Genomic DNA, 112,651 nt, shown 5'->3' with positions numbered 1-112,651 from the left:
TGGCGCTCTGCTCGCGTGGCGGGTCGCGCGCGACGAGCCCGGCACGTTTTCCATTTCGATGAACGACTACGGTTTCGAATTGCTGTGCGCGCAGGCGTTCGATTGGGACGCGCACTTGCGCAATGGCCTGCTTTCACCTGACGAACTCGATCACGACATTCTTGCAAGCCTCAATTCGTCCGAACTCTCTTTGCGACGTTTTCGTGAGATTGCGCGGGTGTCGGGCCTCGTGTTTCAGGCGCATCCTGGACAGCAGAAAAGCGCGCGGCAATTACAGGCCTCGAGCGGGCTTTTCTACGAGATCTTTCGTCAGCACGATCGCGGCAATCTGCTGCTGGGCCAGGCCGATACCGAAGTACTGCTACAGGAACTCGACGTGCGGCGAATTCGTATTGCGCTCGAACGAATGAACGCGAGCCGCGTCGTGCTCACGCGGCCCAGGAAGGCGACGCCGTTCGCGTTTCCGTTGATCGTCGGACGCCTGCGCGAAAAGGTCAGCACCGAGAAGCTCGCCGATCGCGTCGAGCGAATGCTGGCCGAACTCGAAAGGGCGGCGCAACGATGACGGCGACCTCGCTTGCGATCGACGTCGGCGGACGGCCTCTCGTGCTATCGAGTTTGCGCGCGTGTTTCGATCCGGTGCTGCGCGCGCTTTTTATCGCCGATGCGCATTTCGGCAAGGATGCGGTGTTTCGCGCGCGTGGCATTCCGGTGCCGACTGGTTCGACCGCGGAGAATCTGCTGCGAATCGATCGTCTGATCACCGAGTTCGAGCCGGCGACGCTGGTCTTTCTCGGCGATCTGCTGCATGCGCGCCAGTCGCTGTCGACACCCACACTCGATGCGTTGCATGTGTGGCGCGCGCGGTATGCGTCGATGCGCGTGGTGCTAGTCGAAGGCAATCATGATCGGCATGCCGGTGCGTTGCCGCCTTCGTTGGATGTCGAGTCTGTGCGCGAGCCGTGGCATTTCGGGGCGTGGGCGCTGTGTCATCACCCGCATGCGGTCGATCACGCGTATGTGCTCGCGGGGCATGTGCATCCGGTCTATCGAATCGCGACGCGGACCGATTCAGTGCGCGTGCCGTGCTTTCGCTTCGGGATCGATCGGGGGGTGCTGCCGGCGTTCGGGAGTTTTACTGGAGGGGCGCGTGAGACGGGGCGCGTTTTGGGGGAGAGGGTTTTTCTGGTCGTGCAGGAGAGGGTGATCGAGTTGAGGGGTTGAGCGGACGGCGGGGGCCGTCCACTTTGTTGCCTGATTGCGTTTTTGTTTGCGGGTTGGTTTGCTGATTCGCTAGCGTGGTTTTTTGCTGGCTTTTTCGCTGCAAATTCCCCGCGGTGCTCGAGCGCGGTTTCGGTTTGGAGGCCGGGCGGCGCCGGCCTCCCTTCCTGGAGGGAGCCCCGCAAGGTTCGCGGGACCCTTGCCACTGCTTAATGGTTGCTGCCGCCGTGGCCGCCACTGCCGGAGCCACCGCCGCCGTAGCCGCCATGGCCTCCGTGGCCACCGTTACCGAAGCCGCCGTTGCCGAAGCCGCCACCGTTGCCACCGTTGCCACCGTTGCCACCGTTGCCACCGTTGCCTTGGCCGCCGCCGTTGCCGCCGTTGCCGCCATGGCCACCGCGTCCTCCGTTGCCGGAACCACCGCTGCCGTGGCCACCACCGTTGCCGCCGTTTCCGCCCTGGCCGCCGCCTTCGCCGCCATGGCCCCCGTGTCCGGAGCCTCCGTTCCCCTGGCCGCCACCGCCTTCACCGCCATGGCCACCGTTGCCCGAGCCGCCGGTACCCTGGCCGCCGCCTTCACCACCATGGCCGCCGTGTCCAGAACCGCCGTTGCCCTGGCCACCGCCTTCACCGCCATGACCACCGTTGCCCGAGCCGCCGTTGCCTTGGCCGCCACTGCCTTCACCACCATGGCCACCGTGTCCGAAACCGCCGCCGCCCTGACTGCCGCCGCCTTCACCACCATGGCCACCGTGTCCAGAACCGCCGTTGCCCTGGCCGCCACTACCTTCACCGCCATGGCCACCGTGTCCGGAACCGCCGTTGCCTTGGCCGCCACCTTCACCGCCACGGCCACCGTCGGCAGAACCGCTCTTGCCTTCGCCACCGCTGCTACCGTGCCCGCTGTCACCATGACCGCTGCCGCCGTGGCCGCCGTCGCCGTGACCGCCGTCGCCATGGCCGCCGTCACCGTGGCCGCTTTCGCCGTGACCGCCATCGCCGTGACCGCCATCGCCGTGACCGCCCTCGCCATGGCCGCCGTCACCGTGACCCCCCTCGCCGTGACCGCCCTCGCCGTGACCGCCCTCGCCATGGCCGCCCTCGCCATGGCCGCCGTCACCGTGGCCGCTTTCGCCGTGACCGCCCTCGCCGTGGCCGCCGTCACCGTGACCGCTTTCGCCATGACCGCCATCGCCGTGGCCGCTGTCACCGTGACCATGACCGGCATCTCCATCACCACCGTGGCCGTGACCATGACCGCCATCGCCGTCACCATCGCCACCGTGACCATGTCCATGACCACCGTCGCCATCACCATCACCGCCATGGCCGTGGCCATGACCGCCATCGCCGTCACCATCGCCACCGTGGCCATGACCATGACCGCCATCGCCGTCACCATCGCCACCGTGGCCGTGGCCATGACCGCCATCGCCGTCACCATCGCCACCGTGACCATGACCGGCATCTCCATCACCACCGTGGCCGTGACCATGACCGCCATCGCCGTCACCATCGCCACCGTGGCCGTGGCCATGACCGCCATCGCCGTCACCATCGCCACCGTGACCATGACCGGCATCTCCATCACCACCGTGGCCGTGACCATGACCGCCATCGCCGTCACCATCGCCACCGTGACCATGTCCATGACCACCGTCGCCATCACCATCACCGCCATGGCCGTGGCCATGACCGCCATCGCCGTCACCATCGCCACCGTGGCCATGACCATGGCCGCCATCGCCGTCACCATCGCCACCGTGGCCATGACCATGGCCGCCATCGCCGTCACCCTCGCCACCGTGGCCGTGGCCATGGCCGCCATCGCCGTCACCATCGCCACCGTGGCCATGACCATGACCGCCATCGCCGTCACCCTCGCCACCGTGGCCGTGGCCATGACCGCCATCGCCGTCACCATCGCCGCCGTGGCCATGACCATGACCGCCATCGCCGTCACCATCGCCGCCGTGGCCATGACCGCCATCGCCGTCACCATCGCCGCCGTGGCCGCGGCCATGACCGCCATCGCCGTCACCATCGCCACCGTGACCATGTCCATGACCGCCATCACCGTCTCCGCCATGGCCATGACCGCCATCACCGTCACCCTCGCCACCGTGGCCATGACCATGACCGCCATCACCGTCACCATCGCCACCGTGGCCATCGCCGTCACCATCGCCGCCGTGGCCGTGGCCATGACCGCCATCGCCACCGTGGCCATGACCATGACCGCCATCGCCATCGCCATCGCCATCGCCATCACCATCACCATCACCATCACCACCATGGCCATGGCCATGGCCATGGCCATGGCCATGCCCCCCACCACCGTCCCCACCATCCCCGCCGTTATCACCGCCACCGTTGTTGCCGCCATCGCCGCCCGTGCCGCCATTCCCCGAGCCATCGCCACCGCTTCCAGCGCCGCCATTACCGTTGTCGCCGGAACCGCCATTACCATTGTTGCCGCCGGTATTTCCCGAGCCCACCCCGCCGGTGCCGGAATTAGCCGAACTATTTCCGCCACTGCTGCCCGCGCCCGTCGACGACGTCCCGCTGCCCGGCGACGAGCCGGTGGACGACGTCGGACCGAGCCCCGCCGCCGCGATGCCGAGGGCACCCGCCCCGAGTTGCCCGAATCCCTGCGAGGTGCAGCCCGGCCCGCCGCCCGACGGACATCCGCCGTAGACGCTCGCCTCGGCGAGCACCATCACTCCAGGATTGGTTGCTGGCGCGGCGGTGCTCCCCGAATTCGTCTGCGCACCCGCCATCGCCGCATAAAGACTGACCGCGACCGCCAAAGCCGCCCGCCGCGTGCCAAGTATCCACGCGTCCCCGTTTTGCTTTTTCATTTCATCCTCCTAATTATTTCCTCTGAGCGACCGGTCCAATTAACGAGTGAATCCCCGCTCGTCAAAAAAAATGAAAGTCAAAGCCTTTGCGCAGCTTCGCCTTATGCGAATTAAAATGCGCTCGCACTAAATACTTCTCTCACGGAAAATCCCCGGTCCGATTTGGCGTGCTTCGAGAGAATGGGCTGGCCGTGCGCGCACGTGATCGTGAGAGCCGCACAGCGAGGCTTGATGGACGTTGAAGTTATTCGCAGTGCAATCGCGCGACCGTGCGCTAGACCACGCAATGCGATATTGCCGATACGGCGTGCCAGGCAGGGGAAAACGACGATGCGTCAGCCAAATCCGCTAATCCATATTCTTCATACGGGAAGTTAAAACTATCACGCTCGAGGCAATTGGAGCGACATAAAGAAAATTAACATTTGGTTTTATAGGATGAATTCAGATCATTTACACATCATCCGTTTTATTCATGTGGCCATTCCCACATAAACATGAAAATTGGAAAAGCCGAATGAGAGAAATCCAATAGACAACACCATGAAAATCACCGAAATGCGCGCGCGAAACATTACGCGTCGTTGCATAACGCCTGTGCGTCGCAAGGAGCGATGTCGCGATGTGCGCTGCCGCGCACAGTCGCCGAACGTGCGGCTCAGCCGTACGCGATCGCGACCCACTCCATCTGCAAAGTGTCGTGGCACAACCACCAGCGCGTCAGATAACCAACACATCGGCACGCACGCTTTTTCCGGAGCATTCCCACCATCTTCCGCGCTACCGTCGCGTATCGTCGTTGCGCTGCCCGCAAACGCCCGTCCCCGCGAGCTACTGCGCGGGATCGCCCCCATACGCGGGTAAACCTTTGTTTGACTTCGTCGCGCCGCCCCGTTTACTGCACGCAGCCGAACCTCTCAATCCGCTTTCATTCACCGCCCGCATTTTGTTTGGTCTGCTGAGCAGTGTTCTGCGAGCGCCCTCCCCTCTCCGACGAGGTACAACATGGTTACTATCTCCAGCAGCGCCGTCGACGAATTCAAATCCACACTGCGCGGCCAGCTTCTGCTGCCCGACACGCCGGGCTTCGACACGGCGCGCAGCATCTGGAACGCGATGATCGACCGTACTCCCGCGATGATCCTGCGCTGCGCGGGTGTAGCCGACGTGCGCAGCGGCGTCGCCTTCGCGCGCGACAACGGCCTGCCGCTCGCCATTCGCGGCGGCGGCCATAATATCGGCGGCAGCGCTGTGTGCGACGATGGCCTCGTGCTCGATCTGTCCACGATGAAATCGGTGCGTATCGACCCGCAAGCGCGGCGCGCGTATGTTGAACCCGGCGCGACGCTGCATGATTTCGATCACGAAGCGCAGGCATTCGGACTCGCGACACCACTCGGCATCAACTCGACGACCGGCGTCGCAGGTCTGACGCTCGGCGGCGGCTTCGGCTGGCTGAGCCGCCGCTACGGCATGACGATCGACAACCTCGTCGCGGCCGACATCGTCACCGCCGACGGTGAGTACCGCCACGTGAGCGCCACTTCGCACGACGATCTGTTCTGGGCGATTCGCGGCGGCGGCGGCAATTTCGGCGTTGTTACGCTATTCGAGTTCGCGCTTCATGAGGTCGGCCCGCTCGTGTATGGCGGCCTCGTCGTGTTGCCGCTCGCCGACGCGAAGGAAGCACTGATCAAATACCGCGATGCCGCGCCGGCAATGCCCGACGATCTGGCCGTCTGGGCGGTCGCGCGGCTCGCGCCGCCGCTGCCGTTCCTGCCGCCCGACGTGCACGGCAAACCCGTGCTGGTGTTCGCGATGTGCTACAACGGCCCGGTCGACAAAGGCCCGGACGCGGTGGAAGCCGCGCGCGGCTTCGGCAAGCCGCTCGGCGAACATCTTGGTCCGATGCCCCTCGAAGTCTGGCAACAGGCCTTCGATCCGCTGCTCACACCGGGCGCGCGCAACTACTGGAAGTCGCACAACCTCGCCACCATCGACGATGGTCTGATCGACGCACTGATCCGCGCGATCGACACGCTGCCGTCCACGCAATGCGAAATTTTCTTCGGGCTGATCGGTGCGCAAACGCAGCGCGTGGCGGTCGACGCAACCGCTTACCCGGCTCGCGAGACGCTATACGCGATGAACGTGCACGGCCGCTGGGACGATGCGCGCGACGACGAGCGCTGCGTCGCATGGGCGCGCGACTTTTTCGACGCGGCGCGCCCGTTTGCGCTAGGCAGCGTGTACGTCAACTTCATGACCGAGGAAGAAGGCGGCCGTATCGCGGATGCCTATGGGCCCAACTATGAGCGGCTCGTCGCCGTGAAGAACCGCTACGATCCGCACAACCTGTTCCGCCATAACCAGAACATTCGCCCAACGCTGTAGCGGCGACGCGCAACGGCAAGCAGCGCAAAACCGCGAACTGCAAATCGCCGCGCCGCCCTCGCGCAAGGCGGCGCGGCCCTTGGGCACGCTCCCTGCTAATTTGTCGGCCGTGGATGCCCGCGATGCTTGCTTCGCGCGTCGCGGCACGCCCTCTCAACGCTCAACGACAATCATCGCGCGCACGGAACCTCTCGTGCGCAAATGAGAACAAAGCAAAGCAAGGCGGGCAATTCGCCGCACTCTTCCATAACGTACAACATGCGTGAGAAACGCAAAGGAAAACAGTCATGCGCAGACGACAATTCATCATGACCGGCAGCGCTGCATTGGCCGTCGCAGGCCTGAGCCTCACCGGTTGCACGACGACTTCGCCGTCCTCGAACGCATCGCCGTCGGCCAATGCCGGCAAGCGCGACACGATCAACGCCGGCGTCGACTCGACGCTCGCGCGTCTCTACGAAAACGCCGACGGTTCGCGCGAGCTCGTTGCGAAAGCGCGCGGCGTGCTGGTGTTTCCGTCGGTGATCTCGGCCGGCTTCTGGGTCGGCGCACAGTATGGTGAAGGGGCGATGCGCATCGGCGGCCGCACGGTCGGCTACTTCAGCACGGTCGCGGGCTCGTTCGGGTTGCAGATCGGCGCGCAGTCGAAGGCGCTCGTGTTTCTGTTCATGACGCAGGAAGCGCTCGACGAATTCATGCACAGCCAGGGCTGGGCGGTCGGCGCGAATGCGACCGTCGCCGTGCTGAAGGTCGGCGCGAACGGCGCGGTCGATTCCTCGACCGCAACGAGTCCGGTGCAAGCTTTCGTGTTGACTAACGGCGGTTTGATGGCCGGCGTGTCGCTCGAAGGCACGAAGGTGTCCCGGCTGATTATTTGAGTATCTGAGCGGAGCTTCCGCTCGGGCGGATCTGTGGCGCGCGCGCCGCGCGACTGCACGACAGGTCCGCGTCGACGACGCGCTTTCACGAGCTGTCCGATCCCGCGCGCGACCCGGCGAGCGTGACCGTCGACATGAGCACCGGCAACGCGGCCTGGCGGTTTAGCGCTGCTCCGGCAACTTGAACACCGAGATCGCCGCCGACAATTGCCCGGTCTGCGTCTTCAGCACATCGGCCGCCGCGCTCGCCTCCTCGACGAGCGCCGCATTCTGCTGCGTCGTCTGATCCATGCTCGCGACCGCGATGTTGACCTGCTCGATGCCCGAGGTCTGCTCGACCGACGCCGCGCTGATCTCGCCCATGATGTCGTTGACGCGACGTACCGCCTGCACGACTTCCTGCATCGTGTCGCCCGCGCGTCCGACGTGCTCCGAACCGCCCGCGATCTGCGCGGCCGATTCCTCGATCAGCGCCTTGATCTCCTTCGCGGCCGCCGCGCTGCGTTGCGCGAGCGTACGCACTTCGCCCGCGACCACCGCGAAACCGCGGCCCTCCTCGCCCGCGCGCGCCGCCTCGACGGCCGCGTTCAACGCGAGGATGTTGGTCTGAAACGCAATCCCTTCGATCACGCCGATGATGTCGCCGATCCGGTGCGACGACTGTGAAATCCCGCGCATCGTGTCGATCACCTGGCCGACCACCGCGCCGCCGCGCGCCGCGGTCTCCGAAGCGTTGTGCGCGAGCTGGCTCGCCTGCTTCGCGTTGTCGGCGTTCTGACGCACGGTCGCGGTGATCTGCTCCATGCTCGACGCGGTCTCGCCGAGCGCGGCCGCCTGCTGCTCGGTGCGGCGCGACAGATCCGAATTGCCCGCGGCAATCTCGTTCGATACTGACGAAATCAGCGTCGCGCCGCCGCGAATCTGCTCGATCGCCTGCGCGAGACGCTGCTGCATCCGTTTCATCGCGGCGAGCAGGCTGGTACTGTCGCCGGTCTTCGTATCGACGATCACGTCGAGGTCGCCGTCCGCGATTCGCGACGCGATCTGCACCGCGTACGCCGGTTCGCCGCCAAGCTGACGCAGAATGCTGCGCAGAATCACGCCGATCACCAGCGACACGAGCGCGCAAAGCACTAGCGCCGCAATCACGTATTGCACGAGGGTGCGGTAGAACATCGCGTCGATGTCGTCCGTGAACACGCCGGTGACTATGGTCCAGTCCCACGGCTTATAAAGCCGCATGTAGTTGCTCTTCGGCGCGAGCTGGTCGGTGCCGGGCTTCGGGAACATCAGATGGACGAACGCCTCGCCTTCGCGCTGGGTTTGCTCGGAACCCTCCTTGAACACATGACGGCCGTCCGGATCGCTGACGGTGGTCATGTCCTTGCCGACGAGGTCGGCGCGCGTGGCATGCATCAGCACGTGCGCGTGGCTGTCTTCGAGCACCAGATAGCCGCCGGCGCCGTCATAGCGCATCGCGCGCAGGTCGTCCATCGCGGCGCGCTGCGCGTCGGCGAGCGGCATCGTGCCGGCCGCGGCGAGCGCGTTGTAGCGATCGAGCACGCTGTACGCGATGCTGACGACGTTTTTCAGCTCGTCCTCGCGATCGGCGATCATCGTGTCGCGCGTTTTGTACGCTCCCCACAGGCCGATCGCCAGAATGCCCAGGCACATCATCGCGAGCGCGAGCCACAGCCGCACTTTCAGGCGAAACCGTTCCATCTTCCGTATCCCTTGTCGTGGCTTGCGGCTGTCCGCGCAAGCGGACGCCGCAAACGTTTCATGTCGTTGTCGGGATTAACGGCGCGACGGCGGAAAACTTCAGTGCTACTTCAAGGTCGGGGGTTCAGTCCGCCGGCAGCGTCAGCGCCGCCACTTCGCAGCGCGGCCATTGCCGCAGCACGTCGGGCGACATCAGCAGCTTCGCCGCGCGCACGCCGGCGCCCATCACGATCTGCGCACGGTCCATCACCGCGGCGTCGACCAGCACGCGCCAGTCGGCCGGCAGACCAAAGGCGGTGATGCCGCCGAATTCCATCTGGCTATGCTCGACCGCCGCCTCGCGCTTCGCGAATGACAGGCGCTGCGCGCCGAGCGCGGCCTTCACCGCGCCGTTGATGTCGAGCCGCCGGGAGCCCAGAGACACCAGCGCCGCATAGTGCTCGCCACCGTCTTTCTTGTAACGGATCACGATCGTGTTCGCGCAGTCTTCGAGGCCGAAGCCATAGCGCGCGCTGAATGCGGCGGTGTCGGAGGCGTCGTCGGTAACCGCGAACACCGTGATTCCGTGCGCCGGCAATTGTTCGATGACATGCGCGGGCAGATGCGCGCTCCACTGGTCGCGCTCGATGACGTCCAGTTGCCGTACGAGTTCGTGCGAATGCATGATGAGCGGAAAGGTGACATTAACCCGCTGCATTCTAGCGGCACGCGCGGGCGGCCGCTGAACGGGCCATGCAAGCAGGCCATGAAGCCCACCGCTTAACTTGTATAGTGATGGGCACGAGGTTTGCGGCGAAGCAAACACCGTGAAAGCGCCGTCACGATTCAGACACGATCATGGACATCGACACCCTTTCTCGCGAGAACCTCCAGCAGGCCGCGCGTCACCAGGCCAATTGGGCGATGGGCGCACTTCGGCAGTTCACGGAGAACCGCTGTCTGGAGATGGCGGCGAGCATCGCGTTCTATGCGGCGTTCTCGCTCGCGCCGACGCTCGTGATGGTGATCGCGGTGGCCGGCTGGTTCTTCGGACCGGCGGCCGCGCGCGGCGAGCTGTTTGGCCACATCAACGGCCTGATCGGCGACCAGGCCGCGGCCGGCGTGCAGACGATCGTCGAAAACGCGCACCACGCGGGCGCCAAAGGCGGCATCGCGACGATCATTTCCTTTTCACTGCTGGCGATCGGCGCGTCGGCGACGTTCTCCTCGCTGAACAGCGCACTCAATATAGTGTGGCCGTACAGCGGGCCGCGCACGGCCAGCTGGCTCGCGCTGGTGCGGGTGCGGCTGATTTCGTTCGGGCTCGTGCTCGGCGTCGCGTTCCTGCTGATCGTGTCGCTGGTGCTCGATACGGTCATCGCCTTTATCGGCGAATGGCTGTGGGGCGACTCGCCGTATGTCGTGATCGGCAATCTGCTACAGCTCGGCGTCGGTCTGCTCGTGTTGGTCTTCGCGTTCGCCGGACTGCTGAAGTTCCTGCCCGACGCCCGGGTGCTATGGCGCGATGCGCTGGTGGGCGGCATCGTCGCGGCCGTGTTGTTTACGGCCGGGAGAAAGCTGTTCGCGCTCTATCTCGCGCATGCGGGAATGGCCAGCGCGTTCGGCGCGGCCGGCTCGCTCGCGGTCCTGCTGATGTGGCTGTACTTCTCGGCGCTGGTGCTGCTGCTCGGCGCGGAGTTCTCGGCGGCGCGCGGCAGGCTGCACGATCCGCGCGGCGGCTGGGGCATGCAGGCAGAAGCGCCGCCGGGCAGCCGCGCGAAGCTCGCGTCCGTGCTCGCGGCCTCGACCGTCGCGGCAAATGCGGTTTCTTCGGCTCGCTCGGCTGTGCCCGTCGCCGGCCACACGACCGCGCCGCTGCCGCCGTCGGGGATCGACGCGGCGGTGCAAAAGCGCTCCGCGCATGAAACGGCGGTCGACGTGACGCGCAAGGTGCTCGACGTCGAAGCGCAAGCCACCCGTCTCGCGGCGTCGGCCATCGTCGAAGCGCGCCGCAAGGCGACGGCCGCCGACCGCTACGTTCGACGCAACCCTTGGACCTCGGTGCTGCTCGCGGCCGCCGCGGGGCTCACGGCCGCGGCCGTGGCGCGCCGTGGCGCCGATAGGCGCTGAAACGTGTTGCGCCGGAAACCGCTCGATCGCGCTTGGACACAACGCACCTTTTCTGTCCAGCATGTCTAGTCATTTTGCTGGCTGTTCCGTTTATGCTTTCGCTACAAAATCAGGCAGACGTGTAGACGACTAGATTACACTTTCCATGCAAATCGACGCCGAAAGTGCGTCAAATCACCCAGTCACTATCAACAAATCAACAATAATGCGCATCAGACCAATAAATATTGCGCAAATAGAAATAATCGTTGATGGCTTTAAATACAAGGGTTTGCATCGATTGTCAGTTTTTGGCGACACTCTTTTTTTTCCGTTTCTACCCGGCGGATGCGCTGAGCTATTCTGCTTTCCGCAACAACAAACAATCATCTGCGTGGAGAAATGGATGAAACGAATCGCACTGTCTACCCTCTCGCTGGCGCTCCTCGGCGTCGCCGGTGTCGCACACGCGCAAAGCAGCGTGACCCTGTACGGCGTGCTGGATGAGTCGATCCAGTACGTGAACAACGCTACGCCGCATGGCGGCAGCCTCGTTCAATTGTTTGGCGGCAACCTCCAAGGTAACCGTTTCGGCCTGAAGGGCACGGAAGACCTGGGCGGCGGCCTGAAGGCGATTTTCCAGTTGGAAAACGGTTTTGACATCAACACCGGCAAGCTGCAGCAAGGCGGCTCGATGTTCGGTCGTCAGGCTTACGTCGGTTTGACGGGCGACGCATGGGGCACGTTCACGGCCGGTCGTCAGTACGACCCGCTGGTCGACATGATCCAGCCGCTGACGGGCGACAACTACTTCGGTAGCACGTTCGCTACGCCGGGCGACGTCGACAACAACGACAACAGCTTCCGCGTCATCAACTCGCTGAAGTACGTGTCGCCGGTCTGGTCGGGCTTCCAGATCGAAGGTCTGTATGCTCTGGGCGGCGTCGCAGGCGCGACGGGTTCGGGCCAGACGTGGTCGGGCGCGGCAACGTATGCAACAGGTCCGTTCAGCGTCGCTGCAGGCTACCTGCACGCAAGCAATGCCAATTCGCCGGCTACGCGTGCGACTGCAGGCGGCTGGGCAGGTACGGCAGCGCCGGGCGCCACGTTTGACACCAACTTCCCGAACAACGCCGGCATCAACCAGGCATATGCGTTCTCGAAGTCGATCGGCATCGCTTCGGTAGCGGTTCAGTACGTGACGGGTCCGTGGACGGGCAACCTGTCGTACAGCAACGCACAGTACCGCCCGGACGCAAACTCGGGCTTCGCGACGACGCAGAAGTACAACGTCGGCCGCGCATACGTGGGCTACCAGCTCACGCCGGCAGCGCTGCTCGGTATCGGCTATGCGTACACGCACGGCTCGGGCGACGCAACCGCGACCTACAACCAGGTTTCGCTGGGTGGCGATTACAACCTCTCGAAGCGCACGGACTTCTACCTGGTCGGCGCATGGCAGCACGCAAGCGGCAACCAGCGCGTTCCGGCTACGGCTACTACGGGTGCCGGTACCCTCGTGCCGTCGACGGCTTCGATCGGTTCGTACGGCAACCAGTCGAGCACCAACAACCAGGTCATGGTCAGCCTGGGTATCCGCCACAAGTTCTGATCGAACTTCAAGTCGGACCTGCTACGCAGCTGACGAGCTGCGTAGCCAAAAAACCAGCCACAGGCGATGCCGATGGCTGGTTTTTTTTCGTCCCGAGGTTTTGGTGTGATTCGACGAGCGCGACACGCGCTGCGAATCCGACGCAGCTAGCGCCGCTGCGCCTTGCCCTTGTCGGCCTGCGCGAGAATTTGCGCGGGCGACACGTCCTGCTCATGCTCGACCCCGTCGGCGCCGACCGGCGCGCGATATAGCACCAGCGCCCGCTCCGGATGCGGCGACGGCGCATCCGGCGACTGCTGCCAGTCCGGATCGGGAATCTCGGCGAACACCTGGCGCAAACGCTCGCCCCACGTGCGGTGAATCATGTCGAAGTACGCGTTGTCGCGATCGATCGACACGAATCGCGTGACGCGCAGCGCATCCTTCTCGTACACCAGCAGATCGAGCGGCAAGCCCACCGACAGGTTCGAGCGCAGCGTCGAATCCATCGAGATCAGCGCGCACTTCGCGGCCTCGTCGAGCGGTGTGGACGGCGTCAGCACGCGGTCGATGATCGGCTTGCCATACTTCGCCTCGCCGATCTGAAAGTACGGATTCACCGCCGACGCCTCGATGAAATTGCCCGCCGCGTAGATCATGAAAAGCCGCATGCGGTTGCCCGCGATCTGGCCGCCGAGAATGAAGCTGCAATTGAAGTCGACGCCGAACTTCTGCAGCGCCGCGGCTTCGCGCTCGTGCACGCGGCGCACCGCGCTGCCGACCACGCGCGCGGCGTCGGCCATCGTCGGCACGCTCCACAGCGTCGGCTCGCTGGCATCGGCGGGCTCGGACAGCTCGTGCAGCACCGCCTGCGTGATCGACAGATTGCCGGCGCCGAGCAGCACCAGCACGCGTTCGCCGGGCTGCTCGAACACCGACATCTTGCGCGCGGTACTGATGTGATCCACGCCCGCATTGGTACGCGTATCGGACAGGAATACGAGGCCGTCGTTGACGGCCATCGCTACGCAGTAAGTCATAACGAATCCGCAGAACGCGAGGGAACCGGGCTATTGTAATGCGGCGCACTGGCGCCTTTTATCGGTGTTTACGGCCTTTTTTATGGCCTTTTTCGCAGCCTTTAGCGTTGCGACGCGGCTATTGCGACATCTGCGCGCTGACCGCCACCGCCACGTGAAGCTCCTCTTCGAGCCCGCCGATGCGTCGGCCGCGCACCGGTGCCGCCGCCTCATAGTCGCGCGCGACCGCGAGCCGGCAATAGATCTCGCTGGCAAACCCGGCATGCGTGACGTCGAGCGAAATCCAGCCCTTGCCTTCGAGCCAAACGTCGACCCATGCATGACTCGCGCCATGCGGCACGTCGCCGGGTTCGATATAGCCGCTGACGTAGCGCGCCGGCACGCCGCGCGCGCGGCAGCACGCGAGCATCAGATGCGCATGGTCCTGGCACACGCCGTTGCCGAGCGCGAGCGCCTCGGCGGCCGTGCTCGTGACCTCGGTCACGCCGGGCCGGTACTGCACGCGCTGCACGATCTGCTCGGCAAGCGTAATCAGGCTTGCCGGACTCGCCAGATTCGCCACCGATTCCGCCAGTTCGCGAATCGCGCCATCGGCTTCGGTCAGACGCGTCGCGCAGGTGAAATGCTCGAGCGGAATCGGACCGGGCGGATCGCGCAGCACGCCGTCGACGAGCGGCATCGTATCCACCTCGCCCGACACGCGCAGATGAATCTCATCGTGCGGCTTGTTGATGACGAGCGTATGCAGCACGTTGCCGTAGGCGTCGAGTGTGGCGTCGAGCTTGCCCGGCGCGTCGATGCTCCAGCGCCGCACGGTCTGCCCGGCGCCGCTCGAGGGCGTCAGGCGCAACTGCTGGATCGAATAATGAACCGTCGCTTCGTAGCGGTAAGAGGTGTCGTGGCGGATCGTCAGGTACATGAGAAAACTCCGTCAGGCCACTGGCAGCATCAGATAAGTACGCGCCACCAGATTGCCCAGCTCGAACACGCGAGCGAGGAACTGCGTCAGATAGCCATGCAAACCGCTTTCGAAAATCTGCCGGATGTCGGCATATAGCAGCTCGGCGCGCAGCTTGCCGGCGAAGCGCTCGCACTGGTTCGAGCCCGACGTGCGCAGCATCGCGAGATTGCTGCACACGCCGTCGAGCGAGGCGAGCAGCGAGCGCGGCATCTGCTGATTGAGGATCATCAGCTCGACGACGCGCGCGGGCGTCACGACGTCGCGATACACCTTCCGATAGATCTCGAGCGCCGACACCGAACTCAGGATCGAGGTCCAGTAATAGAAGTCCTCGAGCTGGCGCGCGGCGTCGCGCGAGTTCGGCTCGACGTTCGCGAAACGCACATCGAGAATCCGTGCGGTGTTGTCGGCGCGCTCCAGATACGTGCCGAGCTGCGTGAAAAAGAACGCGTCGTCCTGCAACGCAGTGCCGATCGTCACGCCGCGCGACAGATGCGAGCGGAACTTGACCCATTCGAACAACGAGCCGGGATTGCCCGCGGCCTGCCCGCTCGCGAGCCGCTCGTTGAATTCGAGCCACGTGTCGTTGATGGTTTCCCACCACTCGGTCGTCAGCGTGCCGCGTACCGCGCGGGCGTTTTCGCGCGCGGCTTGCAGGCACGAATGAATGCTCGACGGATTGCTCGCGTCGGCGACCATGAAGTCGAGCACGTGGTCGCGCGTCGGTTCGTCGTAACGCTGCGCGAACGCGCTTTCGAGCTCGGAGATGCGCAGCACCGAGCGCTGCGCGCGAGCCTCCTGTTCGGGCGTCTGTGGCAGCAGTTGCGCCTTCAGGTTGATGTCGAGCATGCGCGCGGTATTCTCCGCGCGCTCCATATAGCGGGCCATCCAGAAGAGGTGATCGGCGGTTCGGCTAAGCATGACGGCGTTCCATGTCTGTGATCTGAACGCGCGAGGCCTTCGTCAGCGACGAAAGTCCGCGCTGGTTATCCGTTGAGCGACGGCGGCGCATCGCGCATTGCGTGCCGCTTGCGGCGCATCAGTCGACCATCCAGGTATCCTTGGTCCCGCCTCCCTGCGATGAATTGACGACGAGCGAGCCCTGCTGCAGCGCCACCCGCGTGAGGCCGCCGGCCACCATCGTGGTGGTCTTGCCCGACAGCACGAACGGCCGCAGGTCGATATGGCGCGGCGCGATGCCTGCTTCGACGAAGGTCGGACACGCGGACAGCGCAAGAGTGGGCTGTGCGATATAGCCGGCCGGACGCGCGATCAGCCGCTCGCGGAAGGCCTCGACCTCGGCCTTCGTCGAGGCTGGGCCGACCAGCATCCCGTAGCCGCCCGCGCCGTGCACTTCCTTGACCACGAGCTCCGGCAGATGCGCGAGCGTATAGGCGAGGTCCTCGGGCTTGCGGCACTGATAGGTCGGCACGTTGTTCAGAATCGGCTTTTCGCCGAGATAGAACTGGATCATGTCGGGCACGTACGGATAGATCGATTTGTCGTCGGCGATGCCGGTGCCCATCGCATTCGCGAGCGCGACGCGGCCGGCACGATACGCGGTCAGCAGACCCGGCACGCCAAGCGCGGAGTCGGGGCGAAACGCGAGCGGATCGAGAAAGTCGTCGTCGACGCGCCGGTAGATCACATCGACGCGCTTCGGTCCCTGGGTGGTGCGCATGAACACGTAGTTGTCGTCGACGAACAGATCCTTGCCTTCGACCAGCTCGACGCCCATCTGCTGCGCGAGGAACGTATGCTCGAAGTACGCGGAGTTGTACATGCCCGGCGTCAGCACGACGACGACCGGATCGTCGACGCCTTCCGGCGCGACCGAGCGCAGCGTATCGAGCAGCAGATCGGGGTAATGCGCGACTGGGGCGATGCGGTTCTGCACGAACAGCTCGGGGAAGAGCCGCATCATCATCTTGCGGTTTTCGAGCATGTACGACACGCCCGACGGCACACGCAGATTGTCTTCGAGCACGTAGAACTCGCCTTCGTCGCCGGCGCGCACCACGTCGACGCCCGCGATATGCGCGTAAACACCGAGCGGCACGTCGACGCCCTGCATCTCCGGACGATACTGCGCGTTGGTATAGACCTGCTCGGCCGGCACGATGCCCGCGCGCACGATGTTGCGATCGTGATAGACGTCGTGGATAAACAGATTGAGAGCCTGCACGCGCTGTCGCAAACCCGCTTCGAGCGTCTGCCATTCGCCGCGCGGGATGATGCGCGGAATCAGATCGAAGGGGATCAGCCGCTCGGTGCCGGACAGGTCGCCGTTCACCGCGAACGTGATGCCGACGCGCCTGAACAGCAGGTCCGCTTCCGCGCGCTTGCGTGCGATCGCTTCGTTGCCCTGGCTGTCCAACCATCGCTCGAAGCGCGCGTAATGCGGCCGTACGCCATCGTCGTGATAGCGCATCTCGTCATAGCATCGCATGTCAGCCCCAGTCTTGTTGTCAAATAGAAGGCGAATGCGCTGCGCATTCGGTATTCGACCTTCGATCAAGCAAGCGTTATGCCATTGAATATGTCGTGACGATACGCGTTGACGTGCACGGTAGCGGCGCATCCGCAGGGCGTCGGATTGCCTTGATCGTACTGTCGTGGATCATGATGCGCCAGTCAGGTGCGCGCGCGCCATCAGGGAGCACACTATGAGAGTCGCGCCTGCCGTTTCGCCAATGGATGCGATGAGCGCTACGAAGCGAGCGCATAAAAAAAGTCCCCACGGATTCTCATCCACGGGGACTTCGATCACCTGCATGCAGGCGCTTTTTCACGCACTCAAACGTCAGGCATGATTAAACCCAACCGCGCCATGCCGACGCCCGAGCGTGAGAACAACGCGCTTAGGCAGCCGCTGCGTCCTTCAGCTTCTTCAGCGCGCGTGCCTTGATGCGCACGCTTGCCGGCTTGGCCGGGAACCAGCGCTCTTCACCCGTGAACGGGTCCTTGCCGAAGCGCTTCTTCTTCGCCGGCACAGCCTGCACGACGATCTTCAGCAGACCCGACAGCGTGAATTCGCCAGCGCCTTTCTTATGCACCGTGCCGAGGATCGTGTCTTCGAGCGCGGCCAGCACAGCCTTGGCGGTCTTGGGTTCCACTGCAGCACGCTCAGCGATGTGAGCTGCCAACGAGGCCTTCGTGAAGGTGTCCTTGATCGGCGTCGGTGCGCCAGACGCCTTCACGGCGACCTTCTTGGCTGCGACGGCTTTCTTCGCAGGGACTTTCTTTGCAGCAACCTTCTTGGTCGGTACCGGGGCAGCAGCCTTCTTGGCCACCTTTTTTGCGGAAGTCGGCATGTTTCTCCTACCTGTTGTGGTCAGTGAATTGCTCGAAGCGCACACCGTATGTGCACGCTTCAACGCCGGATTCTACAAGCGCTAAAGCGATTTGCGCGACTCTTTTATGTATTGCGATGAAGTTTTTTGCGTGGCGCCAACGGTCCAACACGTTTTAGTACCTGTTTTAGCGGCTAAAACGTGCGCGGCAAGGTCTTTAACAGGCAGGAGTAACGCTCGTTACAGTTCGTTTCGGCGGCGGTTTCGCGGTGGTCGCGGCGAGGCGAGCTGGTGTTTTCGCCCCTTGAATCAGGGGATTTTCTTCGTTTGACACGTCAAGCAACGCAACCCCGACGCTTCGACGATGCCTACGCCGCGCTTGCGCCGAGTTCCGGTTCAGCGAGCGATGCGCGGCAGGATGCCGGCGAGCTTCGTCAGCGCCGTGTCGATATGCTCGGCCGCGATGCTGCCATAGCCGAACATCAGCCCAGGCTGCGGTGTCACGCGATGGTGAAATGGCGCGAGTCCATAGAGGCCGATCGACGCTTCACGCGCGGCGGTGACGAGCGCCCCTTCGCCGAGCGACGCCAACGGCCCCTTCAGCCGCGCCGCCAGATGGATGCCGGCAGTCGGCACGATCGGTTCGAACCAGCGCGCGAGGTCGCCTTGCAGATGCTCGAGCAGCATCGCGCGGCGCGCCGCATAAGCCTTGTGCATGCGCCGCAGATGGCGCGCGAAGTCGCCATTGAGCATGAACGCCGCGAGCGCCGTTTGCGTCAGCGTGCAGCCGTGACAATCAGCGATCTGCCGCGCCTTCAGCAGCGGGCCGTGCAACGACGCCGGCGGCACCAGGTAGCCGATGCGCAGCTCGGGAAAGATCGTCTTCGAAAACGTGCCGACATAGGCGACGAGGCCGGCGCGATCGAGGCTCTTCAGCGGCTCCATCGGCCGGCCTTCGAAACGGTACTCGCAGTCGTAGTCGTCCTCGATGATGACCGCGCCGCGTTTTTGCGCCCATTCGAGCAGTTCGACGCGACGCTCAAGGCTCATTGGCATGCCGAGCGGAAACTGATGCGAAGGCGTCACGTAGACCAGCCGTGCCTTGTCCGGCAGCTTGCCGACGATCAGGCCTTCGCTATCGACCGGAACCGGCACCACGCGCGCGCCCGTCACCGTGAAGCAGGCATGCGCGGGTGGGTAGCCGGGGTCTTCGATGGCCGCGATTTCGCCGGGCCGCAGCGTGATGCGCGCGATCAGATCGAGCGCGTGCTGCGCGCCCTGCGTGACGATCACGTCGTCCCAGTTGCTCGACACCGCGCGGTTGAAGGCGAGGTAGCGCGAAATTGCGAGCCGCAGCTGCTGCTCACCGGCGGCCTCGCGATAGGTGCCGGGGCTGCGCGCCTGGCTGCGTAGCGCGTGATTCACGCAGCGGCGCCAGACGTCGAAGGGAAACAGCGTCTTGTCGGTCGCTCCGCCGATGAAGTCGAGCGGCGACGGCACCGACGGCCGCGGCAACGGCAGACTGTCGGGCAACTGCTGCCACAGCGGCTGCGCGCGTGCGGCGGCCTTCGCTTGCGCGGCGTCGCGCTCGCGCGAACGAGCCGCCGCGCGCGCCTGCGCGGAGCGCTCGGCGGGCAGCCGTTCGAGCCCGTCGGCGACGAAGGTGCCCGAACCGGCGCGGGCGCTCAGATAGCCTTCGGACAGCAGCCGCTCGAAAACATCGAGCGTAGTCTTGCGCGATACCCCGAGCTGCGTCGCGAGATCGCGCGTGGACGGTAGACGCGTGCCGCCGGCGAGACGCCCTTCGAGAATGCCCGCGCGCAACTGCCGATAAATCTGTCCGGACAGATCGTGATGACCTTCGACCGCGATATGAATGTCCATTCGGGTGGTTACCTCAAATAACGTCGAAATGGTTATTTCGAAAGACCAGTGGCGAACGTAAGCTTACCTCCACGGACGCCCATTTGGACGCCCCTCGCACGTTCACGAGGACGCTCTGATGCAATCACTTCTCGACTTTTACAAGGCCAGCCCGAGCGGCACGCGCGCGATGCTCGCGCTCGAGGAAACGATCGGCAAGAGCACGATCGACCAGACGCTCGCCGAACTTGTGCGGATTCGCGCGTCGCAGCTCAACGGCTGCGCGTTCTGCCTCGACATGCACGTGAGCGACGCGCGCAAGCACGGCGAAACCGAACGGCGTCTCGCGACGGTGGCCGCGTGGCGCGAAGCGCCGTTTTTCACCGCGCGCGAACGCGCGGCGCTCGAATGGACGGAGGCGGTGACGCTGGTCGCGCAAACGCGCGTACCGGATACGGTATGGGAAGCAGTGAAGCCGCATTTCAGCGAGCAGGAAATCAGCGACCTGACGCTGCTGATCGTTGCGATCAACGGCTGAAATCGGATTGCGGTGTCGTTCAGGAAGATGCCCGGGTAAGCGGCGCGCCTTCGCGGGGCCTCAGAAGATCACGGAAACCGCCACCGCGAGCCAGATCGCGGTCACGCCCGTGAGAAACAGATGCCGCGCGATGCGCACGCGCGAGTCGCTGTTCTCCGGCTCGACGGGACTCGTCGCCATCCAAGGCACGAGCCCGAGGCATGCGAAGCCGGCCAGCGCGAGCACGAAGACCACGATGTCGGCCTTATGCCAGGCGGTCGGCTCATACATGCCCCAGTAGCCGAGAAACACGATGCCGATCGAGAACACGGTCGCGGAAGCGGCGCTGAGCGCGGGCACCGAGCCAGTGGGAGTCGGCATGCTTGACCTCCGATCGTCAGGTTGCGGCGGCGCTCGCGCGCGGCGCCGTTCGCCCGATCCGCGTTCGCGCCGACCGCGGCGAGCCGTCAGGAAGTGCGGGTCTGGCGCGCTTCGTACGTCTTCAGATGACTATAGGCGATGCGCAGCAGCGACAGGCCGTGATCGCCCTTTTGCGCGTCGCCGCCGCGCGTGATCAGGTCGCCGAGAATATGATCCGCCTCGGTGTGCGAGCGGTTTTCGACGTCGCGCAGCATCGACGCGGTCAGCGGCGACGGCGCCAGCAGCACCTGGACGGCGCGCGCGTCGAAGTCCGCGTCCATCATGAAGCCGTTGTGTTCGGCTACCGCGCGGCATTCGCCGAGCAGCTTCTCGATCACGCGCTTGCCGTCGGGCGCAGCCAGAATATCGCCGACCGAGCCGCGCATCAAGCAGGTGCTTCCGGCCAAGGTGGCGAGGAACACCCATTTCTCCCACATGCGCAGCAGGATATTGTCGCTGACCGCGACCTCGAATTTGGCGCCCGACATCGCATCGGCGATTGCCTGGGTGCGCTCCGAGGTGCCGCCCACGAGTTCGCCGAACGTAATCGCCTGCATGTCGTTCAGATGCATGATGTGCTGCTCCGCATTGAGCGTCGCGGCGATCACGCACTGGCCGCCGAGCACGCGCTCCTTGCCGAAGCGCGCGCTCAGCACCTCGATATGGCGCATGCCGTTGAGCATCGGCAGGATCAGCGTTTCTTCGCCGACGAATGGCGTGAACGAATCGATTGCGTCATCGAGACTGTAGGCTTTGCAGCTCAGCAGCACGAGGTCGAACGGCTCGCTGGCGACACCGGCCAGGATCGTCTTCACGTCGCGCAACTGGAGATTGCCCCGTGGGCTGTTGATGACGAGGCCGTCGCGCCCCAGCTTTTCCGCGCGACCGGCGCGGACGAGGAAGGTCACGTCCTGCCCCGCTGCCGCCAGACGTCCGCCGAAATAACCGCCTACCGCGCCCGCCCCTACTACCAGAATTCGCATCGTGAGCCTCTTGAAAGATTTCGGTTTGCCGATCATGCGCGTCGCTGGTGGACGCATCCCGATAGTGCCGCGTGTGTGCTTCTTGTGCAGAATGTAGCAAAGATTGGGAATCGGTTCCGGGGAGCGTTGCCCGTGGGTCCACGGTGCCCGTTGCATGGCGTGCGCGCAGCAGCCCGAACAGACCGGCGCGCCGCGCGAATCCAACAAGTTTTACGACGGAACGGACGCTTTGCGATAACGCCGCCAAGCGATGACGCTGCCAATGGCGATGACGGTCGCAATGACCAGGGTTGATGCGAGGAACATGAGCAACGTACATGTGTCCTCGACGTCCAACGCGTCAGGGCTGTAATCGGGGTCCAGCCAGAGTAGCGCCTCTCGAATGGCGATTGACAGCCAGATCAGTATGTCGAAGACGAAATGCGCCAACACGAAGCGGGTCATATGCAATCCTCCCAAGCAGGACAACGCAAACCCGGCAATACACCAAGCAAAGATTGCAATCCGCTTCATCGGACTTCCACCCGCCCGTACGCTTTCATGTTGCTGCTTGGAATGGTCAAATCAGGTTTTCGTGAGCGGATGTAGCGCTGTAGCCGCTCGAAGTCATCGCCGCTGTCCGCGCACATAAATCAAATCACTACTGTCTGCGCCGCGATCGCACTTGAACCAAAGATGCAGGGCTATCTTCATGATTACGGATTCCTTATATCGTGAGTAGGACTACCCTTTTACCATCGCTTGCCGGCCGAATACATGACTTCGGCCGCTTGCTTCTCACATTTGACGATCCGTCACATTCAAGCGTCGCTCGAACGAGTACACGAATGCATGCACCATGCACCGCTCTAGTCACGTCAGAAGTCTTTCACGTGAATCCCCTACTTGACGCGCGGATGCCTCAGCGTCACACGCCCCGCTAACTTCACTGCGCCGCCACCGTTTCCCCCTGCTCCCACCCGCCCCCCAGCGACCGGTACAGCGCGATCGCCGAAAGCGCGTGCTCGCGCCGGGCCTGGTTCAGCGACTCGGAGTCGCGCAGATACGCTTGCTGCGCGTCGAGCACATCGAGGAAGCTCGACGCGCCGCCCTTGTACAACTCGGTCGACAGACGCAGCGCATGATTCGACGCATCGAGCGCACCGGCGAGGCGCTGCACCTGCGCCGCGCCGCTGACGAGATCGCTGCGATTGTCCTCGACCTCCTTCAGCGCCTGCAGCATCGTCTGTTGCAGGCCGAGCTGCGATTCGCGCATGCGGCTCTCGCTCGCGTCGATGTTCGCGGTGATCCGCCCGGCGTTGAAGATCGGGCTGGTTGCATTCAACGCGGCGCTGAACAGATTGTCGGTCAGCGTCGGCAAGCCGAGGTACGACGATGCGAGCAGCCCATTCGTCAGGTTGATCTTGAACTGCGGATAGCGCTGGGCTTTCGATACTCCCACTTCCGCCGCACGCTGTTCGACGAGCGCGTAAGCGGTGCGCACGTCGGGCCGATGCAGCAACGCGTCGGACGGCAATACCTGCGGCGCGCTTTGCGCAGGCACCGGAATCTCGCGCGCGCTGGAAAGCAGCAGCGTGTCGAGACTTTCCGGCGTACGCCCCGAATACACGGCGATCAGGCTCAGCTGATGCTGCACCGTCGATTGCATGCGCGGAATCTGTGCCTGCAAGTCCTGCAACTGATTCTGCGCGCGGGCGACGTCGAGCTGGGTCGACAGTCCGTAATGCAGACGCGCCTGCGTGAGCTTCAACGCGCGGCTGCGGATCTGCTCGTTGTCGTCGAGGATCTGCAATTGCGCCTGCGCCCAGCGCAGATCGATATATGCTGCCGCCGTGTTCGCCGCGAGCGCGAGCCGCACCTGGTTCAGCGCCGCAACGCTACCCGACACCTGCGCCTGCGACGCGAGCACCGCGAGCCGTTCACCGCCGAACACGTCAGGCGTCCAGCTCGCGGCGAGGCCGAAGCCCGCCTGGCGCACATAGCCGAGCGGCGGCGGCGTATTCTGCCGCTCGGTCGACGCGCCCGCGTTCGCATTCAGCTCCGGCAGCAGCGCCGCGCGGTTCTGCGTTACCAGGTCCTGCGACTGCTTCACGCGCTCGGCCGCGGCCTGCACGTCGAGGTTGCCGGTCAGCACCGATTCGATCAGCTGATGCATGACCGGGTCGCCGAATTGCGCCCACCAGGCATCGGTGTTCACGCTGTCTTGCGGCGCGTCGACGCTCCACGCGGCCGGCGCCAGCGTCTGCACCGCATGCGGCAAATCCGCGTGCGTGGCCGGTTGCACCGCGCAGGCCGCGAGCGTCAAAAATGCCGCGCCCGCCACTAACTTCATCACCATCCGTTTCATGTTGGACTCCTAGTGGGCATCGGGCGGGGGCGCGGTGTTGCCGAACGGGCGCGAGAACAGCACGCTCAGCAAGGCGACCACGAAGCACAGCGCAACCGCCAGAAAGGCATCGGAGAACGCGAGCACCAGCGCTTCGCGCATCAATGCCTCGTGCAATTCGGCCAGCCCCGCATTCGCGGCATTCAATACGTTGCCGCCGACTGCCGACAGATACTCGGCCTGCTTCTGCAAGATCGATTCGACGACCGGACGGCCCGCGTTCAGATGTTCGTCGAGCCGTTCGTAGTGAAGGTTCAGACGGTCGTTCAACATCGTGCTGCTGACTGCGATACCGATCGCGCCGCCGAGATTACGCATCAGATTGAACAGCCCGCTCGCGGAGCGCAGCCGCGACGGCGGCAGCGCGCCGAGCGCCATCGTCACGATCGGCGGAATACAGAACTGCTGGCCAATTCCGCGCAATGCTTGCGGGATCAGCAACTGCTGCCAGCCCCATTGGTTCGTCAACGGCACGTACAAATAGCAGCCGATGCCGAACAGCGCGAGGCCGAACACCATCAGCAAGCGCATATCGACGAAGCGCGCAAGCGTCGAGTACGCGCCAAGCGCGAGCAACTGAAAACAACCGACCGACAGCAACGCGAGACCGATCTGCAACGAGTCGAAGCCGCGCACGCGGGCAAGAAACACCGGCGTCAGAAACACGGTGCAGAAGATCCCGATCCCGGTGATGAACGACAGCAGACTGCCGATACCGAAGTTGCGCAGCGCAAGCGCGCGTAGATCGACGATCGGTTCCTTCGCGGTGAACGCATGCACGAGGAACAGAAACCCGCAGATCGCCGCGACCCACGCGCACAGCACGATCACGTCGTCGCCGAACCAGTTCTTGCGCGGCCCTTCTTCGAGCACGTATTCGAGGCAGCCGAGAAAACCCGACATCAGCAGGATGCCGATGTAGTCGCCCTTCTTCAGCAGCGACAGATCGACCCTGTCGATATGCACGTACTTCGGCACCAGCAGCGTGACGGCGACGCCCGGCACCAGGTTCAGATAGAACAGCCAGTGCCACGACCATTGCGACGTGATCCAGCCGCCGATCACCGGGCCGATCGTCGGTGCCAGCGACGCGAGCGCGCCGATCGTCGTCGAAGCGATCAGACGCTGCTTGCCGGGAAACAGCACGAACGCGGTCGTAAACACGGTCGGGATCATCGCCGCACCGGCCGCGCCTTGCAGCCCGCGAAACAGGATCATCGAGTTGATGTCCCATGCGAGCCCGCACAGCATGCTCGTCACCGTGAAGCCGAGCGCGGAGAACGTGAAGAGCCACCGCGTCGAGAACACGCGCGTGAGCCACCCCGACATCGGAATCACGATGATCTCCGCGATCAGATACGAGGTCTGCACCCACGACAGTTCGTCCTGACTCGCGGACAGCCCGCCACCGATATCACGCAGCGACGAGGCGACGATCTGGATATCGAGCGTCGCCATGAAAAAGCCCACGCACATCAGCGCGAATGCGAAGACCTTGGTGCGGGTCGGCTGGTCGGCGGGGTTGTCGAGAACGTCGGTCATGATCGGTTCATCCTTGCGCGGCCGGATGGCCCGCATCGACGTGCACTTTCACGGTCGCGGAGAGGCCGGGACGCAACACCCCTTGCATGTCCTTCGGCACGTCGAGGCGCACGCGCACCGGCACGCGTTGCACGATCTTCGTGAAGTTGCCGGTCGCGTTTTCCGCGGGCAATACGCTGAAAGTCGCGCCGGTCGCCGGCGCAAGACTTTCGACCACGCCGTGCAGCGCAGTATTCGACGCGTCGAGCTGGACCTCGACGCTGTCGCCCGCGCGCATCTTGCGCAGCTGGTCTTCCTTGAAGTTCGCGTCGATCCACAGGCCGCTCGCGGGCACGACGGTCAGCAGCGACACGCCGGTGTTCGCGAGCAGCCCGACGCGCGCGGTCCGATTGCCGACATAGCCGTCGATCGGACTGCGGATCGTGGTGTATTCCACGTTCAACGCGGCGACGCGCTGCGCGGCCTGCGCGGTCGCGATGCGCGCTTTCGCGTCGCCGATCTGCGCGTCGAGCACCGCGATCTGGCGTTGCGCCGCGAGCAGCGCCGCGCCGCTGCGATCTACCGCGGCGCGCGCTTTGGTCAGATCGGCATCGGCTTTCTCGACGACCTGGTTCGACACCGCGTCGTCCTTCACGAGCTCGCGGTAGCGTAGCTGGTCGGCCGCGCTGCGCGTCAGTTCGGCGCCCGACGCGCGGACCTCCGCGGCCTGCTCGTTGATCGCCGCGAGTTGCAGCGATTTCTTTGCTTCGAGCTCGGTGACGGCGGCCTGCGCGCTCTCCACTTCCGCGTTGGCCTGCGCGAGACGCGCGTCGTAATCGCGGGCGTCGAGACGCACCAGCACCTGGTTCGCATGCACGAACTCGTTGTCGCGCACCAGCACGTCGGTGACGAAGCCGTTGACCTTCGGCGCCATCACCGTGACGTCGCCGCCGACGTAGGCATCATCGGTCGTCTCGATGAAGCGGCCGACGAAGAACCAGTGCGACGTGGCCAGCGCCAGCACGACGAGAACGGACAGAATCGCGAGCAGCATCCACGGGATACGCCGCGCCGCTCGGGCGGGTTGTACCGCGCTCGGGGGCGCGACGGTCGAGGGAGTTGTGGACATGATGTCGATATGTGCGTATGCACTCGTCAGGTTGAAAAAAACGGCGCAGTGCGCCGGCCTGCTACCTTCAGCGTTTATGTCAAAGCGAATCTTTGGTGATGGCAAATAGCTCGCTGCGCAGCGCGGCCGCGCGCTTCACGCCGAAGCGGTGCTCGAACTCGGCCTGCGCGGCGTACCAGTACGCGCAGGCTGAGGCTAGCCGCTGTTCGCCCTCGGGTGTCAGCGAGATCAGCAGCGTGCGCGCATCCGCGCCCAGTGCCTCGCTCGACACGAGCCCGTCGCGGCGCAGCGGCTGGATCGTGCGGACCAGCGTAGTGCGCTGCATGCGCATGGCTTCGGCGATCTGCTTCATCGTCATCGGACCGGTGCGCTTCAGACGCCCCAGCAGCGAAAACTGCGTGATGGTCAGGCCGACATTCGACAGATGCCGATCATAGATCTGCGATACGTGACGCGCAGCCTGGCGGATCGCAAAGCAGTCGTCGTCGAGGAGCGCTTCCATTCGCTGCACTTCCCTTTGTTCGTTAGTGCATATGCACACAAAGCGGCGTTATCAAACCCGCCGAGGCGGGTTCCGGTGCCGATCTAGTCGGTGATGCTGAACAGCTCCGCGCGCAGCGTCTTCGCGCGGGCGCGACCGAACTTCTTTTCGAATTCGTCCTGCGCGGCGCGCCATGCGACCGAGGCCTGATCGAAGGTGGTTTCGCCCTTTTCCGTCAGGCTGAACAGCAGCGTGCGGTTGTCGTGGTCCGCCGCTTCGGCCAGCACGAGGCCGTCGCGCTGCAGCGGCTTCATTGCGCGGACCAGCGTGGTGCGCTCCATGACCATCGCGTCCGCGAGCTCCGCCATCGGCAGGTTCGGGGTGCGCGCGAGCTTTGCCAGGATCGTGAACTGCGCAGCCGTCAGCCCCACGCTGCCGAGATGGCGCTCGTAGATTTGCGTGACGTGCCGCGCCGCCTGGCGCAGCGCAAAGCAGTTGCATTCGTCGTAGGAGATAGGGCGGTTCATGCAAGCAAGTCTATGTGTGCATATGCACGGTGTCAAGTTTTTCTGTGAGCGGCTGGCAAATGCCTCGTCGGCAGCGCGACGGCGCGCGTTGAGTTTGCGACTTGCCAGCCTCAGTCGTTATGTTATAACATTTCCGGAGATCCGTGCTCCGGCGCTGTCGCTGTCTCAGAAGCGCCCGCCGCGACGTTCAACAAAATCCGTCCGACCTATGAGCCGACTGTCCATACTTAATAGCCGCTTATGACCAAGTTGCCTCCCGTTCCCATCGAAACGTCGTCCTGATTGATCGACGGGCTTGCCGTCGCCCGTCGTCCCTCCAGTTCGCCTGTCCTTCCCTTGCCAGCCAGGGGCGAGGTGGGTGAGCTATTGCCGAACACTTTCGATTCATCAATCGCATCGTCCATAGAGCGAGCAACAACAATGAAAAAACGCACAACGACCGCGCAGGCGGCGATCGTGTTCTGTGCCGTCGTCTCGCGCGCATGGGGCGCGCCGGGCAACGCCGTACTGATGGGCACTGTCTCCGATCCTCTGGGACATCCCGTCGCTCACGCGAAAGTCGAGATACAGGACGCGAGCGGCGCCTCCGTCAACATGTCCAGCTCGGACACGTCGGGCCATTTCTCGATCGACGGGGTGGCGCCCGGCACGTATGCGGTCGTCGTCACCGCTACCGGATTTGCGAGCGGCAGCAGCATCGCGACGACCCAGTCCGGCGCCCCCGCGAGCGTCAGCGTGCAACTGCAAAAGAGCGACACGCTCGACGTTCAGGTCAACGCACGACGTCTGAACGCGGCGCGCAACGGCCTGCTGCCCGAGACAGGCAGCAGCGTCTACCGCTTCACTCAGGCCGATATCGACACGATGCCGGCGGGCGCGAACACGCCGCTCAATCAGGTCTTGCTGCAAGCGCCCGGCGTCGCCAACGACTCGTTCGGCCAGTTGCACGTGCGCGGCGAGCACGCCAATCTGCAATACCGGATCAACGGCATCATCATTCCAGAGCCGATCAGCGGCTTCGGCCAGTCGCTCGACACGCGCATCATCGATCAGCTGAACCTGCTCACCGGCGCCCTGCCCGCGCAGTACGGCTACCGCACGGCCGGGATCGTCGACATTCGCACCAAATCGGGCGACACGGGCAGCGGCGGCTCGATCGACGTGTTCGGCGGCAGCCATCAGACCGTCAAAACGAGTGCCGATGTGTTCGGCAGCCAAGGACCGTTCAGCTACTACCTGAGCGGCTCGCTCGGCATGAACAACCTCGGCATCGAGAATCCGACCGCAAGCGCCAATGCGATTCACGATCACACGCGGCAGGGCAATGCGTTTGGCTATCTGTCGTATCTGATCAATCCGCTCACGCGCGTGAGCCTGTTGTTCGGCGCCACCAGCAACCAGTTCGAGATTCCGAACACGCCAGGGCTGACGCCGAACTTCGCGCTCGCCGGCCACAGCACCTTCGATTCGTCGCAACTGAACGAAACGCAATCGGAGCTGAACAATTTCGCGGCGCTCGCGCTTCAAGGCACCAACGGGGGCGCGCTCGATTACCAGGTCGCTTTTTTTACACGCTATACACGCACGAAGTTCAACCCCGATCCGATCGGCGACCTGATGTTCAATGGCGTGGCATCGGAGGACTTTCATAGCAACACGGCCAACGGCGTGCAGGTGGATACGACCTGGCGCGTCAACGACAGTCACACGGTTCGCGCGGGTGTCTTCTTCCAGCAGGAGCATGCGGTATTCGACAACAGCGTGACTGTCTTCCCCGCCGACGCGAACGGCAACCAGCTCTCCGACGTGCCCTTCAACATCCAGGACAGCAGCAGCAAGACCGGCTACCTGTACAGCCTGTACGCGCAGGACGAATGGAAGCTGACCGACCGGCTCACGCTGAACTATGGCTTGCGCTACGACCGCATGGACGAGTACACGAGCGCGAGCCAGTTGAGCCCGCGCGTGGGCCTCGTCTACACGCTCACACCGTCGACTACGCTGCACGCCGGCTACGCGCGCTACTTCACGCCACCGCCGTTCGAACTCGTGTCCGGCTCGACGATATCGAAGTTCGACGGTACGACCAATCAGAGTCCGACAACCCAGAACGATCCCGTACAGCCGGAACGCAGCCACTACTTCGATCTCGGCATCACGCAGAAGCTCGGCCCTGCCGTCACGCTAGGACTCGACGCGTACTACAAGAAATCGACCGACTTGCTCGACGAAGGACAGTTCGGCTCCGCGCTGATCTTCACGCCGTTCAACTATCAATACGGCAAAACGTATGGTGTGGAATTCACCGCCAACTACAAACAGGACAACCTCTCCGCGTATCTGAACCTCGCCTATAGCCGCGCGCAAGGTAAGAACATCAACTCCGCGCAGTTCAACTTCGACGCGGACGAGCTGGCATTCATCTCGAACCACTGGGTGTTTCTCGATCACGACCAGCGCGTGACGGCATCGTTCGGCGCGGCATACGACTTCCACCAAACCACCTTCACGTTCGACGGCATCGTCGGCTCCGGCCTGCGCAGCGGCTTTGCGAATACCGACCGCCTGCCCGTCTATGCGCAGTTCAACCTCGGCGCGATCCAGCACTTCAACGAGCCGATGATCGGCAAGTTCGACGCCCGTCTGGTGGTGATCAACGCATTCAACCGCGTGTACGAGTTGCGCGACGGCTCGGGCATCGGCGTCGGCGCGCCGCAGTATGGTCCGCATTTCGCGGTCTATGGAGGCGTAACCAAGTACTTCTGATCAACGGCAGGGAGAACCATCATGCAGGAATGGACAGGCTTTATCGCGGCGATGCGCACCGGAGGATGGATCATGTATCCGCTCAGCGTGCTCGGCGTGCTCGCGTTGACGATCATCATCGAGCGGGCCTATGTGTTTGCCCGCTTCGCAAGCGCACCGGCGCGTCTTTTGCAACCCGCGTCAGCCGATGACAACCGTCTCGACGGTCTCGCCCCGCATCACGCGTTCCGGCGCATGGCCGCGCCGTGGCTACCCGAATCGGACTCGCCGCTGTGGCTGCGCGAGGCGTCGGCACAATCGATCGCCTCGCAGATCGAGCGCGACATGGGGCGAGGTCTGTGGCTGCTCGAAACGATCGTCACGGCGGCGCCGCTGCTCGGCCTGCTCGGCACGATCGTCGGGATGATGAAATCGTTCCAGCTGTTCGGCGGCAATGGGCTCGTCGATCCGGGCGGTGTCACGGGCGGGGTCGCGCAGTCGCTGGTGGCAACCGCGATTGGATTGATCGTCGCGGTGTTCGCGCTGTTCGCGTTCAATTATTTTTCACGACGGCTCGAGCGTCTGATGGATGAGCTCGAACTGTTCGCCAACGCGCGACTCAGCGCACTGCGCCTGCAGCACGAGACGAGCGGAGAGCGAGGATGAAACTCAAACGCTCGCGCGCCTCGCGGCGCGGCCGCATCGAAATCATTCCGATGATCGACGTGATGTTCTTTCTGCTCGCGACATTCATGCTCGCCTCGCTGGCGATGCAGCGTCTCGATGCGGTGCGGATCAATCTCCCGTCGGGACGCGCGCAGCCGATCAGCGCGAGCGAGCCGCTGACGATCACGGTGAGCGGCAACGACGAGGTCTCGGTCAATCGCCATGTCGTTCGCGCGGATCAGATCGAGCCCGAAGTAAAGCGCCTGCTGCGCGCGGACGGTAACGTCGTGATCGCGGCCGACGATCACGCGGGTCACGGCGCGGTCGTGCAGGCGATGCTCGCGGCGCGACGCGCGGGCGCCGAACACTTTCTGATCGCCGTGCATCGTGATTGAAAGTCGCCGCGATTGGTTCGAGAGACGCGCTGCGAGGACGCTGCGTACTGCTATCGCGACTCTGATCGCGCTCGGTATCTGGCTGCTGGTGCTGGTCACGCTGTCTGCCGGATTGCTCAGACCGGCCCGGCCAGTCCCGTCGCCTGCTCCGCTGGATATGCGCGTCGTCGTGCTCGACGAACCCGCGGCGTCAGAATCCCGCACGCCGCAACCTGCTACCCCGGTTCCGGCGAAACAGGCACCAACGCATGTGCAGACGCAACCGCGCACCTCGATGCGTCGCGCGATGCCGCCTGCGCCAGGCGAGCCACGAACGCAGACGACGACCTCCGCCGCAACGCCGTCTGCACCGGTTGCAAGTCCAGCGCAACACCCGCCGCAAGATGAGCGGCCGGAACAAACGGCTGCCGCGGGATCTCGGCAATCATCCGCACAGCACGACGCCGCGCCGAGCGCCCCAGCAAGCTCCGACACTGCCGCCCGCTCCATTTCGCAACCATTGCCGTCCCTGCCCGACGATCTGCGCGAACAGGCCTATCAAACAACGGCGACAGCCCGCTTCACGATCCACGCCGATGGCTCGGTCGACGTCGAGCTCGTTCGGGCAACACCGAACCCACGTCTCAATCAGTTGCTGCTCGACGCGTTGCGGCGCTGGCGCTTTTTTCCCGCGCTGCGCGACGGCCGGCCTGTCGAAAGCACGCAGGACGTCCGCGTGCATTTCAACGTCAGCTGAGCCCTCACCGCAGATCCGCACGCAGCTCACGCACACCTTTGCCGAGTCGTTGGCGCAACAGCGTGCGTAACGTGGCACCGTCGACATAACCGACCTCGGTCGCGATCGCGTCGATGCCGAGGCCGCTGCCATGCAGCAGCGACTGCGCATGCTCGACGCGCAGATCCTGAAAGTACGCCAACGGCGATTTGCCGAGCACGTCCTGGCAACGACGCTGCAGCGTGCGCGCGCTCGTCGCCAGTGCGGCCGCCGCGTGCTGCAGCGAGAACCCTTCCTTCAGATGATCGCGCGCCCATCGCTCGAAGCGCTGAATCAGCGGATCGGCCTGCGCCAGGTGGTTGGGAATGATGTACGGTGCCTGCGATGAGCGCAGATCCGCGAGCAGATAGCGCGACACGAGCGCGGCCAGTTCGGGGCTCGCGCGCCGGATCAGCCACAGCGCGAGATCGAGATGGCCCATCGCCGCCCCCGCCGTCACCCCGACCTCCGTTGGCACCAGCATGCGCGACTCGTCGAGCAGCACCGCCGGATAGCGTTGCCGGAACAATGGACTCAGCCACCAGGTCGTGGTCGCTTCGCGATGATCGAGGAGTCCGGTTTCCGCGACGAGGAACGTGCCGATGCACGACGCGGCGAGCAACGTGCCCTGTGCATGCCACGCGAGCAATTGCTCCGTGGCGTCGCGCACGTCCGGCCGTTCGAGCGCCGGCACCAGTTGCTCCGGTGTGCCGGTGCCGAGCGCGGGAACGATCACCCAGTCCGGTCTCAGGTCGGCGGTGATCGCTTGCACGGGGATGGCGAACCCCTGCCCCGACTGGACCTTCCTGCGCACGCCGACGATCGACAGATCGAAGTGCGGCCGCCCGCCCATTTTCGCGGCCGCGAACCGGTTGGCGAGCGAGAACGCGTCGAGCATGACGGTGAGGCCGGTGTCGAACAGCCCCTGCAGGGCGAGGATCGCGATGCGCATGGCGTAAATGACGCTAAAGTTGTCATTTGCGACGATACAGCTTTTTCCGGCCGAGGGCTACAGTGAACTCCGTTGTACATCGCAACGAACGTCGACCAAGGAGGTCACTGATGAAAGTTTTCGCCATCGCATCCGCACAACCGACGCTCACCCCGGACAAGCTGCAGCAGCATTTGCCTCACGAGGTGCCGGCCACTCTGCAGTTCTATCTGGACGGCAAGATCGAGCAGTTCTGGTTCCGCGACAAGGCCGGGCCGATCTTCCTGATGAACGTCGCATCGGTCGACGAGGCCAGGTCGATACTCGACGCGTTGCCGCTCGTGGCCGACGGGCTGATGAAGTATGAGTATTTGCCGGTGGGACCGCTCGCGCCGCTCGGGCGGCTGATTCAGAAGGGTTGATGTTGCTGGCGGGATGAACGGTGCCGCCGGCCTGGCCGGTGGCACGCTTGCAGAAGCATCACTGCCCGACCTTCTCCGATTCAACCACGAGGTCCAGTACATAAGCCACCGAGGGCCCGTCGGCAGGCGGGTTCCTGATCGTAAAACGCTTGACGCGCACCACGTTACGGATGCCCGGCGTGTGCGTATAGCCTTCGATATTCTGATTGAACGGCTGCCACGGACCGGGCGTGCCGGTGGCCAGCCCCTGCTCGTCGAAGAAGCGTTCGCGCACGAGCAGACATTGCCCGTCCGGCATCGACGGATGGGTGCACGGCACCGACTGCGGCGCCACCTCCAGGAACGCAATTTGACCGGGGCCGCCGTAGCGCGTCTCGGCCGTCGGCACGCCGGTAAAGCTCAGCGTATCGCCGTTATCCGTGACGAGTTGCAGGCGCGGCCCGTTGTCGCGCGCGAGCAGGTTCACGTTGACGCTGCCGCGCACTCGCTGCGAGATCGCATCGTCGAGTGCGGCAAGCGCGGGATCGTTGCAGGCCATCATCGTGGTGACCATCGGGCCGATCTGCAGATACCCCTTCCTCACCGTGTAACCCGCTCCCATGTTGTTGCAGCTATTGACGACGGTGATCCGATACGGACTGAAGTCCAGTTGCACCGGTTTGTCCGGGCGGGCGAACAGCGCATCGATGCGGTTGCCGTGGCTGTCGATCGCGTTGCTCAGCTGCCAGTGGTAGCGGGTCAGCTGATCGGTGCCGGTCGGCGCCGCCGGGTTCGCCGCGGCCGTGGTCGCCGCGGGAGCCGGCGCTGTCACTTCGGGCGTCTGCGCGCAGGCGGCGAGAACGAGCGGCAGCAGGAGCATGCGGTATTTCACGTCGGCACCTCGGTGAGTTCAGTGGTTGTTCCGGGCGTTGGCCCGCGTCGCCTGGCGAAGGGACGCGAGCATCAGGTCGCATGCCCGAAAGCCGGAAAAGCCAGTGAAGGTCACCACCCGGCCACATTACGCCGGGTTTGCGCACCTGCGTCGCTCAGGCCGCGAGCAATCGACTCGACGACCGACAGCATAACGCAGGTAGATGGCGGAAATATGCTGTTCGATGTTTGCCTGGATTGTTGGTTAGGTTACCGAACTGCGGCGGGTGACGCGGGCTACGCCTTGGAGATGTCGCGACCCACGGCAGGCGCGGCGTGAAGTCTCCGGAGCCGGGGACGCAGCATCAGATAAAAGGCGGCAACGTGCGTGATCGCCAGCGTCGGTACATAGATGATCGGGATCGCGTACAGCGCGCCCAGTTCTCCTGAATGCGCGGGCAGATCGGCCGCTGTCGCGTGGTAGTAGTCGACAAGCAGATCGGCCATACCGACCAGATTGAAAGCAACCACGAACGACCAGAAAAGCGGCCGTATCCGCGCCGTCAGCAAGGCCAGCATCGCCAGCACGCCCGTGGCGAAATCCCCATAAGCGGCGAACGCGGCGAAGCTCGCGGACAGTTGCGGACTGACGACGCCAGGCAGCAGGAACGCGAGCCCGAAGAACCGGAAGCTGTGCAAGGTGGCGATCGCGCGTTGCGCGTCGAACGGCGCCATCGACCTGAGCTTCGGCCACACGTAGGTGCCGAAGCACAACAACCAGGCAACGTAGCCCAGAACGAGATGCATCTGAAAGAGAAGCCGCGCTGACATGGTGCCTCCTGTCGAATGTTGGATGCGCAGGTGATAGGTGTACCATCGTCTCGCGTGAGCGACTATTCCTCACAATGTTGACAGGCTATGAAGCAGAACTTCACAGTCAGGCAGGGTGCACTCGACGGCGTCGAAGTCTTCCTCAGCGTGGCCGAGCATCGCAGTTTTCGCGGGGCCGCCGCGGCGCTCGGCGTGACGCCGTCGGCGGTCAGTCAGGCGGTGCGTGTGCTCGAAGCGCGCATCGGCGCGACGCTTTTCATTCGCACGACGCGCAGCGTCGGCTTGACCGAAGCCGGCGAGCGCTTTCTGGCGCGCGCCAAACCCGCTTTCGAGGAACTCGTCGCCGCCAGCGAGGTCGCGCGCGGACTCGGCGAGCGGCCGTCCGGCCTGTTGCGTCTTTCGGTGCCGCGCGCGGTCGTGCCGATCCTGCTGGAGCCGCTGATCGCGTCGTTCTGCGAGGCCAATCCCGAGGTCGAAGTTGAGATTGCGGCCAGCAAGGAGCTGATCGATCTTGCGGCGGAAGGCTTCGACGCCGGCATCCGGCTAGGCCAGTTCGTTGCCGCCGACATGGTCGCGGTGCCGTTGACGGCGCCATTCCGCTTCGTCGTGGTGGGGAGTCCTGGCTATTTCGCGGCGCGCGGCCGCCCAGAACACATCGACGATCTGCGTACGCATGCCTGCATTCGGTGGCGGCGCTCCAGCGGCGCGCTCGCGTCGTGGTCGTTCAACGACAACGGCCAGCCGATCGAGCTCGCCGTTTCCGGTCCTTTCATCGCCAGCGATTTTCTGGGCATGCTGGGTGCGGCGAACGCAGGCATCGGCCTTGCCCAGCTACCCGAGCCGATGGCCGCCGAGGGGCTGCGAACCGGAAAGCTCGTACGCGTTCTCGATGCGTATGCGCCGATGATCCCTGGCGTGTTTCTCTACTATCCGAGCCGCCGGCAGATCATGCCGAAGCTGCGTGCGTTCATCGATCATGTGAAGCGCCGCACGGCAAGTACCCAGAATGGACACTGATTGCCTGATCTCACAGCACCTCGTCCAGGGACTGGCCTCGGAGCGGATTCCAACGCATTAGCCCTGCAATATCGACCGCCCCAGAACTATCAACTCGTTGAACTGCGTGACCAGTTCAAAACACAAAGCAAACGACAGCGTATAGGAGGGCCCGGGAAATCTGTGCATCCACCTCAGAATCGGCGCCGCAACAGGTGTTCTAACGGCGTCCCGAGTCATTATCCATGTGAATGGTCGCTCCGATCGCCGCACCTGCGATTATGTGGGTCGGATAGTGCCATCCGAGATAAATGCGGGGCAGACATATGAAGATCGTGGTGTATAAAAGCGCGAGCACACCGACGCCGCGCGACACCAGAAAGATCCCGGTTGCGACCGAAATCCACAGCATCGCGTGGTCACTCGGGAATGAACTCCAGGCTGGCAACACGGCCGCATCCAGACCACCCGAGGGAAAATACAGGTGTAGCTCAGGATTAAAAAGAGGCCGCGTACGGAATGGCAAATAATGGGAGATAAGTCTGAATATCGCGAGCGCAAGAAGGCCGCTCGCGATGGGGCCCTTCATGCAGTGAGCTAGTCCGCCGGTTCGTTGGCGTGCATCGAAGCTTGAAAACGACCGCCATCCTAGTGTCCGCAAAAACTTTCGAACAATCGGTGCGATAGCGAACGTTTGCGCTTAACGGAACCTGTCGCGCTGCAGCGATGCCTTGATTTCGGGTTTCAACCCGTGCTGAAAGCCTTCCTCGCCAAACACCACAAGCAACGACGTCAACCCTCGCGACCCGCCAGCCTGCTTCTCTTAAGCAATTCTTCAGCATGATTACATTACGATCGCGCCGAACCGGACAAGACGAATAACCGACGCGCATTCAAGGGATCTGTTGCCATGCAGTTGCTGTTGATGGGAAAGGATGAGTTGATCGCTGGGCCGGCCGTGGATACGTTGCGACGTGCGGGCCATATCGTCGAATGCATGAGTGTCGTTGGCGAGCCCATGAGTTGGCCGGACTGCAGCTTGTACGACCTCGTCATGCTCGACCCCGACCTGTCGGGAATCGACGTTATTGACGCGTTGAAGCGTTATCGAGAGTGCGGTGGCCATGCCTTCGTCATCATCGTGACGGCACAGAGGGAACTGGAAACTTGTATTGCCGCACTCGACGCAGGCGCGGACGATTACCTGGTCAAACCATTCGACGTCGATGAACTTGCGGCGCGCGTACGCGCGTTGACGCGTCGCAGAGTGGTACGGACGGTTCCCGTTCTGGCGTACGATGGCCTCATGCTGGATGCAGCCTCTCATCGAGTCACCCTGCATGGAGAGCCGCTCACGCTGGCGCCGCGCGGGTTCGCTCTGCTACAGGCGCTGATCGAAGACCCGGCGCGCGTTTTCACTCGCTCAGAACTTGAAGCGAGGATATGCGATCCACGCGAGGAAATCGCCAGCAATGCCATCGAAGTGCAGGTGTGTGGCTTGCGACGAAAAATCGGAGCAGGACGGATCGTGACGGTACGCGGCGCAGGCTATTGTCTGAGAACACCCGACTCGAAAGTCCGCTTCGCTGGCTAGCGGACGTTGCCGTTTCGAGCTCGGTTACCCACCTCGTTGCGAGAAACCATCGTGATCAACGATGCAGCGGCGATGCCGAAGACCGGCTGAAGGAACTGAACGCTCGCGGCAACCCGCGCTGGAACCATACGCAGCAGGTTGAGCCACATAAACAGGCCGGCAACAGTCACGATCACCGTCCCCGACATTCGCCTGAAAGTCGAGCGCGGCTATGATCTGGTCTATCGCGTCGGCAATCGCGATCATCCCAGGGTCTGCGCGCTGCGCGCCTGGTTAGCAGCCGAAGTACAGCGATTTGTGGCAGACACGAGATGAGTGCTGGCTTCGGCCAGGAGCGGCACCGTGGGCTATGGCGCTGATCCCGGTGCGTCGTCATCCAGAGTCGAGTTGAAGCGAGAGTTGGAGGCGGATATGGCAAGCGAGGACCGCAACGAAAAGGCGGAGCCAGCGATGGTGCCGCCAGTCGCAAACCCGGGGATCATACGGCCGCCTTTTGTATACCTGAGTGCAATCGTCAGCCTCTGGCTACCGGTCACCCTCGTGCCAGCGGAAGCGCTGATGTCGCTGGTTGTTATCCCGCGGGAAGAGCGCTATCTGGAACGCCGCTTTCCGTCGGAATACCTGGCCTACAAGGCGTCTGTGCGTCGCTGGCTGTGACCGCTCTCTGGAAAAGAGTTTCAGATTAGCGATAGTTCACGAAGTTGATAATATCGTTGAGGAACCACGGCAGTATCAGTTGCGTGTCGGAATAGCTGGTGCCGACGGTAAGTCGCGGTGGTCTCGCAGCGGCGTCGGGAGCGTGCAGTATGTAGGCGTTCGTATCATGCGCCGCCTGAGGATTCGCCGGCGGCGAGGTCGACGTACAGCCGGCAGCGAAAACGAGAAATGCTGCGAAGCAAAGAGACTTCATGAGCGGGCGAACTCCGGCGACGTTTTCTCCATTATGGCCGAACTCAGTCGAATACCCGCAACGAGCCGCGCCCGCTTCACAAAGCCAGCACCGTCACGCCCACTTCCATCCGATGCGCGCCGCCGCCGAGAATCGTCCCGCGCAGCAACGACACATCGCTGTAATCGCGCCCGATCGCGAGCGTCACATGATCGAGGTCGGCGAGCACGTCGTTGGTCGGATCGAGATCGATCCAGCCGCTGGCCGGACAATGCACCGACACCCACGCGTGCGAAGCATCCGCGCCAATCAGACGCGGATGGCCTGGCGGCGGATCGTTGCGCAGATAGCCGCTGACGTAGCGCGCGGGCAAACCGAGCGAGCGCAGGCAGCCGATCATCACCTGCGCGAAATCCTGGCACACGCCGCTCTTCAGTTCGAATGCGCGTTCGGCCGGCGTATCGAACAGCGTCGCCGACGGCTTGTACGCGAAGTCCTCGTGAATGCGATGCATCAGATCGATCGCACCGACAACGAGCGGCCGGCCGGGCGTGAAGCTCGGCAACGCATACGAGCGCAGCGACGGCCGCAGTGCGATATTCGGCGACGCGAAGCAATACTCCGCCTCTGGACGGAACGCGCCGCTCACGCGAAACCGTAGAGCCTCGGCCACCGTCTCCCAAGGCGGGGTGGCCTCGGCGTCGAGGTCGGTCCAGCGCGGCGTCAGCGCAACCGTGGTCTCGCTGACGAGTTGCAGACGCTCGTGCGGTGTATCGAGCGCGAAATACAGCACGTCGTTGCCCAACGCGTCGATGCGGCTATGCCGATACGACGGCTCCGGCTCGATCCGCTCGCTGCGCGAGATCACGCGCTGCCACGGACACGCGAGCGGCCGGATCGTCGCCAGATGCTGCGCGGTTTCGACATACGTCGAGTAATAGTACGTAGTGCGATGCAAAACCGACAGCACCGTCGACGCGTGCTTCATACCCACACCTGCGAGGCGACCGTGGTCGCGTGACTGAAATAGCGCGCGCTGATTTCATGCGCGGCCGCATTGGCGAAGCCGCCGATCTGATCGCACAGCGCAATCAGCTTGCCATACGAGCCGTGTTCGTCGACCTCGCACAGCGATCCGAGCGACGGCAGCATTTCGAGCGGCGGCAGCAACTCCGCGAACGGCCGATGCCGCACGCTGCCCGCCGCGACGGCGATCTCGCCGAGCTTGTTGCGCAGCCGCTCGTACACGCCATAAATGCCGCGCGGATTGTGCGGTTCGATCACGAGCAGATCGAGCAGCGCGGGCACTTCGAAACGCCCCGGGTACAGCGAGCGATACGTGAGCGTGCTGTCGAACATTTGCAGCAGCAGATCGAAGCCGGCCGGCGTCGCGAGCTGGCCGTTCGCGGCGACGCCGCGCATGAACGCGGCCATCGTCGCGACGCGTTCGATATGACGCCCGACGAACAGCAGCCGCCATGCTTCATCGCGCGTCATGCGGTCGCCCTGCGCGCCGCTGATCGCCGAAAGCTGCACCGACAGATGTTCGAGCGCGTTCGCGAGCGTCACGCGATCGTAGCGATCGAACGCACTGCCGCTGCTCGCGGCGCCCGCGCCGCCGTTGCCTGCGCCCACGGCAGGTAGCAACACCTGCAACGCATCCTGAAAGTCGTTGCGCGCCGCGAGGATCATGCGCCAATGATCGTTCGACAACCGCCCGCGCACCTCGCCGTTCGCGCGCGCCTGGCAGTTGAGGTTCTGGCTGATGCTGACACTGCCCGCGCTCTCGCCGAGATTCGCGACGAGCGCGCGCTCGAAGGTCTGCGGCGAGGCCGGCCCGTGCGGCGACGCCAGGTCGCCAGGCTGCACGAGGCCGCACCATGTCGCGAGTTCGACCAGCGTCGCGAACATCGCGTCGGCGTCGTTGCCTTCGAGCGAGCCGAGAATCAGCCGCAGCAACCGCACATTGTTTTCCGCGCGCTCGCCGTAGCGGCCCGCCCAGAACAGGTTCTCGGCGGCGCGGCTCGATACCGTGCGATGCTTGCGCGTGAGGTCGGCGGGCTGCATCGGCGAAGGCAGCAGCGTGAACGTAGAGCTTGGCTGGCTCGACAGCACCCAGGTATCGACGCTGCTGCCGCCATGCTGCATCGATACCGTGGTCTGACGCTCGGCGGCCATGCGGGTGAAGCCGCCCGGCATCACGTGCCAGCCGCCGTCGACGTCGGCGATCGCATAGACTCGCAGCACGGACGGTCGCCCGCCGATCGTGCCCTCCTCGTAGCGCGGCGTGCAGGAAAAGCGCTGCTCCTGCTGGATCGTGAACGCGTCGGGAAAAGCGTCGATGCGCTCGCGCCATGCCGCGAGCGGCTGTCGGCCCCGTTCGATGCCGGGCGGCGCATCGCGTCCCGCGAGCGGCCAGGTCGGCACGATCAACGCGTCGTCGAGATGCGCGAACGCATGCTCGCGCGCGGCCTGTTCGCCGCACCACCAGGTCGGCACGCCGGGCAGCAGCAGCTCTTCGCCGAGCAACGCTTCGGCGATACCGGGCATGAAACCGTGCAACGCCGGCGACTCGGCGAACCCCGAGCCCGGCACGTTCGACACGATCACGTTGCCCGCGCGCATCACCTGCAACAGCCCGGGCACACCGATCGTCGAATCGGCGCGCAGCTCGACCGGGTCGCAGAACGCGTCGTCGAGACGGCGCAGCACGACGTGCACGCGTTCGAGGCCTGCCAGAGTCTTCAGATAGAGCCGGTCGCCGCGCACGGTCAGATCCTTGCCTTCGACCAGCGTGACGCCGAGATAGCGTGCGAGAAACACATGCTCGAAATAGGTTTCGCTGTACGGCCCCGGCGTGAGCAGCGCGATATGCGGTGAAACGTCGGCACTTTCCTCGTCGCGCATCGTCGCTTGCGCGGCCTGCACGAGCGTCGCGATCAGTTGCGAATAGAGCGGCGCAAGCCGGCTCACGCGCAGCGAGCGGAACGGCTCGGCGAGCAGCGTCGACACGATCAGGCGGTTTTCGAGCGCGTAGCCGAGACCGGACGGCGCCTCGGTGCGATGCGCGATCACGCTCCACTCGCCGCCCGGCGTGCGCGCGAGATCGAGCGCGACGACCTGCAGATACTGGCCACCGGCCGGCGTGAAGCCCTTCACCGAACGCAGATAGCCGGGATGGCCGAACACCAGCGCGGGCGGCAGTTGCCCATGTTCGAGCAGCGTCCGCGGTCCGTAGATATCGGCGACGATCGCGTTGAGCAGACGCGCGCGCTGCGCGACGCCGCGCTCGAGCTGCGCCCACTCGGCCTCGCTGATCAGGAACGGCAGCAGATCGAGCGCCCAGGGCCGCGACTTGCCGTTGTCCGCGTAGACGTTGTAGCTGATGTCGTTATCGCGGATCTGCTGCGCGATCGACGCGTGATGATCCGCGAGCCGCGCCACCCCGTCCTCGTCGAGCAGCGCGAAGAACTGCCGCCACGGCTCGCGCAGCGCGCCCGACGCGTCGCGCAGCTCGTCCCAATGTCCGTCATGACCCGGCAGCAACCGCAATAGGGACGAAGCGTCCGCCGGCATCGCGGACGCTTCGAAGGGCAAGGTCGATTGAAAGGCCAAGGTCGTGTGGTGTCAGCGATGCGTGTTGTTCAACTGTGGCGCAGATCGAGCGTGAATGGAAACTCGAGGCTGCGTTGCGGTCGGCCCACGGCGAGCGGTCCCGGCGTATGACCAGACGCGAAGAAACGCGCGCGTCGCCGGCTTTCCGCCTCGTAGGCGTTGACCGGGAAGGTCTGATAGTTGCGCCCGCCCGGATGAGCGACATGATACTGGCATCCGCCGAGTGAGCGGCCGCTCCAGGTGTCGACGAGGTCGAACGTGAGCGGCGCGTGCACGCCGATCGTCGGATGCAGCGCCGACGATTGCGCCCAAGCGCGAAAACGCACGCCGGCCACGTACTCGCTGACGCGGCCGGTCGGTTGCAGCGGCACCGGCACGCCGTTGACGCTCAGCACATGACGATTGCCGTTCAAACCGAGCGCGCGCACCTCGAGCCGCTCGACCGACGAATCGACATAGCGCACCGTGCCGCCGGCGGAGCCCTCCTCGCCCATCACGTGCCACGGTTCGAGCGCGTTGCGGATCGTCAGGTCGATGCCGCCCAGCGTCATCTCGCCGACGAGCGGAAAGCGGAATTCGAAGTGCGGCGCGAACCACGCGCTATCTAAGGCGAAGCCCGCTTCGCCGAGGTCAGCGAGCACGTCGTCGAAATCCATCTTTACGAAGGTGCCGAGCAGGAAGCGGTCGTGCAGCTCGGTGCCCCAGCGCGTGAGCCGCCGCGTGTACGGCATGCGCCAGAATCGCGCGACGAGGGCGCGCAGCAGCAATTGCTGCACCAGACTCATGCGCGCGTGCGGCGGCATCTCGAAGCCGCGCAGCTCCAGCAGACCGACGCGGCCTGCGGGTCCGTCGGGCGAATACAGCTTGTCGATGCAGAACTCGGCGCGGTGCGTGTTGCCGGTCACGTCGATCAGGATGTTGCGCAGCGCGCGATCGATCATCCACGGCGGCAGGTTGCCGCTGTCGCGGCCGCCGAGCAGATCGACCTGCCGTTGCAACTCGGCGAACGCGATTTCGAGTTCGTAGACCTGGTCGTTGCGCGCTTCGTCGACGCGCGGTGCCTGGCTCGTCGGTCCGATGAACAGCCCCGAAAACAGATACGACAGCGACGGATGGTTGTGCCAGTACGCGATCAGGCTCGCGAGCAGGTCGGGCCGCCGCAGGAACGGGCTGTCGGCCGGCGTCGCACCGCCGAGCACGAAGTGATTGCCGCCGCCGGTGCCGGTGTGGCGCCCGTCGAGCATGAACTTCTCGCTGCTCAGATAGCTGTGCGCGGCCGACTGATACAGGTACTCGGTATGATCGACGAGCTCGTCCCAGTTCGCGGCCGGATGAATGTTGACTTCGATCACGCCGGGGTCCGGCGTCACCTGCAGCACCTTCAGGCGCGGATCGCGCGGCGGCGGATAGCCTTCGAGCACGATCTGCATCTTCAGCTCCTCGGCCGTCGCTTCGACCGCGGCAAGCAGGTCGAGATAGTCGTCGAGATCGGTCAGCGGCGGCATGAATACGTGCAGCAGCGTGCGGCCGCTGCCGAACGAATCGGCTTCGGCTTTCGGGCCGGCCGCGCGCTTCGGGTCGCGTGCCTCGACGCATACCGCGGTGCGCAGCGTGTCCTTCGACGATTCGCCACGCGCCGGCAGCGCTTCGCCATGACGCGGCGGCGCATACGCGAGCACGCCGCCTTGCGGCATGCCGCTCAGCAGATCGGCCGCCGACAGCGACAGCGCGGCCGCCTGCCGCGCGCTGGTCCGTTCCTCGGCCATCTGCCGGCTCTCGCGCCCGCCTTCGTACTGCACGCGCAACTGCGCAGCCGTGCGCAACGGCTGCGGCGGCGCGAACGGATCGTGCGCGTGCTGATACGGATAGTCGGTCTTCGACACCCACGGCAGCGAATCGAGCGGCAGCCGGTAGCCCATCGGTGAATCGCCGGGGATCAGATACATCCGTTCGTCGCGGAAGAACCAGCGGCCCGTGATCCACTTCGCCGCGATGCCCGGCGCGCCGCGCTCGCGGCCGAGCGGCAACACGTAGCCGGCCGGACTCGCGAGCCCGGCGTCGAACACGCGGCGCAGCCGCACGCGTTCGAGTTCGTCGTCGAGGCGCGCGTCGAATGGATCGACGTTGACCGGCAGGCGACGCTCGCGCCACAGGTAGTACCAGGTGTCCTCGTAGCCGGGCTGGATGCAGTCCGCGTCGAGCGACAGCTTCGCCGCCAGATGCGAAATGAAGCGTTGCGCGTCGCCGGCCGTGTAGCGGCCAGGCTCGCGTTCATCGGCGAACAGGGCCGGGTTGCGCCAGCATGGTTCGCCGTCGGCGCGCCAGTACAGCGACATCGCCCAGCGCGGCAGCTGCTCGCCCGGATACCACTTGCCCTGGCCGATATGCAGGAAGCCGTTCGCGCCGTAGCGTTCGCGCAATCGGTCCATCAGCGCGACCGCGTAGCCGCGCTTGGTGGGTCCAAGCGCGTCGGTGTTCCATTCGGCGGCATCGCGATCGCGCACCGACACGAAGGTCGGCTCGCCGCCCATCGTCAGTCGCACATCCATGTCGGCGAGTTCATAGTCGACCCGCGCGCCCATCTTCAGCACGTCGTGCCAAGCGGCTTCGCTGTACGGCTTCGTGACGCGCGGCGACTCCAGCACGCGTTCGATCGACATCGTGTGTCCGAATTCGACCTCGCATTCGTCGACCGCGCCCGAGATCGGCGCCGCGCTGCCCGGCTCCGGCGTGCAGGCAACCGGAATATGGCCTTCGCCGGCGAGCAGCCCCGAGGTCGGATCGAGCCCGATCCAGCCCGCGCCCGGCAGATAGACCTCGCACCACGCGTGCAGGTCGGTGAAGTCGACCTCGGTGCCGCTCGGGCCGTCGATCGATTTGACGTCGGGCGCGAGCTGCAGCAGATAGCCGGACACGAAGCGCGCCGCGAAGCCCAGTTGCCGCAACGTCTCGACGAGCAGCCAGCCCGTATCGCGGCACGAGCCCGACGCGTTGACCAAGGTTTCCTCGGGCGACTGAACGCCCGGCTCCATCCGGATCAGATAGCGAATTTCGCGTTGCAGCCGCTGGTTCAGCGCCACCAGGAAGTTCGCGGTGCCGGCCGGCGTGCGGTCGATGCTCGCGACGAACTCGGCGAAGCGCGGCGTCATCGGCCGTTTCACGCAGTAGGGCGCGAGTTCGGCTGCGAGTTCCGGCGCGTAGTCGAACGGAAAGCGCTCGGCCGATGGTTCCAGAAAAAAGTCGAACGGGTTGTAGACGGCCGTCTCGGCGACCAGATCGACGCTCACCTTGAACTCGCGCGTCTGCTCGGGGAACACCAGCCGCGCCTGATAGTTCGCGAACGCGTCCTGCTGCCAGTTGATGAAGTGCCTCGCGGGTTCGACGCGCATCGAGTACGACAGGATCGGCGTACGGCAATGCGGCGCGGGCCGCAGCCTCACCACTTGGGGCGACAGCGTAACCAGTCTGTCGTAGCGGTAATGAGTAACGTGATGCAAGGCGACGCGTATGGACACTCCGGACTCCTCGACGAAAGGTGCAGCCCGCCAAAAAAGCAAGCTCTATGCCGTTGCTGGTCAAACTCGTGTGAATCGTTTGGTGTTGCCTGAATTGCGTGTGCGTTTTGCGTATCTGTTGTCTTGCCGTTGGGCTACGTCGGACCGTGCACCAAAGCGGCGCAGCACCGATGCACGATCATGACCGTACTGTGCGTTAAAGCGGTGACGTCTGGCAATCGCGGCATGAAGATTGCGATCGTTCGTCACCGCAACCGACATCGCACTGATCAAAAGGCCGGCCCGATGAAAACCTTCCACTGCAATCGCTGCGCGCAACTGCTGTTCTACGAGAATGTCCGCTGCGAGCGCTGCGAGTCGCTGCTCGGCTATCTCCCCGAACTGCGCGAAATCAGCGCGTTCGATGACGCCGGCGACGGCCGCTGGCGCAGCCTGCATCCGGAGGCGAACGGCGCGCTGTTCCGGCAATGCCACAACTACGCGGTCGAAAACGTCTGCAACTGGATGATCCCCGCCGACTCGCCCGATACGCTGTGCCGCGCCTGTCAGTTGACTCGCACGATTCCGAACCTGAGCGAACCGGAAAACCGGCTCTACTGGTACCGGCTCGAAGTCGCGAAACGGCGCCTGCTGTACACACTGGGCGAACTTGGCCTCGATGTGCAATCGCGCGACGCGGACCCCGAGCGCGGTCTCGCCTTCGAATTTCTCGCCGACGGCGGCGATGGCGAGCCGGTGATGACCGGTCACGACAACGGGCTGATCACGCTGAACATCGCCGAGGCCGACGACGCGCATCGCGAGAAAGTGCGCACCGCGATGGGCGAGCCGTACCGCACGCTGCTCGGCCACTTCCGCCACGAGACCGGCCACTACTTCTTCAGCCAGCTGATCGAAAACGAGCCGCGCTGGCTCGAACCGTTTCGCAAGCTGTTCGGCGACGAGCAGGCCGACTACGGCGAAGCGCTGAACGACTACTATCGCGACGGTGCGCCGGCCGACTGGCAGGCGTCGTACATCAGCGCGTACGCAACGATGCATCCGTGGGAAGACTGGGCGGAGACGTGGGCGCATTATCTGCTGATCGTCGATGTGCTCGATACCTCGACATCGTACGGACTCGCGCTGCTGCCCGACGATCCGAGCGAGCCGACGCTGACCGACCGCACGCCGGTCGAGGATGCGAGCTTCGGCAATCTGATGAAGCGCTGGTTTCCACTCACGTACGCGCTGAACAGCCTGAACCGCAGTCTGGGCATGCCCGACGGCTATCCGTTCACGCTCGCGGCGCCGGTGGTCGACAAGCTGCGCTTCGTGCATCGCGTGATCGCGGCGGCGGGCGGCAAGCGCGACAACCGGAGCGACCGCGAGCACATGAGCGCATAAAAGAGCCCGCTGTCGGATCAACCGGCAGCGGGCTTTCATCACACGGTCATCGCTTCAGTACGCCACATAAGGCCCCTTCCCACCCGGCGTCGACTGCTGCTCGATCGCCGCATAGACGTTGCGGCCATAAAAGAACGGCAGCCCCCAATCGAACACCGTCGATGTCACGAACACCGGTCCCGCGAGCAGCGGCAATGCCGAGTCGCCGCTATAAGTCTGCGCGATCGACATCGCATTGCCGACGTTGAACGTCACCGCGCTCGTCGTGCCGTTCACGCCTTCGATCATCGCGCTCAACTGCTGCGTCGAGCTCGGGCAGTAATACGCGCTGTTCGGACTCGCGCAGGCCGGCATCGAGGTGGTCTGGAAGAAGAGTCCCGTCGAGCCGCTGTCCATAATGCTGCGCGTGTACGTGCTGCCGTTCTGCACCGTCGTGAACGTGCCGTTCGACGGACTCACGCCGATCACCTGCGCCGCGCCGAGCGCATTGTTGCCCTGCGTGCCGATGCCGAACACGAGTTGCCCCGACACGGATGGCGCACCGCCCGACACGGTCGGCAGACTGAGCACCGAGCCGTTGTTGTCGGTCGCGAAGTACGGCACCGGATTGGCGACCTGATACGTTTCCGCGAGCGGTATCGAGATGCAGTTGGCGCCGCTGCAACCGTAGTAGGTCGCGGGAATCGCCTGCTGCGCGCAGCTCGCGCCGCAGTCGTGCTTGAACACGCCGATGCCGAGAATGCCGTTGGCCTGCAAGGTGGCCGGCGTATTGCGCGGCGCGCCGACGGCTGCGCAATCGCCCGGCAGCGATGCGTAGCCCGGATCGATCAGCTGGATTGGCAGCGACGCGGCTTTCTCGCCGGCGATCTGCACATCGGCGAGCTTCACCGCGCCCCACGTATAGCCGTCGAAGAACTGCATGCATTCGGCGACGGAATTGCCCGCGCCGTCCTTCTGCTGTGGCAGGCTCATCGACGCGGGAAGTTGCGATGCGAACACGCGCACGCCCCACGAGCCGGTATCGACGAGCACGTGATCGATTGTCTGGCAATTACCGGTGCCGGGCGCGCAGATCGTGATGCTGACGAACGGCATGTTCGGCACGTTGCTGATGCCCGAGTCGACCGTCACGCGCACCGCGTTGGCGGCCAGCACCTGCGGCGACGGCGACGTATTGGTCACGGTCGGACCCGATGAGCCGGTCGAACTCCCGGACGTGCTCGAATTGGCCGTGGTGCTCTCGCTGCCGCCACCACCACCCCCGCCGCCGCACGCGCTCAACAGCAGTGCCAGAACCACGACGGGCGTCGCGCCCAGCCGAGTCATCCACGAAGACCTGGATCGCATGTTCGCTCCGTTATTGAATGACGCGGACATCGACGCCGCCCGGCACCGCCTGCGGCAGATACGCGTAGCCGGTGAAGGCGCGCAGATGGCCGCTCGAGAACACTACGAGATCGCTGTTCGACACCGCGAGCGGCACGCCGCGACGCGTCGCGCTGGCGCCGACGTAGGCGTCGAACGATGCGCCGAGCATCGCCTTCAGATCGGGCAGCGTCGGGCCATCCCACGCGACGCCGAACACGATGCCGTTGGCCGCCACGAATTCGCGCACCTGGGTGCCGGACGGCAGCGTCAGCGCGTGCACCGAATAGGCGCCCTGTGCGCTGGCCGCATGAGCGACTGCGTGCAGGCGCGTCTGATCGGCCTCGACGGTGCTGGCGTTCTGGCCGAGCGTCGCGTGCGCGGCGAACGGCAACGCGCAGCATGCCCCGAGCACTGCGCAGGCAATGCGGGTAAGAAGCTTCGGATTCAAGAGATTTCCTTCCCAGGTGAAAACGCGAAACGAGGGCGCACACCTGACCGGCTAGGCCGGGCTGCCTTCACGCCGGTTGGGCTGCGTGAATGCGTCTACGGAAAGGCGGGGCGAAACTTTAAGTCAGGGGAATGGCGCGCGGCAATCGTTTGCTGCGCGATTCGAGCCTTTGGAGGTTGCTGGATCGTTCGACCACGCTCGATCAGTGCGGACAAAGTCTTTTGGCGACAATGCCTTGGTTTTCTTCTGATATTTAGAAGCAGCAGGCTGCGGAAATTTCGGTCGTCACGCGTAGAAGCTGTGAATGAGGGCAGCGTTTTTTTTTATCGATGTAAGCGTCTACCGAATAACGGACAAAAAAATCGCGGAGGGCTTGACCGCCCTCCGCGACATAGATGGTTCGGAACTCGCGGCGTGCGCTACTTCTTCTGCTGCTGAAGAAGCGACTTCAGCTCCTGCACATTCTCCTCTACGCGTTTCGCGATCACCGCATACGACTCCGCCTGCGTCTGATACGCGGCTTGCGCGAGCTGCTGCATATCGGCGAGCGATTTGTGCAGGCTCTGCTGGATCAGCTCCGCGGTTTTGCTCGACGGCGCGGCGCCGGCCGCGGTGAGTTGCGCAGTCAGTGCCTGCAACTCGCCCAGCGTGCTGCGCAGCATCTCGGCCTGTTTCTGCGCGAGCGACTGCATCCCCTGGAATGCTGTCTGATTCGCCTGAACCAGCGCTTCCATGTCCTTGCGGCGTGCTTCCATGATGGCGGGTACGTCGAAGCCGGGGAGCTTGAACTGTTCCAGCATTTTGGTCAGATCGCCAAACGGATTGGCTGCATCGGGTCGGTCCATGCGAAATCCTCCTTGCGGTTGAAGACTCATCGCCTCTGCGCCGCCCGCACCAGGCGCGACGCCGATGCCGGCGGCTGCGTGTGCCGCGCGTGCCGCGCGTGCCGCCACGGCGACGTGCTTTTGGGGGTCGCACGGCACATCGCAGCAATCATGCGCTATCCGGCTGCGTTGCGCCAGCGGCGCTCACCCTGACGCAAATTCGTGCGCGGTGACGTGCGTCGCGTCGAGATGTATGCGCGTGCTTCGAAAGGCTCGGAAAGTTACTGAATGGCTTTCGTAACCCGGCGGATCAGCGTGTCGACTATCGTTGCGAGGAGCCGGTCCATCGTGGCGCCGGCGCTGTTTTCGCTGGGAGCGACATCATGAGAAAAGCAATCCTCAGCGCGGCCGTGGCCGCGGTTCTTGGCATCATCGCGACGGCCGCGCTTGCCGACGACGGCATGCCACCGCCCCCGCCCGCCGCGATGCACGACGGCGGTCCGCGCGGCGACGGGCCGCCGGGGCATGGTCCGATGATGGGTCATCCGAGTCCAGCTTTCGCGGTGATCAACGATCTCGAACAACTGCGCCGTCTGTATGCGCTGAGCGGCCGTCAAGGCGAGATCGTCGCGGTCTACCACGACGTGTTGAACAAGACCCAGGACCCGATGCTGCGCCACTACGTGTACGACTCGCTGGCGCGCGAGCAGCTGAAGCCCGCCAATCCCGACCAAGCTATCGCGACACTGCGCACGAGTCTCGCCGAAGATCTCACTGCGGTGAACAAGGCGCCGCATGGCACGCCGCCGGGTCTGCCAGCCGCGCAAGCGCAATAAATCTTCGTCGCGAATTGCGAATGGAGCGCCGCGCCACGCGCCGCTTATTTTGCGCCGAAGCATGCGAGCGCAATCGAGCGATCGGTGCTTCGCCGCCTCTCGCCGATGGGTGGAAGCGCTCCGCAGCCCCGCTACGCGCGGCTGTGCGGGACTTCGTTGCCTGTCCCACATTGGCGCTTCACTGACGCTTTTCATCTTCCGTCAGGTGATTACGATAGGAGCTCCGCAACGTCAGGACAGGGTGAAGGAATGCGCTATCCAATGGACATGGCCATTGCCGCCGCCCTGCTCGTGTTCGTGCTGTGCTGCATCGTCAAGCTCGCTTTGAACTGATCGGCGGCTCGATCTCCGCGCCCTCTCTTCTTGGTTTTGCTCTTCCGCCGTTTCGTGTCGCGCGTCGCCGCGGTTCCCCGCGCTTCGCGTCTTCATGTCGCCGTGACATCGCTCGAAATAATTGTTGAATGGAGTTCGGCGGCCCGCTCGCCCATACTTCGTTCGCTGCCGGTGCGTGACGAATCACAGACGCATGAGATCGAAAGGCTTCACGTGCGAATCCCTTCGCCGATGATCGACGATCCCACGGTTGCCCGATCATCGGCGATGGACTCGAACCCACTGGCACCGCGTGCCGACGACAGGATCATCATGTTGACTTCAGTGAACTTCATCAAAAAGAACGCCGCCCGTTTCACCTGCATGGCACTCGTGTGCGGCAGCGCGCTGCTGAGCGGCTGCGCCGGCGCCAGCGTCACGAATCTGAGCGCGACGAGCACGGCCGCGACGGCCGACGCAGGCACGCAGTCGACGATGCATCCTGACACGATCTACGTGTACACGTTCGATGCCGATCCGCAGCAGGTCAAGCTCGATAACAGCGGCATGCTGCAGAAACTGAAGACGCAGATGTCGGGTTCGTCGGACGCGCAGAAGCAGGTTGCCGATGCCAACAAGGTGCGCGAGCAGGTCGCCGACGAGATCGTCCATCAGCTGCAGGCGATGGGTCTGCACGCGGTGCGCACCGACGCGCCGGTGCCCGCCGGGCAGAACGTGCTGCTCGTGCAAGGCAGCTTCGAGACGATCGACGCTGGCAATCGCCGCCGCCGCACGCTGATTGGGCTCGGCGCGGGCAAGAGCGAGGTGAGCAGCGCGGTGCAGATCGTCTACCAACCCGCTGCGGGCGCGCCGCGCGTCGTGCAGAGCTTCACGGCCAACGCGGACAGCGGCAAGATGCCGGGCATGGTCGAAACCGCCGGGGTCGGCGCGGCGGCCGGCACCGTCGCGACCGCGGCAACGGCCGGCGCGGGCCTGCACGGCGTGACCGAAACGAAGCGCGCGGGCGTGTCGGACGATGCAAAGCGCCTAGCCGATGCGGTCGCGAAACAGATCGCGCAGTTCGGTGTCGAAGCCGGCTGGATGCCGGCCGCGCGGAAGAGCTGAGCGGTTGAGCGCGGCGGGTTGCGCGCCCGACTGAAAAGCGCGGTTGACAAGCCCGGCGGTGTGGAGAGATGTCCACGCCGCCGCGTTTTTTATCGACGCGAGCGCCGTCATCATCCGCGCCACAGCCCTCGCAACAATGCGAGCAGCGCGGCAGGCGCGGTGCCCTTCTGGCAATAGCCGTCGAAATTGTGACGCTCGCGGCCGGTTTCCCTCACATGATCTTCGTCCAGCGACGTGAACGCGACGATGCCGAGGCTGTGCGTCGGCAGATAGCGGCGCAGCGCGCTCGCCGTTTCGTAGCCGTCGCGCTCCGGCATCATGATGTCGAGTACGACGACGTCGGGAACCCAGTTGCGCACGCAGCGCAGCGCCGCCGTGCAGCCGGTCGCGGCGCGCGCCTCGACGCCCTCGTAGGACAGCCAGGTGGCAAGCGCTTCGGCGGCGCTCTCGTTGTCGTCGACGACGAGCACGCGCGGCACGTCGTGCAATAGCTGGACCTCTCGGGCGCTCCATCTCTGGCAGGTAGTCGAATTTCGTGACATGTATGGCGGCCTGCGGTTAAACCTTTGGGCGGGTAGCAAACGCTGTACCGTCCTCGCGGTGCCGTCAAACCCGCGCATCACGGCGTCATGACGCCATCAGAAACACCCGCTTTTGCCATCTGTCCGGTAAATCGTCACAGTTCTTCCGCAGTTCTTAAATAGGAACGATTCGCATTTGAACGATAATCGTGCCGGGCGACTCGCATGTATGACTAAAACGCTGCCAGGCTTTCGCGCCTGGCAGCGCTTTAGCATTTACGCGCGAATTGAACGGCGTGGCACCGCCCCGCGTCACTCGACCGGCGGCTCGCCTTCGGGTTTCTTCTTCGGCCGCTGCGCATCGGCGGCGCGCTGCGGCAGCTTGCTCATTTCGTTATCGCTGTGCTTGACGGGCTGGGGATGATTGAACTGTTCGTCGACGACTTTCATGGTGTGCCCCCGTGCCAACGCAACGCAACACAACTCTCAACTCAACACAAACAACACAACGCTCATGAATGTTCGGCGGACCGCTCGGTCTCGCCCGTGCCTGCGACTGCGGCCGGCGCAGCGACTGCCGCGCCCATCGTCACCAGCACACTGCATGTCACGCGATCGAGCAGCAGCCCGTCGTGCCGGCCACCCCACCATCGCGCGAGTCCGTGACTGCGGCGATGACCGACGACGACCAGATCGACCTTCAGATCGTTAGCGAAAAACGGAATCTCGTCGAGTGGTTCACCGATCGCGAGATGACCGGTCGCGCGAATTCCGCGTGCGGCGAGTTTCTGCAAGCCCTCGTTGAGCAGCGCTTTGGCGGATTCGTTGATGAAATCGACCGGCACCGCGGACGTGATGTCCGCGCCCTGCATCCACGCCGTATTGTTGAGCACGGAAAGCAGGTGCACTTCCGCGTTCAGGTCTTGCGCTAGAGCGGCACCGTCCTTCAATGCGTGTTGTCCTTCGCGTGTTCCGTCGTAACAGAGAAGAATGCGCTTGAAGCTCGACATGGGAACCTCCTTGCGCCGCGCGGCAAGTCATCAATTAATTATATGTCAGTTCGTGACATATACCGCGCGACACCGATACATGCAAATACCTACAGAAACGCCGTTAAGCAGGCACAATTCGCGAGATTCGGTGGCCACCGAATCCCTGCCCTGGAATAGCGAAATGCGCCGGAACCGTTCCCGCTCGCGTTCCTCGTTGAAGATCGACAGCGAGGGTTTGACGAGATCGTGGCGTGACACGATGCCGATCAGCCGATAGCTGGATGTGTCGGCGACGACCGGCACGCGATCGAGCGAACGCGCGGCCAGACGCGCGGCAACGTGCCGGCAGGTCTCTTCCGGCAACGCGATGTCGAGCCGCTCGTTCGCGAAGTTCGCATCGCTTGCGCACAGCTCGCCCACCGTCGCCGTCGCGCCGCCCTCGTCGAGCGCCGCGCTCAGCATCCGCCGATCGGCCATGCCGACTAGCCGCCCCGCCTGCACCACGGGGTACGCGCGATGAATCTGGCGTCGAGCCGAAGTATGGTCGGATCGAGATAGGGAATGGGTGTGCCGTCGTAACAGCATCACGCACGCATTAGCCTGACCTGAATGCATGCGGTTGCTCGGCGCGGCGATCAGGGACGCCGCGCTATGACTCCGGCCACAGAAAGAAAACATGCGCAGCGTTTGCCGCGGGATCGACGGGCAAACCATGGCTGTGCGATCGAGCGGTCCATGCCTCGTGCGGCGAACCGTTCGGCCATTTCACGAGCACCACCGCTCCGCTGGACAACTGGTCGACAACGGTGCCGCCATACACGCCGATCACGCTGCTTCGCACCTCGGTGTCGCGCGACGCGGCACATGGGTCGCGCATCGGCTGCTGGTATCGGCCGGTTTCCTGCTCAGGTGAGAACGCGTGGGCAAGCGGAACGGCGCAAACCGAAATAAGGAGGATTGCGGAGCGTCGATGCGACGTCAATCGTTTCATCGCGATTTCCTCGACGAACTACAGCCCCCAGATGATGTCGGCGTCCGAGTCACGCGCCGCACGCATCATGTCCAGAAACGGCCACGCGCGCTGCAACAGCCGGTTGCGCGACTCGCGTTGATTACTCGTTGAACAGTGCAATGCTTCGAGGGTCGTTTCCGCGGCCGCGTCTTCGGTGATGGCGGCTTCGAGACGATCGATCGCGTGGACCAGCTCGTCGTGGCTGATAACGCCCCGCTCGCCGAGCCGCTTGCCGATCAGTCCTAGCAGATATTGCGCGAGATCCCTCAGCATGACGACATCCGGCGACGCCGTCGATTGAAATGTGATCATCATGATGGCTCCCTTATCGGTCTATCAGGCAACCGGCCAACGAGTGCTCTCAATCGGTCTGCCATCATTTTATATCACAACGTGATGAAAAAGCACGTGCGGATCGGTGATTTGGGGCCAGGCGAAGGAGGTCGGGCGCGCGCTCGACTGTCTGCGATATGCGACAGATTTCGCGCGCCGCGCGGGGGTTGGACAACTTTTTATATCACATTGAAATATAATCATGACCAGACTGTATTCGCGTTGCCAGGGTTTCCCCGGTAATGTCGGGCCCGGCATCTTCGACTACTTTCCGCTCCTATCTTGTTCCGCTCTCCTGCTCTCGGCTGGCTTGCCAGCTTTCTCCCCGCACCGGTCACCGTGAAATGGCACGAGCGTGCGCGTTCGTGCCTCGGCGCGCTGCTCGGCATCGCGTTCACCGGCGGTCTGATGTATCTGCTGCTCGGTCCCGCCGCCAACATTCCGCTGCTGGTCGCGCCGATGGGCGCCTCGGCCGTGCTGCTGTTCGCGGTGCCCGCGAGCCCGCTCGCGCAGCCGTGGTCGATCATCGGCGGCAACCTGGTGTCCGCGACGGTCGGCGTGACCTGCGCGATGCTGATCGGCGACCCGACGCTGGCGGCCGCCCTCGCGGTGGCGCTTTCGATCTCCGGCATGTTCGCGCTGCGCTGCGTGCACCCGCCGTCGGGCGCGGTCGCGTTGACGGCGGTGCTGGGCGGCCCGGTCATTCATGCGCTCGGCTACCGCTTCGTGCTCGAACCGATCGCGATCCAGTCGGCCGCGCTGCTGTTCGCGGCGCTTGTCTATCACGCGGCAACCGGCCACCGCTACCCCCATGCGGGACGCCAGGACCGCGCAACGCCGAACCAGGCCGCCGACGAGGCCGCGCGCGTCGGCTTCACCCGCGACGACGTCAAAGCCGTGCTTCGACGCCGTGACGAAATGCTCGACATCGGCACCGACGACCTCTATTCGTTGCTGCGCGAAACGCAGCTACAGGCCTTCTCGCGCAGCTTCGACGAACTGCGCTGCGAAGACGTGATGTCGCGCCATGTCGTGTCGGTGTCGCCGGGCACGTGCGCCGCCGCCGCATGGGAGCTGTTCAGGCGCCACAACGTGAAGGCGCTGCCGGTCGTCGATGTGAAGCAGAAGCTGCTCGGCATCGTCACGCGCGCCGATTTCGTCGACAGGAAAAGCTTCGGCGCGCTCGGTCCGATCCTGAACTACTTCGACGGCTGGCTGCGCGGCGATGCGCTTCGCACGTCGAATGTCGGCAGCTTGATGACCGCCGACGTGTGCACCGTCGGCGCCTCCGATCCGATCACGGAACTCGTGCCGATGTTCGCGAACTACGGGCACCACCACGTGCCGGTGCTCGATCGCGGGGGGCGCGTGGTCGGCATGATCACGCAGGTGGACCTGATCTCCGGCCTGTACCGGCAGACTGCCACCCAAGCCCGCAAGGCGGCCTGATTTCAGTCGAAAGAGAAAGGAGACCTGCCGCGCGATGCCGTTGCCACGGCCGCGATCCACTTGAATACGTCACGACCTGATATATTTTCCGTTTCTTCACATCGGCGGATATTCCATGAAAGTACGGACTCGCAAGCTCGTCAAGAGCGATTTCGAGCAGTTGTCGGAGTTTCGCTATCAGATGCGGCGCTTCGAGCGCTTCTCGGAGCAGGCCGCGCAGAACGAGGGCATCACGCCGTTGCAATACCTGTTGTTGCTGCATATCAAGGGCTATCCCGAGCGCGACTGGGCGACCGTCGGCGAACTCGCGGAGCGTCTGCAGGCGCAACATCACGGCGTCGTCGCACTGGTATCGCGCTGCGAGGCACTGAGTCTCGTGCGCCGCCAGGTCAGCGAAACCGATCGTCGCCAGGTTGAAGTACACATCGAAAAAGCGGGAGAACGGGTACTCGAGCGGCTCGCGGAACTGCATCGCGCCGAATTGAGATCGCTCGAAGGCTCCTTCCAGATCCCTCAGATCGACCTCGACTAACCATGAGCATGGATTCCCACAAACGCGACTTCGCGGCAAATGCACGGCTGCCCGGCATTTTCGCGCTCGCCGCGTGCATCGGCCTCGTCAGTACGTTTGCCGCTGTTGTTCTGCTGAACCTGATTCACCTGTTCACCAACCTGTTTTTCTTCGGCACGCTGTCGTTCGTCGACCGTTCGCCCGCCGCCAATACGCTCGGCATCTGGGTGATCGGCGTGCCGGTGATCGGCGGCTTGATCGTCGGCCTGATGGCGCGCTTCGGCTCCGAAAAAATTCGTGGCCACGGCATTCCCGAGGCGATCGAAGCGATCCTTTTCGGCAAGAGCAAGATGTCGCCGAAAGTGGCCGTGCTCAAGCCATTGTCGTCCGGCATCGTGATCGGCAGCGGCGGGCCGTTCGGCGCGGAAGGCCCGATCATCATGACCGGCGGCGCGCTCGGCTCGCTGATCGCGCAGTGCGTGAAGGTCACGTCGGCGGAGCGCAAGACGCTGCTCGTGGCCGGCGCCGCGGCCGGCATGACCGCGGTGTTCGGCACGCCGCTCGCGGCCGTGCTGCTCGCGGTCGAGCTGCTGCTGTTCGAATGGCGCCCTCGCAGCTTCCTGCCGGTCGCGGTGGCTTGCGCGGTCGCCGGCTTCGCTCGCGCGATTTTCTTCGGTACAGGTCCGCTGTTTCCGCTGCAGACCGCCGCGCCCGATGGCTGGTCCCTGCTGTCGTGCGCGGTCGCTGGCGTGTTGTCGGGCGCGCTTGCGTCCGGCCTGTCCGCCGCGCTCTACAAAGTGGAAGACCTGTTCGGCAAGCTGCCGATCCACTGGATGTGGTGGCCCGCGCTAGGCGGCATCGTCGTCGGCATTGGCGGCTGGCTCGAACCGCGCGCGCTCGGCGTCGGTTACGACGTGATCGGCGATTTGCTGCATCAGCATATTGCGGTGCAGGTCGCGCTTTTGCTGCTCACCGTGAAGGCTGTGATGTGGGTCATCGCGCTCGGCTCGGGCACGTCCGGCGGCGTGCTCGCACCGCTGCTGATGCTCGGCGCCGGGCTCGGCACGGTACTCGCGCACTGGCTGCCGGGCAGCGAGCCGGCGCTGTGGCCGCTCGTCTGCATGGCCGCGACGCTTGGCGCCACGCTCGGCGCGCCGCTGACGGCCATCGTGTTCGCGTTCGGCCTCACGCACGACGCGAATGCGCTGCTGCCTCTGCTGACGGCAACGCTGATCGCGCACGGCTTCTCCACGGTGGTGATGCGGCGCTCGATCATGACCGAGAAAATCGCGCGACGCGGTTATCACATCTATCGCGAGTACGGCGTCGATCCGCTCGAGCGCCACTATGTCGACGAAGTGATGACCGCCTCGGTCGAATCGGTCGATGCCGCCACGACGGTCGGCGCAACGCTGCAGACGCTGTTCGGCGCGAACCAGCTGCGCCGCGCGTATCCGGTGGTGTGCGACGGCGCGGTGATCGGCGTGGCCGACCGCCCGTTGCTCGAACGCTTCTGCGCCGAAGACACGGAGCGCAAGCGCGCGATGACCCTCGCCGACGTGTTCGCGCAGCACAACCCCGCGTTTGCGTTGTCATCCGAAACCTGCCGGCTCGTGGCGACGCGGCTCGCAGTGCTAGGGCTCGAACGCCTGCCGGTGGTCGCCGATGGCAACAGCATGCGTCTGATCGGAATCGTGTCGCGCAGCGATCTGATCAAGCCGTCGCTCGCTCACTTCGAAGAGGAACACAAACGGGAGCGGTTCCGTCGTATCGGGCCGTCGCTCGTCAAGCGGCGCTTCGCGCCGGTTCGTAAAACCAGCTAAAGACCGCTGCAATAGTCAAAGGCCGAGCCCCGCGAGGGCCTCGGCCTTTTTATTCGCGCATACAGCTATTTGCCCGCGCCACGCGACTCGACGCAACCCAGCACGAGCCTGTCGCCCGATTTCGCGCCCGGACCCAGCGCCGCGGTGTGAAAGTCCGCGTGGTCGCAATGCCATTCGGCGTGGAAGTCGCGCGGGCATGCCAGCGTCGTGCCGCCTTTGTGCAGGCCGGGCAGCGGGTAATCGCAGGTTTCCCGTCCGTTGCAATGACGCTCGAGCTCGCGAGTCAGGTTGCCGCGCGGCGCGCCGCAATTCCCGCCATAGGTGCCCGATACGATCGTGATCGCGCGCATGGGCGCGTCGGCGTTGGCGGACACCATGAATACACCGCTTGCTAGCGCCAGCACGGCAAGAAGGATTCCACTGGGGAAAATCCGTCCGCGCGGTGAAGTTTCCATCGGCTTCTTCACTTTTCGCCTCCGTTCCCGCTACAGGCGACGCCCAACCGAAACACGCCGCCTATAGCCAGGTATAGAGGAAAGAGCCAAACGCTGCCACACAAAAACCCATGCCTACAGGCAATCGCGGCAAAACCCGTTATTCGAGCGCCTTGTCGTTCGGCTGCGCGTAAAGCTGCTTCAGCGAATCGCTCATCGGAAAGTCGAAGCTGATGTTCTTCGGCGGCACCGGCTTGACGAACCAACGGTCGTACATCGTGTGGATTTCGGGTCCTTTCATCACCTGTTCGAGCGTGTCGTCGACGAGCTTTCTGAACTCGGCATCGTCGCGGCGCAACATGAAGCCATACGCTTCCGACGATTGCGGCGTGCCGGTGATGATCCATTCCGACGGCTTGGCGGTCAGCGTGCGCGTGCCGGCCAGCAACACGTCATCCATCATGTACGCGACGGCACGGCCGCTTTCGAGCGTGAGGCGCCCTTCGCCGTAATCCTTCGCGCTGATGATCTGCATGTTCATCTTCTTGTCTTCGTTCATCTTGCGCAGGATGCGCTCGGACGTCGTGCCTTGATTGGTCACCACCGTCTTGCCCGCGAGATCCGGGAAGTCTTTGATGCCGGAGTCCTTGCGCGTCAGAAGACGTGTCGTCGCGACGAAGAACGTGTCGCCGAAGCTCACCTGGCTCTGGCGCGCGGCGAGATTGGTCGTCACGCCGCATTCGAGATCGACCGTGCCGTTCTGTACGAGCGGGATGCGATTCTGCGAGGTGACCGGGATGAAGCGCACCTTGAGGTCCGGACGCTTCGTTTTCGTCTTCACCGCATCGATGATCTTGTTGCACAAGTCCTGCGAAAAGCCGATCACTTCGTTGTTCGCATCGACGTAGGAAAACGGCACCGAGGTCTCGCGATGGCCAATCGCGATCACGCCGCTTTGCTGGATCTTCGCGAGCGTGGACGTCGTGTCCTGCGCGAACGCGGCAGTACTCACCGACGTTGTCGCCACGAGCACGGCAACAGCGGACCAATTCATCACTTTCATAGGTATCTCCGAGCGTTCTGCAGGTTCCTGATGGATGGCGGGCTGCTGTGCCAGCCGTCTACATATGTTGCCATTAAAAAAATACTTGCAACATATGTTAACTACCGAGTGTCGCCACGCCGTGCAACGGCGTTGTCCGCTCATCAATGCATCATAGATCCGTACCGGACACCATTTTCAAAACCGTACAGGTACTGTACCGGGACCTATCGCTAGAATGAGCTTCACCGTTTCTGTTGGCGACACCGGAGCCCATCCCCCATGTCTTTCGTCACGCTCAGCGCGCTGCCCGCCGGCATTCTGTTCGCGCTCGTCACCTCGATTACGCCCGGTCCGAACAACACGATGCTGCTCGCATCGGGCGTCAATTTCGGCTTTCGCCGCACGCTGCCGCATCTGTCCGGCATCAGCGTCGGCGTGGTGCTGTTGATGTTGTCGGTCGGCGTGGGCCTCGGCGAAGCGTTCGTGCACTTTCCCGTGCTGTACACGGTGCTCGAAGTCGTCAGCGTCGCTTATCTGCTGTATCTCGCGTGGAAAATCGGCACGTCGGGCGAACTGAAGCTCAGGAACGGCGAACGGCGCCCGATGCGCTTTCATGAAGCAATCGCGTTTCAGTGGGTCAATCCGAAGGCGTGGATGATGGTGCTGACCGCCGCGACGACGATTCATCTGAGCAACAGCTTCGGCATGAACGCCGTTGCAATGGCCGCGGTGTTTCTATGTGATCGGCTTTCCGTGCATCTGCGTGTGGGCTGGTTTCGGCACGGCGATGCGCGAGGTGCTGTCGAACCCGAAACGGCTGCGCATCTTCAACGTCGCGATGGCGCTGCTGCTCGTGGGATCGTTGTATCCGATCGCGCTGAAGCTGTTCGGGCACGGCGGCTGAGCGTCCGACGCGCCGCCGCGTCTACCATGCCCCCTGCCCGACCCTCTCGATGAAGCGCCACAACGCGTCGTCGGTCGCATACGGCGCGTTGAAGCGGAACCACGCGCTCGGCGCGTCGTCGGGACGGAAGTAGGAGCCCGGCGCGAGCCAGATGCCGTGCGCGAGCGCGGCGGTCGCGACCTCGGCGGAGTGCTGCGCTTCGATCGGCAGACGCGCGAGCATGAAGAGCCCCGCGCGCGGCCGATGAAACACCTCGAGCCCGAGCGCGTCGAGCCGTTCTTCGAGTGCCACGTGCGCGAGCTTCAGCCGCTCGTTGACCATCTCGACATGGCGCGCGTAACGCCCTTCCACCAGCACCTTGTCGACGATCCGCTCGATCGTTTCCGACGACGTCAGTCCCACCGCCATCTTCGTGCGCGCGAGCTCGCGCAGCACCGCCTGCTCGGCCACCACGTAGCCGCAGCGCAACGACGGCGTCACCGTCTTCGAAAAGCCGCCGACGTGCAACACGCGCTGCAAGCCCTCCATCGCCGCCAGCAGCGGCGCGCCGGCCGGCGCGAGTTCGCGGCTCACGTCGTCCTCGATCACCCAGATGCGTTCGCGCTCGGCGATCTGCAGCAAGCGGAACGCGGCCGACATGCCGAAGGTCGCGCCGGTCGGATTCTGCAGCGTGGTGTTGACGAAGATCGCCTTCGGCTTGTGCCGCGCGACCAGCGTTTCGAGAACCTCAGTATCGACGCCGGCCGGCGTGCGCGGCACGCCATGCACGACCAGCCCGGCGAGCTTCAGGATCTGCAGCAGGTTGCAGTAGCCGGGGTCCTCGACGATGACCGCATCGCCTGCGCGCAGCAGCGTGCGCACGATCAGATCGAGTCCCTGCGTCGCGCCCTGCGTGAGCAGCACGTTCGCGACGTCGACCGGCAGCCCGCGCCGATCGAGTTGTTCGGCGATGCGCTCGCGCAGCGGCGCGAAGCCGTACGGATGGCCGTAGTCGCCCAGACGCGCGGCCGGCACCCGGCTCAGCGCACGCAGCGAGTGCTGCAGGCCGCTCTCGTTGGTCCATTCGCTCGGCAGCCAGCCGCAGCCCGCCTTGATCGGCACCGAGTGATCGGCGAACACGTCGGACAGCAGCCATGTCGCGGTCAGGCTCGGCGGCGTCCAATCGGCGACAGCCGCGCGCGCGGACGGCGAGCGCGCCGCCACCCGATAGCCGGAGCCGCGCCGCGCGACCACGAGCCCCATCGACACGAGCCGGTTGTACGCCTCGGTCACCGTGAAGGTGCTCAGCGCGTGGCTTTGCGCAAGCTGCCGCACCGACGGCAGCAGCGCGCCGGCGCGCAGCGATTGCGCATCGATCGCGCGCGCGAAGCCTTGCACGACCTGTTCGACGAGCGTCGGCGCCGCACGCCGGTCGCGTTGAAGGTCCAGTTCGATCATGTTTTGGGCGAAAAACCAGAGGCAAATAGACCAAGCGCGGACCGCCCGCCTACCGGGACAGTTCGCGCGAATCCACCAGCACAGTTGGCACCACACTTCGTCAACTGTTTATGCCGCCATTAAACCCCGAGGACTACAGTTTGGCTACGCTCAAATCCCCCAACCGACACCCACTTCGAGGAGATGCCATGACTTCGCGCCCCGTCATCGACGATCTGTCGTCCTTCTGGATGCCCTTCACCGCCAACCGCCAGTTCAAGGCCGCGCCGCGCCTGCTCGAATCGGCGAAGGGCATGTACTACCGGAGCACCGACGGACGCGAGATTCTCGACGGCTGCGCGGGACTGTGGTGCGTGAACGCGGGCCACAGCCGCGATGAAATCGTCGCAGCGATCACGCAGCAGTTGTCGACGCTCGACTTCGCGCCGACCTTCCAGATGGGCCACCCGCTCGCGTTCGAAGCGGCGGCGAAGGTTGCCGAGCTGATGCCGGAAGGGCTCGACCGTATCTTCTTCACGAACTCGGGCTCCGAATCGGTCGACACCGCGCTGAAGATCGCGCTCGCCTATCATCGCGCGCGCGGCGAAGCTCAGCGCACGCGTCTGATCGGCCGCGAGCGCGGCTATCACGGCGTCGGCTTCGGCGGCATTTCGGTCGGCGGCATCGCACCGAATCGCAGGACGTTCTCGGGCGCGCTGCTGCCGGCGGTCGATCATCTGCCGCACACGCACAACCTCGAACACAACGCGTTCGCGAAGGGCCAGCCCGCATGGGGCGCGCATCTGGCCGAGGAATTGGAACGCATCGTCGCGCTGCACGACGCTTCGACGATCGCCGCGGTGATCGTCGAACCGGTGGCCGGCTCCACCGGCGTGCTGATTCCGCCGCAAGGCTATCTGCAGAAGCTGCGCGAGATCTGCACGAAGCACGGCATCCTGCTGATCTTCGACGAGGTGATCACCGGCTTTGGCCGTCTCGGCAACGCGACCGCGAGCGAACACTTCGGCGTCACGCCGGACCTGATCACCTTGGCGAAGGCGATCAACAACGCGTCGATTCCGATGGGCGCGGTCGCTGCGAGCCGCACGATCCATGACACGGTGGTCGGCAGCGGTGCGCCGGGCGCGATCGAGCTGTTCCACGGCTACACGTACTCGGCGCATCCGGCCGCGGCCGCGGCCGCGATCGCGACGCTCGACCTGTACCGCCGCGACCAGCTGTTCGAGCGCGCGGCCAGCCTCGCGCCGGCGTTCGAAACCGCCGCGCATGGGCTGCGCGGCGCAAAGCATGTGAAGGACGTGCGCAATCTCGGCCTCGTCGCGGGCATCGAACTGGAATCGCGCGACGGCGCGCCGGGCGCGCGCGCTTATGAGGCGTTCGTCAAATGCTTCGAGGCGGGCGTGCTGATCCGCTTCACCGGCGACATCCTCGCGTTCTCGCCGCCGCTGATCATCGACGAAGAGCAGATCGCGCGGCTCTTCCGCACGGTTGGCGAGGTGCTGGCGACGGTGCAGTAAGAAGGCGGGCAAGCCCGCCAGCGGGCGACAACAACAGAGCGGCGGCACGCGCATGCGTGCCGCCGCTCTTTTCCATTGCCGCCGCTGTGCGAGCCGCGAGCTCAGTGATGCGCGCGCGACGCCCGCGTTTGCGCGGCCTTTTTCGCGGCAGCGGAGCGTCCGGCGGCGCCCTTGGTCGCCGCGGCCTTCCTGGCTGCGGCGGAGCGGCTCGCGGCAGGCCGCTTGGCCGCCGCCGACTTCGCCTGCTTCGACATCGCCGCCGACGACGCCCCAGCCTTGCTCTCGCGCTTGAGCACGCTCTCCGACACACGCGAGCGTTTAGCGCTCGACTCCTTGCTCGCGCTTTTCTTCGCGGCGCCGACGTGCTTGCCCGCGGCGCTGTCCTTTTGCGCTTTCTTGCGGGTCGCCTCGCTCGTGGCGCCCTTCTTCGGCGGCTTCAGGTCGACGCCGGCGCGTCGCGCCTCGGACAGCCCGATCGCGATCGCCTGCTTCGGCGAGCGCACGCCGTGCTTGCCGGCGCGGACCTTGTCCACCTGTTCCTTGACGAACTCTCCCGCTTGGGTACTCGCTGATTTGCCCGCGCGTTTATCGGCCGCGGCACGCTTCAAGGTTTTCTGCTCTGGCATGACGGTTCTCCGGTTGTGGGTGAGGCTCTTATGGTTCAGCAACGAGCGTGCCGCAACGCCCATCCGCGCCCTGGCCCGACGGCAGTTACGGGCGGGACTCGCGTGCGTCGGCGGGACGGCGTATGGTTGTGGACATGGGACGGGAGTCAGCGCCGAGGCGCCGACTCAAATCGACCGCTTGCACGGAGACAGCCATGAAGATAGTTACGGTTCGCGCTGGCGCACATATCGAGGGCGTGCACTGGATCGCCGAGTACGTCGAAGACGTCCACGAAATTCGCGTGTTTCGCGAGGGGCAGGAAGTGGACGTGCACAACGCGCCGTCCACCCTGTTCGGCGATGAAGAAAACGCGGGCTCGAAAAACACCGCCGATCATCGCGCGATGGAAGCGGCCGTGCTCGCTTATCTGAAGCGCTTCGTCATGGAGCACGACGCGGAAGAGTAGGTTGCACCGGCGGCAGAAGCCGCTGCTGAAGCGCCTTTACCAACACTCAGGCGGCCATCGCGCGGCAGTCACGACGGACCGCCGCGCGCCGCGGCCTCAATCCGCCGGCCGCAGTTTTTTCACCTCGGTGTCCGATGGCTGCACGCTCGCGCCATCCACATAGCGGTACGACGTCATCACACCCTTGCCGTCCTTCACGCCGGTCACGCCGACATACGCGCCCATCGTCGACTGATTGTCCTGCGCGCGGTACGTGATCGGACCGAACGGCGTCTGCACGTTGAGCCCCTTGAACGCGGCGGCGAGTTTGTCCGCATCGGTCGAACCCGCCTTCTTGATGCCGTCCGCGATCGACATCAGCGCCGAATAGCCGACCACCGAGCCCAACCGCGGATAGTCGTGATATTTGGCCCGATACGCGTCGACGAACTGCTTGTTCGCGGCGGTATCGATCGAATACCACGGGTAGCCGGTCACGATCCAGCCGGTCGGCGCTTCGGCGCCGAGCGGATCGAGGTAGTCGGGTTCGCCGGTCAGGAGCGACACCACCGCGCGATCCTTGAAGAGTCCGCGCGTATTACCCTCGCGCACGAACTTGCCGAGGTCGGCGGCAAACAGCACGTTGAAGATCGCGTCCGGCTTCGCGTCGGCGATCGCCTGAGTCACGGCGCCCGCGTCGACGTTGCCGAGCGGCGTCGCCTGTTCGACGACGAACTGCACGTCCGGCTGCGCGGCCGTCAGCAGCTTCTTGAAGGTCGCTACCGCCGATTGCCCGTACTCGTAGTTCGGATACACGATTGCCCAGCGCTTCTTTTTCAGCTTCGCGGCCTCGGGCACCAGCATCGCGACCTGCATATAGGTCGAAGGACGCAGACGGTACGTGTATTTGTTGCCATCGGCCCAGACGATCTTGTCGGTCAGCGGTTCGGCGGCGAGGAAGAAGATCTTCTTCTGCTTCGCGAAGTCGGCGAGCGCGAGGCCCGTGTTCGACAGGAAGCCGCCGAACAGCAGCTGCACCTGCTCACGCGCGATCAGTTCCTGCGCGACACGGATCGTGTCGCCAGGGTTGCCGCCGTCGTCGCGCGAAATCACTTCGAGCTGCTTGCCGAGCACGCCGCCCGCCGCGTTCACCTGCTCTAGCGCGAGATTCCAGCCTTGCCTGTAAGGCCCGAGAAAGGCGGGCTGCGCCTTGTAGCTATTGATCTCGCCGATCTTGATGGTCTGCTGGGCGCTCGCGCCGAGCGCGGCGAACGAGCACACGGTCGACACCATGAGGCGAGAGATCCATCCTGCGCGCGTGGTCATGCGTTACTCCGTAATCAAAAAGGAATGGTGGGTTTTGTCAGACGTGCGAACGGGCGGACAGGCAAGCGCGCGGACCTGCGCACCTGCGGCGGCGGCTCATTGCTCGCGCGGTTCCGCGCGGATTCTGGCCACGTTCGCGGCGACGTCCCGCCATGCCGGCTCGCCGCCCACGAACTGCGCGCGCAGGTACGACACGAGCTCGGCGACCTGGGCGTCGTTCAAACTATCGTGGTAAGCCGGCATCGTACCGAGTTCGGGCCGCGCAGGCGAGCCGATGCCGTCGAGAATCACGCGAATCAGGTTGTCCGGCGCCGCGCGGTCGCCAATCGCCGGCGCCATCGGCCTATCCTTCCGCCGACATTACCGGATGAATTCACACGCTCAGATAAGCGCGCTTCACTGCTTCGTTCCGTGCGAGCTCGCCGATCGTGCCGCTGAAACGGATTTGCCCTTTTTCGAGCACATACCCGCGGTCGCTGACCAACTCGGCGAAGTGCAGATTCTGTTCCGACAGCAGAATGGATAGCCCTTCGCGCTTCAGTTCGAGAATCATGTTCGCCATCTGCTCGACGATCACCGGCGCGACGCCTTCGGACGGTTCGTCGAGCAACACCAGATAGGGATTGCCCATCAGCGTGCGTGACACGGTCAGCATCTGCTGCTCGCCGCCGCTCATCTGGCCGCCGGGGCGCTTCGGCATTTCGCCGAGATTCGGAAACAGGCGGAACAGCTTTTCTGGCGTCCATTGCGGCGCGCCTTCGCGCGGCGGCTGGCGGCCGGTGTCGAGGTTCTCCATCACCGACAGATCCGCGAACACGCGGCGGTCCTCGGGCACGAAGCCGACGCCCATGCGCGCGATCTTGTACGGCGCAAGCGCACTGATGTTCTGGCCGCGAAACGTGACTTCGCCGTGGCGGTGCGGCAGCAGTCCCATCACCGCTTTCATCGTCGTCGATTTGCCGGCGCCGTTGCGGCCCATCAGCGCGACCACTTCGCCACGGCCGACTTCGAGGTCGACGTCGAACAGGATATGCGCGCGGCCGTAGAACGCATTGAGGCCGGAGACTTTCAGCATCGGTTCGCTCATTGCTGCGCTCCCCGGCCATTCTGCGCATTGCCGTCCGCGTCCTGCAGCGCCGCGTGCGGCCGGAACATCTTGCCCGTGCCGAAATAGACTTCCTGCACGCGCGGGTCGTTGCGGATCATATCGCCGTCGCCTTCGGCGATCAGCTTGCCGCGCGCGAGCACGATCATCCGGTCGGCGTGTGCGAATACGACGTCCATGCTGTGCTCGGTGAACAGCACGCCGATCCTGCGTTCGCTCACCAAACGCCTGGTCAACGCCATCAATTCGTTACGCTCCTTCGGCGCCATGCCGGCGGTCGGTTCGTCCATCAACAGCAGCTTCGGCCGGTTCGCGAGCGCGATCGCGAGTTCGACGCGCTTCACGTCGCCATACGCGAGCACCCCGCACGCGCGTTTCGCGTGCTCGCTCATGCCGACCTGTTCGAGCAGCGCGAACGCTTCGTCCGCATAGCGCGAGCCCGCTGGTTTCCAGAGACCGAAGGTCTTTTTTTCGCGCGACACCAGCGCCATCTGCACGTTTTCAAGCACCGTCATGGAGTTGAACGTCGCGGCGATCTGGAACGTGCGGCCGACGCCGCGCCGCCAGATATCGCGCGGCCGCATGCCGACGAGTTCATGACCGTCGAGCAGGATCGATCCCGACGACGGCTCCAACTGACCGTTGACCATGTTGAAACAGGTCGATTTGCCCGCGCCGTTGGGGCCGAGCAGCGCCAGCAGTTGACCGGCTTCGAGCTCGAATGAAACGTCATCGACCGCCTTCAGTCCTCCGAACGATCGCGACAGACCGCTCACGCGCAGCAGGCTCATAGGCCCTCCTTGACCGCGGCGGTCCGTTGCGACGGCGACGCGGCGCCGCCGTCGGACTTATCGGCCTGATCGTCGTTCGTGTCGCCGAAACGCTCGCGAATGAAGCCGACGATTCCCTGCGGAAACGCGATCACCAGCAGCAGGATCGCGAAGCCGAGCAGCGCCTGCCAGTAGTCGGTCTGTCGCGCGACCGTGTCCTGCAGCCACGTGAACACGGCCGCGCCGACGATCGGGCCGCTCAAGGTCTGCAAGCCGCCGAGCAGCACCATCACGAGGCCATCGACCGAGCGGCTCACGCTGATCACTTCGGGCGAAATATTGCCCTTCGAAAACGCGTACAGCGATCCGGCGACTCCGCAGAACAACGCCGCGATCACGAACGACGCCCACTGCACGCGCTGCACATCGATGCCGATCGCCTCGGCGCGCAGCGCGGAATCGCGCGACGCGCGCATCGCGTAGCCGAGCGGCGAGAACAGCATGCGGCGCAACAGCCCCACGCCGAGCACCGCGCACGCTAGCGTCAGGTAGTAGAACGCGACCGGCGACGACAGCCAGTTCGACGGCCATAGTCCGAGAATGCCGTTGCTGCCGCCCGTCACGTCGTCCCACTGGAACACGACCGACCAGACGATCTGCGCGAACGCGAGCGTCAGCATCGCCAGATAGACGCCGGACAGGCGCACGCAGAACCAGCCGAACACGAGCGCGCCGACCACCGCGAGCAGCGGCCCGAGCAGCAACGCGGCTTCCATCGGCAGATTCAGCACTTTGAGAAACAGCGCCGCGCCGTATGCACCGAGTCCGAAGTACGCGGCATGGCCGAACGAATGCAGACCGCCCGGGCCCATGATGAAATGCAGGCTCGTCGCGAACAGCACCGCGATCAGGATTTCGACGAGCAGCACCGGCATATACGGAAACGCGTTGGCCGCGAGCGGCGCCAGAACGAGCACTAGCAACACGACGGCGGCGAGCCACTTCAGACGCTTGCCCGCGGGACGCAATGGCGCTTCCGGCGCACCCATCGCGCGCACCGCGGCACTTGCGCGGCCGAGCAGCCCCCAAGGCCGCACCACCAGCACGACCGCCATCACGACGAATTCGGCCACCAGCGTAAAGCGGCTCAGCGACAAACCGATGCCGAAGATCGTCACATGGCCGATGCCAATGCACAGCGCCTTGATCTCGGCGATCAGCAACGCCGCGATGAACGCGCCCGGAATCGAACCCATGCCGCCGACCACGACGACCACAAACGCGTTGCCGATCGTCTCCAGATCGAGCGACAGGTTCGCCGACATGCGCGGCCCTTGCAGCGCGCCGCCCAGTCCCGCCAGAAACGCGCCGATGAAGAACACGCCGGTAAACAGCCATGCCTGATTGATGCCGAGCGCGCCGAGCATCTCGCGATCCTGCGTCGCGGCGCGCACCAGCGTGCCCCAACGCGTGCGCGTCAACGCGTACCACAGCAGCAGCAAGACGACGGGACCGATCACGATCAGTGCGATGTCGTAAGTGGGCAGCGGATGGCCGAGAAAGTCGACCGCGCCCGCGAGATGCGGCGCGCGCGGACCAAACAGGTCGTCGGGGCCCCAAAGCCAGAGCGCGGCGTCGCGAAAGATCAGCACGAGCGCAAAGGTGGCGAGCAGATGGAACAGCTCGGGCGCCTGATAGATCCGCCGCAGCACCACGATTTCGACGAGCGCGCCCAGCACCGCGACCGCGAGCGCGGCCGCCAGCACCGACAGCCAGAAGCCGCCCGCGGTTTGGCCAAAGCGGCTCGCGATGCTGTACGCGACGTAGATGCCGAACATATAGAACGAGCCATGCGCAAAGTTGACGATGCGCGTCACGCCGAAGATCAACGACAAACCGGCGGCGACCAGAAACAGCGTCGACGCGTCGGCGAGTCCATTGACCAGTTGTACCAGCAGATTCGAAAGCATCGTGACCCTCGGCAGCTCGCCGAACGGCGCGCGCAACATGCGCTGCGGCCCGATCGACGGACGTTGCAGCGCGGGCGGCACCATGCGCGCCCGCGTCAAAGGCAGCACACTACCAGCGAAATAACCCGCGCAACAAGCGAAGGGCGTCCTTGCGGGCGAGCGGCACGTCGATCGCGGTGCCGAGCGTGCCGATCTTCTTCGCCGACGGCACCCGAGCCGCGCCTTTCTCGGCCGCCGCGCGCAGCGGCGCGCCGAGCTCCGGATGCAGGATCGCGGCCGCATGGTCGAGTTCGCCCGTCTCGCCGGCGATCGTCAACTTGCCGTAGCTTTGTGCCTCGCCGGGCGCGATGCCGATTGCTTCGACGCAGCGCTTGCCGAGCAGCGCGCAGAGTTCCTCGCCGGATTCGATTAGCGCGTCGAGCTTCGCCTCGTAGCGTCCCGCATACGCATTATCGATCACCGCAATCGCGACCGCAGGGCACGCGGGCGGCTCGACGGTCTGCCTGCACGACCAGCTTGCGAGGCCTGATCGCCATCTCCGCTCTGCGAGGCTCGTTGCATTGCCGTTTGCCATGAGTTGGTGCGCACCGCTTCAGTTTCAGCGCAAGCCATCCTTGCCGACGACCGCCCCCTTCGCGAGGCCGCCCACCCGCGCATGCACGCGCTGCCCGTGCTCATCTCGAGGATGTAGACGATCTCCATATCGGGATGCAGATCAAACTGACGCATATCTTAAAAATTGTGTGCAACCAGTCGGTCTGGTTTAATCGTTGGTTCGTACAACCAATGAGAAAAAGACGATGGTTTGGATTTACAAGCATGAGAGCCACTTGTTGTATCACGACGACAAATACGTCACAGATACCGGATATTCCGGTAAGGGCGAGCACAAGGATAGACACAGTAGCCAGTATGTCCGCGACAAAGGACCAATCCCCGTTGGCCTGTATGAAATTACGGCACCGTTTCCGCACCCCAAAACTGGACCGCATTCGATGCGGCTCAACCCCGTTGCGGGAACGAGCCTGGGCGGGCGCGACGGTTTCATGATCCACGGCGACAGCATGAAGGAACCCGGTAACGCGTCAAATGGATGTATCGTTCTTCGCCTGCCATTCCGGAAGCAAATCTGGGACAGTGGGGACAGAATGCTTAGGGTGGAACATCCATGAAACGCGCTCTCGCAGTCCTGCTGCTATCCCTTCCCGCGTTATGCTTGGCGCAAGGTAGACCGAACCCGCCATGCGACAGGTGGCCGACGAACATCGCAGAAGGGAGACTAAAAAGTCCGTCCTGAACAATTCGTTTTGCCGAGCACCGTAGTTACGGGGATTGAAGCCGAGCAAGTCGGTGGTTGAACAAGGCGGTCAGAATGAAGGCGCAAAGAAGCCGCAGCTTCCTGAGGATCATCCGTAGATTGTGTCCTGCGCCGCACATCACCGCGTGCATCGCGTCGCCGAGCGCACCCTTGAGCCAGTTGCGATCGAGTTTTCCGTCTGTCTTCATGTGACCGATTGCTGGCTCGATTGCGCTGCGCCGTCTGATCATCGCGCGTAGTCCGCGTGTAATGCCCCGCCGCAAGCCCGGGTGGTAGATCTTCACACCATCGACGGCGACACCCTTGTAGCCACGGTCGACGATGGCGACCTCCGGCGTGGCGTCGCACAGGATTGCCGCCTGCTCCAGCGCTTCAGCCAGGGTGTGCCCGTCGTACGGATTGCCTGGCATCGAGCGCATGCCAACCACCAGTCCTTCCTTGTGGGTCGTCGCGATCGAAACTTTCACCCCGAACTCGTACGGCTTGCGCGCCTTGCCCTTGGCCAGGCACTCGACTTCCGGTGCATGCAGCGCATAAAGCTTGTTCTTGTCCTTCGGCTTCTGCGCCAGAATGCGTCTCGTGCGGGCGATCAGTTCCGTTAATTCAGCGCAGCCTAGGTCGGCCACCTGGTTGACCTGCCGCTCCACATCGCGCATCACCCGTCCAACGCGCGAGCGCAGCGTGCGCAGCGCTTTCCTCATGCGTTTGTACTGTTTCGCGTGAGCGTAGCGGCCAATCTGCAGCGCCAGATGCGGCGCCTCGCGGTTGTAGTTCTGCCTCAGTTTCAGACCGTGCCGTGCCGCGGCTTTCACCAGATGTTCGCGACACCGTTCGAGCAGGCGCGAATCGGTTGGGTGGGCGATCGCCTTCTCCATGACGGTCGTATCAACAATCACGCGCTTGACGCTCGAAGCCTTGATCACGCCAGCGCGTTTTGCTGCTTCGATCGTTTCGGCCAGCAACTCTTCAACGCCGGCTTCGCCCATTCGCTTGCGCCAACGCGTCAGGCTCGATGGGTCGATCGGAGGTTCGGTCTGCAAGTAGGTCTCGCCGGTGAACACCTGCCAGTACGGGTTCTCTACCCATTGCCAGACGACCTCTTCGTCGGACAGGTCGAACGCGTGCTGCAAATACAGCAACCCGGCGATCAGCCTCGGCGATGTCGCCGGTCGTCCCTTGCGCGATACAAAGCTTTCGCTCATTGATGCGCCCAGTCGCTCCCAGTTGATCAGGTCGGCCAAACGTATCAACGGATGCTTCAGGTTGATCTGTTCGCGCAGCGGCTGGCGGAAAAAATCTCCCTCCGTCACAGGCGTCTTCGGACCCATTCGCACCTCGTCGAAAAATGCAGGATTCTCACGTTAATGTGCCAGGATCCTGCAAATCTCACAACACCAATTCGGCCTCAAAGCTCTGCCACGCAAGGCTCTCCGAATTGATCAGGCTCGACTAAAAAGCGCTGGCATGCTTGGCAGCATCGACTATACGAAAACCGAAGCCGTTCAACTCGCGTCCGAAAAAATAGGAAAATATGAAGATGGCGAACAGATGTGGCGTGAGGTCTATCACATCACCTTCCAAGAAAAAAACGGAAACAAGATCAAAGTGATTGCCATAAACGAGGCAGCAGGCGAATTTGAATGCTCGCTAGGTGGCGTTGACGTCTTTATTGTTTCAGGTCATTTGCCATCACGCGACGCCGACAGAATGTTCAAGCAGATAGAGTGAGGCCCTTTGAATCCATGAAACACGCTTTTGCAGTCCTGCTGCTATCTTTTCCCGCGCTATGCCTTGCGGAAACTGGCCCATACCCCCCATGCGGCGACCGATTTCCGGCCTATGTGGCCCAGATGGCGGTGAGAAAAACAGACATCCTCTCCTTGGATTTCGATGCTACGAAAACAAAAGCGGTGCGACTGGCGTCCGAAAAGATCGGTAAATATGAAGATGGCGAACAAAAGTGGCGCGGGATCTATCAGATCACCTTTGAGGAGCGAAACGGAAATAAGATTAAGCTGGTTGCTGTGTATGAGATAGGCGAACTGGAGTGCACGATTACTGACGAACAGTTTCTTATCGTTTCGAAACAGTTGCAGCGTGTCGACGGGGACACTCGGTACAGGCAGATCGAGTGATCCTCGCCAGTTCAGGCGCGGACCCGCTTCGCGCGGGTCTTTTTACATTGAGCAAGGATTCGGCCTTGCGTCTTTATACTTTGTTCGGTCCGTCAATTTTAAAAAATGGAGGCATGCGTGGGCGCTCTTTCCATTTGGCACTGGCTGGTGTTTGTTCTTGTTGTCGTTATCGCGGAGATAATCCCGCTATGGCTGATCCTGAAGAAGGCGGGATATGCGGGAGCCTGGGCGTTGCTTGCTTTTATTCCGGTGGTGAACGTCGTTCTGCTGTGGTTCATTGCCTTGGCCCGCTGGCCTGCATTGAACTCAAGACAGTCCTGACCTGTCGCGTCCAGTTCGAACGGAAAAACTGAAATGGCCGGCCGCTATCGCAACCCTTACTAACGTGAGCACGTCTCCACTCGCGAGGTGATCAAGGAGACTGAATTGTGCGCGGTGTGCGTGCAGGTGCAGGCAAGCGTCGTAGCGACGACCGCCGCATAAAAAAACGCGCGACGGAAATATCCGTCGCGCGTTTGCTGATTGGCTCTGAAAACTACGAGCGCTCGGTCTTTACGACTTCGCCACCGCGGCCGCCGCATCGTCCTCGCGGAACAGCTTGTCGGCCAGGTGGAACGCTGAGTTGGCCGCCGGCACGCCGACATAAATCGCGGTCTGCAGCAGCACTTCCTTGATCTGTTCGCGCGTCACGCCGTTGTTCTTCGCGGCGCGCAGGTGCAGCGCGAGTTCTTCGCTGCGATTCAACGCAACCATCATCGCGATCGTCAGCAGGCTGCGCGTATGACGCGGCAGACCTTCACGCGTCCAGATCTCGCCCCACGCATAGCGCGTGATCAGGTTCTGGAACTCCTCGGTCAGCTCGGTGCGGTTCGCGAGCGAACGGTCGACGTGCGCGTTGCCCAGCACCGCGCGACGTACGCCCATTCCGGCTTCGTAACGGTCTTCATCGTTCATTTTGCCTCCGTCAGGAAGTCGAGCACGGTCTTCGTGAACTCGTCGACCTTTTCGATGTTGGAAATATGCGAAGCGTCGAGCTCGACGTAGCGTGCGCCCGGAATCGACTGTGCGAGTTCGCGGCCCTGCGCGGGCGTGGCGGCGAGGTCGTGCGTGCCGCTGATCACGAGCGTCGGCAGCTTGATGCCCGGCGTTTCGGGACGCAGATCGGCCGCGTCGATCGCGTCACAGTTCGATGCATAGCCTTCCTTGTCGGTATGCACGAACACGTCGCGGATCATCGCCAGCACGACCGGCTCACGCTCGATGAAGTCTGCCGTGAACCAGCGCGGCAGCACCGCGCCGGCGAGTGCGAGCATGCCTTCCGAGCGCGCCTTCGCGGCGCGCGGCACCCAGACTTCCGGCGCGCCGATGCGCGCGGCCGTATTGCACAGCACGACGCGCTCGAAGCGGTCGCCGTGACGCGCGGCGAGCCCGATGCCGGTCAGGCCGCCCATCGAAATGCCGCAGAAATTCGCGCGCGCAATCTTCAGCGTATCCATCAGACCGAGCACGTCGCCGGTCAGTTGCTCGATCGTGTACGGCCCCTTCGGCGCTTCAGAATGGCCGTGACCGCGCGTATCGTAGCGCAGCACGCGAAAGTGCTTCGACAGCGCCGCGACCTGCGGCGTCCACATGGACATATCGCAGCCGAGCGAATTCGACAGCACGAGCCACGGCGCGTGGCCGTGACGGTCGCCGTCGATGCGATAGTGAAGCTCGGTGCCGTTGACTGCGGCGTAGGGCATGCCGGTTACTCCTTGGAATGGGCGCGCTGCGCGCGCGTGGTGTGAAGCGTCAGCGCGGCATCGACATATGCGTGCGCCTGGCCGACGTATTGAGCGGGATCGAGCAGCTGCTTGAGGCGCTCGATCGAAAGATGTTCGGTGACGGCCGCGTCGGCGGCAAGCACGTCGTACAGCGTCTTGCCGTCGCGAATCGCCGCCTTCGACGCGCGCTCGACCAGATGATGCGCGTCGAGCCGGCCGATGGCATCGCCGAGCGCGAGCATCACCGCTTCGCCGAGGATCAGCCCGTGCGTGACGTCGAGATTCTTCGCGAGTCGCGGCACGTTCACGTTCAAGCCGGACGCGATCTGTTCGATGTTCGCAAGCGCGCCGCCCGCGAGACGCGCGAGATCCGGCAGCGCGTCCCATTCGGCTTGCCAGCCGCCGAGCGCGCGTTCGTGCTCCTGCACCATGCCGGCGAACACGGTTGCGACCAGGCCGGGCGCTCGCGTCGCGGCCGTCAGCACCGCCGCGCAACCGACCGGGTTGCGCTTGTGCGGCATCGTCGACGATCCGCCCTTGCCGGCCGCGGCCGGTTCGGCGAGCTCGTCGATTTCGGTTTGCATCTGCAGCGACACATCGCGCGCGATCTTGCCGAGCGTGCCGATCAGCATGCCGAACAGCGACGCCGTCTCGGCGATGCGATCGCGCTGCGTATGCCACGGCAAGGTCGGCACCGCAAGCCCGAGTTCCTTGGCGAGCGACTGCGTGACCTGCGGCGCCGCCTCGCGCAGACTCGCGAGCGTGCCGGCCGCGCCGCCGAATTGCAGCACCAGCACGCGCTCTCGCAGTGCATCGAGCCTATCGCGATGTCGCAGCAGTGCGTCGAGCCATTGCGCGAACTTCAGACCCAGCGTGATCGGCAGCGCCTGTTGCAGCCATGTGCGGCCGATCATCGGCGTCGCGCGATGGGTGGCCGCGAGTTTCGCGATCGCGTCGCAGGTGGCTTGCAGGCCGCTGTCGAGCAGGTCGAAGGTGTCGCGCAGTTGCAGCACAGTCGCGGTATCGATGATGTCCTGGCTCGTCGCGCCCCAATGCACGTATTTGCCCGCTTCGGCGTCCGCGGCTTTGACGCGTGCGGTCAGTTGCTTGACGAGCGGAATCGCGAGGTTGCCGCCGAGCGCGGCGTCGCGTGCGAGCGCGTCGGCGTCGAGTTGGTCGGCCTGGCAGGCCGCTTCGATCGCGGGGACGGCGGATTCGGGAATGACTTTGTGCGCGGCGGAGGCGCGCGCGAGTGCGGCTTCGACGTCGAGCATTCGCTGCAGCGTGGCACGCGGCGCCCAGATGTCGTTCATCGGCTGTGTGCCGCAAAGAAGGCCAGTCAGACGGGCGCTGGAGTCGAGCATGGTGACGACGATGTTTGAGGGAATCGGAAGTGAAGAAACGGCGCGGCGCGGCGGGTCGAAGCAGACACCGCGGTGGACCGGCGCTTGTAGCGCGCTCGTGCCATACGTATGCCGCACTTTGTGCTGCGTATTGTGCGCCAAACGCGGGCAGGCTGTCGCTGAAGTTGTCAGGCCAGCGCTGACGAAGAGTTTGCCTCGTCAGCGCTGGCCCGTTCGTGCAATGCTGCCTTCAGACGAGGCGCCATCGATGCGGCCGCAAGGCAGGCCGCCGCCGCGACGCCTCAGCCAGGCATCAGGCCGCGCGTGCGGCCTGGGTGCCGTCGGTCATCGGCACGCCGGTCAGCTTCAGCAGTTCGTCGAAGCCGATGTCCGTGAAAATCTCGCGCACGACGAGGCCTTCCTTCGTCACGTCGATCATCGCGAGGTCCGTGTAGATACGGGTCACGCAGGCGATACCGGTGACTGGATACGAGCACTCGGCGGTGATCTTGCTTTCGCCTTGCTTGGTCAGGTGCTCCATCATCACGTAGACCTGCTTCGCGCCGATCGCGAGGTCCATCGCACCGCCGACCGCCGGAATCGCGTCCGGTGCGCCGGTGTGCCAGTTCGCGAGGTCGCCCTTCGCCGACACCTGGAACGCGCCGAGCACGCAGAAGTCCAGATGGCCGCCGCGCATCATCGCGAACGAATCCGCGTGATGGAAGTAAGCGCCGCCCGTCAGCAGCGTGACGTGCTGCTTGCCGGCGTTGATCAGTTCGTCGTCTTCCTCGCCCTTCGCCGGTGCCGGGCCCATGCCGAGCAGACCGTTTTCGCTGTGCAGGAAGATTTCCTTGTCGGCGGCGAGGTGGTTCGCCACCAGCGTCGGCACGCCGATGCCGAGGTTCACGTAAGCGCCTTCAGGGATGTCCTGGGCAACGCGCTTGGCCATTTCATCGCGGGTCAGTTTCTTCATGTCGGTCTCCGGGTCAGGCAGCAGCGTCGTGAGGATTGGGCGTAGGGAGATGCGCCGCTTGCGGCACCGCGATCACGCGTTGCACGAAAATGCCGGGCGTGACGATTTCTTCCGGATCGAGGCCGCCGAGCGGCACCACTTCCGACACCTGCACGATCGCGGTCTTCGCGGCGCTCGCCATGATCGGCCCGAAGTTACGCGCGGTCTTGCGATAGATCAGGTTGCCCCAGCGGTCGCCCTTGTACGCCTTGATCAGCGCGAAGTCCGCATGCAGCGGCGACTCCAGCACGTAGTGACGGCCGTCGATCAGGCGGGTTTCCTTGCCTTCGGCGAGCTTGGTGCCGTACGCGGTCGGCGTGAAGAAGCCGCCGATGCCCGCGCCCGCCGCGCGGATGCGCTCGGCGAGATTGCCCTGCGGCACGAGTTCGAGTTCGATTTCGCCGGCGCGATAGAGCGCGTCGAACACATACGAGTCGGTCTGGCGCGGGAACGAGCAGATGATCTTGCGCACGCGCTTGGCCTTCAGCAGCGCCGCGAGGCCGATGTCGCCGTTACCTGCGTTGTTGTTGACGATGGTCAGGTTGCGCGCGCCCTGTTCGATCAGCGCGTCGATCAGTTCGGACGGCATGCCAGCCGTGCCGAAGCCGCCGATCATGACGGTCGCGCCGTCGTGGACATCGGCGACCGCCGATTGAAGTGTCTCGAAAATCTTGTTGATCATGTCGAATTTCCTTTGGGGGCGCTACGTGCCGCTGGGCTGACAGCCCTCACCAACCAGGCTCGCGGCAAGGCTCGCGCGGAAACAGTCTCCGGGCATGCTGGCGACGGCTCGCGAGGGAGAGAGCGGGCTGGCGCCTTCGATTGATTCGCCGCTGAATTTTGTTCGTTACATGAACAGTGATTCGTTTAGCGAACGCTTCGGCGATTATGGTTGTCCTGTGGGCGGATTGTCAAGGCAGGGAAACCCCCTTCATCATAGGTCGCCGCACGCGGCGGCGAAGGTGCGGGTTGCCCTCGTCGAGTGCTCGCCCTGCGCGCGAAAAAGCCGGCCGCGCAAAATCCCACTATGCTTATGGGCGATTTTTCAACTAGGCTCTATAGCGAAACGGCATAGGCACCGCCTTGCCTCGCCCGCCCCGCGAGCCATAACTAGCATGTCCGAGACACATCTGGATCTGAATCTGATCCCCTATCTGGTTGCGATGGAAGACACGCGCAACGTGAGCCGCGCCGCCGAGCAGCTCGGCGTGAGCCAGCCGCGCGTGAGCACCGCGCTTGGCCGTCTGCGCGAATACTTCGACGATCCGCTGTTCGTGCGCACATCGAAAGGCATGGAGCCGACACCGCGCGCGCTCGCGATCCTGCCCGCCGCGCGCGACGCGCTGCTGCGCATCGAGAAAGGCATGCTCGACGTGCAGGACTTCGAGCCGGCGACGAGCACGCACACGTTCTCGATCGCGCTGTCCGACGTCGGCGAGATCGTGTTTCTGCCGCGTCTTTTGCAGCTGTTCGCCGAGCGCGCGCCGTCGGCGAATCTGCGCTCCGTGACGCTGTCGCCGTCGCAGGTGGAGCGCGGGCTCGAATCGGGCGACGTCGATCTCGCCGTCGGCTATTTTCCGGACCTGGCGGGCACCAACTTCTTTCAGCAGCGACTCTTCACCCACCGCTTCATCTGCCTGATGCGCAGCGGACATCCACTGTCGAAGGGGCCGCTCACGCTCGAGCAATACGTGGCGTCGGGCCATGCGGTGGTGCGCGCCGAGGGACGCAGCCAGGAAGTGCTCGAGCAGTACCTCGAAAAGAAGCGCATCAAGCGGCGCGCGGTGCTCGAAACGCCGCACTTCATGAGCCTGCCTTTCATCCTCGCGCGCACCGATCTGCTCGCGACCGTCCCGCACGCGATCGGCTTCGCGTACGTGTCGGAGCATGCGTCGATCATGCTCGTCGAGCCGCCGCTGCCGTTGCCGCGCTTCGATCTGCGGCAGCACTGGCATCGCAAGTTTCATAACGATCCGCGCCTCAGCTGGCTGCGCGGCGTGGTCGCCGAACTGTTCAACGATGCGATGGACGAATGGCCGAAGTAGCCGCTCGAGGCAAGTCCGCGACCGCCCCGGCAGCGAAAGGGGCATCGGTATCTTCGGGCGCAAAACATGGAACAATGACCTCAGTTACTGACCCCGCGCGCAACGCAGCATCGACACGCGATCCAGGAGGACGACGCATGACCAGCAGCAAGGCAAAGAAAACCAAACCCGCAGCGGCCGTCGAACGCCCGAGCCGCGAAGAAGCTGAGGCAGCCGTGCGCGTGCTGCTGCGCTGGGCCGGCGACGATCCACAGCGCGAAGGCCTGATCGACACGCCGGCGCGCGTGACGCGCGCTTACGAGGAGTTCTTCGCGGGCTATCAGGTCGATCCGCGCGAAATCCTCGCGCGTACCTTCTCCGAAGTGGACGGCTACGACGAAATGATCGTGCTGAAGGACATCCGCTTCGAAAGCTACTGCGAGCACCATATGGTGCCGATCATCGGACGCGCGCACGTCGCGTATCTGCCGAATCATCGCGTGGTCGGCATTTCGAAGCTCGCGCGTCTAGTCGATGCGTTCGCGAAACGGCTGCAGATCCAGGAAAAGATGACGGTGCAGATCGCCGATACGCTGAACGACGTGCTGCAACCGGCCGGCGTCGGCGTAATTCTCGAAGCCGCGCATCAGTGCATGTCGACGCGTGGCGTGCATAAAGCGGGCGTCACGATGGTCACCTCGCGCATGCTCGGCACGTTCCGCACCGATCCGTCGACCCGGCGGGAGTTTCTGGCGATCGTCGGGAATCCGGGCGTGGTGGCCATGCCGAATGCCTGATGCGGTGAACGCAGGGGCCGTTTGGGGTTCGGTGACGATGCAGCCCCCGCCCCTGCGAATCCTGGGTGCGGCCCCGCGCGCACTCTCTTCACGCTCACCGGCAACGTCGTGGTGGGCAGGTGGGCTTGACAGTTAGTTGCGCCTTGACGATCACGCCCCGCCCCATCCACCCCCTCCCCACGCGCACCGCGCACCGCCCACAAGCCATCACCTATGCTGAAATCCAAGGTGCGCATGGCAGCCCACCAGCAGCAACAGGAGCGGCTCAATTGGTCGAGTTTCCGTTGTCGGCGATTTCAACCTGGGGCAGCGCGATCGTGTTCGTCAACGTCCTGCTGACGCGCCTCGGCGTACCGATCCCGGCCGTGCCGATGCTGCTGTTCGCGGGCTCGGCGATCGCCGCGGGCACCCTGTCGTTCTGGCCGACTCTCGGCGCGGCGGTGCTAGGCGCATTGATCGGCGACGGCACCTGGTTCGCGGCCGGCCGGCTGTTTGGCCGCAAGCTGCTCGCATGGCTCGGCCGCCTGTCGCCCGTCGTCGATACGAGGCTCGAAATGGCGCGCTCGCTATTCGAACGCTATGGCATGCCGCTCGTGTCGATTTCGAAGTTCGTGCCTGGGCTCGGCCTGATCACGCCGCCGTTGATGGGCACGACCGCCGTCGACATCCGCATCTACGCACTATGGGATCTGGCGAGCGTGATCACGTGGGCGACTTTCTGGCTGCTTGGCGGCGCGGCGGTGGAGCGCGAGGTGCATATGCTGCGCGCATTCGTCGAACGGCGCGGCGGCACACTCGCCGACATCCTTCTCGTGGTGGCGCTGGCCTATCTGCTCTACCGGCTGTATCTGCGATATGACGAACGACGCCGGTTCAGGCGAGCCGCGTCGGCCCCGGCCATGCCGATGCTGGCCGCGCCGACGCACGCGTCACCGGCGAGCGACGCATCGAGACTGCCGTGGAGCTGGCGGCACTCGGGTCGCCTGAGCCGCACGGCGCCGTCCCGCGTGCTCGATGCGCGGCCCGGCGCACCACTGCTCGATCTGCGAGGCCAGATCCCCGACGCGCTCGCGCTCGATCCTCACTCGCCCGAACTGATCGACGGTGCACTGCGCACGCACGACGTGGTGATCTATTGCATCTGTCCGGACAGCGCGACCGCGCTCGAAGTCTCGCAACATATGCGCCGCAACGGCTACACGCGGATTCGCGCACTACGCGGCGGACTCGATGCATGGCGGCGGCGCGGTTTCCCGGTGGGCTCGCTGGCTTACGCAGACGGTATGGCGGCCGATCAGCCACGCCCGGCGTGGCGGGGCGAAACTGCAGCTGCAGTGACGTTGCGCGGTTTCGCGCCGCGCAGCATGGAGCGCGCCTGAATCGCGCTGCGTCGCGGCCATTTTGGCCGAGCGAGCGCTCACGCTCACGTGAACGGATACCTGGCGTCAGAGCGCCGCGCCCGTACTCGACGCCCCCTGCACCGCCGAATACTCGTCCCACTGCGCCGACCGGGTGCGATTGCGTCCTTCGTTCTTCGCCACATAGAGCTGCGCGTCAGCGGCGGCCAGCAGCTCGACTCCGTTGGCGAAATCCGTGGCGCCCGGCAGCGCCGTGGCGCAGCCGACGCTTACCGTCACCGCCTGCGGCGCATCGTGTCCGCGCACGATGACGCGGTTTTCCACCTTGCGGCGAATTTGCTCCGCGACGGTGAACGCGCCCCGCGCGGACGTATCCGGCAGCACCACCGCGAACTCTTCGCCGCCGTAGCGCGCGACCAGATCGACCGAGCGCCGCGCCACGGACGCGATGCAATCCGCCACCGCGACCAATACTTCGTCGCCGCTCTCATGGCCGTAGGTGTCGTTGAAGCGCTTGAAGTGATCGATATCGATGAACAGCACCGACAGCGGCTTGTCGTCGCGCCGCGCGCGCTTCCATTCGTCGTCGAGCCGCTTGTCGAGCACGCGGCGATTGCTGAGCCCGGTCAGCGGATCGGTCGAGGCGAGACGCAGCAGCGCGGCCTGCGCGCGCTGTTTGTCGCGCAGCGCGAACGCGAGCAGCCACGACACGACCACGAACACCGCACCGAACCCGATGGTCAGCGCGGCCGCCACGTGGCTGCGATGCTGCCACGGCGCGAGCACGTCGTCGACGGCAGGCGCGATCGCCACGATCAGCGGCGTGCCGGGTACGTGCGCGTACGTAACGATGCGACGCACACCGTCGACCGGCGAGACCGATACGTAGGTGCCGGAGTCGTGCGCGGTCATCGGTACGAAGGTCGGCGACTTTGCGACGCTCGCGCCGATATCGCGCCCGTCGACCGGCTTGCGCGCGAGCAGCGTGCCGTCCGCCATCACGATGGAAACCGAACCCTGCTCGCCGGTGTCGATCCGGTCCAGCAGGTGCTGGAAGTACTCGATGCGAATCGCGAGCAGAGCGATGCCGGCGAAGTTGCCCTGCGCATCGTCGATGCGCCGCGTCAGCGCGATCGACGGCATGCCGCCGCGCAGCCGCGACATGAACGGATGCGAGAAATACAGGCCCGCCGCCGGGTTGCGCAGTTGCACCTGAAAGTATTCGCGGTCGTCGAGATGGACGGTGGTGTTGGCGTCGTCGTACTGTGCAGCGGCTACTTCGCCGTCGGCGCCGACGACATACGCACCGCCGAGAAAGGCGGCGGTGGTCGCGCGATCGAACAGCTTCGCCTGGCGTGCCGGGACCGGCAACGTCCAGGTGTCCGGACTGCGCGCGGCATCCACCATCGATTGCAACGACAGATTATAGATTTCGACGTTGCGCGCGAGATCCGCGGAAATGATCGACACGAGGTTTTGCGAGGTCTGGCGCGCATGATCGAGCATTTCGCGGCGGCCTTCGCCGACTTCGACCGCAGTCAGGATCGACATCGCCAACGCGACGAGCGTGCCGGCGACGCCGGCCACCCACGGGCGGTTGCCCACATAGCGGGTCATCCCGGCTCGAACGGCATGCAACGTCAGGCGCAACCGATGACGCAGCGAAAGCCCATGCTGTGCCACGCTCCTCGCCTCCTTTCGCGGACGATTCTTTCGGACCGGCAGCGCGGTGCGCAGTGCATGATGGGCTGCGGGTCCTCCGCGCCAGCGAGACGAGAGCACTCGCTCAGCCCAGTAGCTCCGACGCCGCGCGCAAGCGGCGTTTGCGTTTCCTGTCGAGCCAGGCCAACGCGGCTTCGATGTGGTCCGCGTCGGCAAGCGACGCCGCATTGTCGCGCAACAGCGCTTCGCTGGCGACGGTATCGTTGAGCAAGCCGAAGCGCTTCTGAAGCTTTTTCAGCCGCTTGAGCGTGCGCTTATGGCTGATTTTAAGCACCGGCCCGAAAAACTCGAACAGATAGCGCAGCTTCTTGCCCGCTTTTCTGACATCGTGGAAGGCCGCGTAATTCGAGCGTTTCGCATGGCGCGCGCGTTTCATGCGTTTCTTCAACGAGCGCTCCGACGCCCGAATGCGCCGAGCGGCAAATTTGCGCAACGCAATATCCGCATCGTGGGTGGCGTGCAGTTCCCCGGAAGTGGTGGCCAACGCATCGCGCAACAGATGTTTGACGTCGGCATTCAACAACGTCTCGCGGCTGGTCGCCAGCGTGTCGCGGCGCGTCTGCTCGAGCTTCGGCATCAACGCTCGTGCGTCGCCGCCTTCCTGCTTGAGCAACTCGATCAGGATGTCCCAATCGCGCGTTTTACCCGCCGCGGTGGCAAGGAACTTATAGACGGCGCGCTGGCGAGAATTTTCGCCCTTGTCGAGCAGCGGTGCGAACGCCCACCACAACGAACGCAAACGCCGCAGTGACACACGGAGTTTGTGCAGCGCTTCCGGTGACGGGTCGTCGTGTATGCCTTTGGCGAGTCTGATCGCCTCATCGACCAGTGGCGCGGCGTAGGAAGTAAAGGCTCGCTGCGCCGATTCTTCGGGTACCGGCTCGTTGGCTGTTTCACTGTCTTGCTTCATCGATGCTCCCGGAAACATGACCGTATTTCCAGCGTAGCAAGATCGATGCTCACGAGGGATTCACCGTGCATATCAGCGCGTTTCCCAGTTATGCGTTGGCGCGTCGTGTCGGCAGCGCCTATGCTCGACCGATGGGGCCGCTTCTCGCGCGGTCCGGCGAATGCTCCGGCTTGACGATGCAGTGTGCAGCGCGGCAAATGCCGCAAACAGACCTGAGGAGGATGTATGCGAATACTCGTTGTTGGTGCGACCGGCCTGCTCGGCTCGCACATCGTGAAGCTGCTCGCCACCGAGCACGACGTGGTCGGCGCAAGCCGCAAGGGCTCCGACCTGCACGTCGATCTGTCCGACAAACGCAGCATCGAAGCGATGTATGCGCAAGCCGGCAGCTTCGACGCGATCATCTGCGCGGCCGGCTCAGCGAAATTCGCGCCGCTCGCGGCGCTTGGCGACGAAGACTTTTCTTTTAGTCTTGCCAACAAACTGATGGGGCAGGTCAATGTTGTGCGCTGCGGCGTGGACCATGTGTCGCAAGGCGGCTCGTTCACACTGACGAGCGGCGTGCTCGCGCAACAGCCGATGGAAGGCAGCGCCGCGGTCAGCATCGTCAATGCGGGTGTCGAGGCGTTCGCGCGCTCGGCCGCGCTCGAGTTGCGCGGCAAAGCCCGCGTCAATGTGGTGAGCCCGGGGTGGGTCGCCGAAACGCTCGAATCGATGGGCCGCGATCCGTCGCAAGGGATACCGGCGGAAATCGTCGCGCAAGCCTATAAACGCACCCTCGGTGGCAGCGCAAGCGGCGAAGTCGTCAGCGCATCGTAGGCGCGACTGCGGTGCGTCCACTGCCTGGTTTTATTCATCACTTGCTTAGTCCAGTGCGCGGCGGCATAAGCGGCGCCGCGTCTATTTTTTACACCCCCATTGCCGTCACGCAGTTGTCATCATTGCGACACGCAGCGAAAGCAGCATCGAATACTCTGCGACCACATTTTTGGGGCTCACGCCATGCCGGAACTTTCGTATCCGCAACCAGGCGCCGCCAGCGGCAAGGGCCGTAGCGCAGGCCTGGTGATTTTCGCCGGCCTGCTCATTGCGGGCGTCGTGTACTGCGGTGTTCATCTGATAGACGATCTGCAGCCCGTGCGCGAAAGCTCGGTGCTGCCCTATCTATTGCTCGGCGTCGCGCTGCTGATCGCGCTCGGCTTCGAGTTCGTCAACGGCTTTCACGATACGGCCAATGCGGTCGCCACCGTCATCTATACCCACTCGCTGACACCGAATATCGCGGTCGTCTGGTCCGGCGCGTGGAATTTTCTCGGTGTGCTGTTGTCTAGCGGTGCGGTCGCCTTCGGCGTGCTGCAACTGCTGCCTGTCGAGCTGATCCTGCAGGTCGGCAGCAGCGCCGGGTTCTCGATGGTATTCGCGCTGCTGATCGCCGCGATCATCTGGAACCTGGGCACGTGGTCCCTGGGCCTACCGTCTTCGAGCTCGCACACGCTGATCGGCTCGATCATCGGCGTAGGCCTGATGAATCAGATGATGCACGGTGCGAATGGCACCAGCGGCGTCGACTGGACTCAGGCGCTCGGCGTCGGCAAGTCGCTGCTGTTTTCGCCGATCGTGGGCTTTCTGCTCGCGGGCTTGCTGCTGCTGATCCTGAAGGCCGTCGTGCGGGTGCCCGCGCTGTATGCCGAGCCGAAGGGCAAGGAGCCGCCGCCGTTCTGGATTCGCTGCCTGCTGATTCTGACCTGCACGGGCGTGTCGTTCGCGCACGGCTCGAACGATGGGCAGAAAGGCATGGGTCTGATCATGCTGATCCTGATCGGTACGGTGCCCACTGCGTACGCACTGAATCGAGCGGTCACGCCGGAGCAAACGCAGAACTTCGTCGCGGTCGCGCATCAAACCGCGGCGACGCTAGCGCGCTACACGCAGGGCGCGGCGCCGTCCGCGGATCCGCGCGCCGACGTCGAGGCCTTCGTGCGCACCCGTCAGTTGACACCCGCGACGCTGCCGGCGCTGCGGCAATTGACCGAGCAGATCGGCCGCCAGGTCGGCGAATTTGGCTCGATGGCCGCGCTGCCGCAAGGCATCGTCGATAACGTGCGCAACAACATGTATGTCACGTCCGAGGCGATCCGTCTGATGCAGAAGGCCAATCAGCCGCAGTTCTCGCCCGAGGACGCGAAGGTCATCGCCAACTTCAGAAAGCAGATCGATCACGCGACCAAGTTCATTCCGCCGTGGGTCAAGGTGGCGGTCGCGATCGCGCTGGGTCTCGGCACGATGGTCGGCTGGAAGCGCATCGTCGTCACGGTGGGCGAGAAGATCGGCAAACAGCATCTGACGTACGGCCAGGGCGCGTCGGCTGAACTCGTCGCGATGGTCACGATCGGTGCCGCCGACGTCTACGGTCTGCCGGTGTCGACGACCCACGTGCTCTCTTCCGGCGTGGCCGGCACGATGGCGGCCAACGGCTCGGGTCTGCAATGGGCCACCGTGCGCAGCCTGATTCTCGCATGGGTGCTGACGCTGCCCGCGTCGATCGCGCTCGCGGGCGGGTTGTACTGGCTGTTCCGTTCGGTGTTCTGAGTTCGCCGATCTGGTGGAAACCTATCCAGCACGAAAAAAAGCGCGATACGTTCTATACGTACCGCGCTTTTTCGTTGGCCCGCTAGTCCATACGATCCGCTTTTTAGTACACCTCGGGCACGATCATCGCGTCGGGCACCGGCTGGCGGCTATAGTCTTCGTGATAGACGCGCGACGGCAATTCGATGTGCGGGTGCTCGATCTCATGATATGGCACCTGGCTCAGCAGATGGTGAATGCAGTTCAGGCGCGCGCGCTTCTTGTCGACGGCCTGCACGACCCACCACGGCGCCTCGGGGATATGCGAGCGCTGCAGCATCACTTCTTTCGCCTGCGTATACGCTTCCCAGCGGCGCCGGCTTTCCAGATCCATCGGACTCAGCTTCCACTGCTTCAGCGGATCGTGAATGCGGTTCTGGAAGCGGATTTCCTGCTCTTCGTCGGTGATCGAAAACCAGTACTTGAGGATCTGCACGCCGCTGCGCACCAGCATCTTTTCGAACTCCGGCACCGAGCGGAAAAACTCTTCGTATTCCTCGTCGGTGCAGAAGTTCATCACGCGTTCGACGCCCGCGCGGTTGTACCAGCTGCGATCGAATAGCACCATCTCGCCGCCCGCCGGCAGATGCGACACATAGCGCTGAAAATACCATTGCGTGCGCTCGCGATTATTCGGCGCGGGCAATGCTGCCACGCGGCACACGCGCGGATTGAGGCGCTGCGTGATGCGCTTGATCGCGCCGCCCTTGCCCGCCGCATCGCGCCCCTCGAAGATCACGACGAGCCGATGTCCGGTCGCGACGATCCAGTCCTGCAGCTTGACCAGTTCCCCCTGCAGGCGGAACAGTTCACGGAAGTACTGCCTGCGCGCCTCGCGATGCTCGGGCGTAAATCCGGCCGGGCCGTCGATGATGCGGTCGTCGACCTCCATTTCGAGTTCTTCGTCGTAGGCATCGATGAGGTCTTCCTCGAAACGGCGTTGCCGCTCCGCCATCAATTCGAAATCGGGTCTCGGGTCCGGCTCATTCATTGCGGCTCTCCTCGCAACAGGAATGGGATGGCGCGTCGGCGGCTAGCGCGACGCGGTCGCGTTCGATTATCGAAGCGCGAGGTGTCAGCCGTGTTACCGCGTGGCCGGCCGCTGCGGACGCGTGGAAACACCCATGATAGCGAGTTTTGCCTAGGCTGCCGCCGCTAGTGCAGCGGCCGCGCGAAGCTCAATTCGTGGCCGTCCGGATCGGTGATATGAAAATAGCGCTCGCCCCACGGCGCATCCGCCGGCGCGAGCGACGGCTGCAAGCCCGCGGCCAGCGCCTTGGCATAGATCGCGTCGACGTCCGACACGTAGATGATCACGCGCCCCCACCAGCTGACCGGCGCGCGCGCATCGGCGATCAGGTTCAGATACGAGCTGCCGAACGCGAACGACGTGAAGGCCTCGCGCGGACCGCCGTATTTGAGCGGGAAGCCGAGCGCTTCGTAGAAGGCGACGGCGCGCTGCATGTCGCTGGTGGCGAGCGTGATTGCGCTCAGAGACTCGATGCGTGGTTCCGGCTGCGGAGGTTGCGGCGCTGAAGGGGTAGATGCGGACATGAAGGCGGTCTCCGTGGCGCGAGCGAGCGAGCGGCGAGCGACGGCCCCGCCCCGGAAAGTGTCTCACACGCGGTGGCCGCCAGTGCGGCACTCGGGACGACCCCGGGCGCCCCGCCCCAGACGCCCTTGAAAACCCGCGCGACGCCCCGCATCTCGCAGCCCGTCTATCCGGAGCATCGTTATGGGAAGCCGTCCACGCTTCATCGATGACCTGTCGAGCGCCGCATCCGACGCCCCCGGGCCCCAATCCACCGAACTTTTGACCAACGACGACGACGCGCTGCTCGACGCCTACTCCCGCACCGTGATCGGCGCATTGGAGCGCGTGCAGCAGGCGGTCGCGTTTATCGCCGTCGAGCGCCGGCTGCCCGGCGACGCGTCCGCGCATGGGCGCGGCGCGCGCGGCGGCACCGGCTCGGGCTTTCTGTTCACGCCCGACGGCTACCTGTTGACCAACAGCCACGTCGTACATGGCGCGACGCATATCCAGGTGACGCTGGCCGACGGCGCCAAGTTCGACGCCGATCTGGTCGGCGACGATCCCGGCAGCGATCTCGCGGTGCTGCGCATCGGTTCGCCGGAGCCGCTGCCGCATGTCGAACTCGGCGAATCGTCGAAGCTGCGCGTCGGGCAGATCGCCATTGCGGTCGGCAGCCCGCTGGGGCTGCAGCAGACCGTGACGACCGGCGTCGTTTCGGCGCTGGGCCGGTCGCTGCGCTCGAACTCCGGCCGCATGATCTACGACGTGATCCAGACCGACGCGGCGTTGAATCCGGGCAACTCCGGCGGACCGCTGATCAATTCGGCGGGTCAGGTGATCGGCGTGAATACCGCGATCATTCCTGGCGCGCAGGCCATCTGTTTCGCGACCGCGATTGATACCGCGAAGTGGGTCATCATGCAGATCTTCGCGCATGGCCGCGTGCGACGCGCGTATATCGGCGTGGCCGGCACGACGGCGCCGCTGTCGCGGCGTGTGCAGCGCTACTTTGGCCTGGGCACGCAAAGCGGCGTGCACGTCATGGAGATCGTCAAAGGCAGTCCGGCCGCGCTCGGCGGCTTGCGCACCGACGACACGATCGTCGCGATCGACACACAGCCGGTGCAGGATGTGGATGGTCTGCAGCGCACGCTCGATGCTTCGCGTATCGACAAGCCGGTCAGCGTGACGGTGTTGCGCGGCGCGCAGCGGCTGGAGTTGACGGTGACGCCGGTGGAGCAGGCGGGGTAAGCAGACTGCGCCCGTATCTTGACTTACGCGCGCCCGCGGCTGCCGCGCGCGATCTCGTCACCCGCGTCTCGCGGCAGCCGCCGCGTAATCGGAATCGACAGGCACGAGAACAGACCGACGACCAGAAACGCCGGCCAGAAATCGGAGAACACGATGTTCGGATGCCCTTGCAGACGATGCGAAATCAGCAGCACGATGCCCGAGATCGTCACGCCGAGCCCGAGCGACATCTGCTGGATCACGCTCGCAACACTCGTTGCGCGGCCGACGTCGCTGCTCGGAATATCCGCATAGGCCAGCGTATTGAGCGACGTGAATTGCAGCGAGGGAAAGAAGCCGCCCACCAGCACGATGCACCAGATCACCCAATGCGGCGTGCCGGGAAAAAACAACCCGTACACGGCGATCGCAAGACCCGCGCACCCGGCGTTGACCATCAGCACCGTGCGAAAGCCGAAGCGTTCGAGAATGCGCGACGCCACCGTCTTCATGAAGATCGAGCCGAACGCGGACGCGCAGGTGATCGCGCCGGCTCTGAACGCGGTCATGCCGAGCCCTTCCTGCAACGCGAGCGGCAACAGGAACGGCACCGCGCCAAGACCGATACGAAACAGCGAACCGCCGATCACGCTCGCATGAAAACTCGGAATGCGCAGCAAACTCAGATCGAGCACCGGCAGCGCGACGCGGCTTGCGTACAGCACATAAACCAGCAGCAGCACGATGCCGGTCACGCACATGCCGACCGATTCTCCCGTCGACACCAGTTCGCCGCCGACGAGCGAGAGCCCGAGCATGAACAACGACGCGCCACTTGCCGACAGCACGAAGCCAAGCCAGTCGAGCCGGCCTGGATGCGGCTCGCGCGTATTGGCGATGTACTTGTTGGTGAGCCAGATTCCGAGCAGCCCGATCGGCACATTGATCACGAAGATCAGACGCCAGTGCAGATAGGTCGTGATAAAGCCGCCGAGCGGCGGCCCGACCACCGGGCCGAGCAACGCCGGCACCGTTAGATAGTTGATCGCGCGAATGAACTCCGACTTCGGCAGCGAACGGAAGATGATGATGCGCCCCACCGGCACCATCAGCGCGCCGCCGATGCCCTGCACGAAGCGCGCGAGCACGAAGGTATCGAGCGAAGTGGAGGCCGCGCACAGCAGCGAGCCCGCCATGAAGATGCCGATCGCGGTTCGGAACACGGTGCGCGAACCGAAGCGGTCGGCGACCCAGCCGCAGATCGGGATAAAAACGCCGAGGCCGATCACATACGCGGTAACCGCAAGCTTCAGCGTGATCGGATCATGACCGAGGTCGCGCGCCAGAACCGGCAGCGACGTCACGATGACCGTGCCGTCCACGTTTTCCATGAACATCGCGCACGCGACGATCAGCGGAACGATGAAAGCGCCTAAAGCGAGCAGCATTTTCATGGCGACGGGCGGCCCGCCATCAATGGAAAGTGCCGATTATGGCATTGCGGCGGCAACAAATGTTGTCGCGCGAGGGGTTTTGCCGCGCGCCGTCATGCGTGCTGACGCGCGGCGGACGCTTTAGCGCGATGCGCTGACGAGCGGCTGCAACTGCGGCAGGATTTCGTTGGCCGCGCGCGCGACGTCGTTCGGGAAGTCGATCTCGATCCACGGCGCGCCGGTCACGTCGGCCGTGTCGAATACCTGGCTGCGCTCGAGCAGCAGGTCGCGCACCGCCTCTTCGTGCGGCATGTTCGCACGGCCGCTGTCGACATAGCCCGCGACGATCTGCGTAAAGCGTCGTGCGGTTTCCTCGCGGAAGCGGAAGAAGCCGACCGACTCGCCGATCGTGTCGAACTCCAGATTGACCGCGAGCTGCTTGCGCAACTCGACCGGCACGCCGTTCTTCAGGCATAGCTTGACCGGCTCGTCGCCCGCTTCGAAATCGCGGTCGATCAGCAGTCGGTTGACCGACTCGCCCGCCACCAGCGCGTTCAGGATGCGCTCGTCGTACAGCACGTCGGCGTCCATCAGCAGCACGTCGCCGCCGCGCGTCAACGCGTCGGCAACGGTATGCACGGTCAGCACGCTGCCCAGATCGAAACGCGGATTGAGCACGGTCTCGATCTGATGCGGCCAGTTGATGCGCGCGAGTTCCGCCTGCACGGATTGCGGCTGGAAACCGAGCGCGAGCACGACGTCGGTCACGCCGGCGGTTTCGAGCATCTGCAGATGCCGTTCAAGCAGGCTCATACCGTCGAACTGCAACAGGCATTTCGGAAACTGGGCTTGCGGCGGTTGCTGGAGACGCAGGCCGAGGCCCGCTGCGAGAATGATGGCGCGCATGCGCGGTCCTTTGAAAAAAGTACGGAGGTCAATCGGCAACCGGCACACGCCGCGGGGCGCGCCGACGTTGCCAGCTTCGTTCGCTGAAGTGCAATACCAGCAGGCCCGGCAGGCCCAGCAGGATTTCACGCGCACGCTTGGCGAGCGACAACGCCAGCGCCGCGTCGGGCGGCAAACCCACCAGCGGCGCGAGCAGCAGATAGCCGCCCTCCTGCACGCCGAGCGAGCCCGGAATCATGAAGGCCGCGCCGCGAATCGCCTGGCCGATGCTCTCCAGCAGCAGCGCGTCGATCCAGCCGACCGGATGGCCGAGAAAACGCAGCGCGAGCCATACCTCGACCATGCCGACGACCCAGCCGACGAGGCTCAGCGCAAAGCTCGCCGCCACGCGGCCGCGCTCGCGGTACAGCGACTGCACGGCGGCATCGACGGCTTCAGCGCGCGTCATCAGAGACGACCAGTCGCGCTTGCCGAACACCTTCGACACCACGCCGAGCAGACGCCCGAACAGGCCGCGCCGCTGCGCGAAGTAGAACCCGGCGATCAGCGCGCCGAGCACGCAGGTCGCGATCAGCGTCGCGGTGCGCAGGTCGTGCAGCGTGCCGTGCGCGGCGTACGCGCCGAACATCGCGAGGCCGCCGAGTGCGAACACGATTTGCGCGAGCGCCTGCCAGGTCGTGCTAACGGTGATCGCGGCGGCCGCGTCGCGCAGCAGCATGCCGCGCTGCGACAGTTGCCGCACCATCACCACCGGACCGCCGATCTGTCCAGCGGGCAGCAGGCTATTCACCGATTCGCCGATCCAGCGCGCGGACAGCGCATCGCGCAGCGAGAGGTCGGCTCGCGCGCGGCTTGCTGGACCTTCATGCGCGCCGTCACGCGACGGATGGCCGCGCTTGAACAGCACCGCGATCGCAGCCGCATCGATCGCGAGCGGCACCACGTGGAACGCGGCGACGACCGCGAGCCCCCAGCCGGCTGCGAGCAAAGTGGACGTCACCGAGCCGAAGCCCTGCCACGCGAGCAGGCCGACGAACAGCGCCGAGCCGATCGACAGCAGAAGCAGCGCCGCGCGACTCATGCGGCGTCCTTGCCGCGCGAGGCCATCTGACGGAACACCTGACGGAAACCGAAGTACGCGATCGCGTCCTTCATGTTCGAAACGAAGCGGCGCCACGGCCGCATGTTGGGATCGGTGACGTATTCGAACGTCAGCGACACGCGCATCTCGTTCGGGCCGGCCGGCGTGATGCGATGACGCAGCTTGTCGCCATCGAAAAACACGAGGCCACCGGGCGGAATCTGCACCGAACCCGGCTGGTCCGGCATCTCCGGATTGCGCGTATGCAGCTCGTAGTCGAGCCGGCACGACGATTCGTCGATCACGCCGAGAAGCAGCGTGTAGCGGCGCCCGTCGTAATACGAAGTATCGTAGTGCCAGCCGATATGGTCGCCGGGGCGCGTGTAGTAGTAGAGCGCGTAGGCGTGCGGGTCGTCGGCAGGCGACACCTGCAGCTGGTCGCCGCTCAGCTGCTCGAGCCAGCCGATCAACTCCTTCGAACGATACAGCTCTGCGATGAACGGCGCGAGACGGTCGATCGTATGGCGGCTGACACTGCCGCCCTGCTTGTGGCCAGGCAGATAGTTGCGGTTCACTTCGTCGAGCAGCGAGCGCGCGCTGTGAACCAGCTGCGCGGTGACTTCCGGCGCGAGGAAATCTTCGAGATACAGAAACGCGTCCTGCGCGGCGAAGTCTTTGCGCAGACGCGCGTTGTCGAACGTGCGGGTACGGCTCGCGACCGCGCGGTCGGCATCGGGCGCGGGCGTGAGCGCCGCCACGGGCGTGCCTGTCGACACGGGCGCAATCACGTCGTCTTCGGCGTGCAGATTCATTTGCTGGCCCACTGTTGACTGGTTTCCGAAGTGGCGGGGGCCTTGGCCGTCAGGCGAGCGCTACGGCGCGCGACGCGCCAGTAGTCGATCACCACCCATGCGGCGAACAGCGGCGCGCCAATCGACGCGACCACCACGAACGGCGCGACGACATTCGTCAGCGTGACGATGGGCAGCAGGTAAAGCACGTCCTCGGTTTCGAAGCCCCCCACCGACGCCTGCTTCGTGCCGGCCTTGCCGACCATTTCCTCGATCCGCATGCGCAAGAAGAAGATCAGGGCAACCGCGACACCCGCAACCGCGCCGAGCATGCCGGGCGCGAGCTTCAAAGCATCGATCTGCGCACCGCCGACACCGATACCCATGCCGACGAACAGCATCACGGTCACGAGAGCATCGCAGGCGAGATCGTAAAAATGACCGATACGGCTCGACTTGCCGCCGACGCGCGCGAGTTCGCCGTCGGTGTGATCGACGAAATTAGACAGAACGATCAGAAGTGCTCCCGCATTGGCCCACCCGAATCCTCCGTGCGCAAGGCACAGCGCGCCTGCGACGCCGATCAGCAGGCGCAGCGTGGTCAAATGATTCGGGGTGACCCAGGTATCGATTAGCGGTGTCACGAGCCGGCGAGCGAGCCGGGCATCCCACGTACGTGGCGGCGGGACGTTTATTGGAGGTCGGGGTTGCGAAGTCATAAGGCGGAAATATATACGGGATTCTGAAAGCTTGCTGTTGCGTCGTATGTTTCCCGGCAATTTGCAAATAGCGTTTGTATGTCCGCCACAAAGCGGAATTCGCCGAATCGCTGTAAAGTGCGAATCCAGTTGTGCCAGTCACGCGGAATCTGTTCGATGTGCAGCACCGCTTGCGCCCCTCCGGGGGATGGCGCAGTGGTTGCTAATCCACGGCATCGACTGTGGACGCCCGCCTACACTCATGAACCGTCTTCTTGTCCTTGTGCTGTTTGCCGCAGCCACCGCGCTGCCGCTGTCCTCTTTTGCCGTGGAGCTCGACGCGCCACTCGTATGCAATGAGAGCGGCCACCAGTTCATTGCTGATCTGATGCAACAGCAACTGATCAACCCGAAGCCAAGTCACGTCGAAAGCAACTCGATCAACGCGTTCTCGCCGATGCCCGGTGCGCATCTAACCGCGTTCGGTTTCCGCGTATTCGCGGTGGTCGGCTTCGAAAAAGACGACCCGATGTTCCGGGTCGGCGACGGCGAACCGGTCGCGCAGTCCGCGTATGGCGCCGTCGTGTTCGGCGGCGACGACAAGGTTAGAAGCGCGCTCGAGAACGCCGGCAGTACAGCGATCGTGCACCACGTCGCGCCGCTGATCACCGCGATTTTTTGCAAGCGCAACTAGGGATTGGCGGCGGCACGCGCTGGCTGCGGCCAGCGGTGTCGGTCGGGGCAAAACGCGCGCGCCACATTGCGATGATCGAGTATTCTGCACGCGTTGCCGAGCACTTCGAAATCGAGTGGCCCGGTCGCGCCCGCTCCAAACGACACGCAATGCGACGTGTATTCGACGTGGACCGTTGCCGTCACTGCCGGAAATCGCGGCGCGGCGGGAATCGCGAAAGTAAACGCGCTGGCAAGCAGATGAGCGAGGTCATAGCGAACATCCGCCACGTCGATAAAACCTCGTCGCAAAATCGAAATCCATTTCAAGTCCACCTCGCGAGGCCGCCAAAAGAGACCGCAAATTATCGCGAGATTCCCGTTCGCTGGCTCCTCGGCCGGATGGCCCAAGACGATCCGATCACGACGCAACCGCGCCTGCAACCGCCATTTACCCCGGCCGGCGAAACTCGTTCGCCACCCACGCCGCGGCGCTCGCCTTGCTGAGCTTGAAGGTCGGCGCGACCTGCACCTGCGCGATCTGCTCGCCGAAAATATCGAGCGCGCTCAACAGCGCGTACGGCTCGTCTTCGTCCGGAACGATGTCGAGCGTGATGTCGAGTTCGTCGTTGCCGTCCGCGCTCGGCACGCGCACCGCCTTGTGCAGTTGCGCGCGCAGTTGCTGCTCGTGGCGACGCAGCACTTCCGCGGCGGTTTTCACCAGCGTGTTGAACGCCGACACGTCGAGCGGCTTCGGATCCTTCTTGTTGCGACCCATCGTCCAAGGCCCGACGAGCGCGGGCTCCGCCTCGCCGTCCTTGATCATTTCGACGGCCCAGCCTTCGTCGTCTTCGTTCTTGATGATGCGCGCGGTCCAGCCGTTATCGCGCCACAGACGCTCTTCATGCACGCTTTCGTCCGGTCCGGACGAGTCGTCGGCCAGGAACCCGGCATTCGTGTCGGTCGAGGGAAAAGGCGTGTCGTTCATCACAGGTTCACTCACTTCGCGGGGCACACAAACAGATTTCGAACCCGCGATTCTACCTGCCCGGCCCGCTTCGCCCTGCTCGCTCTGACGAACGGACAAGGCGCGCTCGGAACGGCGAAGCCGCTCGAGGGGCGCGAAAAATTCTATTTACCCTTACGCGACAATGTATAAAACCACTTTAAATGTCAGATAAAAAAACGCGGCCCGAAAGCCGCGTGTAAAAATGAAAAAGACACCCTTTGGTCGAAGGGGTCTATCTAAATTATAAGTGGCCTCCCACTATGATTTAACGCTTTCTTCGTAAGACTGCGTTGCGCAAAACGGTGAGAATCGGCGAGGGCATCCGATGCTGGCCGTAGGCCTTATGTCGTAACGGTCCGGCAACGTCGGTGGACTTGGCAGCGTAGCCGCCCATTCACCTTTAAAAATAATTTCCTTTTAGGAACCTGCACTTACACGATTAATTCACATAATCGCGGATGCGAAAATAAACTGTTGCAAGTCGAATAATTAAATATCTGCATAGCGGTAATTACACTTCGCTGGGAATGGCGCTCAACATGCCGATTCTCCACGTACCACGGAGTGAATCCCGAACATGCAAAGAAGCCCCATCATGGCAAGCCTGCTGAGCGCCTTCGCAATCACCGCACACGCGCAAAGCAGCGTCACGTTGTACGGATCGCTCGACGCGGGTCTCGTCTACTGGAACAACCAGGGCGGTCACAGCAACTGGCAGCAGGGCAGCGGCTCATTGTCGAACACCTGCTTTGATCCGCGTGGCAGCGAGGAAGGAGAGCGGCTCCAACGGCTCGGGCGAGCCGAAGTGGCACACCGTGTCGCTGCAAGGCGATTTCCCCGGCCGCGCTAGTGACGACGCCGGCGCTTGCTCGGTATACTGCCCCGGCCGCCGTGCGACGCCGCGAAACCGCGCCGCCTGCACGGCAGCTTCGTCGCGAAGCATCGCGCTGTCCGCCAGCGCATCGCGCTTCGCCCGCGCCTCACCTCCCCATGCATGACTGGGAACGCCGACGATCGGATCATGAAAAGACTTCTCCTGCTTGCCCCCGCTGCCGCCCTCACTGCCACCCTCGCCGCTTGCGGTTCGTCGGGCGGCCCCGCGCGCGATGCGTCCGCGCCGCTCGTGTACGTGTCGTCGTCACGCACGCCTGCGTCCATCGCCGCCTGCCTCGAAGGACGTCTGCCGCGCGTGCGTACCTCGCAGACGGGCGCGGCGACCGAACTCGCGGTCGGCGCCGATTCGCACAACTCGTACTTCGTCACGCTGACCCCGCTCAACGGCAGCACGGTCATCAAGGTCATGCATCCGGCCAATGCGCCCGACGATCCACCCGAAGAGGAAATGCGCTTCGCTATCGCACGCTGCGCGACCTGAGCGGCGCGGCGCACTTGAACGCCGTGTGCATCACTCACGGAAGGCCGATGCGCGAATTTATATCTCGCCCATCGGCTATTTTTTTACGCGCTCATCTGCGAACATAGCCGCCCTTTGTTTTTCGCGCGGCACTTGTGTCGCGAATGTCGATGGCATCCAGCAAAGCGCATCATGCGACCGGTTTCGCAGCCGGCATCATCGCGGCGGCGATCGTCGCGCGCAGCGGCGGCGGTCCGTTTCACACTGGCGTGCTGCTGAGCTTCATCGCCGGCGTGGCCGGCAGCACCGCGCCAGACTGGCTCGAAGTTGCATGGTGGTCGCGCGCGCGGCGGCTGTGGATCACGCATCGCACGTTGACGCATTGGGGCATCGGCTGGCTCGCGCTGCTCGCGGCGTCGTATCACATGCTCGGACATTCGATCTACGCGGCGCCCGCGTTCGGCTTCGCGTGCGGCGGCCTGATGCATCTGCTCGCCGACTGGCCGAATCCGCTCGGCGTGCCGTGGATCGCCGGGCGACATTCGTTGAATCTATGGAATAGCGGGCACTGCGATCTGATCGTCGTCGCGGCGTCGTGGGTGGCCGCGTGGTTCATCGGCGAGCATGTGTGGCGGCATGGCATGTATGCGTTGCCGTGGTTACGCCATTGGCCGATCAGCTAGGCGCAGCGATGCAGCCGGCCGCGGCGAGGCGAGCATCACTGCCGCCCATTGTCGGTGCGCTCTCCTTCGCGGATCTTGCCTTGCGATACGCTGCTGCCCGGCGGCACGCTATGCGTGAGCCACACGTTGCCGCCGATCACCGATCCGCGCCCGATCGTCACGCGTCCGAGAATCGTCGCGCCCGCGTAGATCACGACGTCGTCCTCGACGATCGGATGACGGGCGTTGCCCTTGATCAGCATGCCGTCTTCGTCGGCCGCGAAACTCTTCGCGCCGAGCGTGACCGCCTGGTACACGCGCACGCGCTCACCGATGATCGCGGTCTCGCCGATCACCACGCCGGTGCCGTGATCGATGAAGAAGCTCGGCCCGATCGTCGCGCCCGGGTGAATGTCGATGCCGGTCGCCGAGTGCGCGATCTCGTTGATGAAGCGCGCGAGCAGCGGCACGCCGAGCCGATGCAGCGCATGCGCGAGCCGGTGATGCGTCATCGCCCACACGCCCGGATAGCACAGCAGGATTTCGGTGATGTGCTGCGCGGCGGGGTCGCCGGTGTACGCAGCCTGGATGTCGCTGACGAGCAGCGCGCGGATGCCCGCCAGCTGCGTCGCGAACTCGCGCGCCACCGCGAACGCGCGCTCGCGCAACTCGGCGTCGGGCGTCGCGCCGAACTCTGGCAGGAAGCGCAGCGCGCGGCGAATCTGTTCGGCGAGCAGCCGCAACGTGCTTTCGAGCGTGTGGCCGACGTAGTAGTCGACCGTCTCGTCGGTTAGATCGGGGGCGCCGTAGTGCGTCGGAAACATCGCGGCGCGCAAGCCGGTCACGATATTGACCACCGCTTCGCGCGATGGCAACTCGCGAATGCCGAGCGGATGCCGCGTGCGATGCAATTGCTCGCGCGAGGCGCGCAGGTCGGCGACGATCTGTTCAAGGCCCCAGCTCGGGGAAGGCTCGTTGGGCATAAGGGACGGCGCCGTGCAGCGTGCACGGTTCAAAGTGGTTATCCAGCAGAGATTACCGCGTTTTAACGCTGCCCGCCCGGCGGCGCGCAGAGCGGCTCGGCTCGTTGCGTCGGCGCGTGCCTGCACGCATGCATCGTTCCCTGACGTCAGATTGTCAGACTGCTCGCGTCGATCCAGCGCACTGCCCAATCGCGCGCGTGCGCGATCGCGGCGGCTTCGTCGGAGAAGCGCAGTTCCGTGGGGAAGAAACGGTTGGCGACCAGTTCGCCGTCGCTCGAGCGCGAGATCACCACATACGGTTGCCAGGAGCCGTCGCCCGAGCGCGCCGGTTCGCAATTCAATAGATAGCCGCGATGTGTGAATGCAGCATCGAAGTGCATGAGTCACCCGCCCCTGAAGCCCCGTAACATTTTCTCAGTCGCGCGGCCATTTGTTTGTTAATTTTTTCCGACCATCGTGAACAGCCGGAGCATGCCGCCAATTTATCCGCGCGTCGGTCGCAGGAGTAGAATCATACTCTGTAGAAAATACGCGTCCATTAAAAAAAACGAAATGAATCCCGGACGTCATCGCCATTCAATCGCGAGGCAACGCCACTCGCATCGAATCATGGCGGACAACGCATCGCGACTCCCGCGCACAGCGGCGCCGTGTCAGTCGGAACGGCTTTTGCTCTTTTCTTCGAATGTCCTCTTCAGGAGATGCACGATGAACAGCGCGATCAGCAAACCCGAAAACGCCGGCACGAAACCAGACCCGAAGGACCCACCAACCACGGACCTGCACAACGATCGCACGCACGACAGCACCGTAGACACCGACGGCAAGAACCATGAAGCGGCCCGTCTGGCGGGCCACGGCGCGATCTCGCCCGACGAAATCACAACCAGCAATGCGACGCTCGAGAACAGCGTGCCCGAGGCGCTCGACGGCATGGCCGGCTTCGACAGCCGGCTTGGCGGCAACCATCTGCTGCTCGCGCTCGAGCCCGGTTACGCGGTGATCGACAAGGGCATGGTCGAGCCGCTCGCCGTCTACTCGGCCGACAACCAGTACATCGACCCGCGTCCGGTCGGACAGCGCCAGGATCGCGGCCGCATTCACTACGCGCTCAATCATTTGCGGCCCGCGCGCGTTATCGAATTACACCGCGTGAAATAGGCGGACGCGCGCGTATCATCCCTTTATACGCGCGCGTTTGAATTACCGCGTTTATTCCGATTAAATCAGGCATTCACGCAGCACGCACCGTTTTATTCTGGTGCGTGCTTTGCTTTAACGTTGGTTCGTTTAACGGAGTTGCGGATGAAAAGGATCGTCGTCATCGGTGCCACGGGCACGCTGGGCCAGGCCGTCAGCGCGGAGTTGAAGGCGCGTCACGAAGTGATCGAGGTGGGAGCGACGCGCGGGCAATATCACGTCGACAGCACGGACCCCGCGAGCGTCGAGCGGCTGTTCCGCGACATCGGCAAGGTGGACGGCGTCGTCACCGCGACTGGCAACGTGCATTTCGGTCCGCTGGCGCGGATGAGCATCGAGCAGTTCTGGGTCGGGCTGCGCGACAAGCTGATGGGCCAGATCAACGTCGTGTTCGCGGCGCTGCCGTACGTGACCGACGGCGGTTCGTTCACGCTGACGAGCGGCATTCTGGGCGACGAGCCGATCGCGCAGGGCGCGAGCGCGACGACCGTCAATCTCGCGCTGGAAGGCTTCGTGCGTGGCGCGGCGATAGAACTGCCGCGCGGGCTGCGCATCAACGTGGTGAGTCCGACCGTGCTGACCGAGTCAATGGAGGCTTATGCGCCGTTCTTTCGCGGCTTCGAGCCCGTCAGCGCACAACGCGCTGCGCTTGCTTATCTGCGCAGCGTGGAAGGCGCGCAGACGGGGCGCGTGTATCGCGTCGGGTATTGAGCGTCAGTGAATTTCCGGTTCGCCCGAGGTTTCCGGACTCGCGCCGCCGCGCTGCAGGAAGTCGAAATCGCAGCCTTGGTCCGCCTGCATCACGTGCGCTTGATGCAGGGCGCCATAGCCGCGCTCAAAGCGCGCCACCGGTTTGACCCACGCGGCCTTGCGGCGCGCGAACTCTTCGTCCGATATCAGCAGATTCAGCCTGCGGCGCGGCACATCGAGCTCGATCAGATCGCCGCTTCGCACCAACCCCAGCGGCCCGCCGACGAACGCCTCGGGCGCCACGTGCAGCACGCACGCGCCATAGCTCGTGCCGCTCATCCGCGCGTCTGAGATGCGCACCATGTCGCGCACGCCTTTTTGCAGAAGCTTGCGCGGGATCGGCAGTTGCCCCCACTCGGGCATGCCCGCGCCGACCGGCCCCGCGTGCTGCAGCACCAGCACGCAGCTTTCGTCGATGTCGAACGCGTCGTCGTCGATGCGCGCGGCCATGTCGTTGTAGTCGCTGAACACGACCGCGCGGCCCGTATGCACGAGCAGATGCGGCTCGGCCGCGCCGGGCTTGATGACCGCGCCGTCGGGCGCGAGATTGCCGCGCAGCACCGCGAGGCTGCTGTCGCGCAGTAGCGGATTCGTGCGGCGGCGGATCACGTCGTCGTTGAAAATCTGCGCGCCCGCGAGGTTTTCGCCGAGCGTGCGGCCGTTCACGGTTTTCTGCGAACCGTCGATCAGCTCGCCCAGTTCCGTGAGCAGCGCGCGCAAACCGCCCGCGTAGAAAAAGTCCTCCATCAGATAGGCGCCGGTCGGCCGGATGTTCGCGAGCACGGGCGTACGGCGTGCGATCTCGTCGAAGCGATCGAGCGTCAACTCGATGCCCGCGCGCCGTGCGAGTGCGATCATATGCACGACCGAATTGGTCGAGCCGGACAGCGCGACACAAGTCGTCACCGCGTTATCGACCGAGGCCGCCGTAATCAGGTCCGACGGCTTCAGATCCTCCCACACCATCTCGACGATACGCATGCCGGTTTTCGCGGCCATCCGCGCATGACGCGAATCGGGCGCGGGCGTCGACGCGAAGCCGGGCAGCGTGAAGCCCAGTGCTTCGGCCGCGCTGGTCATCGTCGACGCAGTGCCCATCGTCATGCAGTGCCCCGGCGAGCGAGCGATGCCGCCCTCGACGCCCTGCCAGTCTTCCGGCGTCAGCGTGCCCGCGCGCAGTTCGGCCCAGTATCGCCATGAATCGGAACCCGAACCGAGCGTCACGCCGTTCCAGTTGCCGCGCAGCATCGGGCCGGCGGGCAGAAAGATGGCGGGCAGATCCATCGAGATCGCGCCCATCAGCAGCGCGGGGGTGGTCTTGTCGCAGCCGCCCATCAGCACGACGCCGTCGGCGGGGTACGAGCGCAGCATCTCCTCGGCTTCCATCGCGAGGAAATTGCGGTACAGCATCGTGGTGGGCTTCTGGAACGGCTCGGACAGCGTCTGCACAGGCAACTCAATTGGGAAGCCGCCGGCCTGCCAGATGCCCCGCTTCACTTCCTCGACGCGCTGCTTGAAATGCGTGTGGCACGGATTGATCTCGCTCCACGTGTTGAGAATCGCGATGACCGGCTTGCCCGCGTATTCCTCCCGGTTGTAGCCCATCTGCGCGGTGCGCGAGCGGTGGCCGAACGAACGCAGATCGTTCGCGCCATACCAGCGATGACTGCGCAATTCCTCGGGGATCTTTCTCTTCGTCAACGTCTACTCCACGATTGACGCCGACCACGCGTCAGCGCCGCTGTTCTTTCACGCGAGACACGATTTGCGTCGGGCTCACGAATTGTAGTGCGATCAGCACCCAGATCAACGTGATCGCCATATAGATCATCGCCATCGCATCGATCGATTGCGGCGCGCGCACGCCGGTCGAAAACACAGCGTAGTACAACGCGACCACCAGCGTTTGCGTGGCAGGACCGGCCGTAAAGAACGTCAGCTCGAACATGCCGATCGTACGCACCAGCACGAGCAACCCTGCGGCCAGCATACCCGGCACGAGCAGCGGCAGCAGCACGTAACGGAAGTAGCGGAACGTGTTCGCGCCGAAAATGCGCGCGGCCGCTTCGAGATTCGGATCGATCTGCTCGATGAACGGTGTCATCACCAGAATCACGAACGGCAGCGCCGGTACGAGGTTCGCAAGAATCACGCCCCATAGCGTGCCGGCAAGGCCGACCTTGTACATCACGGTCGCCATCGGAATGCCGTAGGTGACAGGCGGCACCATCAACGGCAGCAGAAAGATCAGCATCGCAAGGCGCTTGCCGCGGAATTGCACGCGCGCGAGCGCATACGCGGCAGGCACGCCGAGCAGCACCGACAGCAGCACGACCGCGCCGACCACCTGCACGGTCACCCACAGCACGCTTGCGAGCTGGAAGTCGCTCCACGCCTGCGCATACCAGTGCAGCGTGAAGCCTTGCGGCAACGCGGTGCCGAACCAGCGCGTCGCGATCGAATTCACCGCGACCGTCGCAATCAGCAGCACGACGTTGATTAGGAAAAACGCCATCACGGCCCACACCAGCACCTGCCAGATGCGGCCCGGCAGGTTCGCGCGCTGACGCGCGTGTTGCGCGGGCTCGCGGGCGCCATCGCCCGGCTGCGGCGCCGCGGATGCGGAAGCGGAGGTGGACGCGGGCCAGTCGGGCTGCGTCGCGCGACGATCGGTCGTCATCAGCCTTTGCCTCCCGTTACCGGACCACGATAGAACCAGCGGCGCGCGCCGAGCAGCGCGGCGACCACCAGCAGTTGCACGAAGCCCATCACCATCGCGATCGCCGACGCGAGCGAATAGTCGTAGCTCTCGAATGCGGCTTCGGCCGCGGCAATCGACATCACGCGCGTCGGACCCGCGGGCGCGCCGAGCAGCACCGCCGACGGAAACACCGAGAACGCCTGCACGAACGACAGACACGCGGCCATCGTGAGCCCCGGCACCAGCAGCGGAAAATAAATGCGGCGAAACTGCTGCCACGGACTCGCGCCGAGCGTCGCCGCCGCGCTCGCGAGTGTCGGGTCGATGCCGGTCACGTACGACAGCGTCAACAGAAACGCGAACGGAAAGCCCGACACGATCAGCGACAGCAGCACGCCCGTGAAGTTGTGCGTGAGCCGCATCTCTTGCGTGTACAGATGCAGCGCCTGCAATGCCTGCGGCAGCCAGCCGTGCGGACCGAAGTATGTGAGCATGCCGTCGGCGATCAGCACGGTGCCGAGCGTCACCGGAATCACCAGCAGCGTCGTGACGATCTTCTGATAACGCGAGTAGCGGCGCAGCGCGAACGCGACCGGCACCGATACGCCGACGTTGATCAGCGTGGCGGGTACCGACAGCTTGAGCGTGACGAGGATCGTCGGCCACATCGAGGTGTCGGTGAAGAACGTCAGATAGTTGGCCCATAGGCCGCCGCCGTTCATCGGCCGGAACGACAGCGCGAGACCGTACGCAAACGGATAAATGAACAGCGCGACGATAAAGAGCAGCGCCGGCGCGACGAGCCAGGCCTTGGCATCGCGCGGCGCGCGGCGAGTAAGCGGGGGGACGAGCGTCGGCGTGTTCATGCGGCCTCGGCATCGTAGACCAGCACGCACGACGGCCGCACGCGCAGCATGATGCGCTCGCGCTCCGCGCATTCACCGGTCACGCGCGCCCACACGTCGCCGAACGCGGTCTTCACGCGCAGCAGCGAATCGTGGCCGCCGTATTCGACCGCGTCGATCAGCGCCTCGAACGCGTTGTCGGCGCCGGGCTCGGCGCGCTCCATGTCTTCGGGGCGCAGCGCGACGCTCACGCGCTTGCTGTCGAAGCCGGCCATCGCCGTGCCGATCAGCCGCACACCGTTCGCACTGACCACGACGCCCTCGCCTTGCATGCCCTCCAGCGTGAACTCGGCGACGTTGCGATAGCCCATGAAGCGCGCAACATGCAGATTGCGCGGCCGCGTATAGACCTCTTTCGGCGTCGCGACCTGCTGCACGACGCCCTCCCTCATCACGACGATGCGATCGGCCATCGACAGCGCTTCGTCCTGATCATGCGTCACGTACAGCGTCGCGCGTTCGAGCTGCGTATGGATGCGGCGAATCTCCGCGCGCATTTCGATGCGCAGCTTCGTATCGAGATTCGACAGCGGCTCGTCCATCAGGATCAGCGGCGGTTCGATCACGATCGCACGCGCGATCGCGACACGCTGCTGCTGGCCACCGGACAACTGGCCGGGCAGCTTCTGCTCATGCCCTGTCAGTTGCACCAGTTTCAACGCCTCGCGTGCACGGCGCGCGATCTCGCTCTTGCCGACACCACGCATCTTCAGCCCGAAGCCGACGTTGTCGAGCACACTCATATGCGGGAACAGCGCGTAGTTCTGGAACACCATGCCGAAGCCGCGCTTTTCCGGCGGCAGCACGTCGATGCGGCGCTCGTCGAGCCAGATGCCGCCGCCGGTGAGCGGCTGCAATCCGGCGATGCAGTTCAGCGCCGTCGATTTGCCACAACCCGACGGTCCCAGCAGCGCGATGAACTCGCCGCGCCGGATCGTCAGATCGAGACCCTGCAGCGCGGCGATCGCGTGACCTTGCGCGTTCGTGAAACTGCGGCTCACCGAGTCGAGCCGCAACTGCTCAAAGTGATGCTTCATACGGTTTCCTGATCCGCGTGAGACGACGGGTGTCGCAAGTGCCGCGCGTGCGGTGCGCGCGGCGCATCAGGCAATTAAGCCGAGGCGCGCGTGGTCGCCGCAGACACGCAGCGCGGCGCTAGCTCACGCCGCGCTGCGTTTCGTCTCGTTTTCCGTCGCAATGGTGAAGGCCTATCGGGTCTTCTGCGCGCCGATGTCGGTATCCCACTTCCTGAAGGCCGCGACCATTGCCGCCGCATTCAGCGGTAACGCATGCGGACGATCGCTCAACATCTTCGCGTATTCCGGTCGGCCATACTTTTGCAGCACCTCCTGGCTATGCGCGGGCGCCTGCTCGAACGAAACGCCCTTGATCGCCGGGCCCGGGTAGAAGTAGCCGTCGTCGTAGGTCAATGCCTGCTGCGCGGGCTCCAGCATGAAGTTCATCATCTTGTACAGCACGTCTAGCTTTTCCTTCGGCACGCCCTTCGGAACCACCATGTAGTGCGCGTCGTTGACCCACGTCATGTTGTCGAACGGCTGTACGCGGAATTCGGCCGGCACGATGCCGAGCGCGCGCGGATTGATGTCCCAGCCGGTCACGGTCACGGTCATGTCGCGCGTGCCTTCGCCCAGTTCCTTCATCACCGCCGAGGTGCCGCCCGGATAGTACGGAATGCAGTCGTTCAACTGCTTCAGGTACGCCCACGTCTTGTCCCAGCCGTGCACCGGGTCCTGCGGGTCCTTGTCGCCGAGCACATAGGGCAGGCCCATCAGGAACGTGCGGCCAGGACCGGAATTGGCCGGCCGCGCGTAGATCAGCTTGTCGGGGTGGGCCTTGCACCATTGCAGCAGTTGCTCGGGTGTCTTCGGCGGATCGCTGACCTTGGCCGGGTTGTATTCGAGCAGCGGACCAGCCGGCATATACGCGACCTCGAGACCGTAGCCCTGCGCTAGATCCTGCATCTTGCGCGGGCCCGGCGCGTACTTGTCGAGCACACCGGGGAACTGCGCCGCGTTATCGGGCAGCAGCTTGATCCACAGGTTCTGTTCGATGCCGGCCGCGAGCGCGTCGGTGCCGGTCAATACGAGGTCGATGTCGGAGCGTCCCGCGGCCTGCATCGCCTTGATCTTGCCGGGCAATTGCGGCGACGGAGCGTTCGTGAACGTGATGTTCGCAACGAGATTCGGATTCTTCGCCTTGAACGCCTCGAAGCCCTTCTGCGTGAGTTGAAGATCGCCGGCCACGTCGACGATGTTGATCGTGACCGGATCGGCCGCGTGCGCGGCAAGAGTGAACGCTGCACTCGCGGCGATACAGACGGATACCAGCTTGAACGACAGCCTGTGCGAAACAGTCATTGCGTCTCCTCGCTTCTTGGTATGGAAGCCCGCTGGTCGATGTGTTGCATGCGGGCGGTATCTTTCTACCAAGGGAACATAGCGAAGCGTAACAGCCGATGTCAAGCAAATAGTCGAGAGCGCGAGGCCGGGTCAAAAGTGGCTCGATTGGCGTGAAATCCTTGCCGTTCAACGCCTGGTAACGCGAATTAAGGGCAAACCCGAGCATCCGCAGTGGCTGCAACACCTGTTGTCTAGTTAGCGGACAACTGCTCAACCCCCGCGCACGCCCTGCGTATTGACGAACAGCGAATACAAGCCGTGGCTCGCCGCCATGAACAGACGGTTGCGATGCCGTCCGCCGAAGCAAACGTTCGCGCAACGCTCCGGTAGCGCGATATGGCCGAGCGGCTCGCCTTGCGCGGTGAAGACGCGCACGCCGTCGAGTTCGTCGGTGCCCATGCCCCAGCCGCACCACAGGTTGCCGTGCACGTCCACCCGAAAGCCGTCGGGCGTGCCCGGACCCGCGTCGATCAGCACGCGGTTGTTCGATACCTTCGTGCCTTTGCCATTGGCCTCGACATCGAATACGCGGATCTTGCGCGGCTCGCCGCGCGATTGGACCACGTAAAGCAGCGACTCGTCCGGCGAAAACGCGAGACCGTTCGGGGCGAGCACGTCGTCGATGACCATCGAGACCTCGCCCGACTGCCCGTCGATCCGATACACGCACGGCTTCAGTTCGGACTGCTGCTGCTCGCCCTCGTAGAAACCTTCGATGCCGAACGTCGGGTCGGTAAACCAGATCGAGCCGTCCGATTTGACGACCACGTCGTTCGGCGAATTGAAGCGCTTGCCCTGATAGCGGTCGGCGAGCACGGTGATCGAGCCGTCGTACTCGGTGCGCGTCACACGCCGCGTCAGGTGCTCGCAACTGACGAGACGCCCTTCGCGATCGCGCGTATGGCCGTTCGCGTTGTTCGACGATTGACGGAACGTGCTGACCGCGCCCGTCGTTTCGTCCCAGCGCAGGATGCGGTCGTTCGGAATATCGCTCCACAGCAGATAGCGGCCGTCGCCGAACCACACCGGTCCCTCCGACCAGCGCGTGCCCTGATACAGACATTCGACCGACGCCGATGCGATGATCAACGACTTGAAGCGCGGATCGAACACACGGATGGAAGGATCGAGATAGCGTCGGCTGTGTTCGGTCATGTGCTTGCCTGCGTGTCGGAGCGGTTCGATTGGGTGGGTGCGAACTCGCGCTCGAGAGCGAGCAGCGTGCACGCGGTCTGCGCGATCTTCGCATGATGCTCGCGCGGTGTCGAACTGAGCAGCGGCAGCAACGGCCCCATGTCGGCGAGGCCCGTGAACGTGATCGCGTCGTGCAGCACGCGGATCGGCGAGATGTCGTTACGCAGCGTTTCGAGCGGCATGAACGCATCGTACAAACGCTGGGCGGTGTCGTTGTCCGCGCGATCGGTGCCATCGGCGCTCCGGCCGCTTTGCACCGCGCGCAGCAACGCCATCACCATGTTCGGCGCGATGCAGCCGCTGCCGGTCGTCCACGCTGCCAGCCCGAACTCGCGCAGATGCACGAGCGCTGGCCGCTCGCCCATGCCCGATACGATCTTCGCGGCCGGCACGCATTGCAGCAGCCGGCGCAGATAGGGATCGTCGGCGGGATCGTCGCGCGGGATCGCGTATTTGACCGCGCTCAACGTGCCACGCTCGACGAGCCGCGCGAGCGCATCGACAGCCACGTAGTTTTCGCTCTTGATATACAAGGTGAGCGGCATGCCGGCCGTGTCGGCGATCCGCGTGAGGCCCGTCTCGACGCCCTCGGACGTCGTAAAGCCGCCGAGCGGCAGCACCATCGCGGTGCGGTAACGCGTCTGCGCGAGGATGCGCGCCTGATCGAGCATCTTGCCGTAGTCGGGACCGAGCGCCGGAATCACGCGTGTCCCCGGACTCGCGGCTTCGGCAAGCAGGTCCAGTAGCTCGTGATATTCACTGACCGCGACGTGATAGAGGTTCGCGTTGCCGCCATACAGTAGCGTGCGTACGCCACCCGCTTCGATATGGCGGATCAGCGCGAGATTCCGAGCAGGGTCGAGCGTGTAGTCGGCGCGGCGCGCGAGCGGCGGCACGGCCATGACCGACGCGGCGAACTCGCCGTCGCGCAGCGGAGAATCGTTCATGATGGTTGACGCGCAAACGTGCTGGGCGGAGGTTTCACGGTAGCATCGGCATCACAATGTTGTCAAACAACCTGCACATGGCGATCGCCCCCCGGATGCCGTCGGCGGCGAATTGCCCACGAACCGCCCACGAAATTTCCTTTTGTATAACAATGTGGCCCCAGCCCACATGCAAACCGCGCAGGCGCTTGTTTGGCAAGACCGACGCGACGCGCAAATAACCGGCGTTCCCAAATAATCGAGTAAATGCGATTAATTCCGAAGCACGAAAGAAATAATGCTGTCAATGAAACACATTAAAATGCGGTCGCCGGATGCCGATTAGCCGCATTTCTTGCCCGAGACCCGGGCGGGTTAAAAATCTATTTCAATCAGCATAATAATAGGCAACACCGCCCTTGCTATCACATGGCTGCTATCGTTTACCCCGCGGAGCAGCAGCGCATTGCTTTCGAGTTTTTAGTGATAGATTATGCGGACCAAAAGAGCGGACCGAAGTTTGTCTGCCAATAACCGCGAATGGGATGTTTGCGAGCCTGAGAGAGCCAAAAAATTGTCGCTACACTTTATCGAGCAGATGGCACCGCTACTGGACGCCGCCGACGAGGCGGAATGGTTCGGCGTGATTACGGGCCTCGCCGAAACGTGGGGCTTCGACAGGATACTGGTCGCGATGCTGCCGCGGCCCACCATGCGTCTCGAGGACGCTTACCTGCGCAGCACTTACGCGCCGGCATGGCGGCAGACGTATGACGAACACGGCATGGTGCATATCGACCCCACGGTCGCGCACTGCCTGTCACGCTCCGCGCCGCTCATCTGGACGCCAGAGATTTTCGCCACCCCGCCACAGCAAGCTCTGTACGAGGAAGCCCGCTCGTACGGCTTGGGTGCGGGTGTGACGCTGCCGATTCACGGGCCGAATCAGGAAGCCGGCATGATGTGCTTCGTCAATGACGACAAGCCGTCGGACGGGTTCAGGCGCCATGTGAACGCCGCGTTGCCGAATCTCGTGCTGTTGCGCGACCTGGTGATCGACACCAGCAAACAGCATCTGGATTCGCATGCGCAGAGCTTGATGCCGAAGCTGACTCCGCGCGAGCGCGAATGTCTGAAATGGACCGCGCGCGGCAAATCCACGTGGGAGATATCCCACATCCTGAGTTGCTCGGAAGCCGTGGTGAACTTCCACATGAAAAACATCAGGGCGAAATTCGGCGTGAACTCACGGCGCGCGGCCGCCGTGATCGCGGCCCAGCTTGGGCTTATTGACCCGGGTTGAGCAGCGCGGCCGCGTCGCGGCTGTACATCACGCGCTCGGCGCGACCCAGATCGGCGTCCGATACGGTTTTCATGAAGTAAAGGCCAAGCAGGATCGACACCGGCGCCGGGATCTCCGCACCGGACTCGAAGCGGCTGCCGCGCGACTGCGTGACGCCGAAGCGAGCCCAGAAACGACGCTGGCTCTCTTTTTTCTTCTTCCGGTAGGCAATGATCAGAACACGATCCACTGCCGAAGAGACCTCCGAGGGACGCGCCTGGAGGTGGGTTTGCGGTTGCCAGTGATTGTCGAGGAGTTCCATTTTGGACCCTTGTAGGTTGGGGGCGGATACGTGTGTGAATTTTGCGATACCCGATAAGCATCCACACCTATCCAGGTAGGTAGGTGGCGCAAAGATTCAGAATGCATAAGTTTTCCTGCGTATGTGGCAGCCCCAACACGCACAGGAGAACGTCATGCAAACCACGATCCGTATTGGACTCCGGCAGGAATTCGACAACGAACTGATCAACGAGATGTACCGGCTGCGCGCCCGGGTCTTTCACGGCCGGCTCGGCTGGGAAATACCGACCATCGCGGGAATGGAGATAGACGGCTACGACGCGCTCGGGCCGTATTACATGCTGATTCAGGGCGAAGACGAACGGTTGCGCGGCTGTTGGCGACTGATGCCGACCGAAGGTCCGAACATGCTGAAAGACACCTTCCCGCAACTGCTGCATGGCGCGGCCGCGCCGGTCGGCCGACATATCTGGGAACTGAGCCGCTGGGCGATCGAAACCAACGGGGAGGAACAGTCTTTTGGTTTCACGGATATGACAATTCGCGCAATTCAGGAAGTAATGCGCTTCGCACAGCGCATGGGCATCACGCATTACGTCACGGTGACTACCACGCCGATCGAGCGCATGCTGCGCCGTGCCGGGCTCGATATCAGCCGGCTCGGGCCGCCGCTGCAGATCGGCGTCGAACGGGCCGTTGCGCTCGACGTCGCGGTAAGCGCGAAAACGCTGACCTCGCTATTCGGGCCGGTCGCCGACGCGGCTTGAGCCGCGCCGGAGCGTGGCCGCACGAAATCTCGACAGCTTCACCCGCGCGCGCGGACTCAGGAACCGAACATCCGTTCCAGCGCGTTCTCGAGATGCGCGCGCATCGCGGCGCCCGCAGCCGCCGAGTCCTTGCGGCGGATCGCGTCGAGCACCGCCATGTGCTCGGCCTGCACCACCCGCTGCCGTTCCACCGTTTTGACCAGCGACAGATTGCGCGACAGGTTCATGCTGAACAGGATCTGTTCCTCGATGAACGACATCAC

The 112,651-nt window shown here is 64.2% G+C and carries 108 protein-coding genes and 6 pseudogenes (2 of these 114 running past the window's edge); 43 read left to right on the top strand and 71 right to left on the bottom strand.

Features of this window, described 5'->3' with window-relative positions; translation table 11 throughout:
• The 5 genes from QFZ91_RS40915 to QFZ91_RS40895 all read left to right on the top strand — a co-directional run.
• Positions 1–565, top strand: partial view of a ligase-associated DNA damage response DEXH box helicase gene (locus QFZ91_RS40915; RefSeq protein ID WP_429570780.1) — the final stretch only. Its footprint begins 2,078 nt before the window's first position; only the last 565 of its 2,643 coding nucleotides appear in the window; its start codon lies off the left edge, out of view; it ends in the stop codon at positions 563–565.
• The gene (gene pdeM / locus QFZ91_RS40910) at positions 562–1,224 is read left to right on the top strand and encodes a ligase-associated DNA damage response endonuclease PdeM (RefSeq protein WP_429570779.1); all 663 of its coding nucleotides are present in this window, start codon (positions 562–564) and stop codon (positions 1,222–1,224) included. Before QFZ91_RS40915 ends, pdeM begins: the two co-directional genes overlap by 4 nt.
• A 263-nt stretch (positions 1,225–1,487) precedes the next feature.
• Entirely contained in the window at positions 1,488–4,196 is a 2,709-nt protein-coding gene (locus tag QFZ91_RS40905; protein WP_429570778.1) for a hypothetical protein, read from the top strand.
• A gap of 891 nt (positions 4,197–5,087) precedes the next feature.
• Positions 5,088–6,476 (top strand): FAD-binding oxidoreductase, encoded by a 1,389-nt coding sequence (locus tag QFZ91_RS40900; protein WP_429570777.1) that lies wholly within the window; start codon positions 5,088–5,090, stop codon positions 6,474–6,476.
• Between the two features lie 287 nt (positions 6,477–6,763).
• Positions 6,764–7,354, top strand: a complete 591-nt coding sequence (locus tag QFZ91_RS40895) for a BPSL1445 family SYLF domain-containing lipoprotein (protein WP_429570776.1) — start codon at positions 6,764–6,766, stop codon at positions 7,352–7,354.
• A gap of 162 nt (positions 7,355–7,516) precedes the next feature.
• Here QFZ91_RS40895 and QFZ91_RS40890 read toward each other — a convergent pair whose 3' ends face one another.
• Positions 7,517–9,076, bottom strand: coding sequence for a methyl-accepting chemotaxis protein (locus QFZ91_RS40890; protein WP_429570775.1), 1,560 nt, complete (start codon positions 9,074–9,076; stop codon positions 7,517–7,519).
• Positions 9,077–9,200: 124 nt separating this feature from the next.
• A complete protein-coding gene (locus tag QFZ91_RS40885) occupies positions 9,201–9,740 on the bottom strand; it encodes a YbaK/EbsC family protein (RefSeq protein ID WP_176120140.1) in 540 nt (179 codons plus the stop codon).
• Between the two features lie 173 nt (positions 9,741–9,913).
• Between QFZ91_RS40885 and QFZ91_RS40880 the strand changes: the two genes are divergently transcribed.
• Positions 9,914–11,185 carry a YihY/virulence factor BrkB family protein gene (locus tag QFZ91_RS40880; protein ID WP_184225155.1) on the top strand — a complete coding sequence of 424 codons (1,272 nt, stop codon included), beginning with the start codon at positions 9,914–9,916 and terminating at the stop codon, positions 11,183–11,185.
• A gap of 385 nt (positions 11,186–11,570) precedes the next feature.
• The gene (locus QFZ91_RS40875) at positions 11,571–12,776 is read left to right on the top strand and encodes a porin (protein ID WP_429570774.1); all 1,206 of its coding nucleotides are present in this window, start codon (positions 11,571–11,573) and stop codon (positions 12,774–12,776) included.
• Positions 12,777–12,922: 146 nt separating this feature from the next.
• On the opposite strand, the gene QFZ91_RS40870 is transcribed toward QFZ91_RS40875, so the two are convergent.
• The 6 genes from QFZ91_RS40870 to QFZ91_RS40845 form a co-directional block, all read right to left on the bottom strand.
• Positions 12,923–13,795, bottom strand: a complete 873-nt coding sequence (locus QFZ91_RS40870; RefSeq protein WP_176385640.1) for a proteasome-type protease — start codon at positions 13,793–13,795, stop codon at positions 12,923–12,925.
• A 118-nt stretch (positions 13,796–13,913) separates the two neighbouring features.
• Positions 13,914–14,714, bottom strand: coding sequence for a transglutaminase family protein (locus tag QFZ91_RS40865; RefSeq protein ID WP_176385638.1), 801 nt, complete (start codon positions 14,712–14,714; stop codon positions 13,914–13,916).
• 12 nt (positions 14,715–14,726) lie between these two features.
• Complete coding sequence (locus QFZ91_RS40860; protein ID WP_176106622.1) at positions 14,727–15,677, bottom strand: alpha-E domain-containing protein; 951 nt, start codon at positions 15,675–15,677, stop codon at positions 14,727–14,729.
• 118 nt (positions 15,678–15,795) lie between these two features.
• Positions 15,796–17,205 (bottom strand): circularly permuted type 2 ATP-grasp protein, encoded by a 1,410-nt coding sequence (locus QFZ91_RS40855; protein WP_176385636.1) that lies wholly within the window; start codon positions 17,203–17,205, stop codon positions 15,796–15,798.
• Positions 17,206–17,617: 412 nt separating this feature from the next.
• On the bottom strand, positions 17,618–18,070 hold the full coding sequence (locus QFZ91_RS40850; protein WP_013092256.1) for an HU family DNA-binding protein: 453 nt from the start codon (positions 18,068–18,070) through the stop codon (positions 17,618–17,620).
• Positions 18,071–18,445: 375 nt separating this feature from the next.
• On the bottom strand, positions 18,446–19,933 hold the full coding sequence (locus QFZ91_RS40845) for a PLP-dependent aminotransferase family protein (protein ID WP_429570773.1): 1,488 nt from the start codon (positions 19,931–19,933) through the stop codon (positions 18,446–18,448).
• Between the two features lie 118 nt (positions 19,934–20,051).
• Between QFZ91_RS40845 and QFZ91_RS40840 the strand changes: the two genes are divergently transcribed.
• A complete protein-coding gene (locus QFZ91_RS40840; protein WP_429570772.1) occupies positions 20,052–20,450 on the top strand; it encodes a carboxymuconolactone decarboxylase family protein in 399 nt (132 codons plus the stop codon).
• 60 nt (positions 20,451–20,510) lie between these two features.
• Here the strand turns inward: QFZ91_RS40840 and QFZ91_RS40835 are convergent, their stop codons facing one another.
• The 8 genes from QFZ91_RS40835 to QFZ91_RS40800 all read right to left on the bottom strand — a co-directional run bounded on the left by QFZ91_RS40835 (position 20,511) and on the right by QFZ91_RS40800 (position 27,876).
• Entirely contained in the window at positions 20,511–20,810 is a 300-nt protein-coding gene (locus QFZ91_RS40835; RefSeq protein ID WP_176106626.1) for a hypothetical protein, read from the bottom strand.
• Positions 20,811–20,896: 86 nt separating this feature from the next.
• On the bottom strand, positions 20,897–21,832 hold the full coding sequence (gene panE, locus QFZ91_RS40830; RefSeq protein ID WP_429570771.1) for a 2-dehydropantoate 2-reductase: 936 nt from the start codon (positions 21,830–21,832) through the stop codon (positions 20,897–20,899).
• Between the two features lie 210 nt (positions 21,833–22,042).
• The gene (locus tag QFZ91_RS40825) at positions 22,043–22,345 is read right to left on the bottom strand and encodes a hypothetical protein (protein WP_429570770.1); all 303 of its coding nucleotides are present in this window, start codon (positions 22,343–22,345) and stop codon (positions 22,043–22,045) included.
• A 412-nt stretch (positions 22,346–22,757) separates the two neighbouring features.
• Positions 22,758–24,179, bottom strand: coding sequence for an efflux transporter outer membrane subunit (locus tag QFZ91_RS40820; RefSeq protein WP_429570769.1), 1,422 nt, complete (start codon positions 24,177–24,179; stop codon positions 22,758–22,760).
• A 9-nt stretch (positions 24,180–24,188) separates the two neighbouring features.
• Positions 24,189–25,760, bottom strand: a complete 1,572-nt coding sequence (locus tag QFZ91_RS40815) for a DHA2 family efflux MFS transporter permease subunit (RefSeq protein ID WP_176384856.1) — start codon at positions 25,758–25,760, stop codon at positions 24,189–24,191.
• 7 nt (positions 25,761–25,767) lie between these two features.
• Complete coding sequence (locus QFZ91_RS40810; RefSeq protein WP_429570768.1) at positions 25,768–26,868, bottom strand: HlyD family secretion protein; 1,101 nt, start codon at positions 26,866–26,868, stop codon at positions 25,768–25,770.
• A gap of 79 nt (positions 26,869–26,947) precedes the next feature.
• Positions 26,948–27,370: a MarR family winged helix-turn-helix transcriptional regulator gene (locus QFZ91_RS40805; RefSeq protein WP_429570767.1), complete on the bottom strand. Its 423-nt coding sequence runs from the start codon at positions 27,368–27,370 to the stop codon at positions 26,948–26,950.
• 83 nt (positions 27,371–27,453) lie between these two features.
• A complete protein-coding gene (locus QFZ91_RS40800; RefSeq protein WP_013092266.1) occupies positions 27,454–27,876 on the bottom strand; it encodes a MarR family winged helix-turn-helix transcriptional regulator in 423 nt (140 codons plus the stop codon).
• Between the two features lie 420 nt (positions 27,877–28,296).
• Here QFZ91_RS40800 and QFZ91_RS40795 point away from each other — a divergent pair, with 420 nt between their 5' ends.
• The 4 genes from QFZ91_RS40795 to QFZ91_RS40780 all read left to right on the top strand — a co-directional run bounded on the left by QFZ91_RS40795 (position 28,297) and on the right by QFZ91_RS40780 (position 32,418).
• The gene (locus QFZ91_RS40795; RefSeq protein WP_429570766.1) at positions 28,297–30,642 is read left to right on the top strand and encodes a TonB-dependent receptor; all 2,346 of its coding nucleotides are present in this window, start codon (positions 28,297–28,299) and stop codon (positions 30,640–30,642) included.
• Between the two features lie 21 nt (positions 30,643–30,663).
• The gene (locus tag QFZ91_RS40790) at positions 30,664–31,287 is read left to right on the top strand and encodes a MotA/TolQ/ExbB proton channel family protein (protein WP_429570765.1); all 624 of its coding nucleotides are present in this window, start codon (positions 30,664–30,666) and stop codon (positions 31,285–31,287) included.
• Positions 31,284–31,682 carry an ExbD/TolR family protein gene (locus QFZ91_RS40785; RefSeq protein WP_176384862.1) on the top strand — a complete coding sequence of 133 codons (399 nt, stop codon included), beginning with the start codon at positions 31,284–31,286 and terminating at the stop codon, positions 31,680–31,682. Before QFZ91_RS40790 ends, QFZ91_RS40785 begins: the two co-directional genes overlap by 4 nt.
• A gap of 157 nt (positions 31,683–31,839) precedes the next feature.
• On the top strand, positions 31,840–32,418 hold the full coding sequence (locus QFZ91_RS40780; RefSeq protein ID WP_429570764.1) for a TonB family protein: 579 nt from the start codon (positions 31,840–31,842) through the stop codon (positions 32,416–32,418).
• Positions 32,419–32,422: 4 nt separating this feature from the next.
• On the opposite strand, the gene QFZ91_RS40775 is transcribed toward QFZ91_RS40780, so the two are convergent.
• A complete protein-coding gene (locus QFZ91_RS40775; RefSeq protein ID WP_429570763.1) occupies positions 32,423–33,388 on the bottom strand; it encodes a GlxA family transcriptional regulator in 966 nt (321 codons plus the stop codon).
• A gap of 110 nt (positions 33,389–33,498) precedes the next feature.
• Here QFZ91_RS40775 and QFZ91_RS40770 point away from each other — a divergent pair, with 110 nt between their 5' ends.
• Positions 33,499–33,789 (top strand): hypothetical protein, encoded by a 291-nt coding sequence (locus QFZ91_RS40770; protein ID WP_176106638.1) that lies wholly within the window; start codon positions 33,499–33,501, stop codon positions 33,787–33,789.
• Positions 33,790–33,847: 58 nt separating this feature from the next.
• On the opposite strand, the gene QFZ91_RS40765 is transcribed toward QFZ91_RS40770, so the two are convergent.
• Together QFZ91_RS40765 and QFZ91_RS40760 are read right to left on the bottom strand one after the other, a co-directional pair.
• Positions 33,848–34,660 carry a DUF4377 domain-containing protein gene (locus tag QFZ91_RS40765; protein ID WP_429570762.1) on the bottom strand — a complete coding sequence of 271 codons (813 nt, stop codon included), beginning with the start codon at positions 34,658–34,660 and terminating at the stop codon, positions 33,848–33,850.
• Positions 34,661–34,935: 275 nt separating this feature from the next.
• Complete coding sequence (locus QFZ91_RS40760; protein WP_429570761.1) at positions 34,936–35,469, bottom strand: hypothetical protein; 534 nt, start codon at positions 35,467–35,469, stop codon at positions 34,936–34,938.
• Between the two features lie 87 nt (positions 35,470–35,556).
• Between QFZ91_RS40760 and QFZ91_RS40755 the strand changes: the two genes are divergently transcribed.
• A complete protein-coding gene (locus QFZ91_RS40755) occupies positions 35,557–36,486 on the top strand; it encodes a LysR family transcriptional regulator (protein WP_176106641.1) in 930 nt (309 codons plus the stop codon).
• A gap of 57 nt (positions 36,487–36,543) precedes the next feature.
• On the opposite strand, the pseudogene QFZ91_RS40750 reads toward QFZ91_RS40755, so the two are convergent.
• Positions 36,544–37,042, bottom strand: a pseudogene (locus QFZ91_RS40750) (phosphatase PAP2 family protein); the annotation flags it as partial.
• A gap of 333 nt (positions 37,043–37,375) precedes the next feature.
• Between QFZ91_RS40750 and QFZ91_RS40745 the strand changes: the two are divergent.
• Positions 37,376–38,059 carry a winged helix-turn-helix domain-containing protein gene (locus tag QFZ91_RS40745; protein ID WP_429570760.1) on the top strand — a complete coding sequence of 228 codons (684 nt, stop codon included), beginning with the start codon at positions 37,376–37,378 and terminating at the stop codon, positions 38,057–38,059.
• Here QFZ91_RS40745 and QFZ91_RS40740 read toward each other — a convergent pair.
• Positions 38,056–38,247 carry a hypothetical protein gene (locus QFZ91_RS40740; protein WP_429570759.1) on the bottom strand — a complete coding sequence of 64 codons (192 nt, stop codon included), beginning with the start codon at positions 38,245–38,247 and terminating at the stop codon, positions 38,056–38,058. The two genes, QFZ91_RS40745 and QFZ91_RS40740, sit on opposite strands and share 4 nt — an antisense overlap.
• A gap of 154 nt (positions 38,248–38,401) precedes the next feature.
• On the opposite strand from QFZ91_RS40740, the gene QFZ91_RS40735 reads away from it, so the two are divergent.
• Positions 38,402–38,716 carry a methyltransferase family protein gene (locus tag QFZ91_RS40735; RefSeq protein WP_429570758.1) on the top strand — a complete coding sequence of 105 codons (315 nt, stop codon included), beginning with the start codon at positions 38,402–38,404 and terminating at the stop codon, positions 38,714–38,716.
• 329 nt (positions 38,717–39,045) lie between these two features.
• Here the strand turns inward: QFZ91_RS40735 and QFZ91_RS40730 are convergent, their stop codons facing one another.
• Genes QFZ91_RS40730 through QFZ91_RS40720 form a run of 3 tightly spaced genes read right to left on the bottom strand, consistent with a single transcriptional unit; the run spans position 39,046 to position 46,078 of the window.
• Positions 39,046–39,936: a transglutaminase family protein gene (locus QFZ91_RS40730; RefSeq protein WP_429570757.1), complete on the bottom strand. Its 891-nt coding sequence runs from the start codon at positions 39,934–39,936 to the stop codon at positions 39,046–39,048.
• Entirely contained in the window at positions 39,933–42,563 is a 2,631-nt protein-coding gene (locus QFZ91_RS40725) for a circularly permuted type 2 ATP-grasp protein (protein ID WP_429570756.1), read from the bottom strand. Before QFZ91_RS40725 ends, QFZ91_RS40730 begins: the two co-directional genes overlap by 4 nt.
• A gap of 29 nt (positions 42,564–42,592) precedes the next feature.
• Complete coding sequence (locus tag QFZ91_RS40720) at positions 42,593–46,078, bottom strand: DUF2126 domain-containing protein (RefSeq protein ID WP_429570755.1); 3,486 nt, start codon at positions 46,076–46,078, stop codon at positions 42,593–42,595.
• Positions 46,079–46,363: 285 nt separating this feature from the next.
• Between QFZ91_RS40720 and QFZ91_RS40715 the strand changes: the two genes are divergently transcribed.
• On the top strand, positions 46,364–47,464 hold the full coding sequence (locus QFZ91_RS40715; protein ID WP_368717126.1) for a putative zinc-binding metallopeptidase: 1,101 nt from the start codon (positions 46,364–46,366) through the stop codon (positions 47,462–47,464).
• Between the two features lie 54 nt (positions 47,465–47,518).
• Here the strand turns inward: QFZ91_RS40715 and QFZ91_RS40710 are convergent, their stop codons facing one another.
• The 3 genes from QFZ91_RS40710 to phaP all read right to left on the bottom strand — a co-directional run bounded on the left by QFZ91_RS40710 (position 47,519) and on the right by phaP (position 50,125).
• A complete protein-coding gene (locus QFZ91_RS40710; RefSeq protein ID WP_429570754.1) occupies positions 47,519–48,811 on the bottom strand; it encodes a DUF3443 domain-containing protein in 1,293 nt (430 codons plus the stop codon).
• Between the two features lie 10 nt (positions 48,812–48,821).
• The gene (locus QFZ91_RS40705) at positions 48,822–49,280 is read right to left on the bottom strand and encodes a DUF2844 domain-containing protein (RefSeq protein WP_429570753.1); all 459 of its coding nucleotides are present in this window, start codon (positions 49,278–49,280) and stop codon (positions 48,822–48,824) included.
• 419 nt (positions 49,281–49,699) lie between these two features.
• A complete protein-coding gene (gene phaP, locus QFZ91_RS40700; protein WP_176106651.1) occupies positions 49,700–50,125 on the bottom strand; it encodes a phasin family protein in 426 nt (141 codons plus the stop codon).
• A 362-nt stretch (positions 50,126–50,487) separates the two neighbouring features.
• On the opposite strand from phaP, the gene QFZ91_RS40695 reads away from it, so the two are divergent.
• Together QFZ91_RS40695 and QFZ91_RS40690 are read left to right on the top strand one after the other, a co-directional pair.
• Positions 50,488–50,940: a hypothetical protein gene (locus tag QFZ91_RS40695; protein WP_429570752.1), complete on the top strand. Its 453-nt coding sequence runs from the start codon at positions 50,488–50,490 to the stop codon at positions 50,938–50,940.
• A 645-nt stretch (positions 50,941–51,585) separates the two neighbouring features.
• The gene (locus tag QFZ91_RS40690) at positions 51,586–52,377 is read left to right on the top strand and encodes a DUF4410 domain-containing protein (protein ID WP_429570751.1); all 792 of its coding nucleotides are present in this window, start codon (positions 51,586–51,588) and stop codon (positions 52,375–52,377) included.
• A 110-nt stretch (positions 52,378–52,487) separates the two neighbouring features.
• Here QFZ91_RS40690 and QFZ91_RS40685 read toward each other — a convergent pair whose 3' ends face one another.
• The 6 genes and pseudogenes from QFZ91_RS40685 to QFZ91_RS40660 all read right to left on the bottom strand — a co-directional run bounded on the left by QFZ91_RS40685 (position 52,488) and on the right by QFZ91_RS40660 (position 55,217).
• Entirely contained in the window at positions 52,488–52,919 is a 432-nt protein-coding gene (locus tag QFZ91_RS40685; RefSeq protein WP_176106654.1) for a response regulator, read from the bottom strand.
• 291 nt (positions 52,920–53,210) lie between these two features.
• Positions 53,211–53,348 (bottom strand): hypothetical protein, encoded by a 138-nt coding sequence (locus QFZ91_RS40680; RefSeq protein WP_429570750.1) that lies wholly within the window; start codon positions 53,346–53,348, stop codon positions 53,211–53,213.
• A gap of 62 nt (positions 53,349–53,410) precedes the next feature.
• On the bottom strand, positions 53,411–53,908 hold the full coding sequence (locus tag QFZ91_RS40675; protein ID WP_176384887.1) for a universal stress protein: 498 nt from the start codon (positions 53,906–53,908) through the stop codon (positions 53,411–53,413).
• 45 nt (positions 53,909–53,953) lie between these two features.
• A pseudogene (locus tag QFZ91_RS40670) lies at positions 53,954–54,418 on the bottom strand (CBS domain-containing protein); the annotation flags it as partial.
• 121 nt (positions 54,419–54,539) lie between these two features.
• Complete coding sequence (locus QFZ91_RS40665) at positions 54,540–54,881, bottom strand: hypothetical protein (RefSeq protein WP_429570749.1); 342 nt, start codon at positions 54,879–54,881, stop codon at positions 54,540–54,542.
• Between the two features lie 18 nt (positions 54,882–54,899).
• Entirely contained in the window at positions 54,900–55,217 is a 318-nt protein-coding gene (locus QFZ91_RS40660; RefSeq protein WP_429570748.1) for a DUF1840 domain-containing protein, read from the bottom strand.
• Between the two features lie 300 nt (positions 55,218–55,517).
• Between QFZ91_RS40660 and QFZ91_RS40655 the strand changes: the two genes are divergently transcribed.
• The 3 genes from QFZ91_RS40655 (at position 55,518) to QFZ91_RS40645 (ending at position 59,018) form a co-directional block, all read left to right on the top strand.
• Complete coding sequence (locus tag QFZ91_RS40655; RefSeq protein WP_429570747.1) at positions 55,518–56,684, top strand: HPP family protein; 1,167 nt, start codon at positions 55,518–55,520, stop codon at positions 56,682–56,684.
• 115 nt (positions 56,685–56,799) lie between these two features.
• Positions 56,800–57,216 (top strand): MarR family winged helix-turn-helix transcriptional regulator, encoded by a 417-nt coding sequence (locus QFZ91_RS40650; protein WP_176106657.1) that lies wholly within the window; start codon positions 56,800–56,802, stop codon positions 57,214–57,216.
• A gap of 2 nt (positions 57,217–57,218) precedes the next feature.
• Positions 57,219–59,018, top strand: coding sequence for a chloride channel protein (locus QFZ91_RS40645; protein WP_429570746.1), 1,800 nt, complete (start codon positions 57,219–57,221; stop codon positions 59,016–59,018).
• Positions 59,019–59,083: 65 nt separating this feature from the next.
• Here the strand turns inward: QFZ91_RS40645 and QFZ91_RS40640 are convergent, their stop codons facing one another.
• Both QFZ91_RS40640 and QFZ91_RS40635 read right to left on the bottom strand, forming a co-directional pair.
• Positions 59,084–59,485, bottom strand: a complete 402-nt coding sequence (locus tag QFZ91_RS40640; protein WP_429570745.1) for a hypothetical protein — start codon at positions 59,483–59,485, stop codon at positions 59,084–59,086.
• Positions 59,486–59,612: 127 nt separating this feature from the next.
• Complete coding sequence (locus QFZ91_RS40635; RefSeq protein ID WP_429570744.1) at positions 59,613–60,515, bottom strand: glutamate/aspartate ABC transporter substrate-binding protein; 903 nt, start codon at positions 60,513–60,515, stop codon at positions 59,613–59,615.
• 261 nt (positions 60,516–60,776) lie between these two features.
• On the opposite strand from QFZ91_RS40635, the pseudogene QFZ91_RS40630 reads away from it, so the two are divergent.
• A pseudogene (locus QFZ91_RS40630) lies at positions 60,777–61,401 on the top strand (LysE family translocator).
• 21 nt (positions 61,402–61,422) lie between these two features.
• On the opposite strand, the gene QFZ91_RS40625 reads toward QFZ91_RS40630, so the two are convergent.
• A complete protein-coding gene (locus QFZ91_RS40625; RefSeq protein WP_429570743.1) occupies positions 61,423–62,838 on the bottom strand; it encodes a PLP-dependent aminotransferase family protein in 1,416 nt (471 codons plus the stop codon).
• A 188-nt stretch (positions 62,839–63,026) separates the two neighbouring features.
• Between QFZ91_RS40625 and QFZ91_RS40620 the strand changes: the two genes are divergently transcribed.
• The gene (locus QFZ91_RS40620) at positions 63,027–64,355 is read left to right on the top strand and encodes an aspartate aminotransferase family protein (protein WP_429570742.1); all 1,329 of its coding nucleotides are present in this window, start codon (positions 63,027–63,029) and stop codon (positions 64,353–64,355) included.
• A 101-nt stretch (positions 64,356–64,456) separates the two neighbouring features.
• On the opposite strand, the gene QFZ91_RS40615 is transcribed toward QFZ91_RS40620, so the two are convergent.
• A complete protein-coding gene (locus QFZ91_RS40615; protein ID WP_429570741.1) occupies positions 64,457–64,981 on the bottom strand; it encodes a DUF6496 domain-containing protein in 525 nt (174 codons plus the stop codon).
• Between the two features lie 194 nt (positions 64,982–65,175).
• Between QFZ91_RS40615 and QFZ91_RS40610 the strand changes: the two genes are divergently transcribed.
• Positions 65,176–65,427, top strand: a complete 252-nt coding sequence (locus QFZ91_RS40610) for a hypothetical protein (protein ID WP_176125892.1) — start codon at positions 65,176–65,178, stop codon at positions 65,425–65,427.
• Positions 65,428–65,523: 96 nt separating this feature from the next.
• Here the strand turns inward: QFZ91_RS40610 and QFZ91_RS40605 are convergent, their stop codons facing one another.
• The 6 genes and pseudogenes from QFZ91_RS40605 to QFZ91_RS40580 form a co-directional block, all read right to left on the bottom strand.
• Positions 65,524–66,732, bottom strand: a complete 1,209-nt coding sequence (locus QFZ91_RS40605; protein ID WP_429570740.1) for an ABC transporter substrate-binding protein — start codon at positions 66,730–66,732, stop codon at positions 65,524–65,526.
• A gap of 96 nt (positions 66,733–66,828) precedes the next feature.
• Positions 66,829–67,047: pseudogene (locus QFZ91_RS40600) on the bottom strand (c-type cytochrome); the annotation flags it as partial.
• A gap of 58 nt (positions 67,048–67,105) precedes the next feature.
• Positions 67,106–67,819, bottom strand: coding sequence for an ABC transporter ATP-binding protein (locus QFZ91_RS40595; RefSeq protein WP_176125890.1), 714 nt, complete (start codon positions 67,817–67,819; stop codon positions 67,106–67,108).
• Positions 67,816–68,628, bottom strand: coding sequence for an ABC transporter ATP-binding protein (locus QFZ91_RS40590; protein WP_429570739.1), 813 nt, complete (start codon positions 68,626–68,628; stop codon positions 67,816–67,818). Before QFZ91_RS40590 ends, QFZ91_RS40595 begins: the two co-directional genes overlap by 4 nt.
• Positions 68,625–70,577: an ABC transporter permease gene (locus QFZ91_RS40585; protein ID WP_429570971.1), complete on the bottom strand. Its 1,953-nt coding sequence runs from the start codon at positions 70,575–70,577 to the stop codon at positions 68,625–68,627. The genes QFZ91_RS40590 and QFZ91_RS40585 overlap by 4 nt, the downstream gene beginning before the upstream one ends.
• Before the next feature lie 142 nt (positions 70,578–70,719).
• A pseudogene (locus QFZ91_RS40580) lies at positions 70,720–71,113 on the bottom strand (amino acid synthesis family protein); the annotation flags it as partial.
• A gap of 264 nt (positions 71,114–71,377) precedes the next feature.
• On the opposite strand from QFZ91_RS40580, the gene QFZ91_RS40575 reads away from it, so the two are divergent.
• Positions 71,378–71,749, top strand: a complete 372-nt coding sequence (locus QFZ91_RS40575) for a tlde1 domain-containing protein (RefSeq protein WP_018433992.1) — start codon at positions 71,378–71,380, stop codon at positions 71,747–71,749.
• A gap of 151 nt (positions 71,750–71,900) precedes the next feature.
• On the opposite strand, the gene QFZ91_RS40570 is transcribed toward QFZ91_RS40575, so the two are convergent.
• The gene (locus tag QFZ91_RS40570; RefSeq protein WP_429522490.1) at positions 71,901–73,223 is read right to left on the bottom strand and encodes an IS5 family transposase; all 1,323 of its coding nucleotides are present in this window, start codon (positions 73,221–73,223) and stop codon (positions 71,901–71,903) included.
• 136 nt (positions 73,224–73,359) lie between these two features.
• On the opposite strand from QFZ91_RS40570, the gene QFZ91_RS40565 reads away from it, so the two are divergent.
• The 3 genes from QFZ91_RS40565 to QFZ91_RS40555 all read left to right on the top strand — a co-directional run bounded on the left by QFZ91_RS40565 (position 73,360) and on the right by QFZ91_RS40555 (position 74,351).
• Positions 73,360–73,623 (top strand): hypothetical protein, encoded by a 264-nt coding sequence (locus QFZ91_RS40565; RefSeq protein WP_429570738.1) that lies wholly within the window; start codon positions 73,360–73,362, stop codon positions 73,621–73,623.
• Positions 73,624–73,637: 14 nt separating this feature from the next.
• A complete protein-coding gene (locus tag QFZ91_RS40560) occupies positions 73,638–74,030 on the top strand; it encodes a hypothetical protein (protein WP_176384913.1) in 393 nt (130 codons plus the stop codon).
• A gap of 117 nt (positions 74,031–74,147) precedes the next feature.
• A complete protein-coding gene (locus QFZ91_RS40555) occupies positions 74,148–74,351 on the top strand; it encodes a hypothetical protein (RefSeq protein ID WP_018433989.1) in 204 nt (67 codons plus the stop codon).
• A gap of 231 nt (positions 74,352–74,582) precedes the next feature.
• Here the strand turns inward: QFZ91_RS40555 and pcaC are convergent, their stop codons facing one another.
• From pcaC to QFZ91_RS40530, 5 genes are all read right to left on the bottom strand, one after another.
• A complete protein-coding gene (gene pcaC, locus QFZ91_RS40550; RefSeq protein ID WP_176106674.1) occupies positions 74,583–74,984 on the bottom strand; it encodes a 4-carboxymuconolactone decarboxylase in 402 nt (133 codons plus the stop codon).
• On the bottom strand, positions 74,981–75,772 hold the full coding sequence (gene pcaD, locus QFZ91_RS40545; protein ID WP_429570737.1) for a 3-oxoadipate enol-lactonase: 792 nt from the start codon (positions 75,770–75,772) through the stop codon (positions 74,981–74,983). Before pcaD ends, pcaC begins: the two co-directional genes overlap by 4 nt.
• A gap of 5 nt (positions 75,773–75,777) precedes the next feature.
• A complete protein-coding gene (locus QFZ91_RS40540; RefSeq protein ID WP_176106676.1) occupies positions 75,778–77,157 on the bottom strand; it encodes a 3-carboxy-cis,cis-muconate cycloisomerase in 1,380 nt (459 codons plus the stop codon).
• A 292-nt stretch (positions 77,158–77,449) separates the two neighbouring features.
• Positions 77,450–78,109: a 3-oxoacid CoA-transferase subunit B gene (locus tag QFZ91_RS40535; protein WP_176106677.1), complete on the bottom strand. Its 660-nt coding sequence runs from the start codon at positions 78,107–78,109 to the stop codon at positions 77,450–77,452.
• Between the two features lie 13 nt (positions 78,110–78,122).
• Positions 78,123–78,830 (bottom strand): 3-oxoacid CoA-transferase subunit A, encoded by a 708-nt coding sequence (locus tag QFZ91_RS40530; protein ID WP_429570736.1) that lies wholly within the window; start codon positions 78,828–78,830, stop codon positions 78,123–78,125.
• A 433-nt stretch (positions 78,831–79,263) separates the two neighbouring features.
• On the opposite strand from QFZ91_RS40530, the gene QFZ91_RS40525 reads away from it, so the two are divergent.
• From QFZ91_RS40525 to QFZ91_RS40515, 3 genes are all read left to right on the top strand, one after another.
• Positions 79,264–80,193, top strand: coding sequence for a LysR family transcriptional regulator (locus QFZ91_RS40525; RefSeq protein WP_429570735.1), 930 nt, complete (start codon positions 79,264–79,266; stop codon positions 80,191–80,193).
• A 137-nt stretch (positions 80,194–80,330) separates the two neighbouring features.
• Positions 80,331–80,969 (top strand): GTP cyclohydrolase I FolE, encoded by a 639-nt coding sequence (gene folE, locus QFZ91_RS40520; RefSeq protein WP_176125881.1) that lies wholly within the window; start codon positions 80,331–80,333, stop codon positions 80,967–80,969.
• A 269-nt stretch (positions 80,970–81,238) separates the two neighbouring features.
• Positions 81,239–82,348, top strand: a complete 1,110-nt coding sequence (locus QFZ91_RS40515; protein ID WP_429570734.1) for a VTT domain-containing protein — start codon at positions 81,239–81,241, stop codon at positions 82,346–82,348.
• A gap of 66 nt (positions 82,349–82,414) precedes the next feature.
• Here the strand turns inward: QFZ91_RS40515 and QFZ91_RS40510 are convergent, their stop codons facing one another.
• Positions 82,415–84,010, bottom strand: coding sequence for a diguanylate cyclase (locus tag QFZ91_RS40510; RefSeq protein ID WP_429570733.1), 1,596 nt, complete (start codon positions 84,008–84,010; stop codon positions 82,415–82,417).
• 103 nt (positions 84,011–84,113) lie between these two features.
• Positions 84,114–84,959 (bottom strand): CHAD domain-containing protein, encoded by an 846-nt coding sequence (locus QFZ91_RS40505; RefSeq protein WP_368621585.1) that lies wholly within the window; start codon positions 84,957–84,959, stop codon positions 84,114–84,116.
• Between the two features lie 225 nt (positions 84,960–85,184).
• Between QFZ91_RS40505 and QFZ91_RS40500 the strand changes: the two genes are divergently transcribed.
• Together QFZ91_RS40500 and QFZ91_RS40495 are read left to right on the top strand one after the other, a co-directional pair.
• Entirely contained in the window at positions 85,185–85,778 is a 594-nt protein-coding gene (locus QFZ91_RS40500; RefSeq protein ID WP_013092348.1) for a short chain dehydrogenase, read from the top strand.
• 183 nt (positions 85,779–85,961) lie between these two features.
• Complete coding sequence (locus QFZ91_RS40495; protein ID WP_429570732.1) at positions 85,962–87,548, top strand: inorganic phosphate transporter; 1,587 nt, start codon at positions 85,962–85,964, stop codon at positions 87,546–87,548.
• A 103-nt stretch (positions 87,549–87,651) separates the two neighbouring features.
• Here QFZ91_RS40495 and ppk2 read toward each other — a convergent pair whose 3' ends face one another.
• Together ppk2 and QFZ91_RS40485 are read right to left on the bottom strand one after the other, a co-directional pair.
• The gene (ppk2, locus tag QFZ91_RS40490; RefSeq protein ID WP_176384989.1) at positions 87,652–88,578 is read right to left on the bottom strand and encodes a polyphosphate kinase 2; all 927 of its coding nucleotides are present in this window, start codon (positions 88,576–88,578) and stop codon (positions 87,652–87,654) included.
• Positions 88,579–88,742: 164 nt separating this feature from the next.
• Positions 88,743–89,141 carry a VOC family protein gene (locus QFZ91_RS40485; RefSeq protein ID WP_429570731.1) on the bottom strand — a complete coding sequence of 133 codons (399 nt, stop codon included), beginning with the start codon at positions 89,139–89,141 and terminating at the stop codon, positions 88,743–88,745.
• Between the two features lie 181 nt (positions 89,142–89,322).
• On the opposite strand from QFZ91_RS40485, the gene QFZ91_RS40480 reads away from it, so the two are divergent.
• Complete coding sequence (locus tag QFZ91_RS40480) at positions 89,323–90,372, top strand: S1C family serine protease (protein WP_429570730.1); 1,050 nt, start codon at positions 89,323–89,325, stop codon at positions 90,370–90,372.
• A 23-nt stretch (positions 90,373–90,395) separates the two neighbouring features.
• On the opposite strand, the gene QFZ91_RS40475 is transcribed toward QFZ91_RS40480, so the two are convergent.
• The 5 genes from QFZ91_RS40475 to QFZ91_RS40455 form a co-directional block, all read right to left on the bottom strand.
• Positions 90,396–91,799 (bottom strand): MFS transporter, encoded by a 1,404-nt coding sequence (locus tag QFZ91_RS40475; protein WP_429570970.1) that lies wholly within the window; start codon positions 91,797–91,799, stop codon positions 90,396–90,398.
• Between the two features lie 126 nt (positions 91,800–91,925).
• Positions 91,926–92,690, bottom strand: a complete 765-nt coding sequence (locus tag QFZ91_RS40470) for an NTP transferase domain-containing protein (protein WP_429570729.1) — start codon at positions 92,688–92,690, stop codon at positions 91,926–91,928.
• A 28-nt stretch (positions 92,691–92,718) separates the two neighbouring features.
• On the bottom strand, positions 92,719–93,771 hold the full coding sequence (locus tag QFZ91_RS40465; RefSeq protein ID WP_429570728.1) for a lysylphosphatidylglycerol synthase domain-containing protein: 1,053 nt from the start codon (positions 93,769–93,771) through the stop codon (positions 92,719–92,721).
• Positions 93,768–94,583: a HalD/BesD family halogenase gene (locus tag QFZ91_RS40460; protein WP_176125467.1), complete on the bottom strand. Its 816-nt coding sequence runs from the start codon at positions 94,581–94,583 to the stop codon at positions 93,768–93,770. Before QFZ91_RS40460 ends, QFZ91_RS40465 begins: the two co-directional genes overlap by 4 nt.
• Positions 94,580–95,281: a CDP-alcohol phosphatidyltransferase family protein gene (locus tag QFZ91_RS40455; protein ID WP_429485828.1), complete on the bottom strand. Its 702-nt coding sequence runs from the start codon at positions 95,279–95,281 to the stop codon at positions 94,580–94,582. Before QFZ91_RS40455 ends, QFZ91_RS40460 begins: the two co-directional genes overlap by 4 nt.
• Positions 95,282–95,522: 241 nt before the next feature.
• Between QFZ91_RS40455 and QFZ91_RS40450 the strand changes: the two genes are divergently transcribed.
• On the top strand, positions 95,523–95,954 hold the full coding sequence (locus QFZ91_RS40450) for a hypothetical protein (protein ID WP_429570727.1): 432 nt from the start codon (positions 95,523–95,525) through the stop codon (positions 95,952–95,954).
• Here QFZ91_RS40450 and QFZ91_RS40445 read toward each other — a convergent pair.
• Together QFZ91_RS40445 and QFZ91_RS40440 are read right to left on the bottom strand one after the other, a co-directional pair.
• Positions 95,951–96,223, bottom strand: a complete 273-nt coding sequence (locus QFZ91_RS40445) for a hypothetical protein (protein WP_429570726.1) — start codon at positions 96,221–96,223, stop codon at positions 95,951–95,953. The two genes, QFZ91_RS40450 and QFZ91_RS40445, sit on opposite strands and share 4 nt — an antisense overlap.
• A gap of 160 nt (positions 96,224–96,383) precedes the next feature.
• Entirely contained in the window at positions 96,384–96,920 is a 537-nt protein-coding gene (locus QFZ91_RS40440; RefSeq protein ID WP_176125465.1) for a hypothetical protein, read from the bottom strand.
• Positions 96,921–97,518: 598 nt separating this feature from the next.
• On the opposite strand from QFZ91_RS40440, the pseudogene QFZ91_RS40435 reads away from it, so the two are divergent.
• The 3 genes and pseudogenes from QFZ91_RS40435 to QFZ91_RS40425 form a co-directional block, all read left to right on the top strand.
• A pseudogene (locus QFZ91_RS40435) lies at positions 97,519–97,713 on the top strand (porin); the annotation flags it as partial.
• A 93-nt stretch (positions 97,714–97,806) separates the two neighbouring features.
• Positions 97,807–98,316 carry a hypothetical protein gene (locus QFZ91_RS40430; protein WP_429570725.1) on the top strand — a complete coding sequence of 170 codons (510 nt, stop codon included), beginning with the start codon at positions 97,807–97,809 and terminating at the stop codon, positions 98,314–98,316.
• 149 nt (positions 98,317–98,465) lie between these two features.
• A complete protein-coding gene (locus QFZ91_RS40425) occupies positions 98,466–98,978 on the top strand; it encodes a metal-dependent hydrolase (protein ID WP_368717162.1) in 513 nt (170 codons plus the stop codon).
• A 35-nt stretch (positions 98,979–99,013) separates the two neighbouring features.
• Here QFZ91_RS40425 and epsC read toward each other — a convergent pair whose 3' ends face one another.
• Together epsC and QFZ91_RS40415 are read right to left on the bottom strand one after the other, a co-directional pair.
• Positions 99,014–99,940 carry a serine O-acetyltransferase EpsC gene (gene epsC / locus QFZ91_RS40420; RefSeq protein ID WP_176384969.1) on the bottom strand — a complete coding sequence of 309 codons (927 nt, stop codon included), beginning with the start codon at positions 99,938–99,940 and terminating at the stop codon, positions 99,014–99,016.
• 146 nt (positions 99,941–100,086) lie between these two features.
• Positions 100,087–100,320, bottom strand: coding sequence for a hypothetical protein (locus tag QFZ91_RS40415; protein ID WP_013092363.1), 234 nt, complete (start codon positions 100,318–100,320; stop codon positions 100,087–100,089).
• Positions 100,321–100,648: 328 nt separating this feature from the next.
• Here QFZ91_RS40415 and QFZ91_RS40410 point away from each other — a divergent pair, with 328 nt between their 5' ends.
• A complete protein-coding gene (locus QFZ91_RS40410) occupies positions 100,649–101,101 on the top strand; it encodes a DUF3005 domain-containing protein (protein WP_176125462.1) in 453 nt (150 codons plus the stop codon).
• Between the two features lie 144 nt (positions 101,102–101,245).
• On the top strand, positions 101,246–101,851 hold the full coding sequence (locus QFZ91_RS40405) for a short chain dehydrogenase (RefSeq protein ID WP_429570724.1): 606 nt from the start codon (positions 101,246–101,248) through the stop codon (positions 101,849–101,851).
• A gap of 3 nt (positions 101,852–101,854) precedes the next feature.
• Here the strand turns inward: QFZ91_RS40405 and araD are convergent, their stop codons facing one another.
• The 7 genes from araD to QFZ91_RS40370 all read right to left on the bottom strand — a co-directional run bounded on the left by araD (position 101,855) and on the right by QFZ91_RS40370 (position 110,057).
• On the bottom strand, positions 101,855–103,591 hold the full coding sequence (gene araD, locus QFZ91_RS40400) for an L-arabinonate dehydratase (RefSeq protein ID WP_429570723.1): 1,737 nt from the start codon (positions 103,589–103,591) through the stop codon (positions 101,855–101,857).
• A 31-nt stretch (positions 103,592–103,622) separates the two neighbouring features.
• The gene (locus QFZ91_RS40395; RefSeq protein ID WP_176384963.1) at positions 103,623–104,570 is read right to left on the bottom strand and encodes an ABC transporter permease; all 948 of its coding nucleotides are present in this window, start codon (positions 104,568–104,570) and stop codon (positions 103,623–103,625) included.
• Positions 104,570–105,457, bottom strand: a complete 888-nt coding sequence (locus QFZ91_RS40390) for an ABC transporter permease (RefSeq protein WP_429570722.1) — start codon at positions 105,455–105,457, stop codon at positions 104,570–104,572. Before QFZ91_RS40390 ends, QFZ91_RS40395 begins: the two co-directional genes overlap by 1 nt.
• Complete coding sequence (locus QFZ91_RS40385; RefSeq protein WP_429570721.1) at positions 105,454–106,533, bottom strand: ABC transporter ATP-binding protein; 1,080 nt, start codon at positions 106,531–106,533, stop codon at positions 105,454–105,456. Before QFZ91_RS40385 ends, QFZ91_RS40390 begins: the two co-directional genes overlap by 4 nt.
• Positions 106,534–106,704: 171 nt before the next feature.
• On the bottom strand, positions 106,705–107,874 hold the full coding sequence (locus QFZ91_RS40380) for an ABC transporter substrate-binding protein (RefSeq protein WP_368717168.1): 1,170 nt from the start codon (positions 107,872–107,874) through the stop codon (positions 106,705–106,707).
• 252 nt (positions 107,875–108,126) lie between these two features.
• Entirely contained in the window at positions 108,127–109,071 is a 945-nt protein-coding gene (locus QFZ91_RS40375; protein ID WP_429570720.1) for an SMP-30/gluconolactonase/LRE family protein, read from the bottom strand.
• Entirely contained in the window at positions 109,068–110,057 is a 990-nt protein-coding gene (locus QFZ91_RS40370; RefSeq protein ID WP_429570719.1) for a dihydrodipicolinate synthase family protein, read from the bottom strand. The genes QFZ91_RS40375 and QFZ91_RS40370 overlap by 4 nt, the downstream gene beginning before the upstream one ends.
• A gap of 577 nt (positions 110,058–110,634) precedes the next feature.
• On the opposite strand from QFZ91_RS40370, the gene QFZ91_RS40365 reads away from it, so the two are divergent.
• Complete coding sequence (locus tag QFZ91_RS40365; RefSeq protein WP_176384953.1) at positions 110,635–111,339, top strand: helix-turn-helix transcriptional regulator; 705 nt, start codon at positions 110,635–110,637, stop codon at positions 111,337–111,339.
• On the opposite strand, the gene QFZ91_RS40360 is transcribed toward QFZ91_RS40365, so the two are convergent.
• Positions 111,323–111,640, bottom strand: a complete 318-nt coding sequence (locus QFZ91_RS40360) for a hypothetical protein (protein WP_013092374.1) — start codon at positions 111,638–111,640, stop codon at positions 111,323–111,325. The two genes, QFZ91_RS40365 and QFZ91_RS40360, sit on opposite strands and share 17 nt — an antisense overlap.
• A gap of 154 nt (positions 111,641–111,794) precedes the next feature.
• Between QFZ91_RS40360 and QFZ91_RS40355 the strand changes: the two genes are divergently transcribed.
• Complete coding sequence (locus tag QFZ91_RS40355; protein WP_176106708.1) at positions 111,795–112,388, top strand: acyl-homoserine-lactone synthase; 594 nt, start codon at positions 111,795–111,797, stop codon at positions 112,386–112,388.
• Positions 112,389–112,444: 56 nt separating this feature from the next.
• On the opposite strand, the gene QFZ91_RS40350 is transcribed toward QFZ91_RS40355, so the two are convergent.
• Positions 112,445–112,651 carry the end of a FadR/GntR family transcriptional regulator gene (locus QFZ91_RS40350; RefSeq protein ID WP_176384951.1) on the bottom strand. The gene runs 483 nt beyond the window's last position, so 207 of the gene's 690 nt are visible here — the last part of the coding sequence; its start codon lies off the right edge, out of view — the gene reads right to left on this strand; the stop codon is at positions 112,445–112,447.

The sequence above is a fragment of the Paraburkholderia sp. JPY419 genome (assembly GCF_050435705.1).
Classification (GTDB): Bacteria; Pseudomonadota; Gammaproteobacteria; order Burkholderiales; family Burkholderiaceae; genus Paraburkholderia; species Paraburkholderia youngii.
This window is presented reverse-complemented; position numbering and strand designations above follow the sequence as displayed.

Coding starts and splice junctions, on each gene's coding strand:
- pdeM (WP_429570779.1), top strand. CDS start 562: ATGACGGCGACCTCGCTTGCGATCGACGTCGGCGGACGGCCTCTCGTG.
- QFZ91_RS40905 (WP_429570778.1), top strand. CDS start 1,488: ATGGCCTCCGTGGCCACCGTTACCGAAGCCGCCGTTGCCGAAGCCGCC.
- QFZ91_RS40900 (WP_429570777.1), top strand. CDS start 5,088: ATGGTTACTATCTCCAGCAGCGCCGTCGACGAATTCAAATCCACACTG.
- QFZ91_RS40895 (WP_429570776.1), top strand. CDS start 6,764: ATGCGCAGACGACAATTCATCATGACCGGCAGCGCTGCATTGGCCGTC.
- QFZ91_RS40890 (WP_429570775.1), bottom strand. CDS start 9,076: ATGGAACGGTTTCGCCTGAAAGTGCGGCTGTGGCTCGCGCTCGCGATG.
- QFZ91_RS40885 (WP_176120140.1), bottom strand. CDS start 9,740: ATGCATTCGCACGAACTCGTACGGCAACTGGACGTCATCGAGCGCGAC.
- QFZ91_RS40880 (WP_184225155.1), top strand. CDS start 9,914: ATGGACATCGACACCCTTTCTCGCGAGAACCTCCAGCAGGCCGCGCGT.
- QFZ91_RS40875 (WP_429570774.1), top strand. CDS start 11,571: ATGAAACGAATCGCACTGTCTACCCTCTCGCTGGCGCTCCTCGGCGTC.
- QFZ91_RS40870 (WP_176385640.1), bottom strand. CDS start 13,795: ATGACTTACTGCGTAGCGATGGCCGTCAACGACGGCCTCGTATTCCTG.
- QFZ91_RS40865 (WP_176385638.1), bottom strand. CDS start 14,714: ATGTACCTGACGATCCGCCACGACACCTCTTACCGCTACGAAGCGACG.
- QFZ91_RS40860 (WP_176106622.1), bottom strand. CDS start 15,677: ATGCTTAGCCGAACCGCCGATCACCTCTTCTGGATGGCCCGCTATATG.
- QFZ91_RS40855 (WP_176385636.1), bottom strand. CDS start 17,205: ATGCGATGCTATGACGAGATGCGCTATCACGACGATGGCGTACGGCCG.
- QFZ91_RS40850 (WP_013092256.1), bottom strand. CDS start 18,070: ATGCCGACTTCCGCAAAAAAGGTGGCCAAGAAGGCTGCTGCCCCGGTA.
- QFZ91_RS40845 (WP_429570773.1), bottom strand. CDS start 19,933: ATGGACATTCATATCGCGGTCGAAGGTCATCACGATCTGTCCGGACAG.
- QFZ91_RS40840 (WP_429570772.1), top strand. CDS start 20,052: ATGCAATCACTTCTCGACTTTTACAAGGCCAGCCCGAGCGGCACGCGC.
- QFZ91_RS40835 (WP_176106626.1), bottom strand. CDS start 20,810: ATGCCGACTCCCACTGGCTCGGTGCCCGCGCTCAGCGCCGCTTCCGCG.
- panE (WP_429570771.1), bottom strand. CDS start 21,832: ATGCGAATTCTGGTAGTAGGGGCGGGCGCGGTAGGCGGTTATTTCGGC.
- QFZ91_RS40825 (WP_429570770.1), bottom strand. CDS start 22,345: ATGAAGCGGATTGCAATCTTTGCTTGGTGTATTGCCGGGTTTGCGTTG.
- QFZ91_RS40820 (WP_429570769.1), bottom strand. CDS start 24,179: ATGAAACGGATGGTGATGAAGTTAGTGGCGGGCGCGGCATTTTTGACG.
- QFZ91_RS40815 (WP_176384856.1), bottom strand. CDS start 25,760: ATGACCGACGTTCTCGACAACCCCGCCGACCAGCCGACCCGCACCAAG.
- QFZ91_RS40810 (WP_429570768.1), bottom strand. CDS start 26,868: ATGTCCACAACTCCCTCGACCGTCGCGCCCCCGAGCGCGGTACAACCC.
- QFZ91_RS40805 (WP_429570767.1), bottom strand. CDS start 27,370: ATGGAAGCGCTCCTCGACGACGACTGCTTTGCGATCCGCCAGGCTGCG.
- QFZ91_RS40800 (WP_013092266.1), bottom strand. CDS start 27,876: ATGAACCGCCCTATCTCCTACGACGAATGCAACTGCTTTGCGCTGCGC.
- QFZ91_RS40795 (WP_429570766.1), top strand. CDS start 28,297: ATGAAAAAACGCACAACGACCGCGCAGGCGGCGATCGTGTTCTGTGCC.
- QFZ91_RS40790 (WP_429570765.1), top strand. CDS start 30,664: ATGCAGGAATGGACAGGCTTTATCGCGGCGATGCGCACCGGAGGATGG.
- QFZ91_RS40785 (WP_176384862.1), top strand. CDS start 31,284: ATGAAACTCAAACGCTCGCGCGCCTCGCGGCGCGGCCGCATCGAAATC.
- QFZ91_RS40780 (WP_429570764.1), top strand. CDS start 31,840: ATGCGCGTCGTCGTGCTCGACGAACCCGCGGCGTCAGAATCCCGCACG.
- QFZ91_RS40775 (WP_429570763.1), bottom strand. CDS start 33,388: ATGCGCATCGCGATCCTCGCCCTGCAGGGGCTGTTCGACACCGGCCTC.
- QFZ91_RS40770 (WP_176106638.1), top strand. CDS start 33,499: ATGAAAGTTTTCGCCATCGCATCCGCACAACCGACGCTCACCCCGGAC.
- QFZ91_RS40760 (WP_429570761.1), bottom strand. CDS start 35,469: ATGTCAGCGCGGCTTCTCTTTCAGATGCATCTCGTTCTGGGCTACGTT.
- QFZ91_RS40755 (WP_176106641.1), top strand. CDS start 35,557: ATGAAGCAGAACTTCACAGTCAGGCAGGGTGCACTCGACGGCGTCGAA.
- QFZ91_RS40745 (WP_429570760.1), top strand. CDS start 37,376: ATGCAGTTGCTGTTGATGGGAAAGGATGAGTTGATCGCTGGGCCGGCC.
- QFZ91_RS40740 (WP_429570759.1), bottom strand. CDS start 38,247: ATGTCGGGGACGGTGATCGTGACTGTTGCCGGCCTGTTTATGTGGCTC.
- QFZ91_RS40730 (WP_429570757.1), bottom strand. CDS start 39,936: ATGAAGCACGCGTCGACGGTGCTGTCGGTTTTGCATCGCACTACGTAC.
- QFZ91_RS40715 (WP_368717126.1), top strand. CDS start 46,364: ATGAAAACCTTCCACTGCAATCGCTGCGCGCAACTGCTGTTCTACGAG.
- QFZ91_RS40710 (WP_429570754.1), bottom strand. CDS start 48,811: ATGCGATCCAGGTCTTCGTGGATGACTCGGCTGGGCGCGACGCCCGTC.
- phaP (WP_176106651.1), bottom strand. CDS start 50,125: ATGGACCGACCCGATGCAGCCAATCCGTTTGGCGATCTGACCAAAATG.
- QFZ91_RS40695 (WP_429570752.1), top strand. CDS start 50,488: ATGAGAAAAGCAATCCTCAGCGCGGCCGTGGCCGCGGTTCTTGGCATC.
- QFZ91_RS40690 (WP_429570751.1), top strand. CDS start 51,586: ATGTTGACTTCAGTGAACTTCATCAAAAAGAACGCCGCCCGTTTCACC.
- QFZ91_RS40685 (WP_176106654.1), bottom strand. CDS start 52,919: ATGTCACGAAATTCGACTACCTGCCAGAGATGGAGCGCCCGAGAGGTC.
- QFZ91_RS40680 (WP_429570750.1), bottom strand. CDS start 53,348: ATGAAAGTCGTCGACGAACAGTTCAATCATCCCCAGCCCGTCAAGCAC.
- QFZ91_RS40675 (WP_176384887.1), bottom strand. CDS start 53,908: ATGTCGAGCTTCAAGCGCATTCTTCTCTGTTACGACGGAACACGCGAA.
- QFZ91_RS40665 (WP_429570749.1), bottom strand. CDS start 54,881: ATGAAACGATTGACGTCGCATCGACGCTCCGCAATCCTCCTTATTTCG.
- QFZ91_RS40660 (WP_429570748.1), bottom strand. CDS start 55,217: ATGATGATCACATTTCAATCGACGGCGTCGCCGGATGTCGTCATGCTG.
- QFZ91_RS40650 (WP_176106657.1), top strand. CDS start 56,800: ATGAAAGTACGGACTCGCAAGCTCGTCAAGAGCGATTTCGAGCAGTTG.
- QFZ91_RS40645 (WP_429570746.1), top strand. CDS start 57,219: ATGAGCATGGATTCCCACAAACGCGACTTCGCGGCAAATGCACGGCTG.
- QFZ91_RS40635 (WP_429570744.1), bottom strand. CDS start 60,515: ATGAAAGTGATGAATTGGTCCGCTGTTGCCGTGCTCGTGGCGACAACG.
- QFZ91_RS40625 (WP_429570743.1), bottom strand. CDS start 62,838: ATGATCGAACTGGACCTTCAACGCGACCGGCGTGCGGCGCCGACGCTC.
- QFZ91_RS40620 (WP_429570742.1), top strand. CDS start 63,027: ATGACTTCGCGCCCCGTCATCGACGATCTGTCGTCCTTCTGGATGCCC.
- QFZ91_RS40615 (WP_429570741.1), bottom strand. CDS start 64,981: ATGCCAGAGCAGAAAACCTTGAAGCGTGCCGCGGCCGATAAACGCGCG.
- QFZ91_RS40610 (WP_176125892.1), top strand. CDS start 65,176: ATGAAGATAGTTACGGTTCGCGCTGGCGCACATATCGAGGGCGTGCAC.
- QFZ91_RS40605 (WP_429570740.1), bottom strand. CDS start 66,732: ATGACCACGCGCGCAGGATGGATCTCTCGCCTCATGGTGTCGACCGTG.
- QFZ91_RS40595 (WP_176125890.1), bottom strand. CDS start 67,819: ATGAGCGAACCGATGCTGAAAGTCTCCGGCCTCAATGCGTTCTACGGC.
- QFZ91_RS40590 (WP_429570739.1), bottom strand. CDS start 68,628: ATGAGCCTGCTGCGCGTGAGCGGTCTGTCGCGATCGTTCGGAGGACTG.
- QFZ91_RS40585 (WP_429570971.1), bottom strand. CDS start 70,577: ATGCTTTCGAATCTGCTGGTACAACTGGTCAATGGACTCGCCGACGCG.
- QFZ91_RS40575 (WP_018433992.1), top strand. CDS start 71,378: ATGGTTTGGATTTACAAGCATGAGAGCCACTTGTTGTATCACGACGAC.
- QFZ91_RS40570 (WP_429522490.1), bottom strand. CDS start 73,223: ATGGGTCCGAAGACGCCTGTGACGGAGGGAGATTTTTTCCGCCAGCCG.
- QFZ91_RS40565 (WP_429570738.1), top strand. CDS start 73,360: ATGCTTGGCAGCATCGACTATACGAAAACCGAAGCCGTTCAACTCGCG.
- QFZ91_RS40560 (WP_176384913.1), top strand. CDS start 73,638: ATGAAACACGCTTTTGCAGTCCTGCTGCTATCTTTTCCCGCGCTATGC.
- pcaC (WP_176106674.1), bottom strand. CDS start 74,984: ATGAACGATGAAGACCGTTACGAAGCCGGAATGGGCGTACGTCGCGCG.
- pcaD (WP_429570737.1), bottom strand. CDS start 75,772: ATGCCCTACGCCGCAGTCAACGGCACCGAGCTTCACTATCGCATCGAC.
- QFZ91_RS40540 (WP_176106676.1), bottom strand. CDS start 77,157: ATGCTCGACTCCAGCGCCCGTCTGACTGGCCTTCTTTGCGGCACACAG.
- QFZ91_RS40535 (WP_176106677.1), bottom strand. CDS start 78,109: ATGAAGAAACTGACCCGCGATGAAATGGCCAAGCGCGTTGCCCAGGAC.
- QFZ91_RS40530 (WP_429570736.1), bottom strand. CDS start 78,830: ATGATCAACAAGATTTTCGAGACACTTCAATCGGCGGTCGCCGATGTC.
- QFZ91_RS40525 (WP_429570735.1), top strand. CDS start 79,264: ATGTCCGAGACACATCTGGATCTGAATCTGATCCCCTATCTGGTTGCG.
- folE (WP_176125881.1), top strand. CDS start 80,331: ATGACCAGCAGCAAGGCAAAGAAAACCAAACCCGCAGCGGCCGTCGAA.
- QFZ91_RS40505 (WP_368621585.1), bottom strand. CDS start 84,959: ATGAAGCAAGACAGTGAAACAGCCAACGAGCCGGTACCCGAAGAATCG.
- QFZ91_RS40500 (WP_013092348.1), top strand. CDS start 85,185: ATGCGAATACTCGTTGTTGGTGCGACCGGCCTGCTCGGCTCGCACATC.
- QFZ91_RS40495 (WP_429570732.1), top strand. CDS start 85,962: ATGCCGGAACTTTCGTATCCGCAACCAGGCGCCGCCAGCGGCAAGGGC.
- ppk2 (WP_176384989.1), bottom strand. CDS start 88,578: ATGAATGAGCCGGACCCGAGACCCGATTTCGAATTGATGGCGGAGCGG.
- QFZ91_RS40485 (WP_429570731.1), bottom strand. CDS start 89,141: ATGTCCGCATCTACCCCTTCAGCGCCGCAACCTCCGCAGCCGGAACCA.
- QFZ91_RS40480 (WP_429570730.1), top strand. CDS start 89,323: ATGGGAAGCCGTCCACGCTTCATCGATGACCTGTCGAGCGCCGCATCC.
- QFZ91_RS40475 (WP_429570970.1), bottom strand. CDS start 91,799: ATGCTGCTCGCTTTAGGCGCTTTCATCGTTCCGCTGATCGTCGCGTGC.
- QFZ91_RS40470 (WP_429570729.1), bottom strand. CDS start 92,690: ATGCGCGCCATCATTCTCGCAGCGGGCCTCGGCCTGCGTCTCCAGCAA.
- QFZ91_RS40465 (WP_429570728.1), bottom strand. CDS start 93,771: ATGAGTCGCGCGGCGCTGCTTCTGCTGTCGATCGGCTCGGCGCTGTTC.
- QFZ91_RS40460 (WP_176125467.1), bottom strand. CDS start 94,583: ATGAATCTGCACGCCGAAGACGACGTGATTGCGCCCGTGTCGACAGGC.
- QFZ91_RS40455 (WP_429485828.1), bottom strand. CDS start 95,281: ATGACTTCGCAACCCCGACCTCCAATAAACGTCCCGCCGCCACGTACG.
- QFZ91_RS40450 (WP_429570727.1), top strand. CDS start 95,523: ATGAACCGTCTTCTTGTCCTTGTGCTGTTTGCCGCAGCCACCGCGCTG.
- QFZ91_RS40440 (WP_176125465.1), bottom strand. CDS start 96,920: ATGAACGACACGCCTTTTCCCTCGACCGACACGAATGCCGGGTTCCTG.
- QFZ91_RS40425 (WP_368717162.1), top strand. CDS start 98,466: ATGGCATCCAGCAAAGCGCATCATGCGACCGGTTTCGCAGCCGGCATC.
- epsC (WP_176384969.1), bottom strand. CDS start 99,940: ATGCCCAACGAGCCTTCCCCGAGCTGGGGCCTTGAACAGATCGTCGCC.
- QFZ91_RS40415 (WP_013092363.1), bottom strand. CDS start 100,320: ATGCACTTCGATGCTGCATTCACACATCGCGGCTATCTATTGAATTGC.
- QFZ91_RS40410 (WP_176125462.1), top strand. CDS start 100,649: ATGAACAGCGCGATCAGCAAACCCGAAAACGCCGGCACGAAACCAGAC.
- QFZ91_RS40405 (WP_429570724.1), top strand. CDS start 101,246: ATGAAAAGGATCGTCGTCATCGGTGCCACGGGCACGCTGGGCCAGGCC.
- QFZ91_RS40395 (WP_176384963.1), bottom strand. CDS start 104,570: ATGACGACCGATCGTCGCGCGACGCAGCCCGACTGGCCCGCGTCCACC.
- QFZ91_RS40390 (WP_429570722.1), bottom strand. CDS start 105,457: ATGAACACGCCGACGCTCGTCCCCCCGCTTACTCGCCGCGCGCCGCGC.
- QFZ91_RS40385 (WP_429570721.1), bottom strand. CDS start 106,533: ATGAAGCATCACTTTGAGCAGTTGCGGCTCGACTCGGTGAGCCGCAGT.
- QFZ91_RS40380 (WP_368717168.1), bottom strand. CDS start 107,874: ATGACTGTTTCGCACAGGCTGTCGTTCAAGCTGGTATCCGTCTGTATC.
- QFZ91_RS40375 (WP_429570720.1), bottom strand. CDS start 109,071: ATGACCGAACACAGCCGACGCTATCTCGATCCTTCCATCCGTGTGTTC.
- QFZ91_RS40370 (WP_429570719.1), bottom strand. CDS start 110,057: ATGAACGATTCTCCGCTGCGCGACGGCGAGTTCGCCGCGTCGGTCATG.
- QFZ91_RS40365 (WP_176384953.1), top strand. CDS start 110,635: ATGGCACCGCTACTGGACGCCGCCGACGAGGCGGAATGGTTCGGCGTG.
- QFZ91_RS40360 (WP_013092374.1), bottom strand. CDS start 111,640: ATGGAACTCCTCGACAATCACTGGCAACCGCAAACCCACCTCCAGGCG.
- QFZ91_RS40355 (WP_176106708.1), top strand. CDS start 111,795: ATGCAAACCACGATCCGTATTGGACTCCGGCAGGAATTCGACAACGAA.